Origin of the sequence: Kitasatospora sp. NBC_00070 (assembly GCF_045041205.1) — a bacterium.
Taxonomy (GTDB): domain Bacteria; phylum Actinomycetota; class Actinomycetes; order Streptomycetales; family Streptomycetaceae; genus Kitasatospora.
In genome coordinates, this window is record NZ_CP108247.1 from 2,107,345 (window position 1) to 2,220,800 (window position 113,456).

The window sequence follows — 113,456 nt, forward strand, 5'->3', positions numbered from 1 at the left end:
CCGCGCATGTAGCGGTCCAGGTGCGGGCGCAGCCGGGGGTTGGCCAGGTCGCCCGCGGTGGGCTGCATCAGCAGTCCGGAGGCGCCGATCTTGCGGACGATCTCGACCGCGCTGGCCGCCACCTCGGCCGACCAGACCCGGCTGGCGGCGGTGTCGCCGGGGGCCAGCAGCCCGCTGTCGGTGACCTTGGCCCGGGCCTCGGCGGCGTCGATGAAGTACTCGGTGAGTTCGGCGTACCCGGCCAGCCGGCCCAGGTCCTCCTGGACGTTGCGGAAGCCGTCCACCCCGATCGACTCGGCCACCAGGGTCGCGGTGGCCAGCAGGGTGCGCAGCCGCTCGCGGTAGCGGACGTGCCCGATGTACGCGCTCCAGGCGTTGATCCGGCCCAGGCCGGTGCGGGCCAACTCGCCGTCCCTGAGCAGGAAGACCCGGTCCCAGGGGACCAGTACGTCGTCGAAGAACAGCATCGCGTCCTGCTCGTCGAACCGGGCGCCGAGCGGGTGGGCGTGGCCCCACGGGGAGCTGCCGAGCGGCTCCCGGCAGAGCGTGACCAGACCGGGGGTGTTCAGCGGCAGCGCGAACCAGACCACGAACTGCTCGCCGCGCCGCTGGGTGAACGAGGCCGACAGGTAGACCAGTACCTCCTGGGCCAGCGGCGCCAGCGTGGTGAGCTGCTTGGCGCCGCGCACCACGATGCCCTGCTCGTTCTCCTCCAGTACCCGCAGCGCCAGGTCGGGGTCCTCGACCGGGTCGGCCGAGCGGTCGATCTGCGGGTCGCCGAGGGCGTGCGAGAGCACCAGGTCGTTGCTCGACACGTGCCGGTACCAGGCTTCCGCATTGGCGCCGAACCGGGCGTCGCTGCGGCCGAGTTGGTGCCGGAAGTCGTACACGCCGAGCGCGATCGAGGCCATGAAGGCCGGCGAGCGGCCGTGCTGGCCGAGTGCCTCGGCGTGCCAGAACTCGGCGCTGCGGCGCTGGAGCCGGAGGTCCTCCAGGGTGCGCGGCGGCTGGAAGGCCCGGGCGATCCGCTGCCCGGTCGCCGGGTCCTGCCAGGTCAGCAGGTCGCGGTGGTCGGGGTCGTGCTGGAGGTCGAGCAGCCGGGCCAGCTCCTCGGCGGCGGGCCGGAAGGCGGGGTGCTCGGCGGGGTTGTCGACCCGCTTGCCGTCGAGGTAGAGCTCGCGGCCGTCGTCGAGTTCGGCCAGGTACCGCTCGCCCGTGAGCAGGCCCCGTCCGAGGGCGGGCGTGTCCAGCAGGGTCATGCGTGGGCTCCTGTCGAGGTCATGGCGTGCTGTGCGGTCAACTGGCGGTACTGGCCGTCGTGGTAGAGCAGGGGTTCGCCCGGCCGGCCGTCCGCGGCGAGCACCTCGCCGATCAGCAGGGCGTGGTCACCGCCGGGCAGGACGGCCTTGAGCCGGCAGTCGAACCAGGCCAGGCAGTGGTCGAGGACGGGGGCGCCGGTCACCTCGGTGTGCATCGGCACGGTGGTGAACATCCCGAGCGCGCGGCCCGCGCCCGGGGTGGCGAAGCGCCGGCCGACCCCCTGCTGGTCCGCCGCCAGCACCGAGACGGCGTACCGGCCGTCGGCGCGGACGGCCGCGGCCAGCGGGCTGTGCGCGGCCACCGCGACGCTGACCAGCGGCGGGTCCAGGGAGAGGGTGGTGAAGGAGGAGACGGTCTTGGCGAACACCTCGTCGCCGTCCCGGGCGGTGAGCACCGCGACGCCGGTGGTCCAGTACCGGGCGGCGGCCCGGACCGCGTCCGGTGCGACGGGTGTGCGGGGGGCCGGCGGGCGCGGGCGCAGCGGGCTCATCGCAGCCCCACCCGGTAGGCGCGCAGCCACTCGTCGACCTGGACCAGGTGGTCCAGCCCGCCGACCGGGTTGGGCGCGGTCCGCGGACTCGGCAACGGCTTCCCTTCGGCCAGCAGTTGCCGCACCAGCGCGCGGTCCACCAGATCGAAGACGGGGGCCTGCGGGTCGGCCAGCAGCGCGTGCGCCCGTTCGGTGAGCACCTCGGTGTAGCGGATCGCCGGGGTGGAGGGGTAGCCGCTCTTCGGACGGTCCGTCACCTGCGGCGGGAGCAGGTCCCGGACGGCGTCCCGGAGCAGCCCCTTGGCCCGGCCCTCCGGTGCCTTGAGCGCCCACGGCACGTTCCACAGGTACTCCACCAGCCGGTGGTCGCAGAACGGCACCCGGACCTCCAGGCCGACCGACATCGACACCCGGTCCACCCGGTCCAGCAGCGGCGGCAGCCACCGGGTCAGCGCCAGGTGGAACACCTCGCGGACCCGCGCGTCGGCCGCCGACTCCCCCGCCAGCACCGGGACTTCGGCGATCGAGCGGCGGTACGCCTCGGCGGTGTACTCCTCGGGGCGGACCTCGGCCCGCACCTCGGGGCGGAGCAGCTCGGCCGGGGTGGACCGGCCGTGCAGCCAGGGGAAGGTGCCGGACGCCAGCGCCGCGGCGTCGTGGAAGTAGGGGTAGCCGCCGAAGATCTCGTCGGCCGCCTCCCCGGACAGCGCCACGGTGGAGCGGTGCCGCACCTCGCGGAACAGCAGGTGCAGCGAGGCGTCCATCTCACCCCAGCCGGGCCGGTCGCGGGCCCGCAGCACGGCGTCCCGGGCCAGCAGCAGGTCGTCGTCGGGTATCAGCACCGAGGTGTGCAGGGTGCCGATGTGCTCGGCGGCGGCCTGCACGTACGGCGCGTCCAGGCTGGTCCGCCAGGCGTCCGGGGTGCGGTCGGCGCTGCCGGGGAAGTCCACCGAGAAGCTGGTGATCTTGCCCTGGCCGTTCCGCTCCCGGGCGATCGCCGCCAGCGCGGTGATCGCGCTGGAGTCCACCCCGCCGGAGAGCAGCGTGCAGAGCGGTACGTCACTGAGCAGTTGGCGCTCCACCGCGTCGGCCAGCAGCTCCCGGACGTGCGCCCGGGTCTCGGCCGGCGAGTCGGTGTGCACCGCCGACTCCAGCTTCCAGTACCGGACTTCGGTGGTGGCGCCCCGGGTGATCCGGAGCAGGTGACCGGGGCGGACCTCGTTCAGCCCCCGGAACAGCCCGTGCCCGGCGGTCGGGGCGGCGGGCAGGGCGAACAGCTCGGCCACCCCCGTCGCGTCGAGTTCGGCCGGGAACAGCGGGTTGGCCAGCAGCGCCTTGGGTTCGGAGCCGAACAGCACCCCGCTGCGGTGCGGGTGCCAGTACAGCGGTTTGATCCCCAGGTGGTCCCGGACCAGCAGCAGTTCCTCACCCCGGGTGTCCCAGACCGCGTACGCGAAGATCCCGTTGAACCGCTCCGGCGCGGCCGCGCCCCACTGCAGGTGCGAGCGGAGCACCACCTCGGTGTCCGAGTCGGTCCGGAAGCGGTGCCCGTACCCCTCCAACTCCCGGCGCAGTTCGCGGTAGTTGTACAGCTCGCCGTTGTAGGCGAGCACCGCCTGCGGCACCTCCGCGTCGGCCAGCGGCTGCACCCCGCCGTCCAGGTCGATCACCGACAGCCTGCGGTGGCCGAGCGCCAGGTGCCGGGACAGCCAGACGCTCTCGGCGTCCGGGCCCCGGCAGGCCAGGGTCGCGGTCATCTCCCGGACGGTGCGGGCCGCGTGCCGCAGGTCGGTGTCCCAGTCGAGCCAGCCGGTCAGGCCGCACATCATGCCTCCTGGCGGGGGTCGGAGTCGGTGGGCGCCGAGGCTTCCCAGCGGCAGCCGTGCCCGGTCGGGCCACTGCGCAGCCGGTGCTCCGGGCGGAAGCCCTTGGCCCGGATGTTCGAGGAGAGCGCCTCGGTGCAGTACGTGCAGGGCGAGGCCAGGGTGAGCCGGACCCCGCTGCGCCGGGCCTGCTCGCGGTAGTCCCAGATCGCGCAGTGCGTGATGGTGAGCGCGGCCCGCTCGGCGTTCGGCGGCGCCTCGTCGTCGAACTCGTAGTCGGAGCCGTACAGTTCGGCCTGCCGGGCGATCCGGTGGATCGGGTCGGCGGCGCCCCGACCGTGGTCCGGCTCCACCTCCCGGTGCACCTCGGCGTTGGACCTGGCCCAGTCGGCCAGCGCGGGCTCGCCGTACCGGCCCACCAGGAAGCGCTCCATCAGCGCCTGGCCCCGGAAGAACACCCGCTGCCACTCCGCCGCCCCGGCGCTCTCCTCCGCCGGCAGGTCGGCGAAGATCGCGGACTGCAGCGCGAACCAGTCGGTCAGGTGGATGCCGTCACCCCGGGACACCAGGTAGCGGGTCAGCCCCGCCTCGGCCTCGTGCAGCCGCTGGCGCCAGAGCGCCGAGCGCTCGGCCTCCGGCATGGTGCGGTACGGCGATCTGGGCTGCTCGGCCCAGCCGCCGAGACCCGACCCGGGAACGGTGACGGCGGCGGGCGGGGGAAGGACGGCGGTGGCCGGCGCGGGCTGCGCGGGCGCTGCGGCACCCTCGGGCACATCGCTCAACGGACTGCTCCCTTCGGCGGGTTCTGGCGTGTACCCCCACGCTAGGAACCACGCCACCTGACGAAGTAGCCCCGAACGGACCCGGTTGTGGCGACCATCGGAGCACCCACCTACTCCAAAGGTCGCCCCACCGTCCGCACACGCTGCGGCAGCCAGGGGCTCGGGGAACGGCGACGCCCACCCCGGGGCGGGGCCAAAGTGCGGGAGTGGCCAACCCCGGGCGTGGGTGAGGTCTGCTTCACGTGCGGGTCCAAGCGAAAGTGCCTGACCAATGCACGCAGCGATCACACTCCGGAGGCCGGCGTCGCAGTTCCCCGAGCCCCTGGCTTCCGCAGCACCTGCCAGAAGGCGGAGCCCCGAGCCCCGGTCTGCCGAAGCGTCAGCCCGCGAGGCCGTGGCGGTGGGCGTAGAGGGCGGCCCGCAGCCGGTCGGACTGGCCGATCTTGCGCATGGCCTGGGTCAGGTGCTTCTTCACCGTCGCCTCGGCCAGCGCCAGCTCCCGGCCGATCTCGGCGTTGCTCAGCCCCCGGGCCAGCTGCGCCAGCACGTCCCGCTCCCGTCCGGTCAGCCCGACCTGCTGGAGCGCCGGTTCGGCCGCCTGCCCGGCCAGGCTGGCCGGGTGCACCCGGGCCGGTGGCGGGGCGGGCAGGAACACCGACCCCCCGGCGGCGGCGAGTTGGACCGCGCCGATGATCCGGTCCTCGGACAGGTCGAGCGGGAAGCAGCCGCTGGCCCCGGCCAGCAGGATCCGGCCCGCCTCGGTGGTGGACTCGGCCCGCCGCAGCAGCATCACCCGGGCCTCCGGCGCCCCGTCGGGGCCCCGCAGCGCGGCCACCAGCGCCAGGTCGTCGCCGAGCGAGGCGCCCCGGCCGAGCAGGATGACGTCCGGCCGGACCCGGCGGACCGCCGCCACCGCCCCGGCCGGGTCGCCGGTGCTGCCGACCACCGTGAGGCCGGGCACGGTGGCCAGCACCGAGCGCAGGCCCGCACTGGCCACCGGGTGACGTTCCATCAGGAAGATCCGGGTCTCGTCGGTCCGGTCCCGGCAGACCGGGTGCCCGCAGTCGCACCGGGCGGCCACCGGCCGTTCGGCGGCGACCCGGCGGCCCGCCCCGGTCGGCTCGGTGAGCAGCTGGTGACCGGCGATCAGGTCGAGCGGGTTGTCGATCTCGGTGTGCAGGGCCTCGACCGCGACGGCCGGGGCACCGCCGAGGTGCGGGTAGCGGCGCGGGCCGGCCCGGTGGCCGCGCGCGGTGGCCGGGGCGCTCCGGCTGGTCAGGGCCGCCATCACACACCGTCCGGGTGCTGGGCGAGGGACGTGGGGTGGGCTGACAGGGCGTGGTACGGCATGGCGTTGCGGTCCCCTCGGACGTGGCGGGCCGGGCCTGGGGGGCACGGCACTGCGGCGGGCTCGGTACGACGGCCGCGAGCCGTGGGGGGACGGGCGGCGGGCCGGACGGGCCATGAGGGCGCTGCCGAGAGGGTGGCTGGCGGTCAGCGCCGAGGTGCGCGGGGACACAGCTCGTCGAAACACCGTCGGTGCCACGAGCCGCCGATCCCGACCAGGGTGAAGTCGGTCCGCCGGATTGCCATACCGGCACCCTAGGTCGGCGCCCGTAGCAGGTCAAGGACGGGACTGCGGTCCGGCGGCCGGGGCAGCGCCCTGCCGGGGCCCGCTCGTCCTATGACCAGGGGTATCCGCATGAACTGCTGACTGGCTGTCAGTGGCCCTGATCCGCAACCTTCGTGACACCGGCTCGGCACTGCCGACCTGGTCCGCCCGTCCCTCGCCACGGCCCGACGCCCTTGCGCGGCCCGTCCGGACGGCCCCACCCCGCATCCTCGGAAGGAAGTCCGCCATGCCCGCCGCCCCGCCCACCACCCTGCCGAACGGGGTGTGCGGATGACCGGGTTCCTGCTGCGCCGGGTGCTGCTCGCGGTGCCGACGCTGCTCGGCGTGACGGTCGTGGTGTTCGCCACCGTGGCGCTGGTGCCCGGTGATCCGCTGACCGCCTTCCTCGGCCCCGGCGCCCCGCCGGAGGCCCGGCTGGAGCTCTCCGAACGGCTCGGCCTGGAGCGGCCGTTGCCGGTCCGCTACCTGGGCTGGCTGACGCACGCGCTCCGCGGCGACCTGGGGATGTCGATCTCCGCCCAGCGCCCGGTGCAGGACCTGCTCGGTTCGGCGGCCGGCCAGACCCTGCTGCTGACCGGGGCCGCCTTCCTGCTGGTACTGGTCGGCGGGGTGCTGCTCGGCACGCTCGGCGCCGTCCGCCCCGACCGGCTGCCGGGCAAGGTGTGCGACGCGCTGAGCACCCTCGCGGTCTCCGCGCCGCAGTACTCGGTGGCGCTGCTGCTGATCGCGGTGTTCGCGGTCCAGCTGCGCTGGCTGCCGGCCGGCGGCACGCACGACGTGTTCGGCTCCGGCGGCCCCGGCGACCTGCTGCGGCACCTGGTGCTGCCCGCGGTGGCCGCCGCGCTGGTGCCGCTCGGACTGACCGCCAAGGTGTTCCGGGCCGCGCTGGCCGCGGTGCTGGCGGGCGAACTGGCCGACAGCCTGCGGGCCCGCGGCCTGAGCCGGGCCGCCGTGCTCCGGCACTGCGTGCACAACGCCTCCCCCGCGCTGCTCACCATCGGCGGCCTGCAACTGGCCTACCTGCTGGAAGGCGTGGTGTTCGTGGAGACCCTGTTCGCCTGGCCGGGCGTCGGCCGGCTGCTGTTCGACGCGCTGTCCGCCCGCGACCTGCCACTGGTGCAGGGCGGGGTGCTGCTGGTCGCGGTCGCCTTCGTCGGCATCAACCTGCTGGTGGACGCGGCGCACGCGGCCGTCGACCCCCGGGTGCGGGGCTGACCGTGAAGCCGACCCTCCGTCAGGACACCGTCCTGCTGCTCGCACTCGGCGCCGCGCTGCTGCTGCTCCTGCTGACGCTGGCCGCCCCGCTGGTCGCCCCGTACGACCCGGCGGCCGGATCGCTGGACACCCGCCTGCTCGACCCCGGCACCGACGGCCACCTGCTGGGCACCGACGGCCAGGGCCGGGACGTGCTCAGCCGGCTGATCTGGGCGGCCCGTGCCTCCCTGGTCGGCGGGCTGGTGCCGGTGCTGCTGGCCACCGTGCTCGGCACCCTGCTGGGCGTCGCGGCCGGCCTCGGCGGCCGGGTCACCGAACAGGCCCTGCTGCGCTCGCTGGACGTGCTCTACGCCTTCCCCGGCGTCCTGCTCGCCATCGCGGTGGCCACCCTGTTGCAGCCCGGTCTGGGCGCGACCGTCCTGGCACTCTCGGTGGTGCTCACCCCGGCGGTGGCCCGGGTCGGCTTCACCGAGGTCCGCCGGATCCGCACCGCCGAGTACCTGGAGGCGGCCCGGGTGAGCGGTGCCGGTCCGTTCGAACTGGCGGTGCGTCAGGTGCTTCCGGTGGTCGCGCCGGTGGTGCTGGTGTACGCCTCCTCGCTGGTCGGGCTGGCCGTGGTGTACGCCGCCGGGCTGTCCTTCCTCGGCCTCGGGGTCGCCCCGCCGACCGCCGAGTGGGGGGCGATGCTGGACGAGCTGCGGCCCGCGCTGCTCACCCACCCCTGGGTCGCGGTCCAGCCCGCCGTGGTGATCCTGCTGGTCTCGGTGCTCTTCAACACCCTCGGCGAACGCCTCCGCCGCCGCCTCGGCGACAGCGGCGCCCACCTCCCGGCGGTGGCCCGATGAGCGCGGCACTGACCGTCACCGGCCTGACGGTCGGCTACCCCGGCGGGGTCCGGGCCGTGACCGACGTCTCGTTCGAGATCGCCGCCGGGGAGGCGCTGGTGCTGCTCGGCGAGTCCGGCAGCGGCAAGACCACCGTCGCCCGGACCGTGCTCGGCCTGCCCGGACGCGGTGCCGAGGTCTCCGGTGACATCCGGCTCGGCGGCACCGAGCTGCGCGGGCTGACCGGCTCCGACTGGTCCCGGGTGCGCGGCCGCCGGATCGGCTACGTGCCGCAGGACCCGACCGGTGCGCTGGACCCGCTGCGCCGGATCGGCCCGCAACTGGCCGAGGTGCTCAGGCGGCACGGCCGGGCCGACGGCCGACGGGCCGCCCGGGCGGCGGTGCCCCGGCTACTGGAACTGGCCGGCATCCCCGAGCCCGAACGCGTCGCCCGGAGCTACCCGCACGAGCTCTCCGGCGGGCTCCGGCAGCGGGCCGCGATCGCCATCGCGGTGTGCTGCGGCCCCGAACTGCTGATCGCCGACGAGCCGACCACCGCCCTGGACGCCCTGGTCCGCGGCCGGATCCTGGACCTCTTCGACGAGCTGCGCCGCGAGTGCGGCATCGCCCTGCTGCTGGTCACCCACGACCTGGCGGCGGCCCGCCGGATCGGCGGCGAGGTGGCGGTCGTCCAGGACGGCCGCGTCGTGGCCGCCGGCCCGGCCGAACTCCTCGCCGCCGAACCGGGAGCCCTCCGATGACCCCTCCGAAGTTCGGGGCACACGGTTCGGAAGACCGGGGCCCGGGGAACGGCGGCGCCGACCTCAGGAGCGTTCAACGTACGTACCGGGTCAGGCACTTTCGCAGTGATACCCGCCGGCCACGAACCGTCGCCGTTCCCCGAGCCCCTGGTGGTGCAACCGTGCGCCCTGCAGAAAATCTGCTGACGATCGATGCGGTCCGCAAGACGTACGGCCCCCGCACCGCCGTCGCCGACGTCAGCCTCCAGGTGGCCCCCGGTGAGACCGTGGGCCTGGTCGGCGAGTCGGGATCGGGCAAGTCCACCCTGGCCCGGCTGGCGCTCGGCCTGCTCGCGCCGGACACCGGCACCGTCCGGTTCGCCGGACACGACCCGTACCGGCTGCGCGGCCGGAACGCGCGTGCGGTCCGGGCCCGGCTCCAGTTCGTCCCCCAGCACCCGCGTGGCTCGCTCAACCCGGCGCTGCGCGCGGGCGATGCGGTGGCCGACCCGCTGCGACTGCACGGCACCCCGCGCCGGGACCGGCCTGAGCTGGTCGCCGAACTGTTCCGACAGGTCGGCCTGGAACCGGAGTTGGCGCAGCGCTACCCGCGCGAACTGTCCGGCGGACAGCTCCAGCGGGTGGCGGTGGCCCGGGCCCTGGCCACCCGTCCCGAGCTGGTGGTCTGCGACGAGCCGACCTCGGCGCTGGACCGGGGCGTGCAGGCCCGGCTGCTCGACCTGCTCACCGAACTGCAGGAACGGACCGGCCTGGCCTACCTGTTCATCTCGCACGACCTGGCCGTGGTCCGGCAGCTGGCCCACCGGGTGCTGGTGCTGCGGGGCGGCCTGGTGGTCGAGCAGGGTCCGGCCGAACAACTCTGGTCCGATCCCCGACACCCGTACACCCGAGCGCTGTTGGACGCCGCCACCGGCGCCCCTCCGCACCTCCGATCCGAGCCCGCACGCCCCGCACTCCACGCACCGAGGAACGCACTATGACGCACCGTCACCCGCTCGCCCGCACCCGCTCCAGAGCCGTCGCCCTGCCGGCCGCCGCCCTGCTGCTCGCCACCGCGGGCTGTGCCTCCGACCCGGCCACCGGGCCCGGTTCGGACGCGGCCGGCTCCGGGCGGGGCGGCACTCTGGTGATCGGCGCCACCGGCAAGCTGCCCAACCCGGACACCGTGATCGGCGGTGCGGGCTTCGAGGGCAAACGGCTGGTCAGCTTCCAGATCTACGAGGGCCTGACCCGCTACGACCTGTCGGTCACCGACAAGCCGCCGGCCGTCACCGGGGCGCTGGCCGAGTCCTGGCAGGTCGCCCCGGACGCGAAGACCTGGACCTTCACCCTGCGCAAGGGCGTCACCTTCCAGGACGGCACCCCGTTCGACGCCGACGCGGTGGTGTTCAACCTGGACCGCTACCTGAAGAAGGACAGCGAGAACTGGACCGACGCGCTCGGCGCCGCCGCCAAGGAGTACGCGGGCGACATCACCGCCTACCGCAAGGTGGACGCGGACCACGTCGAGCTGGTCACCAAGGACCCGAACGGCCACTTCCCGGAGGACCTGGCGCACGTCCTGATCGCCAGCCCGACCGCCGTCAAGAAGACCGGCTCCGCCAAGTTCGCCGAACACCCGGTCGGCACCGGACCGTTCGCGTTCTCCTCGTACACCGAGGGGCAGCAGATCGAGCTGGTCGCCAACAGGAGCTACTGGCGCGGCGCACCCAAGCTGGACAAGCTGGTGGTCAAGCCGATCCCGGACGCGGCCGCCCGGACCGCCGCGCTGCGCTCCGGCGGGGTGAACTGGATCGAGTACCCGAACCCGGACGACCTGGACAGCCTGAAGGCCGACGGCGTACAGGTCCTGACCAACAGCTACGACCACCTCTGGTACTGGATCCTGGACACCACCAAGGCGCCGTGGAGCGACCCCCGGGTGCGCAGGGCGGCCAACTTCGCGATCAACCGCCAGGCGATCGCCGACAAGCTGCTGCACGGCACCGCCGACCCGGCCTACCAGGCCGCGCCCCGGGCCACCGCCGCGTACGACAAGGCGGGCGATGCGTACTCCTACGACCCGGCCAAGGCCAAGCAGTTGCTCGCCGAGGCCGGTCTCTCCGGCGGCTTCGCCAGCTCGGTCACGGTGCCCACCGGCGGCTCGGGCAACCTGGTGCCGGTGCCGATCGCCGAGGCGATCCAGCGCGACCTGGCGGCCGTCGGCATCAAGGTCGAACTGCGCACCACCGACTGGTCCACCCTGATCGGGGCGGAGGCCAAGGGCAAGGTCGCGCTCGACTCGGACGCCATCGCGCAGTCCACCACGCTGTTCCAGTCCGAGGCGCTGCTGCCGCTGTTCGTGGGCTCCAACAGCCCGTTCTGGACCGGCCACTACAGCAACCCGAAGGTCGACGAGCTGCTCACCTCGGCCGCCGCCTCGCCGGACCAGACCAAGCGGCAGGGCGACTACCGGCAGGCTCTCAAGCTGGTGACCGAGGACGCGCCGTGGCTGTTCGTGGTCAACGACCGCAACCCCAGGGCCCTTTCGCCGAAGGTGCAGGGCCTGGTCCAGCCGCAGTCCTGGTTCCTCGACCTCACCACGGTCTCGGTCCGGCCGTGACCCCCGCCCGCAGGAAGGCCACCCGATGACCACCCCGTACACCGCCGAACCGCCGAAGTGGGGCATCACCCTCCCGCTGCCCGGTCTGACCATCGACCGGCACCGCTTCATCGTCGAGCGGCTCCCCGACCTCGGCTACACCGACGTCTGGAGCGCCGAGGGCGGCGGCACCGACGCCTTCACCCCGCTGGCCGCGACCGCCGCCTGGTCGCCGAGCCTGCGGATCGGCACCGGCATCGTGCCGGTGCACACCCGGGGCCCGGCGGTGCTCGCCCAGACCGCCGCCACTCTGGCCCAACTCGCGCCCGGACGGCTGCTGCTGGGGATCGGCGCGTCCGTCCCGGCGCACGTCACCGACATCAACGGCATCCCGTTCGACGAGCCGTTCAAGCGGACCAGGGACGTGCTCCGGTTCGTCACCCGGGCGCTGCGCGGCGAGCACATCGCCGGGGACTTCGACACCTTCTCGATCACCGGGTACCGGCTGCCGCACCCGCCGGTCGAGCCGGTCAAGGTGATCCTCGGCGCGCTCCGCCCCGGCATGCTCCGGCTCGGCTTCACCGAGGGGGACGGCGCGATCACCAACCTGCTGTTCCCCGAGGACGTGCCGAAGGTGCTGGACGCGGTCGGCCCGCAGCCGCCCGGCAAGGAGCTGGTGGTCAAGGTCTTCGTCTGCCCGACCGAGGACACCGACTACGCGCACCGCGCCACCCGTCCGTTCCTGGCCTGGATCCTGAACCGGGAGCCGTACCGCAAGTTCCACGAGTGGCTGGGCCACGGCGAGTTGCTCGCCGACGCGCACAAGCTCTGGGCGGCCGGCGACCCGGAGGGCTCGCAGGACGCGCTGCCCGACGAGGTGGTGGACGGCCTGTTCATCTCCGGCTCCCCCGAGGAGTGCCGGGAGCGGATCATGCAGTACCACCGCCCGGGCGTCACCACCATCCAGCTGTACGTGTCGCTGCCGCCCGAGGTGTTCGTCAGCCGGGCCCGGCTGCTGGACACCCTGGCCCGGCTCGGCCCGGCGGCGGGCTGAGGAGCCGTGATGGAACTCGAACTGCGCGGCGGCGTACGGGCCGCCCCGGTCACCGGCCGGAGCCCTCGGGAGCGGCAGGCACTCCGGTTCGCCCCCGATCCCAGGGACCGCACCGCCGATCCCGGGCACGTGGCCAGGACCGCCCGGGAGAACGAGGAGGACGGGCTCGACAGCGCCCTGGTGGTGCAGTCGAGTTCCTGGCCGGACCCGTGGCTGGTGGCGAGCTGGGCGCTGGCCGCCACCAGCCGGCTGCGGATCGCCGTCGCCCACCGGGTCGGCACCACCGCCCCGACCGTGGCGGCCCGTCAACTGGCCACCCTGGACCGGCTCTCCGGCGGCCGGGTGGCGGCGCACGTGATCGTCGGCTCCAGCGACCTGGACGTGGCCAGGGACGGCGACACGCTGGGGAAGGAGGACCGCTACCGCCGGGCCGACGAGTACCTCGGGCTGCTTCGACGGTCCCTGACGGCCGATCAGGAGTTCGACCACAAGGGCGAGTTCTACCAGGTCCAGGGCGCCCTGGCCGGGCTGCGGCCCGAGCCCGGGGGTGAGCTGATCTCGTTCGGCGGCTCCTCCCAGGCCGGGGTCGAACTGGCCGCCCGGCACGCCGAGGTGTACGCCGTGCCGCCGCTCCCGCTGCCGGACACCCGGCGACGGATCGCCGAAGTCCGGTCCGTCGCGGCCGGGTTCGGCCGGAGCCTGCGGATCTGGCGGCACCTCACCCTGGTGCTGGCCGACAGCGACGAGGCCGCCCGGCGCCGGGTCCAGGAACTGCGCCGGGACGCCCTGCGGCTCACCTCGGGGCCGGACGCACCCCGGTTCGCCGAGGCGGTCGCGCTGGACCGCGACCGCGAGCGCGGCCGGGTGCCGGACCAGCGCACCGGCGACCGGGTGGCGGCCGAGCAGGTGGCCGCGTACGTCCGCCGCTCGTTCGCCACCGCCTACGTCGGCTCACCGGCCACCGTCGCCGACCGGATCGGCGCGCTGCACTCGGCCGGGGTGGACATCGTCCAGCTCGACCTGGCCGTGGAGACCGACCAGGACCGGGAACTGCGCCGGGAGTTGGTCTCCCGGCTGCGCACCGGCAGCCACCGGCACGGCTGGTAGCCCGCCCCACCATCGAGGGAGCACCGAATGAGCCACACCGCCGACGGGCAGATCGTGATCAGCGGCTCGATCGCCACCGACCACCTGATGACCTTCCCCGGGCTGATCTCCGACCAGCTGCTGCCGGACCAGCTGACCAAGGTCTCACTCTCCTTCCTGGTGGACGGACTGGAGATCCGGCGCGGCGGGGTCGGCGCCAACATCGCCCTCGGCCTCGGCCGGCTCGGCCTGCGGCCGCTGCTGGTCGGGGCGGCCGGGGCCGACCACGGGGAGTACGACGACTGGCTGCGCGCCAACGGCGTGGACACCCGGGGCGTGCTCACCGTCCCCGGCCAGTACACCGCCCGCTTCCTGTGCACCACCGACCGGGCGCAGAACCAGATCGCCTCGTTCCACCCGGGCGCGATGAGCCGGGCCGCCGACATCAGCCTCCCCGAGGTGCTGGCCCGCACCGGGCCGGCCCGGCTGGTGCTGATCGGGCCCGACGACCCGGCGGCCATGCTGCGCCGCACCGGGGAGAGCCGGGCGGCGGGCATCCCGTTCGCCGCCGACCCGTCCCAGCAGCTCGCCCGGCTGACCGGCGATCAGGCCCGCACCCTGGTCGACGGCGCCCGGTGGCTGTTCACCAACGCGTACGAGCGCAGCCTGCTGCTGGAGCGCACCGGGCTGACCGGGGCCGAACTGCTCGGCCGGGTCGGCACCTGGTTCACCACGCTCGGGCCGGACGGCGTGCTGATCGAGCGTCAGGGCGAGGCCCCGGTCGAGGTCCGCCCGCCGCAGGAGCTGCGCCGGGCCGACCCCACCGGCGTCGGCGACGCCTTCCGGGCCGGGGTGCTGGCCGGCGAGGTCTGGGGCCTGCCGCTACCGGTCGCGGCCCGGGTCGGCTGCCTGCTGGCCACCCTGGCCCTGGAGTCGGTCGGCACCCAGGAGTACACGTACCGGCCGGACGACTTCCTCGCCCGGCTGGCCACGGCGTACGGGCCGGCGACCGCCGACCTGGTCCTCCCGCACCTGCCGGCCGGAAAAACCGGGAGCCGGGCGTCGGCGGAGGGTGACAGCATGGCGGTATGAACGACGCTCCGCACCCGTCCCAGACCCGTACCCGCGAGGACCTCGCCGCCCTGGTGGCGGCCGGCGCGCGGCCGAAGTACCTGATGTTCTGGGGTCACCGGCCGGAGCGGGACGGCAGCGTCGGGCCCGGCTCGCTGAGCCAGTGGTGGCCGTCCGCGTTCACCGTGGACGGGGTGCGGTACGCCACCGCCGAGCACTGGATGATGGCGGGCAAGGCCCGGCTGTTCGGTGACGAGGAGACCCTCGGACGGATCCTGGCGGCCCGTTCCCCCGCCGAGGCGAAGAACCTCGGGCGGCTGGTCCGCGGCTTCGACGACCAGCGCTGGGCCGCCGCCCGGTTCGACCTGGTGGTAGCCGGCAACGAGGCCAAGTTCGGCCAGGACCGGGCCCTCCGCAGCTACCTCCTGGGCACCGCCGCCCGCGTCCTGGTCGAGGCCAGCCCCCTCGACCGCGTCTGGGGCATCGGCCTCGCCGCCGACGACGACCAGGCCCTCCACCCCACCGCCTGGCGCGGCCTCAACCTCCTCGGCTTCGCCCTGATGGAAACCCGCTCCCGCCTGGCCTGACCGGCAGCCGCCCAGCCAGGCACACCAGGGGCTCGGGGCTCTGCTGATGTGCGGCTCCGCCGCGCGGGCGACGCCGACCCCTTGGCAGGTGCTCAACCAGCTACGGTCCAGGGGCTCGGGGCTCTGCTGATGTGCGGCTCCGCCGCGCGGGCGACGCCGACCCCTTGGCAGGTGCTCAACCAGCTACGGTCCAGGGGCTCGAGGCTCTGCTGATGTGCGGCTCCGCCGCGCGGGCGACGCCGACCCCTTGGCAGGTGTTCAACCAGCTACGGTCCAGGGGCTCGGGGAACTGCGACGCCATCCTCCGGAGCGTGATCGCCGCGTGCATGGTCAGGCACTTTCGCCTGAACCCGCACGTCGAGCAGACCTCAGCCCCGCCCGGGGTTGACCACACCCGCACCTTGCCCCCGTCCCGGGGCGGGCGTCGCAGTTCCCCGAGCCCCTGGCGGTGCAGCGTGCGCCCGCCTACCCCGGGTGGCGCTCGCGGAAGGCTGCGGCCTTGGCCCGGTTGCCGCAGGCGGACATGTCGCACCAGCGCCGCACCCCCCGCCGCGACCGGTCCACGTACAGCCGGGTGCAGGGCTCCGACGCGCACTCGCGGATCGGCGCCCCGAGCGGCAGCGCGAACAGCTCCTGCGCCGCCCTGGCCACCGTGGCCAGGGCGGCCGCCGCACTGCCGGTCCGGCGCAGGGCGCCGTCCGGCCGCAGCTCCAGCCGGACCGCAGGTCCGTCGGCGAGCCGGTTGAGCAGCCTGCGGTCGGCCGTGGGGTAGGGCTCCCCGGCCACCGCCGCCAGGCCCAACCGGTAGACGGACTCCCGGAGTTGGCGGGCCTGCTCCAGGTCCTCCCCGACCGCCGGGACCGACAGGTCGGCCACCCCCGCCGCAGCCGTCCAGGCCCCCAGGTCGGCCGGCGTCTGCAACAGGTCGCGGGCCAGCGTGCGGCGCCGCTGCACGGTACCGACCAGATCGAGCGCGGGATCACCGGCGACAAAGACGAACTCCATCTCCCCAGCATAGCCAACTAACCCCTCAGACCGGTTGCACCAGTGATCGCGGCCCCGTACGCTGTAACTAACCACTTAAAGCGGTTACCAGTCGACGAAGCCTGGGATTCCACCAAGTGACCCCATCCGCAAGGGAGTCGAGCATGGCGATCAAGGTAGCGATCAACGGATTCGGTCGGATCGGCCGAGGCTTCGTCCGAGCCGCCCTCCAGCAGGGCGCCGACCTGGAGATCGTGGCGGTCAACGACCTGACCGACGCCGCCACCCTGGCCCACCTGCTGTCCTACGACAGCACCATGGGCCGGCTGGAGCGCGAGGTCGAGGTGGACGGCGACGGCATCGTGGTGAACGGGCACCGGATCAAGGTGCTCGCCGAGCGCGACCCGGCCCGGCTGCCGTGGGGCGAGCTGGGCGTCGACGTGGTGGTCGAGTCGACCGGGGTGTTCACCGACGCGGTCAAGGCCCGGGCCCACCTGGCGGCGGGCGCCCGCAAGGTACTGATCTCGGCGCCCGCGTCCAACGAGGACATCACCCTGGCGTACGGCGTCAACCACGACCGCTACGACCCCGACGTGCACCACATCGTGTCGAACGCCTCCTGCACCACCAACTGCCTCGCCCCGCTGGCCAAGGTGCTGGACGAGGGGATCGGCATCGAGCACGGCCTGATGACCACCGTGCACGCCTACACCCAGGACCAGAACCTCCAGGACGGGCCGCACAAGGACCTGCGCCGGGCCCGGGCCGCCGCCACCAACATCGTGCCCACCTCGACCGGCGCCGCCAAGGCGATCGGCCTGGTGCTGCCGCAGCTGAACGGCAAGCTGGACGGCGCCTCGCTGCGGGTCCCGGTCCCGGTCGGCTCGATCACCGACCTGACCGCCTACCTGGCCCGCCCGACCACCGTCGAGGAGGTGAACGCGCTGTTCGCCAAGGCGGCCGCCGAGGGCCCGCTGGCCGGGGTGCTCCGCTACGCCGAGGCGCCGCTGGTCTCCAGCGACATCGTCGGCGACCCGCACTCCTGCATCTTCGACGCCGGGCTGACCGCCGTCGGCGGCAACGGACGGCACGTCAAGATCTTCGGCTGGTACGACAACGAGTCCGGCTTCTCGCACCGGGTGGTGGACGTGGTCCGACTGCTCGGCGCCTGACCACCGCCGAAAAGCTCCGGACTCGGCTCCGTAACACAACTGCCTTGTTCTGCGGCCAGGATGACCCTCCAGGGACGGCCGGAAGACTCAGGACGGTGCGATGACGGTGCGCGAACGAGACCCCGGGACGGCGGAGGACGTCCAGGCCCTGCGGACGGAGCTGGACGAACTCCTCCGGGCCCGCCGGTACGCGGCACAGCGCGAACAGCGGCTCACCGAAGCCCTGGTGGGCAGCGCCGATCCCGAACTGCACCGCCAGCTGGCCCAGATCCGCACCCTCCGGGACGGACTCGGCGCCCGCCACCTGGAGTTGAGTGAACGTCTGCTCGCGCTGGAGGACCACCGGCGCGAGCAGACCGCCGTCCCGCCCGCGCGCCGCCCGACCGGAGCCCGGTTCGGCGGCGCGTACGGGGCGAGCTCCGCGCCACAGCCCGCCCCGGTGGCCGCCGCCGCCCCGATGCGCGGCGCCCGGTTCGCCGGCGTGAGCGCCCCCGAGCCGGAGCCGGTGGCCGTCCAGCCGCCGCCGGCGCCCCGGCCCGTGGCCCCCGAGCCGCGCAGCGCCGCCGAGTTGGCCACCCTGGCCGCCCGGATCGCGGACCTGCACGGCCGTGGCTCGGCCCAGGAGTCGGCCGCGCTCACCGCACAGGCGGCGGTGGTGCTGGCCCCCGCCGACGTGGCCCGGCTGATCGCACTGCTGCGCGCCGAGGGCCCGGCCGGCGCGGCGGGCTACCTGGCCAGGGCGGTCGCGCACGGCGCCGCCGGGCAGGCCGCCGGGACGCTGGCCGAGCTGCGCCGGACCGGCCTCTCCGAGGAGTCGGCCGCCCTGTTCCACGCCCTCTGGGGCTATCCGGCCGCCGAACTCCCTTCCCTGCTGGCCGCCTTGGAGCAGGTCGGACTCTCCGCCGACAGCCTGACCCTGCTCTGGGAGTGGGGCTCGGCCCCACCCGCCGCGCTGGCCGCGCTGGCCGACCACCTGCGGGCGGCCGGCCGCACCGAGGACGCGTACCGGCTGCTGCACCAGGCGGCCGGCCGCCGTACCGACGAACTCGCCGACACCGCGCTCCGGTTGGACGCCCAGCTGGCCGAGGCGCTGAGCCGACAGGTGGCCCGGCTGCGCTCCCCCGCCGATCTGGCGGGCTACGCGGCGGGGCTGGCTCCCTCTCCCGCGCGCTACCGGGCACTGCTGGCGGCGGTCGGCACCCTGGACGAGAGCCGGTCCCGGGCCGCGCTGGCCGCGCTGCGCGGCGCCGGTCTGCCGCTCCGGCCGTGAGACGCACGACGGCCCCCGACCGGCAAGGTCGGGGGCCGTCGTCGGAACGCTGCTAGCAGCCGATCAGGCGCGCGCCCAGGTAGGACTTCACCTGGTCGAGCGAGACCCGCTCCTGCGCCATGGTGTCACGCTCACGGATGGTGACCGCGTTGTCCTCGAGGGTGTCGAAGTCGACCGTGACGCAGAACGGCGTGCCGATCTCGTCCTGACGGCGGTAGCGCTTGCCGATCGCGCCCGCGTCGTCGAACTCGACGTTCCACGCGGTGCGCAGGTCGGCCGCCAGGCCACGGGCCTTCGGCGACAGGTCGGCGTTGCGCGACAGCGGCAGCACCGCGACCTTGACCGGGGCGAGCCGGGGGTCGAGCCGCATGCCGACCCGCTTCTCCATGACGCCCTTGGCATTCGGCGCCTCGTCCTCGAAGTAGGCGTCGATCAGGAAGGCCAGCATGGCGCGGTTCAGACCGGCTGCGGGCTCGATGACGTACGGGTAGTACCGCTCGCCGGACTCCTGGTCGAAGTACTTCAGGTCCTGGCCGCTGGCCTCGCTGTGCACGGTGAGGTCGTAGTCGGTCCGGTTGGCCAGGCCCTCCAGCTCGGAGAACTCGCTGCCGCCGAAGTTGAAGCGGTACTCGATGTCCACCGTGCGCTTGGCGTAGTGGGACAGCTTCTCCTTCGGGTGCTCGAAGAAGCGCATGTTCTCGGTCCGCAGGCCGAGGCCGACGTACCAGTCCCAGCGCTGCTGGAGCCAGTACTCGTGCCACTGCTCGTCCTCGCCCGGCTTGACGAAGAACTCCATCTCCATCTGCTCGAACTCGCGGGTGCGGAAGATGAAGTTGCCGGGGGTGATCTCGTTCCGGAAGCTCTTGCCGACCTGGGCGATGCCGAACGGCGGCTTCTTGCGCGAAGTCGTCTGCACCGCCTTGAAGTTGGTGAAGATGCCCTGGGCGGTCTCCGGGCGCAGGTAGGCCAGGCCACTCGCATCCTCGGTGACGCCGAGGTGCGTCTTCAGCATGCCCGAGAACTCCTTGGGCTCGGTGAAGCCGCCCTTGTTGCCGCAGTTCGGACAGTTGACGTCGGCCAGGCCGTTGGCCGGCACCCGGCCGTGCTTGGCCTCGTACGCCTCCTCCAGGTGGTCCGCGCGGAACCGCTTGTGGCAGGAGAGGCACTCGGTCAGCGGGTCGTTGAAGGTCGCGACGTGGCCCGAGGCCTCCCAGACCTCGCGGGCCAGGATCACCGACGAGTCGAGCCCGACGACGTCCTCCCGAGCGGTGACCATCGAACGCCACCACTGGCGCTTGATGTTCTCCTTGAGCTCGACGCCCAGCGGACCGTAGTCCCAGGCGGCACGGGTGCCGCCGTAGATCTCGCTGCAGGGGTAGACGAAGCCACGGCGCTTGCTCAGGCTGACGATCGTGTCGATCTTGTCGGCGGCCACAGTGCTCTCTTCAGTACGACGTCCCGGAGGACGGCACGGTCAAGGCGCGGCTGGTTGCACGCACCCGAATACCTCCAGAGGTTACCGGGCGTGGTGGTGCGGGGTTCAAATCAGTATTCCCCGATGGGTCGGTGTGTCGAACCGTTGATCGGTTGATTCGATCGTCGATCGAGTTGACAATCATTTCCAGTTAAGTTGAGAATGGTTGTCATGATGTTGCGACGCCTCACCACCTCGATAGCCCTGACCGCCACTGCCGTCGTCGGTGCCCTCACCCTGTCCGCCTGCGGCGGTTCGAGCAGCGCCAAGGGCAGTGACGGCAAGCTGGACGTGGTCGCGTCGTTCTATCCGATGGAGTACCTCGCCCAGCAGATCGGCGGCGAGCACGTACGGGTGACCGGCCTCACCAAGGCCGGCGTCGAGCCGCACGACCTGGAGCTGACCGCCAAGCAGGTCGCCCAGGTCAAGAGTGCCGACACCGTGGTCTACCTCAAGGGCCTGCAGCCCACCGTCGACAAGGCCGTCGCGCAGAGCGACGCCAAGCACGTGGTGGACGCCACCGCCGCCTCCCCGCTGGTCGACCACCACCTGGCGGAGGACCACGCCGAGGGCGACGGCCACGACCACGAGGGCGCCGCGGGCGACCCGCACCTCTGGCTGGACCCGAACCGCTACGCCGCCGTCGCCAAGAGCGTCGGCGCCGAGCTGGCCAAGGCCGACCCGGCGAACGCCGCCGACTACCAGCGCAACACCGACCGGACGGTCGCCGAACTGACCGCGCTGGACCAGGAGTTCAAGGCCGGGCTGAAGGACGCCAAGGGCAGGTCCTTCGTCACCAGCCACGCCGCCTTCGGCTACCTGGCGGACGCCTACGGCCTGGACCAGATCGCCATCAACGGCGTCGACCCGGAGGCCGAGCCCACCCCGGCCAAGCTGGCCGAGGTGCAGCAGGCCGCCAAGCAGCACGGCGTCAGCACGATCTTCTTCGAGACCCTGGTCAGCCCCAAGCTCGCCGAGACGGTCGCCAAGGACCTCGGTCTGAAGACCGCCGTCCTGGACCCGCTGGAGGGCGTCAAGGATCCGGCCAAGGACACCTACTTCTCGGTCATGCGGCAGAACCTGCACAACCTCCAGGCCGCGTTCGGCACCACCGGCTGACGGGACATCGGATACCCATGAGCGCTGTCATTCCCAAGGCCCCGCAGCCCGTCGCGGCGCGGCACCCCCGTGAGGCGGGTGCCGCGCCCGCGGCCGTCCGGCTGTGCGACGCCGTCGCCTCGCTCGGCGGCCGGCCCGTCCTGCGCGGGATCGACCTGACGGTCCGGCCCGGCGAGGTGGTCGCGCTGCTCGGGGCCAACGGCTCCGGCAAGTCCACCACCGTGAAGTCGGTGATCGGCGCCGTCCCGCTGGAGCGCGGCGGGCTCGAGCTGTTCGGCACCCCGTTCGCCAGGTTCCGTGCCTGGCACCGGATCGGCTACGTGCCGCAGCGCACCACCGCCGCCAGCGGGGTGCCGGCCACCGTCCGCGAGGTGGTCTCCACCGGACGGCTGCCGCAGCACGGGCTGTTCCCGTTCCGCCGCAAGGACCGGGACGCGGTGGACCGCGCGCTGGCCCAGGTCGGCATGCTGGACCGGGCCGAGGACGGCGTGGCCGGGCTCTCCGGCGGCCAGCACCAGCGGGTGCTGATCGCCCGCGCGCTGGTCGGCTCCCCCGAACTCCTCATCATGGACGAGCCGATGGCCGGGGTGGACGTGGCCAGCCAGCAGGTGCTCGCCGACACCCTGCGGCAGGAGGTCGGCCGGGGCACCGCCGTCCTGCTGGTGCTGCACGAACTCGGGCCGCTGGAGCCGCTGATCGACCGCACCGTGGTGCTCCGCGACGGCTGCGTCGCGTACGACGGCCCGCCGCACCCCGACACCGGGCAGCACGCGCTGCCGGGCCACGACCACGTCCACCCGCACGGGGACGACCACCTGACGACCCCTGGACTGCTCGCATGAACGAGATGCAGATGCCCTCCGGCCGGGTGGGCGGTGCCGTTCCGCACGAGCTGCCCGACCATCCGACGACTCCGGGACGACTCGCATGAACGAGATGCTCAGCTACGACTTCATGCAGCGCGCGCTGATCGCCGCCGTGCTGGTCGGCATCACCGCGCCCGCCGTCGGGATCTACCTGGTGCAGCGCCGGCAGGCGCTGATGGGCGACGGCATGGGCCATGTCGCGCTCACCGGCGTCGGCCTCGGTTTCTTCTTCCAGACCAGCCCGGTCTGGATGGCCGTGCTGGTCTGCATCCTCGGCGCGGTGGTGATGGAGCTGGTCCGCTCGCGCGGCAACCAGCGCGGCGACATCGCGTTGGCGATGCTCTTCTACGGCGGCATGGCCTGCGGGAAGATGCTGGTCAGCATGAGCGCCCAGGCGGGCAACGGCAGCCTGGAGAGCTACCTCTGGGGCTCCATCCTGACCGTCGCGCCCAGCGACCTGATCACCATCACGGTGCTGGCCGCGGTGGTCATCGCGGTCACCATCGGCCTGCGCCGCCAGCTCTTCGCGATCTGCCAGGACGAGGAGTTCGCCCGGGTCACCGGTCTGCCGGTGCGGGTCCTCAACCTGCTGCTGGCCGTGATGGCCGCGGTCACCGTCACGGTGGCGATGCGGGTGGTCGGCCTGCTGCTGGTCAGCGCGCTGATGGTGGTCCCGGTGGTGGCCGCCCAGCAGCTCACCCGTTCGTTCGCGATGACCCAGGCCGCCTCGATCGGGATCGGCGTGCTGGTCGCGGTGGCCGGGGTGACCGGTTCGTACCAGGCCGACCTGCCCTCCGGGCCGACCATCGTGCTGCTGGCGATCGTGGTCTTCGCGGTGCTCAGCGCCGTCGCCACCCCGCTGGCCCGGCGCCGGCACCGGGCCGCGAGCGACCACGGACCCGAGGTCTGCGAGGTGCGGCTGCCCGATCAGCAACGGGGTCGCGCGGAGGATTCGGTCACCAGTCGGGGGCTGGCACAATGAGGTGCCAGACCACCCCACGACCAGGAGGACCCACGGTGACCACCGCAGGCCCGTCGCGCGCCCGATCGACCCGGCAGCGAGCCGCCGTCTCGGCGGCCCTGGACGAGATCGAGGACTTCCGCAGTGCGCAGGAGCTGCACGACCTGCTCAAGCACCGGGGCGACTCGGTCGGTCTGACCACGGTCTACCGCACCCTGCAGTCGCTGGCCGACGCCGGTGAGGTGGACGTGCTGCGCACCGCCGACGGCGAGGCGGTCTACCGCCGGTGCAGCAGCGGGCACCACCACCACCTGGTCTGCCGCAGCTGCGGCTCCACCGTCGAGGTCGAGGGCCCGGCGGTCGAGCGCTGGGCCAACGCGATCGCGGCCGAGCACGGCTACAGCGACATCGCGCACACCCTGGAGATCTTCGGCACCTGCGCGGAGTGCACGAAGAAGGTCTGAGACCCCGAACAGTGCGGGCCCGTACGCGACGGCGTACGGGCCCGCACTGCTTGCCGGTTCAGCGCTGGGTCGGGACCTCGACCTCGTTCGGAATGGCCCCGCCGAACCGGCGGTCGCGCATCGCGTACTGCTCGCAGGCCCGCCACAGGTCGCGGCGGTCGAAGTCCGGCCAGAGCACGTCCTGGAACACCAGCTCGGCGTAAGCACTCTGCCAGAGCAGGAAGTTGGAGGTGCGCTGCTCGCCGCTGGGGCGCAGGAAGAGGTCCACGTCCGGCATGTCGGGGTGGTAGAGGTACTTGGCGATGGTCTTCTCGCCGACCTTCGACGGGTCCAACCGGCCGTCGGCCACGTCACGGGCGATCGCCGCCATCGCGTCCGCGATCTCGGCCCGGCCGCCGTAGTTGACGCACATGTAGAGGGTGACGGCGTCGTTCTTCCTGGTCTGCTCCTCGGCGACCTGGAGCTCCTGCACCACGCTCTTCCAGAGCTTGGGCATCCGGCCGGCCCAGCGGATCCGGACGCCCATCGCGTCCATCTCGTCGCGGCGGCGGCGGATCACGTCCCGGTTGAAGTTCATCAGGAACTTCACCTCCTCCGGGGACCGCTTCCAGTTCTCGGTGGAGAAGGCGTACAGCGAGACGTTCTTCACGCCCAGCTCGATCGCGCCCTTGAGCACGTCCAGCACCACCGACTCGCCGACCTTGTGGCCCTCGGTGCGGGGCAGCCCGCGCTCCTTGGCCCAGCGGCCGTTGCCGTCCATCACGATCGCGACGTGACCCGGGATCAGCTCGCCCGGGAGCTTCGGCGGCCGGGCGCCGCTGGGGTGCGGGGTCGGGGGGAGGTACTCCCGCTGCTTGCTGCCGAAGAGCCGTCGCGCTGCCATGCTCACTTCTCCACGTATCTCATCGAGCGGATACCCCGCTCCAGGTGCCACTGCAGGTAGGCCGCGACCAGGCCGCTGCCCTCCCGCCAGTACCGGGACTCACATCCGTCCGCCGTCCGCCAGTCCCCTGACAGCAGCGCGCCGAGCAGTACCAGTGTCTCAGGGGAGGGTACGGCACAGCCAGGCACGCGGCAGTCACCGCAGAGCACCCCGCCCGCCTGCAGCGAGAAGAACCGGTTCGGGCCGGGCAGCCCGCACTTCGCGCAGTCGGTGAAGCTGGCGCCGTAGCCGTTGACGGCCAGCGAGCGGAGCAGGAACGCGTCCAGCACCAGGTGCGACTGGTGCGTGCCGGCCGCCAGCGTCCGGAGCCCGCCGACCAGCAGCAGGTACTGCTGGACGGCCGGCTCGCCCTCGTTCTCCGCGAACCGCTCGGCCGTCTCCAGCATCGCGGTGCCGGCCGTGTACCGGCCGTAGTCCGTGACGATGCCGCCGCCGTACGGCGCGATGGTCTCCACCTGGGTGCAGAGCGGCAGGCCCCGGCCGATCAGCTCCGCCCCCCGGCTGAAGAACTGCACGTCCACGTGCGAGAACGGCTCCAGCCGCGCCCCGAACTTCGACTTCGTCTTACGAATGCCCCGCGCCACCGCCCGCACCTTCCCGTGCTGACGGGTCAACAGGGTGATGATCCGGTCGGCCTCGCCCAACTTCTGCGTACGCAGCACAACGCCGTCGTCCCGGAACAGACTCATACCCCCCATTCTCGCCCACCCCACCGACAGCCCCGCCCACGCCCGCAGCGAGCCCGGGCGACACCCCGCTACGCCGACGGGCGAGCCCCGCGGTACGACCACCACGAGAGCCGCCTGCGGCGGGCCTTGGCGAAGCACCGAAGGCAGCCACCAACAACCGAGCTCACCCGCTACGGCCTGGCGCAGAAACGGTTCCCACCTGCGGCCACCCCGCAAACGATCGGCGCAGCCGTGCACGCCACCCTGCACCGATCCCGGGAGCCCGCCGCAGGCGGCTTCCCGGCACAGCGACAACCACGGTGCCCACCGCAAGCCCGCCGCAGGCGACGACCCCTGCGGCCCGGCGCAGCCGCGGACGCCACCCTCCGGCAATCCCGGGAGCCGGCCGCAGGCGGCTTCCCAGCACAGCGACAACCACGGTGCCCGGCGCAGCCGCGGACGCCACCCTGCACCAGTCCCGTCAGCCCGCCGCAGGCGACCCGCACTGCCCACACGCAAGCCCGCCACAGGCGGGGTGCAGCCGTAAGGCCCGCACCCGGTCTCGTGGGGGGACCAGTGGGTGCGGGTCACGGCGGGCCCGGAGGGGGGAGTCGGGCCCGGCCTGTGGGGAGGCGGTGGGGGTCAGTGGGGGGCGTTGGTGGCGGCCTCCAGGAGTTCGTCGACGCGGCCGGCGGGGAGCTTGAGGCAGCGGCCGACGGCGGCCAGGGCGGCGCGCTCCTGGGGGAGGTAGCGTCCGTCGGCCAGCGCGATCCAGGCACCCTGGAGGACCAGTCGCTCCCGGCCGCCCTGGGCCAGGTGCGGGGCCAACGGCTCGATCGCGGCGTGCAGTTCGACGGTCAGCCCGCTGCCGGCCCCGGCCAGGTCGATCGGGGCCTCGCCGCCGACCCCGGAGAGCGCGGCCAGTGCGGCCAGCACCTGGGCTTCGCCGCAGTCCTCGAACCCGGCCTCGCGGATCACGCCGCAGGCCGCGTCCCGGGCGGAGCGGCTGCCGGTGCCGCCGGCGGCGAGCACGGCGAGCGCGACGGTGTACTGGGCATCCCGCAGCATTGCGGCCAGCCGGACGCAGGTGAGTTGGTCGAGGGTCTCGACGCCGTAGCGGCGGTGGCAGGAGGTGCACTGCACGCAGGCGGTCACCGGGCCGACGGGCAGCACCGGGGTGCCGAGCAACCGCAGCCACCGCCGGCCGTGTTGACGGCGGTAGTTGCGGTCCCCACCACAGCCCGGACAGAAGAAATCACCGAGGACATCAGTCCGCCAACGAGGACGGACACCCCACAACCCTGTCACGGCGCCACTCCCCAGACATGGCAGGCGGCCTGCACAACAATGGGCAGGTCACGCGACCGGACTCCGCGATCGTCCCACCGACCCCGGTTCCGGTGGATAGATGCTGCCATGGTTACGCACGGGTGTCAGCACCCCGAACGGGTAAAGATGTGGTGCAGAACACATTCCGCGAACGCCTCAGGGGGCCGCCGGCGGCGGCCCCCTGAGGGTGGGTCAGGCGCGCTGCGCCCGGTTGACGGCGCTGACCACGGCCTTCAGCGAGGCCAGCACGGTGTTGCCGTCGATGCCGACGCCCCACAGCACCTGGCCGTCCACCGCGCACTCGACGTACGCGGCGGCCTGGGCGTCGCCGCCCTCGCTCAGCGCGTGCTCGGCGTAGTCCAGCACCCGGACGTCCACGCCGATCCCGGCCAGCGCGTTGACGAAGGCGGAGACCGGGCCGTTGCCGGTGCCGTTCAGGGTGACCGGCTGCCCGTCCAGCACGGCCTCGGTGGACAGCACGTCCCGGCCGTCCTCGGTGGTCAGGCTGCGCGAACCGCTCAGCGTGATCCGGCCCCACGGGTTGGCGGGGGTGGGCAGGTACTCGTCCTGGAAGACGCTCCAGATCTCGGCCGGGGTGACCTCGCCGCCCTCGGCGTCGGTCTTGGCCTGGATGATCCGGGAGAACTCGATCTGCTGACGGCGCGGCAGGTCCAGCTTGTGGTCGTTCTTCAGCACGTAGGCGATGCCGCCCTTGCCGGACTGGCTGTTGACCCGGATGACCGCCTCGTACGAGCGGCCGACGTCCTTCGGGTCGATCGGCAGGTACGGGACGCCCCAGGTGTACGTGCCGACCGGCACGCCCGCCGCCTTGGCGTCGGCCTCCAGGGCGTCGAAGCCCTTCTTGATCGCGTCCTGGTGCGAGCCGGAGAAGGAGGTGTACACCAGGTCGCCGGCGTAGGGGTGGCGCTCCGGCACCGGCATCTGGTTGCAGTACTCGGCGGTGCGGCGGATCTCGTCGATGTCGGAGAAGTCGATCATCGGGTCGACGCCCTGCGAGAACAGGTTCATCCCGACGTTCACCAGGTCCAGGTTGCCGGTCCGCTCGCCCTGGCCGAACAGGCAGCCCTCGACCCGGTCCGCCCCGGCCATGATGGCCAGCTCGGCGGAGGCCACGCCGGTGCCCCGGTCGTTGTGCGGGTGGGTGGACAGCGCGACGAACTCACGGCGGGTCAGGTTCCGCGACATCCACTCGATCTTGTCGGCGTAGACGTTCGGGGTGGAGCGCTCGACCGTGGTCGGCAGGTTCAGGATGATCTCGCGGCCCTCGCCCGGCTGCCAGACGTCCATCACCGACTCGCAGACGTCCAGCGCGAAGTCCAGCTCGGTGTCGATGAAGATCTCCGGCGAGTACTCGTAGCCGAAGACGGTGTCGTCCCGCAGGATCTTCTCGGCGTACTCCATCACCAGGCGGGTGCCGTCCACGGCGATCGCCTTGATGTCGTCCTTGCTGCCCTTGAAGACCACCCGGCGGAACAGCGGCGAGGTGGCGTTGTACAGGTGGACGGTCGCGCGCGGGGCGCCGACCAGGGACTCCACGGTGCGCTCGATCAGGTCCTCGCGGGCCTGGGTCAGCACCGAGATGGTGACGTCCTCGGGGATCGCGTCCTCGTTGATCAGCGAGCGGACGAACTCGAAGTCGGTGGCGCCGGAGGACGGGAAGCCGACCTCGATCTCCTTGTAGCCCAGCTTGACCAGCAGGTCGAACATCTTGCGCTTGCGGGCCGGGGACATCGGGTCGATCAGCGCCTGGTTGCCGTCCCGCAGGTCGGTGGACAGCCAGCGCGGTGCCTGGGTGATCACCTTGCTCGGCCAGGTCCGGTCCGGCAGGTCCACGGTGCCGAAGGGTACGTAGCGCTGGAACGGCATCCCGGACGGCTTCTGCGGGGTGGCCGCGGCGGTGATCGGGGTGGGGCGGTCGTTGAACGCGCGAGCGATGGCGGACTGCTCAGTCATGGAGGAGACTCTCGGCTTCCGAACTCGGTATGCGGGCTGGTCGGGGTGAATGGACACCCGACTCGGCCGACTGGTGCGCCGCATCGGTGCGGGCGCAGCACGGTCCCCCGCGGCGAGGGAGCCGGCCTTCAGTGGTCTACAGGCCCTCGCCGCGGCAGCTAAGAAGAAGCAGCCCGTAACGCATGATGTGCACCAGCGTAACCCAGCCCCCACCCTCCCCACAGTGAGCCTCGCCACCATTCCACCCTGTGAGACGGACTCGAACTGACGCTCCATCAGATCCCCCTCTCCGGAACCACTCCGACTCCGCACCGCATTTTCACCGGAACGGGCAGCGCGACGGCACCGGTGCGTAGCACACTGACAACCATGCGTATCCAGGTGACCCGGACCGGCGGCCTGGCCGGCCGCCCCCTCCGAGCCGAGCTGGACACCGCCGAGCGGACCGACGCGCCCCACGTGCACGCGCTGGCCAGGGAGGCGGTGGCGGGCGGGCTGCGCGCGCCCTCGTACGGGGTGCCGGACGGTTTCCACTATGCGATCACCGTGGACGGGCGGACGGTGCACTGCGCCGACCCCCGGCTGACGGACTCCCAGCACGAGCTGGTCTCGCTGGTGCTGCGCGAGGGCGCGCCGCTGCACCCCGAGCAGTAGTCCGCTTTCGGATAATCCGGAACCTGTCGCAGTTTTGTAGACTGCGGGCATGACCACCCGAACCGTTCTGGACCTCTCCGGCCTACTGGCCCACACCAGCCACGTCCTGGCGACCCGCATGTCCGCCGCCTTCGCCGCGAGCGGACTGGAGATCACCCCGCGCGGCTTCTGCGTCCTGCTGCACGCCCAGGAGCAGGAGCGGACCCAGATCCAGCTGGCCGAGATCGCCGACCTGGACAAGACCACCATGGTGGTCACCGTCGACGAGCTGGAGCGCCTCGGCCTGGCCGAGCGCCGGCCGTCCAGCACCGACCGGCGGGCCCGGATCATCTCGGTCACCCCGGACGGCGCCGAGGCGGTCGCCGCAGGCGTGCGGATCGTCGACCGGGTGCACCAGGAGGTCCTGGACGCCCTGCCCGGGACGGACGGGGCGGCACTGCTGCGCGCCCTGACCACCCTCCAGGAGGGACACCTCGCCACGGCGGTCGAGAGCGACCGCCCGGTCCGCCGGGCCCGGCGGGCCCGGGGGTAGCTCCGAAGAAGACGATCCAAGAAAAGATAGTCCCGTACGGGACTATCTGATAGCGTCCTACCCGTACTCGTCGAACGGGAGGGACCCCATGACCCCGCACGCCCAGCAAGCCGTCCACTCACGCTGGTTCGCACTCGCGGTGCTCTGCGCCGGGATGCTGATGATCATTCTGGACGGCAGCATCGTGACGGTGGCGCTGCCCGCCATCCAGGCCGACCTGGCCTTCTCGCCGGAGGACCTGACCTGGACGGTCAACGCCTACCTGATCGCCTTCGGCGGGCTGCTCCTGCTGGCCGGGCGGCTCGGTGACCTGCTCGGCCGCCGCCGGATGTTCGTCGCGGGGCTGCTGATCTTCACCGTGGCGTCGCTGCTCTGCGGGGTGGCGGACAGTCAGGAACTGCTGATCGGCGCCCGGTTCCTGCAGGGCATCGGCGGGGCGATGGCCTCTGCGGTCAGCCTCGGCATGATCGTCACGCTCTTCCCCGAACCGGGCGAGCGCGGCCGGGCGATCGGCGCGTTCAGCTTCGTCGGCGCGGCCGGCGCCTCGATCGGGCAGGTGCTCGGCGGGGTGCTGACCGAGGCGGTCGGCTGGAACTGGATCTTCTTCGTCAACCTGCCGATCGGCATCGCCGCCGTGCTGCTCTCCGTCCGGGTGCTGGCCGCCGACGGCCCGGCCCGCTCGCTCCGGGGTCTCGACCTGCCCGGCGCCGCCCTGGTCACCGCCGGGCTGATGACCGGCGTCTACGCGATCGTCTCGATCGACCGGCTCGGCTGGGGCGCCCTGCTGCTCGGCGGCCTCGCCGTCCTGCTGCTCATCGGCTTCGTCCTCCGCCAGCGGCGGGCCGCCGAACCGCTGCTGCCGCTGCGGCTGCTCCGGTCCCGCACCGTCGCCGGGGCCAACCTGGTGCAGGTCCTGATGGTCTCCGCACTGTTCGGCTTCCAGGTGCTGATCGCGCTCTACCTGCAGAACGTGCTCGGCTACGGCGCCGCCGCCACCGGGTTCGCGATGCTCCCGGCCGCGCTCGTGATCGGTACCGTCTCGCTCCTGCTGTCCGCCCGGCTGAACGCCCGGTTCGGCGAACGCGCCGTGCTGCTCGGCGGGTTGGCGCTGCTGGTGGCTGCCATCGGCCTGCTGACCAGGCTCCCGGTGGACGCCTCCTACCCGGTCCACCTGCTCCCCACCATGCTGCTCGCGGGCGGCTTCGGGCTGGCCATCTCGGCCCTCACCTCGCTCGCCATGGCCGACGCGAGCCCCGAGGACGCGGGGGTCAGCTCCGGTCTCTTCAACACCACCCAGCAGGTCGGTGGCGCCCTCGGCGTGGCCGTGCTGGCCACCCTGGCGGGCAGCCGCGCCGACAGCCTGCTGGCCGACGGTGCGTCAGCGCCGGCCGCGCTCACCGACGGCTTCCGGCTCGCCTTCGGGATCGGCACCGGCCTGCTGGTGCTGGCCTTCGTCCTGGTCGCCGTCCTGCTCCGCCGCCCGGCCCCGGCGGCGGCCGACGCCCCCGCACCCGTCCACGCCCTGGTCTGATCCCACCCGAAGGAGCCCCACGACGAGCACCCCGACGCTCGACCCCGAGGTCCGCGCCCTGCGAGGTGCGGCTGGTCATCCGGGTCACCCCCGACCGAGGTGCTCAGGTTCGCGGTCTGACCGGCCACCCTGCGAACCGGTCGGTCAGTCCTCCGAGTTGAAGTCCGAGGCCGGGTAGCACAGCGCCGCCGGGACGGCCGCGTCGATCGCCCGGACCGCCGGGGCGATGCCGTGGAAGACGTCGGGCAGGACCGGCATCCAGCAGTTGCCCCGGCCGAAGACCATTCGGCCGGGGCCGCGCTGTTCCACCCCGACCACGTCGGTGAACGGCAGGTGGTGCACGGAGCCGTCGGACTGGCTGGACCACAGACCGTCGCCGGTGACCACGAGACGGGTCCGCCGGGCCGCCGGGTAGCGCAGCCGGTCCTTCAGGGAAGGCCGGAACTCCTGCCCGCCGCGCGGGAGTTCGGCCGCATCGGTGCAGCGGTACCGGGCCAGCTCGGCCCCGTCCGGGAGCCGCAGGGCGACCTCGGTGTCCAGCGGGACGACCAGCAGGGCGGACTCCAGCGCGGTCGCGAAGGCCGTCCGGAGCGCGTCCGGGGTCACCCGGCGCATCGCGTCCAGCCGGTCGGCGGCCGGGCGGTAGGTCCCGCCGAGCAGGAACTCCCCGGCGGCCTCGCCGAGTTCGTAGACCACCGAGCGCGGGTCCTCGAACACCTCGCGGGCTCCCTCCACCTCCTCGGCGAGCTCCGCCTCGGACGCGTTCTCGGTGGCCAGCCGGAGCGCCTCCTGCCAGAGCAGTTCGGCCACCCGCTGCTCCTGGCCCTCCCGGGCGTCCAGGCAGATCACCCGCTCGCCCCAGGCCGGTCCGGCGTGCGCGACGTCGCCGCCCACGTCGTAGCTGAGGCCGTGCTGATGCCGGACCAGCTCGGTCAGCCGCTGCCGGAGCAGGTTCAGCGCCAGGTGCAGGGCCGGGTCGTCCAGGTCGCAGGAGAGCGCCAGGCCCGGGCCCGGCACGTCGGCCTGCTGCCAGGACGGACCGGTCTGCCGGACCGGATGGGCGGCGCTGCGGTCCGGCCGCTCACCGGCCGGCAGCGGCAGCCGGAGCCCGGCGGGCGGCGGGCCGGTCAGCACCAGCACCGCGTTGTCGGCGTGGAAGTAGCGGGTGACCAGGTCGCGCACCGCCTCGACCGGGATCCGGTCGGGCCCCGGGCCGGGGAAGGAGGCCAGTCCCGGGCCCTGGGTGCCGAAGCGGCTGGAGAGCAGCTCGGCGGTGGTCGGGTCGGTCACCGCGCCGTTCTCGGCGGCCAGCACCCCGGCCTCCCGCTCGATCCGGTCCAGCGGGAGGGCGCCCAGCGCCTCGCAGACCTTGGCCAGGAACTCGACCACCTGCTCCGGGCGCCCGGTCGCGGTGAACTGGGTCAGGTTCAGGTCCACCGAGGCGTTGTGGTCGTGGTGCAGCCTGGGCAGCGTGCTCATCGCCAGGTGTTCGACGAGGTGGGTCACGCCCAGCGTCCGGAAGGTCTCGTCGCTCGCCCCGCACCCGAAGAGCAGGACGGCTTCGAGCGGACCGGGCGCCTCCGCCCACAGGACGGGCACGCCGTCGATCTGGTCACGATGCATTGCCAGATCATATGCGCGTGCCGTCCCACCTGCGGCGACGCACCTGTCCGGCTATCCGAAGCGGCCGTTCACGTAGTCCGAGGTGCGCTGGTCCGACGGGGCGCCGAACATCGCGTCGGTCGGGCCGTGCTCCACGATGCCGCCCGGGGTGCCCTGCTCGGCGAGGAAGAACGCGCACTGGTCGGAGACCCGCTGGGCCTGCTGCATGTTGTGGGTGACGATCACGATGGTGACCTCCTCGACCAGTTCCCGGATGGTCTGCTCGATCCGGCGGGTGGAGGTCGGGTCGAGGGCCGAGCAGGGCTCGTCCATCAGCAGGATCTTGGGCCGGACCGCCAGCGAGCGGGCGATGCAGAGCCGCTGCTGCTGGCCGCCGGAGAGTGCGCCGCCGGGCTGCCGGAGGCGGTCCTGCACCTCCTTCCACAGGCCGGCCTTGCTCAGGCACTCCTCGACCAGGTGGTCCTTCTCGGCCCGCGAGGCCCGTACGCCGGTGAGCTTGAGCCCGGCCACCACGTTGTCGTAGATCGACATCGCCGGGAACGGGTTCGGCTTCTGGAAGACCATCCCGATGTCCCGCCGGGCGCTGGTGAGCCGCCGCTCGGGGGCGTAGATGTCGGCGCCGTCCAACAGCACCTCACCGGCCAGCGCGGCGCTCGGGATCAGCTCGTGCATCCGGTTGAGGATGCGCAGGAAGGTGGACTTACCGCAGCCGGAGGGGCCGATCAGGGCGGTGACCTGACCGGCCGGCATCAGCAACGAGACCTGCTCCAGGACCTTGCGGTCGCCGAACCAGGCCGAGACCGCGCGGGCGTCCAGCGTGCCCGCCGAGCTCTGCCGGACGGTCGGCAGGACGGCCGTGGTGTCGAGGCTCACGGTACGGGCCCCTTTCTTGATGCTCGGTGACGACGAATCAGGTGACGATGGCTCAGGTTCCGGGCGGTCAGGTGCTGGGCAGTCAGATCAGGTTGGGCAGCAGGCGGGCGACCTGATCGGCGACCGCCAGGCCGAGCGCGCTCAGCACCGGCACGCCGACGATCCAGCTCTGGTGCCGCCCCCAGCGCGACCAGGCCAGCGCCAGCCCGACGGCGGCCAGCAGCAGCGCCTCGCCCCAGAGCACCAGCGGCACCCAGGCGGCGTCCTCGGTGCCCAGCGCCTTCTCGGCGGCGGGCAGCGCGGCGGCGCTGAGCGGCCGGGCGTTCGCCTCCTGGACCTCGCTGGTCAGGTCGGCGTCCACCAGCAGCAGACCGGACGGCGCGTACAGCGGACCGTCGGCGGTGACCAGCACCACCCGGCCCGCGCCCTTCTTGACCGCCGGTGGCACCGGGTCGCCCGCCCGGCGGACGCCGACCACCCGGAAGGTGTGCCGGCCCTGGCCGGTGGTGACGGTGAAGGTCTCCCCCGCCCGCAGCTCGCCGATGCTGCCGAACGCGCCGCCGAAGCCGGCCTGCCGCCCGAGCAGCACGCTGGCCCCGGCCTGGCCGGGCATCGCGGTGTCCCGCCGGTGGCCGGGACCGGCCGCCAGCACCTCACCGGTGCTGCCCTCCCGGATCACCTCGCGCAGGCCGAGCTGCGGGATCTCCAGCAGGGCCACCGGGGTGCCCGGCCGGACCGGCTTGCCGTCGGCGTCCAACTGGCCGATCGGTGCCGTCCCCTGGGCCAGCGTGAGCCGCAGCTCGGCGTAGCCGGTCTGGTGGTCGCGCAGGTGGCGCAGCCCGCCCAGCGGGCCGAAGTCGAACAGCAGGCCGAGCAGCAGCCCGGCCAGGATGGCCAGCGCGGCACCGGCCAACTGAGCCCCGTCCGGCCGGAGTCGGCGGACCGGAGCGACGGCGGGCGCGGCGGGCGGCACCGGCGGCGGGGTGCCCGTCCCGACCGGGGTCTCGGCCAGTACGGCGGTCATTCGGCGGCCTCCTCGGCGGCCGCCCGGCGGGCCCGGAGCCGGCGGGCGTACGGCACGGTCAGCCAACCGAGCAGCAGCAGTCCGGCACTGACGGCGAGCCAGGAGTACAGCGGCACCCCGGAGTCGGCGGCCGGGGCGGCGGCGGACCCGGCCGCGCCGGGCGCCGCGCCCTTGGCCGGGGTGGGCATCGGCTCGGCGGCGACGGCCTGGTGCAGCATGCCTGCGGGAGCCACTGCGGCGGTGGTCCAGGTGGTCGGGTCGGTGAAGGTGAGGACGGCGGTGAAGTCCTTGACCGAGGCGGGCTTGACCTTGTGCCGGCAGCTGGCGGTGATGGTGTACTCGCCCTTGAGCGGACCCGAACCCGCCTGGGTGGCCACCACCTTGAGGGTGTTGGCCAGCGGCAGGACGAAGCCGCCGTTGGGGGCGGCCCGGTAGACCGAGGCGGCCACCGTCCCGGTCAGCGGGGCGCCCTCGGCCGGGAATCCGGCTCCGTTGATCCGCACCGTCAGGTAGTTGGCCGGATCGGGGCAGGGCCCGGAGCTGAGCAGGTCGATCGCGTCGTCGTCGTGGCCCTTCGGGTAGTCGAAGGACAGCGTGCCGACCGGATCGGCGGCGAACGCCCTTGGGGCATCAGCAAGTTGGCCGAACGTAAGGGCGGCCAGCAGGACGGCTGCGGCGGCCACCGGGGCGGGCAGCGCCGACGGCATGGCCGGCGCCCCGGGCGTCCGGCGGCGGCACCGGTTCAGCCACCGGCGGCCGGTCAGCAGGGCGAGCAGCAGCAGCGCGGCCAGCGTGGTCCAGGGGATCAGCGCGAAGCGGTGCTTGGAGACGTCGCTGACCAGCTTCGGATCCTTGTCCCCGGCCACCGGCAGCGGGTCGATGGTGATCCCGGCGGTGCCCCACAGCGTGGGGTAGACCCCGGAGACGTCGAAGCTGTAGTTGACCGCGTTGCCGGGCAGCAACTCCTGGAGGTCGGCCGGGGCGTTGCCGGTGGCGATCGAGCCGAACACGTTGCCGACCCGGACCGCCTGCTTGCCGCCGAGCCGGACGTTGCCGGTGTTGCGGACGGTGTAGCTGACCGTGGTCCGGCCGGTGTCCAGCGGGTTCAGGCTCGGGTGGTAGGCCGCCTTGGCGTTCTCCACCTTGAGCTCGGCCCTCAGGTCGCCGGAGACCCGGATGTTCACCCGGGAACCGACCCGCTGGTCGACCGTGACCGCGTTGCCCTTGGCGTCCTTGCTCTCGGCCCGGACCGCGACCACGATGCCGGCCGCGTGGTCGCCGGGCGCGGCGTCGGCGGGCACGGCCAGGGTGAACGGGACGATCTGCCGACTGCGGCCGGGCAGGGTCACCGAGCCGACCGAGGTCTTCAGCCAACTCCCGGCCTGGGTCGAGGGCTTGCCGTCGGGCAGCACGTCGTAGCCGCCGCTGTCGGTGTTGAAGGCGTCGGCGGGGTAGAGCCGCACGGTGAGCGGCTGCTCGCCGTAGTTCCAGACCGCGACGTGGTCCTTGAGCAGCGCGCCGGGGGTGGCCGCGTAGGAGAAGGTGCCCCGGGCGTCCGGCTCGGTGGCGGTCGCGGGCTGGATGCCGAAGGTCTGCGCGGCGGACGCCGCCGGGGCGGCCGGAGCGGCCGGCGGGTCGTCGGCGTACGCCGTCCCACCGGTCATCGCCAGAGCGGCGACCGCCAGGAGGGGCAGTAGGAACCATCGGCGCATCGGCGGCGTCATCCTCGCTTGCTGGTACGGAAGTTGGACACCGGCGGCCGGGCCGTCCACGGGTTCGACGTAGTGTCGCGCGGACGGCCCTGCCGCCGGGTTAAGGGCGCACTCGGTCCCGGTGAACTACCGGCGTCAGATCGCCGTCAGGGTGAGCAGGCCCTGGTACGTCCCGGCCAGCGTGGAGGTCGGGGCGAGCAGGGTGAGGTCGGCGCCGAGCTTGGCGGTGCCGAGGCCGGTCGCGGTGGCCAGGGTCCGGGAGGACTTCAGGCCGAACACACCGTTGTCGGCGGCGGCGACGGCGTTCGCCGGAGCGATCTGGCCACCGAGGTTGATCTTGAGACCGTCACCCTTGGCGACCAGGTTCGGGGCCCAGCCGAGGTTCTGCGCGTTGATCTGGTTGGCACCCGAGGCGAACTGGTCCACCCGGCCGCTGACCGACCAGCCCGGCGCACCCGCGCGGGTGTCCGTGACGGTGACGGTCTGGATCGCACCGGTGGTGGAGTACAGGGTGCTGTCGCCGTTCAGGGCGAGCGGCGGCAGGGTGACGTTGGTGCCCGCCACGCTGATCACCAGGGCGCCGGGGGCGACCGAGGTGGTGATGGTCTCGAAGACCGGCGACGGCGGCAGCGGGTCGCCCGGGTTCGGGACCACCACCGGCGGGGTGACGGTGAACGGCACGACCGGGGAGGTCGAGGCCGCGAAGTCGGCCGGGGCGGCCGGGACGAAGGTGGCGGTCAGCAGGTGGTCGCCCTCCGCCAGGTTGGCGACGGTCAGCTCGGCGGTGCCGCCGTTCGCCGACTGGGTGCCGAGCAGCGTGCCGCCGTCCCGGAACTGGACCGAACCGGCGGTGCCGGCCGGCGTCACGGTGGCGCTCAGCGTGACCGGGGTGTTCTTGGCGGCCGAGCCGGCCGGGGTGATGGCCAGCGCGGTGCTGGTCGCGGCGGCACCCTTGGGGCTGATGGTGTAGCCGACCGTCGAGGAGGTCGAGCCCAGGAAGGCGGTCGAGGTCGAGGTGAAGACCGCGGACAGGTTGTGCGCGCCCAGGGCCAGGGTGCCGACGGTCAGGGCGGCCTGACCGGCGGTCACGGCCACCGGGGCGCCGAGCGGGGTGGCGCCGTCCAGGAACTGGACCGTGCCGGGCGCGGCGGGGGTCACCGCGGCGGACAGCGTGACGTCGCCGCCGACGGTGGCGGAGCCGTTCGGGGTGACGGTCAGCGCGGTGCTGGTGGCCGTCGCGACCGGGGTGGTGTCCACCGAGGTGTAGCTGGTGGGCGTGTTGAAGTTGATCGCGCCGAGGAAGTCACCGAAGTAGGTGGTGCCGACCTTGGCCCGGCAGCGCAGCCGGAACTCGTACTTGCCGGCCAGCGTGGAGAAGCCGTTCTTCTGCGCGAAGCCGCGCAGGGTGTCGCTCAGTGGCACGTTCATGTGGCCCTGGGCGTCGACCGGGAAGTTGGTCTGGAGCTGGTTCGTGGTGACACCGAAGCCGTCGGCCGGGAAGCCGGCGCCGAAGATCAGGCCCTGGATGTTGGTGCCGCCGGGGCAGGCTGCCGAGCTGACCAGCTGGATCGAGTCCTCGTCGGTCCCGGTCGCCGGGTTGAGGGTCAGGGTACCGATGACCGGGGTCGCCTCGGCCGCGTGCGCGGTGCCGGCCATGGTGATGCTGCCGGCGGCCAGGAAGGTGGCGGCGCCGATCGCGACGGTGCGCGGAATACGGATGCTCACGGTTCTGGGTTGCCTTTCGGGCAGGGAGGGACGGAGAGGTGACGGAGGGTCAGTTGCCGGAGGTGCGGGAGGTGTCACCGCAGTTGTCGTTGGTGCCGAAGCCGTACGCCTTGATCAGGTCGGCGCGCGAGCAGATCTTGGAGGTCTTGCCGACGAAGACGTCGCTCCACGGGCTGACGCCGACCTTGCTGGTCGGGATGACGTTGTAGACGTCACGGGTGGCGGCGGCACCGGTGTTCAGCAGCAGCGACGGGACGCCGTTGATGTTGCCGAGCTGGGCCGCGCCACGGATGTCGGGGATGGTGCTGGCGCTCTGCGCGAGGTACTGGCCGATCGAGAACGGCACCAGCGACTTGCTGTCGAGCACCCGGCCGTCGTGCTCCTCGATCTTCTTGCCGCCCTTGGTGTCGGTGACACAGGGGTAGCGGTTGGCGCTCAGGTCGCCCTCGGTGATGCCGACCACGGTCAGCCAGTACGAGCGGGTGCCGGAGCCGCTCTGCGGCAGCAGCGGGCGGACGTCCCAGTTCGGGGCGGTGCCGACGAAGCCGGGGTCACAGGTGTAGAGGGCGTGCAGGTCGGCCGTGCTGAGGTCGAGCGGCAGCACGCTGCCCGCGCCGACCGCGTAGGTCACGGCGTCCACCGCGAACGGGATGTAGGTCAGGCCGGGGGTGCTGCCGGTCACGTTGAGGCTGGAGGAACGGGAGAAGTCCAGGCAGCCGTTGTTCTTGTTCAGCTCGTTCAGCAGGGCGGTGCGGCCCGCGCCGGAGCCGTTCGGGCGGTCGAGCGACTGGCAGGCGGTGGCCGCCTTGGTGGCGATCTTCGACGAGCCGGTCGCGTTGTACGAGGCGATCAGCTTCTCACCGGTGGGGCCGGTGATGGCGTCGGCCATCGCGTTCATGACGCCCTGGGTGGTGTCGGAGCCGACGCCCGCGAGCTGACGGTAGAGCGGGGCACCGTTCGGGTCCGCCTGGGCGGTCCCGGTACCGGCCACCACCAGGCCGAGGCCGGCGACGACGGTCACGCACTTGGCCAGGTTGCTCTTGGTGAGACTCTTCACTGTTCTTCGTCCTTTTCGGGCAGCTCTCAGGCACCGCCGGAGGACTCTCCGGCCGTGTGGCGCACATGCGTTGGCGTGGTACTGGTGGTGGTGTGGTCTCGGGGCCCGTCAGGGCCGGGGCCGCCGGCTGCGGAGCAGCCGGGGCAGGAAAAGTCCGGCGGCACCGGCCAGCAGACCGGCGATCAGCACGCCGAGCAGCAGGTACCTGGCCGAACCCACGTCGGTCTCCGCCGTCCTGGCCACCGGGACGACCGGCTTGGGCGTGAGCACCACGGCGGTGTGCGCGGGCGTCGGGCCGGGGGCGGGCGGGGCGGTGGGCGCGGTGTCGACCGGCGGCTGGTGTTGGACCGCACCCGCCCCGGCCGGGGCCACGGCGGCCTCGGTGGCCGGCGGGACGTCCCGTGGCGTCGGGGTCGGGCTGACGTCCGGCTCGGGCACGCCCGCGCCCTGCTGCACCAGGTCGGCCGCCCGCCGGAGCTGGACCCGCATCTTCTCCGGCAACGACACGTACCCGTCCGGGAGTTGGCCGAGGGCGACGCCGTGCACCTGGCCGGTGTCGGCCGCGTAGCGGAGCAGCCCGGCGTACGCCTTGCCGCTGCTCGCGTCGAGGGCGGACGGGACGGTGGCGGCGAAGGTGGTGACGGTCAGCGGGTAGCCGCCGGCCACCGGCAGGCCGGGCGGGATGACCGCGATCCGGGCCGGGTCGGCCGGCGTCGCCGCGTTCGCCATGGCGAGCAGCGCGGCCTCGGTCGGGGCGACGAACTCGCCGACGCCGTTGCGGAGTCTGGCGGTGCTCAGCCCGTACCGCGCGGCCTGGGCGGTGGTGGCCAGCGCCATCAGCGAGCGCAGGCCCTGCGGCTGGGGCGGGTCCTTCTTCATCGAGGGCGGAACGCTGTCCGCGCTCCACACCGACTTGCCGTTGGTGTCGCCGCGGGCGGCGAACCGGGCGGCGTCACCCATCGAGGGGAGGTAGGGGTGCGACTCCGTGTTGCACCAGTCGGGGCGGTTCTCGGACTTGTCGAACTCCTGGCAGTAGTCGTCCTGCTTGGGGTAGTTCGAGCGCGGGTAGGCGGTCTCCAGCCTGGTGAAGGCCTGGTTGACCCGGTCCTTCCACTTCGGGTGGACCTCGCCGGCCAGGAAGGCCTTCGCCTCCGGGTCGCCGAGCAGCCACTTCCAGAGCTGCTGGGCGGCGTCGCTCGACCCCAGCGGGAGCATCAGGTCCGGCACCCGGGCGCCGAAGAAGTACTTGAACTGCGGGTTCAGCTCCAGGAACTCCGGGTCGCTGAGCAGGTCCAGCGGATTGGTGGCCGGCACGTCCGGATCGCCCGGGTTGACCGCGTACTGGTAGCTCTGGGTGACCAGTTTGGCGACCAGACGGGGCGTCAGGCTCATGTCCGGCATCCGCTGCCCCTCCTGCTTGCGGATGTCCTCCGGGGCCCGGATCGAGGACTGGTTCTCGATGTCGAAGGCGATGGTGAGCCCGGACAGCGCGATCGGCGCGTAGACCGGGGTCCGGCCGGGCGTCTGCTCCTCGACCGCCAGCGGGTAGCCGAGGAAGTCCAGCCCGGGGTTGTCGCCCTGCAGTCGCTCCCTGGCCGTGTCGTCGCTGCCCTGCGAGAAGTTGAAGATGCCGCCCGCCTGCCGGCACAGCACCGGCTGCCAGCGCTGCATCGCCTCGGACATCAACTCGTTGCCGTCGGTGGGCCGTTCGGCGCTGCCGATCGGGCAGGACAGGCCGACCCGTTCGAAGCCGAGTGGGACCACCAGACGCTTGGCCCAGTTGGTGCTGGACAGCGGGGTGGACTGGAGCTTGCCGCCACCACTGGTCGGCACCTTGCCGTCCACGTCCAGCTCGCCGCGCGGCACGATCACCAGCCAGCACCGGTGCAGCGGAGCGTCGGGCGTTGCGGCCACCGGCTGCCCGCAGCCCAGTCCGGACGCCTCCATGCCGCTCTGCATCTCGAAGAAGAGCTGCCCGGTGCCGTCCGCCCTGGTCGGGGCGAACGGGACCTCGTTGGTGGTCTGCGCGTTGTAGAACGAGCTGGTGCCGCGGGTCTCCGGAGCCGCGCCGGTGGCGGAGCGGAACGGGACGTAGACGTTCTCGGTGGGCTTGGTCTGCTTGATCGGCTCGATCGGGTCGACCAGCGCGGGGCCGAAGTTGAGCTGGCGCTGGGACACGAAGTCACCGGACGCGATCCGGGAGTCCCCCTTGGTCGCCCCGTACTGGCACTGCTCCCGGTCCGGCCCGGCCTCGTCATCGCTCCAGCACTGCATGAACTGGAGGAAGTTGCGTCCGAACGCCCGGGGGCTCGGCGTGGTCTGCCTGCCGCCCTTCCAGGTGATCTCGACCACCTGGTTCACCAGGTGGTCGGTCTGCGGGACGGTCACCTCCAGGCCGGCGAACTCACCGGAGCCCTTGACCGTGACCGGCTTCGGGTCCGCGCCGGAGGTACCGGTGGTGGTCGTGCCGACGGCCGGGGCGGGGGTGGCGGCCAGGGCCCCGGCCCGGGTCGGGCCGGCCGCCGAGGGCCGGACGGTCGAGGGCCGGACGGTCGAGGGGTCGATCCCCACCGGCGCACCGGTGACCGGGTCGACCGGGATCTCGGGCACCGCCGAACTCCCGGCGGCCACCCCGACCGGGGTGTCGCCCGGGCCGGCCGAGAGTGCCGCTCCGGCCGCGGTGGCGAGCAGCAGGGCGAGTACCCCTGCGGTCCGCAGTGCCCGCCGGGCACCGCCGTTGACGGTCCGTCGGCTCACAGCTCCCCCTCCCGTCTGCGGGCCGCCCGGCCCGCGATCACCGGCGGCAGCACGATGACGGCACCGAGCAGCAGCCCGGCGATCACCATCAGCGAGTACCGCAGTCCGCTGCCCGCCGAGGAGGCCACCTCGATCGCGCTGGCGCTGACGCTCTGTCCGTTCCCGCCGCCGGCGGCGGCCCCGCCGTCACCACCGCCGAGCGCGGGGTCGTCCGCTGCCGCACCACCCGCTCCGTCGGCCGTTCCCGCGCCGCCGGCTCCACCGCCCGCCGCAGCCGCTCCGCCGGTCCCCGCGCCACCGGTGCCGGCGGCACCGCCGGTTCCCGCGCCACCGGTGCCGGCACCGGCACCCGACTCGGTGCCGGCCGGCTTGGTGCCGGTGGCACCGCACTGGGAGGTGGCGCCCTTCTTGTCGCACTCGTCCGGCTTGGGGGCACTCGCCACGTAGGGGTTGGTGCCGTCCTTGCCGAAGGTCGGATTGCTGCAGGCGGTCGGGTCGAAGGTCTTCTTCTCGCTGCCCGGGATGTTCGCCAGCTGGGCGAAGCCGGAGCTGACCAGCTGGGGGGTGAGCGGCGAGTACCCGTTGTCACCGACCTTCTTCTGGCCCTCGCAGAGGAAGTAGTAGCCGAAGGCGCTCAGCGCGGTGCCCTTCGCCGCGGTGAAGTTCGTCGTCTCGGTGGTGTGCACCACCATGTAGCTGTAGCTGGAGAGCGGGTAGGCGGCCGCCGCCGGGCTGTCGTAGACGTCGTCCAGCTGCTGCGTCAGGTCCGGGTTGATCCGGGCGTTGACCAGCGCGACCGCGACGTTCTGCCCGGTCGGCCCGACGTAGTAGCCGGCCTTGTTGAGCACCTTGACCACCGGGAACTTGGCTTCCTTGGCGTAGGAGTACTCGACGTAGGTGATGGCGCCGTTGTTGCCCTCGTTGGCGACCGAGGAGGCCACCGTGATCGAGCTGCCCAGCGCCTTCCAGGTGGAGCCCTTGAGCAGCGGGAAGAACGAGGTCATCCCGCAGGGCGCGTTGCGCGGCGTACGGCGGCAGTAGTCGTCCCAGATCGGCTGCTGACGCTTGCTCAGCCAGGTGGTGAACTGCGCGGTGGTACCGGAGCCGTCCGAGCGGACCACCGGGTGGACCTCGACGTGCGGCAGCTCCAGGCCCGGGTTGTCGGCCTTCACCAGCGGGTCGTCCCAGTAGCCGATGCCGCCGGTGAAGACCTTGGCGATCACCTCACCGGAGAGCCGCAGGTTGGTCACCCGCTTGCCGTTGATCTTCAGGTTGTACATGAACGAGGTGCCACCGGCGACGATCGGCAGGTAGGCCGAGGGGAACGGCGGCGGCGCGTCGTACTGGCCGCCGTCGGTGAGCCCGTACGGGATCTCGGTGACCGCGAAGTCGGTGGCGTCGTTCTTGAACTGGTTCCGGCCGAACGAGGACCCCTGCGGGTCGAAGTCGACGGTCATGCCGTACTGCCGGACGTTCTTGATCCAGCCGTCCACCGCGTTGTAGCTCCAGGTGGAACCCGCGCCGCTGATCCGCAGGTAGCTCGCGGCCTCGGCCCGTTCGGCCGCGCCGAACAGCAGCGAGGTGGCGAACACCGCGATCGCGGTGAGCAGGGTGAGGGTGCGGGTGATCACGGGCGCCTTCCGGGCGGAGGGGACGACGGGCTTGGTGATCCGGGCCAGGTCGGCCGCGGACTGCCGGGTCCGGTGGTCGCGCTGACGCCGGCTCAGCTCACCCGGGCCCCGGCCGCCGAGGGTCCGGGCGACCACGAAGAGCAGCAGCACCAGCCCGAGCAGCAGTGCCGCCGCGCCGAACGCCCGGGCGGCCTGGAGCTCGGACGGGAACTTGATCAGCGTGAAGGCCATCAGCGGCAGTGAGGTCTGCGGGTCGCGGGTCGGGTCCAGGTTGAGGTTCTTGGTGTAGCCGGAGCAGAGCAGCACCGGCGAGGTCTCGCCGATCCCCCGGGCGGCGCCCAGGATCACCGCGGTGGCCAGCCCGGACCTGGCGCTCGGCAGGGTCACCGTCCAGACCGTCCGCCAGCGTCCGGCGCCGAGCGCGTAGGACGCCTCCTTGAGCGAGGCGGGCACCAGCCGGAGCACCACGTCGGCGGCCCGGATCAGGATCGGCAGCATCATCACCGAGAGCGCCACCCCGGCGGCCAGGCCCGAGCGGGGCAGCCCCAGGGTGAGCACCATCACCGCGTAGATGAACAGGCCCGCCAGGATCGACGGCAGCGCCGTCATCGCCTCGACCAGGGTGCGCACCAGTCGGCTGAACCGGCCGGGCACCTCGCTCAGGAAGACCGCGCAGCTGATCCCGACCGGGATGGTGATGCTCAGTGAGATGGCGATCTGGGTCAGCGTGCCGACCACCGCGTGCAGGGCGCCGCCCTGGTCCAGCGGGTCGGTCGGCCCGGCGTCGGACAGGTCCTGGAGGAAGAAGTTGGTGTGCGCGAGGGCGGACCAGCCCTTGCTGAAGACGTAGCACAGCACCCAGACCAGCACCCCGAGCAGCATCGCGGCCAGGCTGTGCACCACGGCGGAGGCGAACCGGTCCCGGACCGTCAGCTTGCCCTCGTCCCGGGAGACCAGCAGCGCGTACAGGCCGAGGAAGCAGAGCCAGGTGCAGACCACGAAGCCGATCCCGCCGCTGAACGGGGTGAGCCGCTGGAACAGCAGCGCCGAGGTCGCCACCGCGCCGGCCAGACTCCCCCAGAACGCGTAGTGGTCGGAGGCGCGGCGGGCGTTGATCCGGCGGCGGCGCTGCGGGGCGGGCGTGGCCGGGCGGGTGACCACGGTGGTGCGCGGCGGAGCGGTGGTGGTCATGAGCTGGCCCCCGAGCGGCTGCGGGCGACCACGGCGGCCGCGGCGAAGTTGACCGTGAGGGTCAGCACGAACAGGGCGAGTCCGGCCGCCATCAGCGCGGAGACGGAGAAGTCGGTCGAGTCGCCGTAGCGCAGCGCGATCAGCGGCGCGACCGCGCTGCCGCCGCTCTGCAGCACGTGCGGCTGGATGTCGAAGTTCATCGACAGGATCAGGTAGACCGTGATGGTCTCGCCCAGCGCGCGACCGAGGCCGAGCATGGTGCCGCCGATGATCCCGCCCCGGCCGAACGGCAGCACCACCGAGCGGATCATGCCCCAGCGGGTGGAGCCGAGGGCGTACGCGCCCTCGCGCTCGCCGGCCGGCGCCTGGTCGAACACTTCGCGCATGATCGAGCACATGATCGGCGTGATCATGAAGCCCACCACGATGCCGGCCATCAGGCTGGACGCCGTGTAGACCAGCGGCGGCGTCAGCGGGTCGGTCGGGTCGGCCCCGTTCACCCGGAACAGCGGGATCCACCCGAAGTAGTCGGAGAGCCACCTGGCCACGCCGGTGAGCTGGTACTGCAGCAGCTTGAAGCCCCAGACGCCGTAGACCACGCTGGGCACCGCGGCCATCAGGTCGACCATGCTGACCAACGTCCGACGCAGCTGCCTGGGCGCGTACTCGCTGATGTAGAGCGCACTGGCCAGCGCCAGCGGCACCGCCAGCACCACCGCGATCCCGCCGATCAGCACCGTGCCGATCAGCACCGCCGCGATGCCGAACTGGCCGCGGCCGCCGTCCGGGTTCCAGGTCTCGGTGGTGAGGAAGGAGAGCCCGGCGACCGAGAGCGCGTCGGTGGCCCGGACGGCCAGATAACCGCCGACCCCGAGCATCACCACCAGCACGAACGCGCCACTGGCCTTGGCCCAGGCCAGGAACACCCGGTCCGGCAGACCGGGGTTGACCGTCAGCGCCCTCGGGGCGTCGGTCACCGGCGGTGTGGTGTCGGCACTCATCCGACACCTCCACGGGCGGTGTCGGCCGCACTCCGTGCACCTGCCAGAAAACGGGCGAGGTTGTACTGGCACTCGCGCTGCCGCCGGTAGCCGCGGGCCGAATGGGCCACCGTCCGACCATCCAACTCAAGCCGCCAGAGCCACAGTTGACCCTGCTCCATGGAGCAGATGGTGCTCCGCCCCTGGTCCACCCGGTGCTGGAACTCCTCGATCGCCACCCGGCAGGAGGCGGCGTCCCGGAAGATCTCCTGACTCTGCCCCAGGTGCCGGTTGTTGGCACCGAGCAGTCGCCACACCGTCCCGCCCGACCCGAGGTCGGGCCGGACCGGTCTGTTGACGATCAGAAATCTGGGATGTCCCATGCCGGTGCTCGCCCTTCCGCAGCGCTGCTTGGCCGGAAGTGACTGTCTCGGCTCAGAAACGCGGCTCAGGTGCGGCTGGATGAACACCGGACACGGGACGGCTTAACGAACAGTGCGAGCCACCCACACGGATCACACACCATACGTACGAATCTGACGATCCATCAGGCCCGTACGTACCCTGGGGGCTCGGAACGCGGCTCCGCCGCACGGGGCGACGCCGACCTTCGCGTTCATCACCTCCGACCGCGTCGCCGTCCGGGGCACCAAGCACATCCAGCCCCTGTCGAAGGGCGGGACGGATACGGCGGACAACGTCCAGTCGCTGTGTAAAGGCTGCCATCGGGCGAAGACCCGGCGGGCCCTCGGGTACGAGGCCCCGCCGTTCTGACAGCACGATGCCCCGGTCCAGGTACCTGTCTGTGAATCTGTTCCGACAAGTTCGGCAATGCCTTTCTCACGGTAACCGCCGGGAGACAGCCCGCGTCCGAACATTCGGATTCCGAGAACAGGCCGTGAGGATTTTCGTGGATGACGAGAAGGGCCAGACCCGAGCTGTCCACGGCGTCGGGTGCCTCAGTTTGCCGCTGGCGGTACTCGGCGCGTGGGGCTCGGTTGCCGTCATCAGCCGCCGATGGGCGACGTGCACTGGAGGCGTTCACGCCATGGGCGATGCAATGAAGCTTCAAGTGCTGCTGCTCGGCTCCACTCTTCTCCTGCTGCTCGTGGGGGCAGGGCTCGCGATCTGGATGTACGGCTCCACCCGGTACCAGCCCCCGTTGAAGCGCTTCGGGCTGATGACGCTCGCCATGCTGACGGGAATCCTGCTGGTCAGCGCGCTCCTCGTGCTCGTCAACGGAAGCACCCCGCACGCGGGTGTGCCATGCAGGACCGGCTGACCGTCACCCCGACACGCCGGTAGTAGCCCGCCTCCGGCCACCCGGCCCCCACTGGAGCCGCCCCCTGCCCTGGTCCAACGGCCCACCTGGGCGGGTTGGCCACCGTTCGGTTCGCCGGCCGCATCGCCCGCACGGACACCGGTTTGACGCCTATGGATGACATCCGTCTGACGCCCATTCTGTCGCCGCGATGGCCCGGTCGGTGCCGGTACACCTGAACCCTGACCATCCGATGCACTTGCCTGAGGCGGGGAGTAACCCATGTCGGCACTGCTGGCGACGCCGGCAGATGGGTCCTGGGGGCTGCATCGGGAAGCAGCAGTGCCGCCGGAGCCCTGGCGAACCTTTCCCTGACAGCGCCAAAGAGCCCGCCCGGAGACGATCCCGGGCGGGCCTCAGCACTAGGCCATGGGCTCCTCGACGGTCCGTGACCCCTCACCTGACCTGTTGCTCTGACCGGAGCGCAGAACTGCGACGCCCACCAGCCGCGAACCGTCGCCGTTCCCCGAGCCCCTGACCGTAGACCTGCAAAAAGCTGAGCACCGCGCGAAGGCGCAGGCTCAGAAGCCCAGCTTGCGGAGCTGCTTGGGGTCGCGCTGCCAGTCCTTGGCGACCTTCACGTGGAGGTCGAGGAAGACCGGCGTCCCGAGCAGTGCCTCGATGTGCTTCCGGGCCGTCGTGCCGACGTACTTCAGGCGGGCGCCCTTCGCGCCGATGACGATCGCCTTCTGGCTCTGCCGCTCGATGTAGACGTTGGCGTGGATGTCGAGCAGCGGGCGGTCCGCCGGACGACCCTCGCGGGGGATCATCTCCTCGACCACGACCGCCAACGAGTGCGGCAGCTCGTCCCGGACGCCCTCCAGGGCGGCCTCCCGGATCAGCTCGGCGACCATCACCAGCTCCGGCTCGTCGGTCAGGTCGCCGTCGGGGTAGAGCGGCTGGCCCTCGGGGAGCAGCTTGGTGATCAGGTCACCGACCAGCTGGACCTGCTGGTCGCCGACCGCGGAGACCGGGATGATCTCGGCCCACTCGATGCCGAGCTCCTGGCCCATCTGCTGGACGGCGATGAGCTGTTCGGCCAGCTTCTTGGAGTCGACCAGGTCGGTCTTGGTGACGATGGCGACCTTGGGGGTCTTCCTGACCTCGGCGAGCTCCTTGGCGATGAACTTGTCGCCGGGGCCGAGCTTCTGGTCGGCGGGGAGGCAGAAGCCGATCACGTCGACCTCGGCCCAGGTGGAGCGGACCAGGTCGTTGAGGCGCTCACCGAGCAGCGTGCGCGGCTTGTGCAGACCGGGGGTGTCGACGAGGACGAGCTGCGAGTCGGGCCGGTGCACGATGCCGCGGACGGTGTGGCGGGTGGTCTGCGGACGGTCCGAGGTGATCGCGACCTTCGTCCCGACCAGAGCGTTGGTCAGGGTCGACTTGCCGGCGTTGGGACGGCCGACGAAGCACGCGAACCCGGAGCGGTACGGGGAGGAAGGGGCAGTCATGCCGACCATTCTCCCTGATCCACCGAGTGGGAACGGTCACCTGCCCTTCCGGCCGGTCAACGAGCCCAGCAGGACCAGCAGGAACAGCACCAGGGAGCCGATCAACCAGTACGGCGATCCGGTCTCCTTCCACCGTCCCAACCCCATCAGGCTCAGCAGAATCCCGGCGAAGAACGCGAGCGCACCCATGCCGGTCAGATTATCGACCGCCGAGCCCGACGGGGGCGGCAGCTCAGAAGCTGTGCCGCAGGGTCCCGTCCGGGCCGGCCAGGTGCACCGGCACCCCGGGGCCGCCGAGGTCCCGCACAGCGGCCAGGTCCGCCTCGGTGGCCGTCAGTGCCTCCGTCACCACGGCGGCCGCCTCCAGGCCCTTGGCGCCGCTGGCCACGGCCATCGCGACGGCCGTGCGCAGCGCGCTCAGCTCCAGCGAGGGCAGCGCCACGGTGCCCGCCACGTAGGTCCGTCCGGTCTCGTCCCGGACCGCCGCGCCCTCGGCCACGCCGTTCCGGGCGCGGGCCGAGCGGGCCAGCGTGATGATCTTCTTGTCCTCGGGGTCCAGCTCAGTCAGCTCACTCATGCCGCCGAGCATAGGCGCCCGCCCCACAGGCCCCGAGCCCGCCCGGCTCAGTGCCTGAGCACCACCGGCGGCCCCACCGGGCCGCGCAGGCCGGCCGCGTAGCGGGCGTGCCGCTCGCGCCAGTACGGGTTGTCGTGCGGGAGGTGGCGGCTGACCCGGCCGTACATGCCGAAGGTGGCGACCACCAGCCCGAAGCCGAAGCTGAAGATCACGTTGGTCATGCCGAAGGCGAGGAAGTTGGCGCCGGTCGAGATGATCGCCAGCCCGACGAAGCCGGCCAGCACGAAGACCGTGCCGACCACCATGTTGATCCAGGAGGCGACGTTCCCGCCGATCACCGCACCGGCCATCAGGACCAGGCCGACCAGCACCGACAGCAGACCGAGCAGTCCGTTGCTGCTCATCCCGGCCACCCGGTCCCCCTGGGTGTCCAGGAAGCCCGGGCGGCCGAGCAGGCCGAGGATGCCGAAGACCAGCAGGAACACCCCGCCGAGACCGGCACCGAAACGGTAGACCCGGGCCAGCCGGTGGTCCACCGGCAGTTCGTCCCTGAGCTTCAGCATCGCGGCCTCCAGGCGGCGCGGTCCCCCTGGAACCGACGCTACTCCTCGGGCTCGTCACCGTCCTCCGGCGCCGAGCCGGCCCGGACCGGGGCCACCAGCACGGTGCCGATCCGGTTCCGCCGGCCGGCCGCGCTCTCGGCGGTGAGCCGGATCGCGAGCAGGTCGGTGTGCGCGTCCTCGGGCACCGGCAGGTCGCAGGAGGAGCCGGGGATCGGCACCCGGCCGAGGTGCTTGGCGAGCAGACCGCCCACGGTCTCCACGTCCTCGTCCTCCAGCTGGAGGCCGAACAGGTCACCGAGGTCCTCCACCAGCAGCCGGGCGGTGATCCGGTACGAGCCGTCGCCGAGGTCCTCGACCGGCGGGAGCTCCCGGTCGTACTCGTCGGTGATCTCGCCGACGATCTCCTCCAGGATGTCCTCGATGGTGACCAGCCCGGCGGTGCCGCCGTACTCGTCGATCACGATCGCCACGTGCGAGCGCATCTGCTGCATCTCGCGCAGCAGGTCGGCGGCCGGCTTGGAGTCCGGGATGAAGACCGCCGGGCGGAGCACCGAGGAGACCGGCTCGGATTCGGCGTCCCGGTTGATGTGGGTGCGCCGGACCAGGTCCTTGAGGTAGACGATGCCCACCACGTCGTCCTCGTTGTCACCGACCACCGGGATCCGGGAGAAGCCGGAGCGCAGCGCCAGGGTGAGCGCCTGACGGACCGTCTTGTGGCGCTCGATCAGCACCAGGTCGGTACGCGGCACCATCACCTCGCGGACGATGGTGTCGCCGAGCTCGAAGACCGAGTGCACCATCCGGCGCTCCTCGTCCTCGATCAGGTCGTCCTTCTCCGCCAGGTCGACCAGCGCGCGCAGCTCGGCCTCGGAGGCGAACGGCCCCTCGCGGTACCCCTTGCCGGGGGTGAGCGCGTTGCCGAGCAGGATCAGCAGCCGCGGGATCGGGCCGAGCACCCGGGCCAGCGGCAGCAGCACGAAGGAGGCGGCGGTCACCGTGGTCAGCGGGTGCTGGCGGCCGATGGTGCGAGGCGAGACGCCGACCGCGACGAACGAGACCAGCACCATCACCCCGATCGCCAGCAGCACGGCCTCCCAGGTCTGGTGCAGGGTGCGCACGCAGACCACGGTGACCAGGACGGCCGCGGCCATCTCGCAGGCCACCCGGATCAGGGTGGCCAGGTTGAGGTAGCGGATCGGGTCGGACGCCAGGGTCAGCAGCCGGTCGGCCCCGCGCCGCCCGGCCCGGACGGCCTCCTCGGCGCGGAACCGGGAGATCCGGGAGATGCCGGCCTCGGCACAGGCGGCCAGCCAGCCGAAGCCGACCAGCAGGAGAGCTCCGATCAGGAAGCTCGTACTGTCACCACTCACAGACGGCCGGGCCTCAGTGGGTGGTCGGCGCCGGGGAGATCCCCGAGAGCCCGCGGCCGGCCCGCCAGTCGTCCAGGATCCGCTTCTGGAGGCCGAACATGACCTCCTTCTCCTCCGGCTCCTCGTGGTCGTACCCGAGGACGTGCAGCACTCCGTGGACGGTGAGCAGCTGGAGCTCGTCGTCCACGGAGTGCTGGGAGGGGGCTTCCTCGCCCTGCTTCTTGGCCACCTCGGGGCAGAGCACGATGTCGCCGAGCAGACCCTGCGGCAGCTCCTCGCCCTCCTTGCCCGGACGCAGCTCGTCCATCGGGAAGGACATCACGTCGGTCGGACCGGGCAGGTCCATCCACTGGATGTGCAGTTCTTCCATCTGGGCACTGTCCACCAGGATGACGGAGAGCTCCGCCTGCGGGTGGATCCGCATCTGGTCGAGGGCGTAGCGGGCGACGTCGAGGATTGACTCCTCGTCAACCTCCCAGTCGGACTCGTTCGCGATGTCGATCGACATGTCGGGGTCGGTACTCAGCTTTCGGTGCGATGGGACTGGCGGGGGGCACGGGCGCCCTTCCGCTGAACGGGCTTGCGGGGTGCGGCAGGTGCGTCGGTCTCCTGCAGGGCGTCCCAGCGCTCGTAGGCGTCGACGATCCGGCCGACCAGCTTGTGCCGGACCACGTCGGTGCTGGTGAGCACGGAGAAGTTGATGTCCGGGACGTCCATCAGGATCTCCTGGACCACCTTGAGCCCCGAGCGGGTGCCGTTCGGGAGGTCGATCTGGCTGGTGTCACCGGTCACCACGACGCGGGAGTTGAAGCCCAGCCGGGTGAGGAACATCTTCATCTGCTCGGGCGAGGTGTTCTGCGCCTCGTCCAGGATGATGAAGGCGTCGTTCAGGGTCCGGCCGCGCATGTACGCGAGCGGGGCGACCTCGATGGTGCCCGCGGCCATCAGCCGGGGGATCGAGTCCGGGTCCATCATGTCGTGCAGCGCGTCGTAGAGCGGACGCAGGTACGGGTCGATCTTCTCGTAGAGGGTGCCGGGCAGGAAGCCCAGCCGCTCCCCCGCCTCGACGGCCGGCCGGGTCAGGATGATCCGGTTGACCTCCTTGGCCTGCAGGGCCTGGACCGCCTTGGCCATCGCCAGGTAGGTCTTGCCGGTACCGGCGGGGCCGAGGCCGAAGACGATCGTGTGCTTGTCGATCGCGTCGACGTAGCGCTGCTGGTTGAGGGTCTTGGGGCGGATGGTCCGGCCCCGGTTGGACAGGATGTTCGCGGTGAAGACCTCGGAGGGTGCCGGGTCGTCCGGGTTGTCGGCGGCGCTCCTGAGCATGGCGATGGAGCGCTCCACGGCGTCCTCCGTCAGGGGTTGGCCGGTGCGCAGCACCAGCATCATCTCGTTGAAAAGCTGCTGGATCAGGGCCACCTCGGCCCGGGAGCCGGAGGCGGTCACGTCGTTGCCGCGGACGTGGATGTCGGCGGTCGGGAACCCCTCCTCGATCACCCGGAGCAGAGAGTCGGTCGCACCGAGCAGGGTGACCATCGGGTGCTTCGCCGGGATGGTGAACCTGGCGGTGGCGGCGTCCCCGTCGGGACGCGGCTGTCCATTGGTACGGGTCTGCGGTGTCTCAGTCATGGGTCGGCGCTGTGGCCTGCCTCATCCCATCCGTCTCGGGTGCCGCTCGGTCTCTCCGGGGTCACCAGGGTACGCCGCACCGTGGACCGTTGCGGTGGCGCGGCCCGCCGCCGGGGCGACGGAGTTCGATGGTCCGGGAGTTGTGCTCCGGACGCGAGTGCTTTTCACTCAGAGCCGTCCCGGCACCGGGACCCGGGCCAGGTCCTCGGCCACCACCAGCTCGCCGTCGAAGTACTTCCGGGCCTCGGCCAGGTGGCCGGTCAGGTCCGGGTAGCGCTGCGAGAAGTGGGTCAGCACCAGGGTGCGCACCCCCGCCTCGGCGGCGGCCCGGGCCGCCTGCCCCGCGGTCAGGTGGCCGTGGTCCTCGGCGAGCTGCGCCTCGGCCTCCAGGAAGGTCGCCTCGATCACCAGCAGGTCGGCGCCCTCGGCCAGTTCGCCGACACCGGGGCAGAGCCGGGTGTCCATCACGAAGGCGAACTTCTGGCCCCGGCGGACCTCGCTCACCTCGGCCAGCGTGACGGTCCGTCCGGCCAGCTCGATCCGGCCGTCCCGCTGGAGCTGCCCGACGGCCGGGCCGCGCAGCCCGAGCTCGGCCAGCCGCGCGGGCAGCAGCCGGGTCGAGTCGGGCTCGGTGAGCCGGTAGCCGAAGGAGTCCACCGGGTGCGAGAGCCGGACCGCCGACAGCTCGAACGGGGCGCCCGGCGCGGCCAGCGGGCCCGGCGCCCCGATCGGGTGCGGGCGCAGCTCGGCCGTCTCGTGGAAGGCGGTGGCCTGCCGGAGCCGGTCGAAGAAGACCTGGCCGCTGGCCGGGTAGTAGGCGTCCACCGGGTGCGGCACCCGGTCCAGGTTGATCCGCTGGATCACCCCCGCCAGGCCCAGCGAGTGGTCGCCGTGGAAGTGGGTGACCGCGATCCGGGTCAGCTGGGTGGCCGAGACCCCGGCGTGCAGCATCTGACGCTGCGTCCCCTCGCCGGGATCGAAGAGCAGGCCCTCGCCGTCCCAGCGGAGCAGGTAACCGTTGTGGTTCCGGTGCCGGGTGGGCACCTGGCTGGCGGTGCCGAGGACGACGAGTTCGCGCTGTGACACCGGATCAGACCAGGCCCTCGTGCAGCGTCTTCCCGCCGAGCAGGTGGACGTGCGCGTGGAAGACGGTCTGGCCCGCGCCGGCCCCGGTGTTGAAGATCAACCGGTAGTCGGTCAGCCCCTCCTCGCGGGCCACCTCGCCCGCCTCGGCGAGCAGTTCGCCCGCGATCGCCGGCTCGGCGGCGGCCAGCGCGGCCGCGTTCGGGTAGTGGGCGTGCGGGATCACCAGGACGTGGGTCGGCGCCTGCGGGTGGATGTCCCGGAAGGCCAGCGTGTGCTCGCTCTTCCGGACCACCGTCGCGGGGATCTCGCCCGCCACGATCTTGCAGAACAGGCAGTCGGACTGCGGCTCGCCGGCCATCTCGGTCTCCTTCACGGTGATCGTCACTACCTGCCGCAGCCTAACGGAGGCGGCCGGTCACGTACCGGCACGCGGTACGTTCCCGGCCGCCTCCCGACGGCGCTACAGCTCCGGGCCGGTCCTGGCCGGGGTCTCGGCCAGCGCGGCCAGCGCGATCCGGACGCCCTCGGCGAGCTGCGGGTCCTCGCCGTTGGCCCACTGGTGCGGGGCGATCACCACCTCGACGTCCGGGTCGATGCCGTGGTTCTCCACACCCCAGTCGTAACCCTCCAGCCAGAAGGCGTACTTGGGCTGGGTGACGCCGGTGCCGTCGACCAGGCTGTACTTGCCGTCGATGCCGACCACGCCGCCCCAGGTCCGGGTGCCGACCACCGGGCCGATCTTCAGGGCCTGGATGGCGGCGTTCACGATGTCGCCGTCCGAGCCCGCGAACTCGTCGGCCAGCGCGACCACCGGGCCGCGCGGGGCGTCCGCCGGGTACGGGGCGGCGCCGTCCAGGTCGCGGCCGAGGTCCCAGCCGACGATCTTCCGGCTGAGCTTCTCGATGATCAGCTGCGAGGTGTGGCCGCCGCGGTTCTCCCGGAGGTCGACCAGCACGCCCTCCTTGGCCATCTCGACCCGCAGGTCCCGGTGCAGCTGGGCCCAGCCGACGCTCTGCATGTCGGGGATGTGCAGGTAGCCGAGCCGGCCGGCCGACAGCTCCCGGACGGCGGCCCGGCGCCCGGCCACCCAGTCGTGGTAGCGCAGCGCCTCCTCGTCGGCCAGCGGCACCACCACCGGGTGGCGCTCCGCGCCGTCCTTGGCCGCCACGGTCAGCTCGACCGGCTGGCCGGCCGTGCCCGCGAGCAGCGGCGCGGGGCCGGTCACCGGGTCCACCGGGCGGCCGTTCACGGCCAGCACCGCGTCCCCGGCCCGGACCGCCGCACCGGGCGCGGCCAGCGGCGAGCGGGCCCGCGGGTCGGAGGACTCGCCGGGCAGCACCCGGGCCACCCGCCAGACCTCGCCGTCCCGCACCAGGTCGGCGCCGAGCAGGCCCTGCCGGCGGGCCGCCTCGGTGCCCCGCCCCGGCGGCATCACGTACGCGTGCGAGGTGCCCAGCTCGCCGACCGTCTCCCAGAGCACGTCCACCAGGTCGTCGTGGGTGCCCGCCCGCTCGACCAGCGGCCGGTACCTGGCCAGCGCGCCGGCCCAGTCGAAGCCGCCGAGGTCGGCCCGCCAGAAGTTGTCCCGCATCAGGCGACCGTTCTCGTCGAACATCTGCCGCCACTCGGCCGCCGGGTCCACGGTGGCCCTGATCCGCTCCAGGTCGACCGTCAGGTCGTCGTCGTCACCGGCCTTGTGGTCGGCCGGGACGATCCGCAGGCCGCCCTCGTCGAGGACCGCGATCCGGCTGCCGTCGCCGCTGACCCGGAAGTCGTCCAGCGCCTCGACCAGCTGCTCGGCCTTGAGCTTCTTGAAGTCGAAGCGCTCCAGCGCCGGGCGCGGGTGCTCGTCCTCCAGCGAGGCGGCGTTGTCGCCGAGCATGCCGAGCAGCGGGTGCCTGGTCCACAGCACGCCGTCCTTGGCCGCCCGCAGGCTGCCGAACTGCCCGCCCTCGACCGGGAACGGGATGATCCGGTCGGCGATCCCGTCCAGGTCCACCCGGGTCTCGGGGACGGTGGGCTCCTCCGCCGCCTCCTCGTCCTTCTTCTTCGGCTCCTCGTCCTCGCCGGTGAGCGAGCGGCCGGCCCGCTGCGGGCCGAACGGTGACGGGGTGTCGGCGGCCAGCGTGATCAGGAACGGCCGGGCGCCGGTCGGGAAGGACAGGTCGAAGACGTGCGCGTCGTAGACCGGGTCGAAGTTGCGCACCGACAGGAAGGCCAGGTGCTTGCCGTCCGCCGTGAAGACCGGCGAGTAGTCGATGAAGCGCTGCGGGGTGGCCTCGGCGACCGTACGGTCCGTCAGGTCGGCCAGCACGATCTGGCGCAGCGACTCCGCGCCCAGGGTCGGCTGGGACCAGGCCAGCCGCCGCGAGTCCGGCGAGAAGGCCAGTCCGGTGACCTCACCGTGGCCGCTCCTGGCCAGCTGGTGCAGGGTGCCGTCGGCCAGCGTGAGCAGCAGCACCCGGCCGTCGTGCGAGGCCAGCGCCAGCGTCCCGCCGTCCGGCGAGACGGCCAGGCCGAGCACCCGGCCGAGCTGCCCGGCCGCGAACCGCCGCCGCTCGGCGCCGAGCACGGCGGGGGCGTACTCCACCGCGTCGTCGCCCTCGGCGTCGGTGATCCAGACCACGCCCTGCTCGCCGTCCTGCCCCGGCACGATCCGGGCCAGCCGGTGCCGGACCCCGGGGGTCTCGGCCAGCACCCGGGCCGGGCCCTCCTTGTGGGTCAGCCAGTGCACGCTGCCGCGCACCACCACCGCGCTGGCCCGGCCGGTCCGGTCCGGCGACACGGTCTCCAGCTGCCCGGTGGCCGAGGTCGGCCGGGGCTGACGGCCCGTCCGGGGGCCCGCGAGCAGGATCTCCAGGCGACGCGGCTCGGCGTCCGCCAGGTCGTCCAGGATCCACAGGTCACCCGCGCTGTGCCAGACGATCCGGGTGCCGTCGGTGGTGGCGTTCCTGGCGTAGAACTCGCCGTCGCTGTGCCGCCGCAGGTCGGTGCCGTCCGGCAGGCTGGAGTACAGCTGCCCGACGCCCTCGTGGTCGGAGAGGAACGCGATCCGGCCACCGACCCAGAGCGGCGAGTCGATGTTGCCGTCCAGCCCGGCGTGCACCCGCTCGAACTCGTGCCCACCGATCCACAACTTGCCCGCCGTGCCGCCCCGGTAGCGCTTCCAGTACGCGGGCTCGGTGGTCAGCGGGGCCAGCAGCAGGGTGCGGTCGCCGTCCGGCTCCTGCGCCAGGCCGCCGATCGGCCCGTACGGCAGCCTGGTCGGCTCACCGCCGTCCAGCGGGATCGCGAACGCCCAGCTGCGGCGCGGGGTCGCCTGTCCGGCGCTGGACACCGCGACCGGGCGGCCGTCCTTGGTCCAGCCCCGCAGCCGGGTGCGCGGCGCACCCCAGTACGTCAGCCGGCGGGCCTGCCCGCCGTCGGTGGGCGCGACGTGGATCTCCGGCGCACCGTCCCGGGTCGAGGTCCAGGCGACGTGCCGGCCGTCCGGCGCGAACCTGGGGTGCCCGACCGGCACCTGATCGGCGGTCAGCCGCCAGGCCCGACCACCGTCCAGCGGCGCGAGCCAGATATCGTCCTCGGCGACGAAGGTCACCAGGTCGCCGTGCAGGTGGGGATGGCGCAGATACGCGCTCGCAGAGGTCGTCACTGCGTCACTCTATGCAGCCCGGGCCCTTCCGCACACGGGTTAGTTGCACTATCCCAGGGCCCGGGGCTGCACCTTTGGCAGACGCCCGGCGGTCGACTACCCAGGGGCTCGGGGGCTGCGCCTTTGGCAGGGCGTCCAGTTGCACTACCCAGGGGCTCGGGGAACTGCGAGGAGATCTGGCGTGCGGGTCACTGCGAAAGTCCTGACCACCTACGCGACGATCACCTGTTCCGAGGTCGGCGTCGCAGTTCCCCGAGCCCCTGGTGGTGCACCACGTGCGCCCGCGCGGCGGAGCCGCACAACAGCAGAGCCCCGAGCCCCTGGCTACCGCAGCATCTGCCAAAAGCAGAGCGCCTGCGGAAAGTCAGGCCCAGCGGCCGGTGCGGCCGAGGAGGAGGGCGCCTGCCGCCACGCCCGCCGTGGAGGTGCGGAGGACGGAGGGGCCGAGCCGGTACGGGGCGGCGCCGGCTTCGGCGAAGGTGGCGAGTTCGTCCGGGGAGACGCCGCCCTCGGGGCCGACGATCAGGACCAGGTCACCGCTCGCGGGGAGCACGGCGGTGGCGAGCGGGGCGGAGCCCTCCTCGTGCAGGACGGCGGCGAACGCCGCCGAGGCCAGCAGCGGGGCCAGCTGACGCGTCGTCATCGGCTCGCGGACCTCGGGGAACCGCAGCCGGCGGGACTGCTTGCCCGCCTCCCGGGCGGTGGCCCGCCACTTGGCGAGGGCCTTGGCGCCCCGGTCGCCCTTCCACTGGGTGATGCAGCGGGAGGCGGCCCAGGGGATCACCACGTCGACCCCGACCTCGGTCATGGTCTCCACCGCGAGCTCGCCGCGGTCGCCCTTCGGCAGGGCCTGGACCACCACGATCCGGGGGGCGGGCGCGGGCTCCTGACGGACGCTCAGCACGGTGACGTCCAGCGCGTCCTTGCCGTGCACGGCCGCCACGGTGCCCTCGACGCCGAGGCCGAGGCCGTCGGCGAGGGTGAGTGCCTCACCGGGCTCCAGACGCTTCACGGCGGCGGCATGCCGCCCCTCGGGGCCGTCCAGCCGGACCACCCCGCCGGGGGCGATCCCGGCGAGACGGTCGGTGTCCACGACGAACACGGGGGCGGTCATGCGCGTGCCTTACCTCGAAGCCTGGTACCTGGATCCGGCTCAGCGGCCGTTGAACGCGTCCTTCAGCCGGGAGAACAGACCCTGCTGGCCCGGTGCGAACGTCCCGGAAGGCCGCTCCTCGCCGCGCAGCACCGCGAGGCGGCGGAGCAGGTCCTCCTGCTCGGGGTCGAGCTTGGTGGGGGTCTGCACCTCGACATGCACTATCAGGTCGCCCCGGCCGCCGCCGCGCAGGTGCGTGATGCCCCGGCCGTGCAGCGGGATCGACTGGCCGGACTGGGTACCGGGCCTGATGTCGACCTCCTCCAGACCGTCCAGGGTCTGCAACGGCACCTGGGTGCCGAGCGAAGCGGCCGTCATCGGGATGGTGACCGTGCAGTGCAGGTCGTCCCCGCGCCGCTGGAAGGTCGGGTGGCTGGTCTCGGCGATCTCGACGTACAGGTCGCCGGCGGGGCCGCCGCCGGGGCCGACCTCGCCCTCGCCCGCGAGCTGGATCCGGGTGCCGTTGTCGACACCGGCCGGGATCTTCACCGTCAGGGTGCGACGGGCCCGGACCCGGCCGTCGCCCGCGCACTCGGGGCACGGGGTCGGGACCACGGTGCCGAAGCCCTGGCACTGCGGGCACGGCCGCGAGGTCATGACCTGGCCCAGGAAGGACCGGGTGACCTGGGAGACCTCGCCCTTGCCGCGACACATGTCACAGGTCTGCGCCGAGGTGCCGGGGGCCGCGCCCTCGCCCGAGCAGGTGGTGCAGGTGACGGCGGTGTCCACCTGGAGTTCCTTGGTGGTGCCGAACGCGGCCTCCTCCAGGGTGATCTCCAGCCGGATCATCGCGTCCTGGCCGCGCCGGGTGCGCGAGCGCGGCCCGCGCTGACCCGAGGCCGCGCCGAAGAACGCGTCCATGATGTCGGAGAAGCCGAAGCCCGCCGCGCCCGCGCCGAAGCCGCCCGCGCCGCCGCCGTTGGGCGACAGCGGGTCGCCGCCGAGGTCGTAGACCTGGCGCTTGGCCGGGTCGGACAACACCTCGTAGGCGGCGTTGATCTCCTTGAACCGCTCCTGCGTCTTGGGGTCCGGGTTGACGTCCGGGTGCAGTTCGCGGGCAAGGCGCCGGAACGCCTTCTTGATCTCGTCCTGCCCCGCATCCCGTCGGACGCCGAGTACCGCGTAGTAGTCCGTGGCCACCAAATGCTCCGCTTGTTCCGCCTCTAGAAGTGCTGCGACTGGTCTGACAGTGCTCTGTTAGGACTCGGCCAGGATCTGACCCACGTACCGTGCCACCGCTCGCACCGCCCCCATTGTGCCCGGGTAGTCCATCCGGGTCGGTCCGATCACGCCCAGCTTCGCGACACTCTGATCGCCCGAACCGTAGCCGACCGAGACCACGGAGGTGGAATTGAGCCCCTCGTAGGCGTTCTCGTGGCCGATCCGGACCGTCATCCCCGCGTCCGCCGTCTCACCCAGGAGACGGAGCAGGACGACCTGCTCCTCCAGGGCCTCCAGCACCGGCTGGATGGTGAGCGGGAAGTCGTGGCCGAAGCGGGTCAGGTTGGCCGTACCGGCCAGCATGATCCGCTCCTCGTTCTGCTCGGCCAGCGTCTCGAAGAGGGTGGCCAGCACGGTGGTGACGGCGGGCCGGTCGGCGGGCTCGAAAGCCGCCGGCAGGTCCTCCAGCAGCCCGGGCACCTCGGGCAGCGGCCGGCCGACCGCCTGGGTGTTGAGCTTGGCCCGCAGGTCGGCCAGCACCGTCTCACCGACCGCCCCGGGGCAGTCGACCATCCGCTGCTCGACCCGGCCGGTGTTGGTGATCAGGACCAGCATCACCTTGGCCGGGGCCAGTGCCACCAGCTCGACGTGACGCACCGTCGAGCGGGACAGCGAGGGGTACTGGACCACCGCGACCTGCCGGGTCAGCTGCGCGAGCAGCCGGACCGTACGGGCCACCGTGTCGTCCAGGTCCACCGCGCCGTCCAGGAAGTGCCGGATCGCCCGGCGCTCGGGGGCGGTCATCGGCTTGACCTCGGCCAGCCGGTCGACGAACAGCCGGTACCCCTTGTCGGTGGGGATCCGGCCGGCGCTGGTGTGCGGCTGGTGGATGTAGCCGTCCTCCTCCAGGGCCGCCATGTCGTTGCGCACGGTGGCCGGGGAGACGCCGAGGTTGTGCCGCTCGACCAGGGCCTTGGAGCCGACCGGCTCCTCGGTGCCGACGTAGTCCTGGACGATCGCGCGCAGCACCGCGAGCTTGCGGTCGTCCAACGGCCGCTCGCTGTACATGGCCACGCACCTCCGTCTTCGCTTCCGTCCCGAACCTGACCCGTCCCCTGGCACTCAGCTGGGCAGAGTGCCAGGACAGTACCTGCCAGTGTAAGGCCCGACCCCGGCGGCAGGAACGGCACCGCCTGGTGATCCTTCTCCCTGTCCCACCCGCGCCACCCGTCGAATGCTCCCGGCAAGTGGCAGCATCGAAAGCGACAGATCCGGACATAAGGAGCAGCCATGTCGTCAGGTCAGCACTCCCGCTTCGCACCCGACCGCGGGCTGACCGGTCGGATGGTCACCACGATGTTCCTGATCGGACTGCTCTACGTCGGCTTCACCGGGCTGCTGATAGTGCTGCTCCGGGGGGCCTGGCCGCTGATCGTGCTGATCTCCGGCGGACTGTTCGTGGCCCAGTTCTGGTTCAGCGACCGGATCACCCAGCGGGCGATGGGCGCCCGCGAGGTGACGCCCGAGGAGTACCCGCAACTGCACGGCACCATCGACCGGTTGTGCGCGCTGGCCGACATGCCCAAGCCCCGGGTCGCGGTGACCGACACCGACATGCCGAACGCCTTCGCCACCGGCCGCAACCCCGAGCGCGCCGTGGTCTGCGTCACCACCGGACTGCTCCGGCGGCTGGAGCCGGAGGAGCTGGAGGGCGTGCTCGCGCACGAGCTCTCGCACGTGGCGCACCGGGACGTGGCGGTGATGACCATCGCCGGCTTCCTCGGCGTGCTGGCCGGGGTGATCACCCGAATCGCGCTGTACGGCGGCCTGATGAACGGGCGCGGCCGCAGCAACGACAGCAACGCCGCGCTGGCGATGATCCTGGTCCCGCTGGTCAGCATGGTGGTCTACGCGGCCGGCTTCCTGCTCACCCGGCTGCTGTCCCGCTACCGCGAGCTGGCCGCCGACCGGGCCGCCGCGCAGCTCACCGGGCGGCCCAGCGCGCTGGCCTCCGCGCTGACCAAGGTGACCGGCCAGATCGCCGCCATCCCGAGCGAGGACCTGCGTCGGGCACAGCCGTACAACGCCTTCTACTTCGCCCCGGCGCTGAGCGCCCGGGAGGCCGCGAGCCAACTGATGTCCACCCACCCGTCGCTGGAGCAGCGACTGGAGCAGCTCGGCCGGATCTCCGCCGAGCTCGGCCGCTGAGGAGGCACCGTGGGATTCCTGGACGCGCTCTTCGGCCGCAGCAAGCCGGTCCGGCCCGACCTCGACCAGCTCTTCGGGGTGCCTTCCGCCGCCCTCACCCTGGAGGCCGCCGCCGGCTTCCGCCCCACCGGCTTCGGCTCGGTCTGCTTCGCCGCCGTCGAGGGCGCCGCCTTCACCGAGGTGGCCGGCCAGATCCGCGCCCTGCTGGACGCCGACACCGAACGCGGCGGCGTCCCGGTCGAGGTCTCGCAGGACTCGTACGGCTACTCCTGGCTGCTCGCCCGGCACACCCCCGAGGAGCTGCCCGACCTGGTCAACGACCTGCACGCGGTCAACAGCGAGCTGGAGGCGAACGGCTTCGGCCCCCAGCTGCTCTGCTCCATCGTCGGCTTCCGCAACGCGGCCGACCGCCCGCTCGGCCTGGTCTACCTGTACAAGCGCGGCACCTTCTACCCGTTCGCCCCGCTGCCGGGCGAGAAGCGCGACAACCCGCTGGAGCTCCAGGTCAAGGCGATGCTCGGGAACGACCTGCGGGTGGAGCAGGACCTCACCCGCTGGTTCCCGGTCTGGGGCGCGCCGGGGCTGTAGGGATCAGCCCGCCGCGGCCGCGCGGTAGGCCGCCACGGCCGGGGCGAGCACGGTCTCCACACCGGACGACGGCTTCTGCGCGACCGTCTTCTGCACCATCAGGATCACGTCGCCCTCACGCACGAAGCCGGTCTCGGTGACGTACGGCACCGGATCGCCGGGGTAGGCCGAGGTCACCCGGAGCAGCAGGCCGTCATCGGCCGGCACCCCCGGCCGCACCACGGACACGGTCTCCTGGACCTCGGTGCCGCCCGCCAGTGTGGTGGGGTAGGAGGCACACCGCTGCGCGGCGGCCCGGACGGCGGCCATCACCTCGGCCGCCCGGCCGGGCGGGTAGCGGTCGAGCGACTCCTGCCCGAACCAGCCGTCGTCGTCGGCGCCGTCGGCGGGCACCTGCTGCATGGCGACCGCGACGTCCTCCACCGGAGGAGCGTGCACCGTCATGAAGGACTGCACCCCGAGGTCGGCGCACGGCATCCGGTCGAGGGAGACGGCGGAGGCGGGCTGGTGCGGGGCCCCGGTCGTGGTCGAGTTCACCGCCGCCGACAACAGCTCGAAGCCCTGCGGAAGCTGGCGCCCGGTCAGCAGCCCGTCCCGCAGCCGGTCCTGTAGCGGCACCCGGGCGGACGCCGTCGGCCCCGGCGGATGGGCGGCCGACGAGCAGGCCGGGACGGCCAGGACCACCAGAGCGGCGGTGGCCACCACCGCAGGACGTGCACGCACTGGTTCCCCCAACGAATCCGAAGTCGCCCGCACTCTTTCACAGGGCCGTCCCGGGTCGGCCGGCAGGCCGGCGACCCGTCTCCCCCGGTCCGGATGACGGTGGGTCAGCTCTCGTAGGATCGGTGCCATGCGCAGCAGGGAGTACGGCCCGGACCTCACCCCGCCGTGGAAGCGGCAGCAGCCCGCCCCTGAGGTGGCGGCCGAGCGGGATCTGGTGGTGGAGGAGGCGGCCACCGGGTTCTGCGGGGCGGTGGTGCGCTGCGAGCGGACGGCGGAGGGGTTCACCGTCACGCTGGAGGACCGGTTCGGCAAGCACCGGGTGTTCCCGCTGGTGCCGCGCGGCTTCCTGCTGGAGGGTCAGGTGGTCACCCTGGTCCGGCCGGTGGCGGCCGCCGCTCCGGCCCGGCCGAAGGTGACCGCCTCCGGGTCGGTCGCGGTGCCCGGCGCCCGGGCCCGGGTGGCCCGCGAGTCCCGGATCTACGTCGAGGGGCGGCACGACGCCGAGCTGGTCGAGCGGGTCTGGGGTGACGACCTGCGGATCGAGGGCGTGGTGGTCGAGTACCTGGAGGGCATCGACGACCTGCCGGCCATCGTCGCCGAGTTCGGCCCGGGCCCCGGCCGCCGACTGGGCGTGCTGGTCGACCACCTGCTGCCCGGCACCAAGGAGCACCGGATCGCCCAGCAGGTGACCGGCGCCGAGGTGCTGATCGTCGGTCACCCCTACATCGACGTCTGGGCGGCCGTGAAGCCGGGCAGCGTCGGCATCCCCGGCTGGCCCAAGGTCCCGCGCGGCGAGGAGTGGAAGCTCGGCGTCTGCCGCCGCCTCGGCTGGCCGGAGGACACCCCGGCCGCCTGGAAGCGCATCCTCGCCTCGGTGAACTCCTACCGCGACCTCGACCCGGCCCTGCTGGGCCGGGTCGAGGAGCTGATCGACTTCGTCACGGATCAGTCCGCGTAGCCCTGGAAGTCCGTGGTCTCCAGGGTCAGCCCGAGCACGTGGACCGGAATCGGATCCCCGAACCGGCTGGTCCGCTTGGCCCGGTAGTCCGGCAACCGGGAGAGCACCCGGTCGTCACTCGGCTCGGCGAGCAGTACGCAGACCCCTTCGACCGGGTCGACGATCAGATAGGCCGGGATCCCGCCCTCGGCGTACATCTGACGCTTCGTCCGGTGGTCACGGTCGCCGCTGGTCCTGGACACCACCTCGACCACCATGGTCGCCACCGATGACGGGATCAGGCGGCCGGGCATCGAGAGGTCCTGGGTCTGCAGCCGGTGCCAGTGGGCGCGGGGAATCTGGTCCCGGATCGCCTCGACAGTGACGTTGTGGACCTTGTCCGGACCGGCCGTCATCACGATTTCGCCCCTGATGAGCTCGGCCCTGTACCCCTCCGGAACCTCCAGGTTCTCGAAGACGGTCAGCACCCGGTCATCCACAGCTGTCATCACAGGCTCCCTCGGACGGCGGTCACCAAGGTACCGAGAACCCCGCTGCCCCGTTCAGTCCACCAGGTCGCGGACCACGCCGTCGGCCAGCAGCCGCCCGCGCAGCGTCAGCGCCGCCCGCCCGTCGGCGTACGCGTCGGCGTCCAGCAGGCCGTCGGCCAGCGCCCGTTCGGCGGCGGCCAGGCCGTCGGCGGCCAGCAGGTCCAACGGGCAGCCCTCGCGCAGGCGGAGCTCCAACAGGATGCGTTCGACCCGGCGGTCCTCCGCCGGGAGCACCTCCCGGCCCTGGCCCGGGGTGCGACCCTCGGCCAGCGCCTGGGCGTACGCGGCGGGGTGCTTGGCGTTCCACCAGCGGACGCCGCCGACGTGGCTGTGGGCGCCGGGGCCCGCGCCCCACCAGTCGGCGCCGGTCCAGTAGAGCTCGTTGTGGCGGCAGCGGCCGGCCTCGGAGGTGGCCCAGTTGGAGACCTCGTACCAGGAGAAACCGGCGGCGGAGAGCGCCTGCTCGGCGATCAGGTAGCGGTCGGCGTGCACGTCGTCGTCGATCATCGGCAGTTCGCCGCGCTTGACCCGGGCGGCCAGCTTGGTGCCGTCCTCGACGATCAGCGAGTAGGCCGAGACGTGGTCGGGCCCGGCGCCGATCGCGGCGTCCAGCGAGGCCCGCCAGTCGTCGTCGGACTCCCCGGGGGTGCCGTAGATCAGGTCCAGGTTGACGTGCTCGAAGCCCTCCGCCCGGGCCTCGGCGACGCACGCCTCCGGGCGGCCGGGGGTGTGGTGCCGGTCCAGCAGCTGCAGCACGTGCGGCTTGGCGCTCTGCATCCCGAACGAGAGCCGGTTGAAGCCGCCCGCGCGCAGCTCGGCCAGGTAGGCCGGGTCGACCGACTCCGGGTTGGCCTCGGTGGACACCTCGGCGCCGGGGGCCAGGCCGAACTCGTCCCGGATCGCGGCCAGCGCCTTCACCAGGTCGGCGGCGGGCAGCAGGGTCGGGGTGCCACCGCCGAGGAAGACCGTCTCGACCGGCAGGTCGACGTCCCCGAGCACCCGGCGGGCCAGCCGGATCTCGGCCACCAGGTTGTCGGCGTAGGTCTCCTGCGAGGCCACCGCACCGGAGGAGCGCAGCTCGGTCGCGGTGTAGGTGTTGAAGTCGCAGTAGCCGCAGCGGCTGGCGCAGTACGGCACGTGCAGGTAGAAACCGAACGGCCGCCCGCCCAGCCCGTCGAGGGCGGAGGCGGGCAGCGAACCGTCGGACGGCAGCGGTTCACCGTCGGGGAGTGCGGAGGGCATGCACCCATTGTCCGGTACGGCCCGGGTGGACCGTACCGGACAGGACAGCGGTCAGGCCTCGACGGTGCCCGCGTACATCTCGGTGACCGCGTCGGCGTAGGTCCGCTCGACCACCGGGCGCTTGATCTTCAGGCTCGGGGTCAGCTCGCCGTGCTCGATGTCCAGGTCGCGCGGGAGCAGGCTGAACTTCTTGATGGTCTGCCAACGCTGCAGCTCGCCGTTGAGGCGCTGCACGAAGCCGTCGATCAGCTGGTTCACCTCCGGGGAGGCCACCACCTCGGCGTACGACTTGCCCGCCAGGCCGTGCTCGGCGGCCCACGGCATGATCACCGCTTCGTCCAGGCCGATCAGCGCGGTGCAGAAGTTCCGGCCGTTGCCGATCACCAGGATGTTGCTGACGAACGGGCAGACCGCCTTGAACTTGCCCTCCACCTCGCTGGGCGCGACGTACTTGCCGCCCGAGGTCTTGAACATGTCCTTCTTGCGGTCGGTGATCCGCAGGAAGCCGCCGTCCAGCTCGCCGATGTCGCCGGTGTGGAACCAGCCGTCGGCCTCCAGCACCTCCCCGGTCTGCTCGGGCAGGTTGTGGTAGCCGCGCATCACGCCGGGGCCCTTGAGCAGGATCTCGCCGTCCTCGGCGATCCGGACCTCGGTGCCGGGCAGCGGCTGCCCGACGGTGCCGACCCGGAAGTCCTCCTCGCGGTTGACCGTGGAGCCCGCGCTGGTCTCGGTCAGACCGTAGCCCTCGAGCACCGGCACGCCCGCACCGGCGAAGAAGTAGCCGATCTCGGGGGCCAGCGCCGCGCTGCCGGAGACCGCGCCGCGCATCCGGCCGCCGAAGGCCGCCCGGATCTTCGCGTAGACCAGCTTGTCGGCGATCGTGTGCTGGAGGGTCAGACCGAGCGGGGCGGTGTTCTGCCCGGTGGCGATCCGGTTGGCCTGGGTGGTCCGGGCGTAGTCCCGGGCGACCCTGGCGGCCCAGAGGAAGATCTTGTACTTGGCGCCGCCCTGGGCCCGGGCCTTGCCGGCGATGCCGTTGTAGACCTTCTCGAAGATCCGGGGGGCGCTGGCCATCATGGTCGGCCGGATCACCGGGAGGTTGTGGATGATCCGGTCCACCCGGCCGTCCACCGCCATCACGTGGCCGGTGGCGATCTGACCCGAGATCAGGGTCTTGCCGAACACGTGCGACAGCGGCAGCCACATGAACTGCACGTCGTCCGCCCGGAGCAGACCGCTCTCCTGCTGGGCCAAGCCCTCGTACGCCCAGCAGTCGTGCACCAGGCGAACGCCCTTGGGGCGGCCGGTGGTGCCCGAGGTGTATATCAGGGTGGCCAGCTGCTCGCGGTCCAGTGCCTCGACGGCCTTGGACACCGCGTCCGGGTGCTCGGCCAGGTGGGCCTTGCCGCGCTGCTCCAGCTCGTCCAGGGTGAGGACGTCCAGGCCGCCGGTCTCCAGCTCGCCCGCCGGGGCGTCGAACAGGATCACGGTGCGCAGCTCGGGCAGCTCGGCGCGACGGGAGACCACCTTGGCGAGCTGGGTGGCGTTCTCCGCGAACATCGCGCGGCTGGCCGAGTTCGCCAGGATGAAGGCGGTCTCCTCGGCGTTGGTGCTCGGGTAGACCGTGGTGGTCGCCGCACCGGCGCACATGTTGCCGAGGTCGGCGACGATCCAGTCGATCCGGGTGGACGAGGAGAGGGCGACCCGGTCCTCGGGGCCGATGCCGAGCGACATCAGACCGGCCGCCACCGCCGTGACCCGCTCCGCGGTCTGCGCCCAGGTCAGCGAGCGCCACTGCTCGGCGCCGGGGGCGCCGTCCGCCGCGTGCTCGTCCACGGGGACGGGGAACCGGTAGGCCTCACCGTTCGGGGTGGCCTCGACGCGACTGAGGAAGAGGTGGGCCACCGAGGGCGGACGCCGGTCGATCGTGGACTGCGCGGAACTCAACGAGGACCTCCGGGGGGCGCGGGTGGCCGAGGGTGTGGAGCACGGTGGCGTGGGGGCCTGCCGACCGGCTGTTGGTTAACCAGCGAGTAACAAGCTGGCAATCAGCAGCCTAGGGGCTCGGCGGCCGATCCGTAAGGGGGTGAAGGGAGCTGGCACCCTGACCTCCGCGCCGTGCAAAGACAGTACAAAACCGCTGGGTCGAGCCACCGTAAACCCCCACACGGCGCGCCGGAACCCCGAAAATGGGGTGCGACTCCCCCGGCCGACAACGAAAGTGTCACGGTGCTGATCAAACTCCTGCGGGCCCACCTGGGCCCGTACTCCCGACCCATCACCCTGCTGGTGCTGCTCCAGCTCGTCTCCACCATCGCAGCGCTCTACCTCCCCGCCCTGAACGCCGACATCATCGACAACGGGGTGGTGAAGGGCGACACCGGTCACATCCTGGCCCTCGGCGGGGTGATGATCGGCGTCACCGTGGTGCAGGCGCTCTGCTCGGTCGCCGCCGTCTTCTACGGCGCCCGGACCGCGATGGCGATCGGCCGGGACATCCGGGCCGCCGTCTTCGACCGGGTGCAGAGCTTCTCCGCCCGGGAGCTGAACTCCTTCGGCGCGCCCTCGCTGATCACCCGCACCACCAACGACGTCCAGCAGGTCCAGATGCTGGTGCTGATGGGCTTCACGCTGATGGTGGCGGCGCCGATCATGTGCTTCGGCGGCATCCTGATGGCGCTCCAGCAGGACGTCCCGCTGTCCGCCCTGCTGCTGGTCGTGGTGCCGGTGCTGGGTACCGTGGTGATCGCGCTGGTCCGCCGGCTGCGGCCGCAGTTCCGCACCATGCAGACCCGGATCGACACCGTGAACCGGGTGCTGCGCGAGCAGATCACCGGTATCCGGGTGATCCGGGCCTTCGTGAAGGACCGTCACGAACAGGATCGTTTCGCCGGGGCCAACGCCGAGCTGACCGACGTCTCGCTCAAGGTCGGCCGGATGCTCTCCTTCATGTTCCCCAGCGTGATGTTCGTGGTGAACGTCTCCAGCGTCGCGGTGATCTGGTTCGGTGCGCACCGGATCGACTCCGGCGACATGGAGATCGGCGCGCTGACCGCCTTCATCTCCTACCTGATGCAGATCCTGATGAGCGTCATGATGGCCACCTTCATGTTCATGATGGTGCCGCGCGCCGAGGTCTGCGCCGAGCGGATCCAGGAGGTGCTGGCCACCGACAGCAGCGTGGTGCCGCCCACCGATCCGGTCACCGAGCTGCTGAGCCGCGGTCAGCTGGAGCTGCGCGCGGTCGAGTTCCGCTACCCGGGTGCCGAGGCGCCGGTGCTCCGCGGCATCGACCTGATCGCCCGGCCGGGCCAGACCACCGCCGTGATCGGCTCCACCGGCAGCGGCAAGTCCACCCTGCTCGGCCTGGTGCCCCGGCTGTTCGACGCCACCGGCGGCGAGGTGCTGCTCGGCGGCGTGAACGTCCGGGAGCTCGACCCGGTGCTGATCGCCGACACCGTCGGCCTGGTCCCGCAGAAGCCGTACCTGTTCTCCGGCACGGTGGCCAGCAACCTGCGCTACGGCAAGCCGGACGCCACCGACGAGGAGCTCTGGCACGCGCTGGAGGTGGCCCAGGCCAAGGACTTCGTCGAGCAGCTGACCGAGGGTCTGGACGCCCCGATCGCCCAGGGCGGCTCGAACGTGTCGGGCGGTCAGCGCCAGCGGCTGGCGATCGCCCGTGCGCTGGTCAGCCGGCCGCAGGTGTACCTGTTCGACGACTCGTTCTCGGCGCTCGACTACGCGACCGACGCGCGCCTGCGCAAGGCACTGTCCCGGGAGACCGCCGAGGCGGCGGTGCTGATCGTGGCCCAGCGGGTCTCCACCATCCGGGACGCCGACCGGATCGTGGTGCTCGACGAGGGCGCCGTGGTCGGGAGCGGCACCCACCACGAGCTGATGGCCGACAACCCGACATACCGGGAGATCGTGCTCTCCCAGCTCACCGAGCAGGAGGCGGCGTGACAACCCCGAAGAAGCCCCAGGCGGACTCCCAGGCCGCCGCCGCCCGCCGCGGACCGGCCGGTCCCGGCCGGTTCATGGGAGCCCAGGGCGCCGAGAAGTCGCTCGACTTCAAGAACTCCTCCAAGCGCCTGCTCGGCATGCTCCGCCCCGAACGCCCGCTGCTGACCGGCGTGCTGACGCTCGGTGTGCTCAGCATCGGCCTCGCGGTGACCGGCCCCCGGGTGCTCGGCAACGCCACCGACCTGATCTTCGCGGGCGTGGTCGGCCGGCAGACCCCGGCCGGGGTGTCGAAGGCCCAGGTGCTCGACGGCCTGCGGCAGTCCGGACAGGGCGGCGTCGCCGACCTGCTCGGCGCGGTCGACTTCGTCCCCGGCCAGGGGATGGACTTCGGAGCGATCGGCACCGTGCTGATGTGGGCCCTGCTGCTGTACGTCGGCTCCGCCCTGTTCGGCATCCTGCAGGGCCGGCTGGCCGCCACCGCGATCAACCGCGCGGTGTACCGGCTGCGCGAGGACGTCGAGGCCAAGCTGTCCCGGCTGCCGCTGAGCTACTTCGACAAGCAGCCGCGCGGCGAGGTGCTCAGCCGGGTCACCAACGACATCGACAACATCGGCCAGTCCATGCAGCAGACCATGGGCCAGGTGGTGAACTCGCTGCTCACCATCGTCGGTGTGCTGGCGATGATGTTCTGGATCTCCCCGCTGCTCGCGCTGATCGCGCTGATCTCCGTCCCGGTCTCGGTGGTGGTCGCCACCAGGGTCGGCAAGCGGGCCCAGCCGCAGTTCATCGCGCAGTGGAAGACCACCGGCACGCTGAACGCGCACATCGAGGAGATGTACACCGGGCACGCCCTGGTCAAGGTCTTCGGCCGGCAGCGGGAGGCGGCGGAGACCTTCCGGGTGGAGAACGAGGCGCTGTTCGCGTCGAGCTTCCGGGCGCAGTTCATCTCGGGCATCATCCAGCCCGCGATGATGCTGATCGGCAACCTCAACTACGTGCTGGTCGCGGTGGTCGGCGGCCTGCGGGTGGCCAGCGGCGCGCTGTCCATCGGTGACGTGCAGGCGTTCATCCAGTACTCCCGGCAGTTCAGCCAGCCGCTCACCCAGGTCGCCAGCATGGCCAACCTGGTGCAGTCCGGCGTCGCCTCGGCCGAGCGGGTCTTCGAACTCCTGGACGCCCCCGAGCAGTCGGCCGAGCCGCTCGCTCCCGAGCGGCCCGAGGTGCTCCGCGGCCTGGTCGCCTTCGACGGCGTCTCGTTCCGGTACGACCCGGAGAAGCCGCTGATCGACGACCTGTCCCTGAAGGTCGAGCCCGGCCACACCGTCGCCATCGTCGGCCCGACCGGGGCGGGCAAGACCACCCTGGTCAACCTGCTGATGCGGTTCTACGAGACCACCGGCGGCCGGATCACCCTGGACGGCGTGGACATCGCCGCGATGTCCCGGGAGGAACTCCGGGCCGGCATCGGCATGGTGCTCCAGGACACCTGGCTGTTCGGCGGCACCATCGCGGAGAACATCGCGTACGGGGCCGAGGGCGCCTCCCGGGAGGCGGTGGTCGAGGCCGCGAGGGCGGCGCACGTGGACCGCTTCGTGCGGACCCTGCCGGACGGCTACGACACCCGGATCGACGACGAGGGGACCGGGGTCAGCGCGGGCGAGAAGCAGCTGATCACCATTGCCCGGGCGTTCCTGGCGCAGCCGTCCATCCTGGTGCTGGACGAGGCCACCTCCTCGGTGGACACCCGGACCGAGGTGCTCATCCAGCGGGCGATGGCCCGGCTGCGGAGCGGTCGTACCAGCTTCGTGATCGCGCACCGGCTCTCCACCATCCGGGACGCTGACGTGATCCTGGTGATGGAGGACGGCTCGATCGTGGAGCAGGGGTCGCACGACGAGCTGATCGCGGCGAAGGGCGCTTACGCGCGGCTGTACGCGGCCCAGTTCAGCGAGGCAGTGGCCGAGGTCGACTGACGCTGCGCTGTAGGCAGGCGCTCAGCCGTCTACCGCCCAGGAGCTCGGGGCTGCGCTGTTGGCAGGCGCTCAGCGGTCTACTACCCAGGGGCTCGGGGCTGCGCCGTAGGCAGGCGCTCAGCCGTTCTACTACCCAGGGGCTCGGGGAACTGCGAGGAGGTCTGACGTGCGGGTCACTGCGAAAGTGCCTGACCGCCTACGCATGCGTGACCTTTTCCGAGGTCGGCGTCGCCCACGCGGCGGAGCCGCACATCAGCAGAGCCCCGAGCCCCTGGGGCCGTAGGCGGCTGAGCAGTTGCCCGAGCCCCTGGGGCCGTAGCGGGCTGAGCGGTTGCCCGGGCCCGGGTGCCGAAGAGGGCTCCGGCGGCGGTGCTGCCCAGGGCGATGGCCATGCCGAGGAGTTGAAGGGGTGTCAGGGCCTGGCCGAGGGCGATCCAGCCGATGGCGGTGGCCGAGACCGGGCTGAGCAGGCCGAGGAAGGCGACCGAGGAGGCGGGCAGCTTGCCGATGCCGCGGAACCAGAGCCAGTACGCCACCAGCGTGTTGGGCACCGCGAGGTAGAGGTAGCCGAGCAGGTTGGTGCCGGTCAGGGCCGGCGGCATGCCTTCGGCCGCCAGGGCGACCGGGAGCAGTAGCAGCCCGCCCGCCGTCAACTGCCAGCCCGTCATGGCCAGTGGGCCGACGCCCTCCGGGCGGCCCCAACGCTTCGTCAGTACGGTGCCGACCGCCATCGTCCCGGCCCCGGCCAGGCCGGCCAGTACGCCGATGGTGTCGAGTCGGGCGGTGGCCTTGAGGACCACCAGCGCGACCCCGAACACTCCGGCCAGCCCCGCCAGGAGTGCCCGCCCGCCGGGGCGCTCCCCGAGCAGCGGGATCGCCAGTCCGGCCGCCAGCAGCGGCTGTACGGCGCCGAGCACCCCGGCCACGCCCCCGGGCAGCCGGTAGGCAGCGACGAAGAGCAGGGCGAGGAACAGCCCGATGTTGAGCGCGCCGAGCAGTGCGACCTTCCACCACCAGCCGCCCTTCGGCAGGCGCCGGGTGACGGCCAGCAGGACCAGCCCTGCGGGCAGCGCGCGGAGCGTGGCGGTGAGCAGTGGCCGGTCCGGCGGCAGGTACTCGGTGGTGACCAGGTAGGTGGAGCCCCAGGCGAGCGGGGCCAGCGCGGTGAGGGCCAGGGCACCCCGGGATGTCGAAAGCATGTAAGTAACTTAGCACTAAGCTACTTGCCGTCAAGCTTCTTTCCTGTGGCAGACTTTTGTCATGAGCCAGAGCCCCACGCCCCCCGACGCAGTGGACGCGATCGCCGCACAGTGGAACGCGGTCCGCCCCGACCTCTCCACCGACGCGATGGAGGTGTTCGGCCGGATTTTCCGGCTCTCCCGCACCATGACCGACCGGCTCGGCCAGGCCCACGCCGCGTTCGGCGTCGGCACCGGCGAGTTCGACGTGATCGGCACGCTGCGCCGCTCCGGCGCCCCGTACGCGCTCTCCCCGCGCGAGCTGACCGCCACCCTGATGCTCACCACCGGCGGCATGACCGGTCGGCTGGACAAGCTGGAACGGGCCGGCCTGGTCACCCGCTCGCCCGACCCGAACGACCGCCGGGGCCTGCGGATCACCCTCACCCCCGAAGGGCTGGACCTGGCGGACCGGATGATCGGCTCCAACATCGACGTCTACGGCGGGGTGCTCGCCACCCTCACCCCCGAGGAGGCGGCCGCCCTGAACGCCCTGCTCCGCCGCCTGCTGGCATCGGCCGGAAACTGACCGGGTACGGTTCCGGATGTGATTGACGACGCATCAGGGGTGGACGTCTTCGAGTCGCTGCGGCGTTACCTGGGTTCGGTGGCGTACCGGCTGCTCGGCTCGGTGACCGACGCCGAGGACGTGTTGCAGGAGGCGTGGCTGCGCTGGCGGGCCACCGACCGGAGCACCGTCGAGGAGCCACGGGCGTACCTGACCACGGTCGTCACCCGGCTCTGCTACGACCAGCTGGGCTCGGCCCGGGTGCGCCGGGAGGCCTACTACGGCGAGTGGCTGCCCGAGCCGCTGGTCACCGAGGAGAACGCGCCCGAGCGGCTCGCCGAGCTGGGCGAGGAGGTCTCGATCGCGCTGCTCGCGGTGCTGGAGGAGCTCACCCCGGCCGAGCGGACCGCCTTCGTGCTGCACGACGTGTTCGCGGTCGGCTTCGAGGAGATCGCCTGCTCGCTGGACCGCACTCCGGACGCCGCCCGGCAGTTGGCGTCCCGGGCCCGCCGCCGGGTGCGCACCGGCGGCCGGCGCGGCCCGGTCGACCGGGCGGCGCACCGTCAGGTGGTGTCCGCCTTCGCCCATGCGGCCACCGGGGGCGACCTCCAGGGCCTGGTCGCCCTGCTCGACCCGGACGTGGTCTGGCACTCGGACGGCGGCGGCATCGTCTCGGCCGGCGTCCGCCCGATCCTGGGCGCGGACAAGGTCTCCCGCCTGGTGGCCGGGCTCTACGCCAAGTTCCTCGGCCCGGCGAACGTCGGCGCCAGCCCCGCCCTGGTCAACGGCGAACCGGGCCTGCTCTGGCACGACACCGAGGGCAAGGTGCTCGGCGTGGTCGCCTTCGCGGTCGAGGACGGCCGGATCACCGAGGCGTACGTCGTGGTCAACCCGGAGAAGCTGACCCATGTGACGCGGCTCACTGTCACAAGCTGACCGGCTGCGTCGTCCACCTCCCGAAAGCAGCACACACGCTTCGCAGGAGGACGAGATGACCGGTCAGCAGCAGCACATCGTCGTGATCGGCGCCGGCTACGCGGGCCTGGCGGCGGCCACCCGGATCGGCAGGCAGCACCGGGTCACCCTGGTCGCGCCGGAGAGCCGGTTCCTGAACCGGGTCCGCCAGCACGAGACCGCGGCCGGTCTGGCCGAGCACCGGCCGGAACTGACCGAGGTGCTGCGGGGCCGTCAGGTGACCCACCGCCAGGCCCGGGTCACCGAGCTCGACCTGGCCGGGCGGAAGGTCTTCCTGGACTCCGGCGAGGCGCTGAGCTACGACACCCTGGTGTACGCGCTGGGCAGCCGCACCGCCCTGCACGGCATCCCCGGTGCGGCCGAGCACGCCTACCCCGCCGAGCGGGCCGCCGAACTGGCCGAGCGGATGCGCACCGCCGCGCGGCCCGGCACCGTCGCGGTGGTCGGCGGCGGCCCGACCGGCATCGAGCTGGCCGCCGAACTGGCCGAGGCGCACCCCGCCTGGCAGGTCCGGATCGTGGCGGCCGGCCAGGTCGGCGGCTGGCTCTCGGACAAGGGCCGGGCGCACGTCCGCAAGGTCTTCGGACGGCTCGGGGTCCAGGTGCACGACCAGGCGGCCGTCACCGCCGTGACCCCGGCCGGGCTCCGCACCGACCAGGGCACCATCGACGCCGACCTGGTCGCCTGGGCCGCCTCGATGGAGCCGCGCGAGCTGGCCGCCGAGGCCGGACTGACCGTCACCCCCGACGGCCGCGCGGTGGTGGACGGGCACCTGCGCTCGGTCTCGCACCCCGAGGTGTACGTGATCGGCGACGCCGCCCAGGTGGTGGTCGAGGGCGTCGGCGAGCTGCGGATGAGCTGCGCCACCGCCCAGCCGATGGGCGTCTACCTCGGCGGGCTGCTGACCGGGAAGACCGACAAGCCGTTCGAGTACGGCTACGTGGTGCACTGCCTGAGCCTGGGCCGCAAGGACGGCCTGGTCCAGCTGGTCCGCAAGGACGACTCGATGAAGCCGAGCGCCCTGACCGGCACCGCCGCCCGGCTGGTGAAGAGCCTGATCGTCACCGGCGTCGTCTGGCAGCTGCGCTGACGACACGCCGAAGGGCCCGGTCCGGCCGGACCGGGCCCTTCGGCGTACCGACTACTTCTTCTCGCCCTTGGGGGCGTCCGCGTCGGTGGACAGTGCGGCGATGAAGGCCTCCTGCGGGACCTCCACCCGGCCGACCATCTTCATCCGCTTCTTGCCCTCCTTCTGCTTCTCCAGCAGCTTGCGCTTACGCGAGATGTCACCGCCGTAGCACTTGGCGAGGACGTCCTTGCGGATCGCGCGGACCGTCTCACGGGCGATCACCCGGGAGCCGATGGCGGCCTGGATCGGCACCTCGAACTGCTGACGCGGGATCAGCTTCTGCAGCTTGCCGGCCATCATGATGCCGTAGCCGTACGCCTTGTCCTTGTGCACGATCGCGGAGAACGCGTCGACCGCGTCACCGTGCAGCAGGATGTCGACCTTGACCAGGTCGGCGGTCTGCTCGCCGATCGGCTCGTAGTCGAAGGAGCCGTAGCCGCGGGTCTTGGACTTCAGGATGTCGAAGAAGTCGAAGACGATCTCGGCGAGCGGCAGGGTGTAGCGCAGCTCCACCCGCTCCTCGGAGAGGTAGTCCATGCCCTGCATGTTGCCGCGGCGGGCCTGGCAGAGCTCCATGACCGGGCCGACGAACTCGTTCGGCACCAGGATGGAACCCTTGACCACCGGCTCGTGCACCTCGGAGATCTTGCCGGTGGGGAACTCGCTCGGGTTGGTGACGGTGTGCTCGCTGCCGTCCTCCATGACCACCCGGTAGACCACGTTCGGGGCGGTGGAGATCAGGTCGAGGTTGAACTCGCGCTCCAGCCGCTCCCGGACGATCTCCAGGTGCAGCAGGCCGAGGAAGCCGCAGCGGTACCCGAAGCCCAGCGCGACCGACGTCTCCGGCTCGAACACCAGCGCGGCGTCGTTGAGCTGGAGCTTGTCGAGGGCGTCGCGCAGCAGCGGGTAGTCGCTGCCGTCCAGCGGGTAGAGGCCGGAGAACACCATCGGGCGCGGCTCCTTGTAGCCGCCCAGCGCCTCGGTCGCACCCTTGTGCATCGAGGTGATGGTGTCACCGACCTTGGACTGCCGGACGTCCTTCACACCGGTGATGATGTAGCCCACCTCGCCGACGCCGAGGCCGTCCGAGACCTTCGGCTCGGGCGAGATGACGCCGATCTCCAGCAGCTCGTGCGTCGCACCCGTGGACATCATCTGGATGCGCTCGCGCTTGGTGAGCTCACCGTCGACCACCCGGACGTAGGTGACCACGCCGCGGTAGGTGTCGTAGACCGAGTCGAAGATCATCGCGCGGGCGGGGGCGTCCTTGACGCCGACCGGGGCGGGGATCTTCGCGACCACGTGGTCGAGCAGCTCCGGCACCCCGAGGCCGCTCTTGGCGCTGACCTTGAGGACGTCCTCCGGCTCGCACCCGATGATGTGCGCGATCTCGGCGGCGTACTTCTCCGGCTGGGCGGCCGGCAGGTCGATCTTGTTGAGGACCGGGATGATCGTGAGGTTGTTCTCCAGCGCCAGGTACAGGTTGGCGAGGGTCTGCGCCTCGATGCCCTGGGCGGCGTCCACCACGAGGATGGTGCCCTCGCAGGCGGCCAGCGAACGGGACACCTCGTACGTGAAGTCCACGTGGCCCGGGGTGTCGATCATGTTCAGGATGTGGGTCGTGCCGGTGTGCTCACCAGTCTTCGGTGCCCACGGGAGGCGGACCGCCTGCGACTTGATGGTGATGCCGCGCTCGCGCTCGATGTCCATCCGGTCGAGGTACTGGGCACGCATCTGCCGGGGGTCGACCACGCCGGTGATCTGGAGCATCCGGTCGGCGAGGGTGGACTTGCCGTGGTCGATGTGGGCGATGATGCAGAAGTTGCGGATCAGCGCCGGGTCGGTACGGCTGGGCTGTGGCACATTGCTGGGGGTCGCGGGCACCTTGGTCCGATTCTCCGTGGGTCCGGGGGCCGGGCGCTCCGGCCCGGCGCTGACGGCGCCGAGCGGCTTCCCGGGGACCGGACGGTCTCGTCCGATCGAAATGGTTCCTGCCATCTTCCCACGAGCCCGGACCGGCGCGGTGTACCAGCTCTTCCACTGCCCCTTCCGCCGCGCGGCCCGGGTGCGGCAGGATCGGCTTCCATGATCTTGGAGAGTGCACTGCTCGACGTCCGTCCCGGCCTGGAGGAGGAGTTCCTGGCCGCCTTCACCGAGGCCCGGCCGCTGATCGCGGTCCAGCGCGGCTTCCGCTCGCTGGAGCTGCGCCGCTGCCTGGACGAGGGGCGCGGCTCGCGGTTCCTGCTCCAGGTGGCGTGGGACACCCTGACGGACCACACCGAGGGCTTCCGCGGCTCGGCCGAGTACCAGCAGTGGCGGGAGCTGTTGCACCGCTTCTACGAGCCGTTCCCCGAGGTCGAGCACTACGGCGAGCCGGTGCTCACGGCATAGCCGGTTTGGGCTGCGGGTGTCGGCTTTGGTAGCGTTGGCCGCTGCACCTGGCACCGGCATGCCCTCTCAGCCTGCCGAGCTCGGTGCGACCCGTTCAATTCTCGACTCAAGACTGAGGCTATTTCGTGGCGAACATCAAGTCCCAGATCAAGCGCAACAAGACCAACGAGAAGGCGCGCCTGCGCAACAAGGCCGTCAAGTCCTCGCTGAAGACCGCTGTCCGCAAGGCCCGCGAGGCCGCCGCTGCCGGCGACACCGCGAAGGCCACCGAGCTCGCCCGGGCCGCCTCCAAGGCGCTCGACAAGGCCGCGAGCAAGGGCATCATCCACAAGAACCAGGCCGCCAACAAGAAGTCCGCGGTCACCAAGCTCGTCTCGGCCTGATCCCAGGCCACTCCGGTCGACGGGTCAGGCGGCCCTCTACCCGCCTCCGACGACCAGCCCTCACGTCAACTTTCCGGCCCTCTATCCGGAACTCGTGAGACGTAGAACTCCGTACCGCACGCGGCCTGCGTTCGCCACGCGGGTGCGGTACAACTTGATCTACCGAAAGTGGCAGCTCAAAGGCCCTTTCACCACTGCCCGTCCGGATCAGTCCGGGCGGGCAGTACGCATTCTGTACACATGGTTCAGGATCATGGCCTATGCGGCCAACGCAGTTCTGGCCACGACTGCGGAGATCCGGCCCACGTCGAGCGCGCCCGCCACCTCGTCCAGCCGATCCGGCCAGAGGTGCCCATAAACGTCCAGGGTCATCGCCGCTGACTTGTGGCCGAGCATCAGCTGCACCACCTTCACGTCCGCCCCGGCCGCGATCGCCAGCGAGGCGGCGGTGTGCCGAAGCTTGTGAGGCGTGATCTTCACCCCGAGTTCCTGCTCGACCTCCACGTCCAGGCCGGCCGCCTTCACCGCCGGGTCGAAGACCCCGTCCCGGAACGACGTGTACTTCATCGGCTCACCGTCGGCCGCCGGGAAGACCAGGGCCGAGCCCGGCCGGTCCTTCACCAGCTCCGCCAGTTCCTCAACCAGCGAGGCCAGGATCGGGACGGACCGCCGCTCATGGTTCTTCACTGCGCCGAGCACCAGGCCCTTGCCCTTGATCCTGGAGTACGCCTGGGCGATCCGCAGTCGGCGCTTGAGTGCATCAACTCGGCTGACCTTGAGCGCGGTCAACTCGCCCCAGCGGATGCCGGTGTAAGCCTTCACCAGGATCAGCAGTCGGTACTCGCCCGCGGCCTCGGCGAGGTTGGCCACCTGCTCATGGCTCAGGTAGACATGCACGTCCTCGCCGTCGTCGTCGATCAGCGGCAGCTCGTGGTCCTTCGCCGGGCTGACCGCGATCCGGCCGGTCCGCACCGCGTGCTTCATCACGCCACCGAACACGACCTGGTGAATCTTCGCGATCCGGGCGGGTGACAGCTTCCGCCCCCGCCTGCCCGGCTGCTCGCACAGCGCGGTGAGCCACTTGGAAACGTCCTCCCAGCGGATCGCCCCGACCTGCCACGTCCCCCACTTCGGGATCACGTAGAGGTCCAGCAGCTCGCGGTAGTCGCCCTTGGTGCGCTCGCCCGGCCGACGGAGCGAGGTGAACCACTCCTCAGCGACCTCGCTCATGGCCTGCTTGCCCTGCTTGGCGTCGCGGTAGGTACCTTGATCGAGCCGGTTGAGCGTGTCCTGCTGGTGCTTCTCCGCAGGCGGCAGCTTCCCGAACGTGCGCGCCCTGGGGTTCCCGTCGGGGTCGTACCAGCGGACCCGCCACCGGCCCGGCTCGGCCCGTTTGCTGCCAGCCTTCTTCGCCGCCCGCCACTTCTCCATCGCCGCGACGTAGTCCTTCTGGGTCGCGCGGTCCTCGATCCAGACCCTAGCCATCAGCACCCCTACTGTCACCGGTCTCGCGATCCAGCACCTGAGCCAGGATCCGCTCCAGCCGCCGGCGGCCAGCTGGCCGCCCCAAGCGCTCAAAATCAAGCGATGGGCCTAGGTCATCCCCCTGCCTCCACCCCAAGGGGCGGGCTCCGTCAGCCCAGTCCCAAGCTGCAGACGCCGGGACGCTCCCAGCGCCGGTGATCTCCACTACAGCCCCGTCGCCGTCCTCCATCGGAAGCAGCAGGGCGGACGGGTTGACTCCCAGGGCAAGAGCCAGTGCGACAAGGTCGTCCACATCCACCCGTCGAACGGCTCGAGGCTCCAGGCTGGCCCCGTTCTCAATCTTGTTCAAGGCGTCGGCGCTCAGGGAGCGCCCTTGCTCCTTCAGCGTCAAGGAAAGTGCGCGCAGGGTCAGCCCCCGCGCCTCCCTCAGACGCTTCACGTTCGTGGCGACAGTGCGCCCGCTCGGTCCCACTTCGATTCGTCCTGTCGTCATGATCCCGACGGTATCAGTCGAGGTTTTCTCGACAAAAATCGGAATCTTGCGGACTGCCATCTTCCCGGCTACGCTCCACATCATCACGGACTTACCCGCAATGATGCAAGTCCTTGTCGCGAAAACCTCGACAGAGGAAGGCATGTCCATGGAGTACCTGACGCCGGCCGAGACAGCAGAGCTCGTCAAGGTCAGCCCCCGAACCCTCGCCAACTGGCGTTGGCAGGGCCTGGGCCCCGCATACACCAAGCTCACCCCCGGCCGAGGCGGGCGCGTCCGCTACAACCGGCGCAGCGTCGAGCGATACCTCGCCGGCGAATCCACTGCTGCAGCCTAGGAACGCGAACGGCCCCCACCTGGACGGCAATCCGGGCAGAGGCCTGACGAACTCCAACACGACGAAGCCCCCGGGTCCGCTGGCTGGCGAAGACCCCGAGGGCGACGACCTCACGAAGGAGAACGCTGTGACCAACAGTAAGGGCTCCCTGCCCAAGACCACCACCCCGACCGACCTGGTCGTCCCGTTCGGCAGTGACCACCTGTGGCACGACGCCGACCGACGCACCAAGTACCCGCACCTGGACCAGGCCGCCGCGCTCACCCTCGCGCTCCCCGCCGCCCCCGGCGGTGAGTACACCCGCGAGCAGCTCAGCGGTGGTGACTGCGCCACGTGCGGCACTGACAACGGCTCCGACATCGAGATGCGCGCGCACTCGATCACCCTCAGCGGCCACGTGCTCCGTGTCTGCCCGCTGGCGTGCCCGCCGGCCGCCGAACGGCTGCCCGCCGGGGTAGCCCGCGCCGAGCAGGCCATCCGGGCCGCGCTGACTGCGGCTGGCGACCCTCGCAGCACCGCCCGCAAGCTGCTGCTCGCCGTCGCCGAGATCGCCGAGGACGTCGACCCGTTCTGCGACCAGTCGGACTGGTCGAACCGCGAGCGCGCCTCGAACTCCTTCTACGCGGCGGCGGACGCCCTGATCGACGAGACCGTCCAGCGCCACGTCGAAGGCGGCCAGGCCGACGGGCTCACCCCCGCACACGCCGCGAGCGACATCCAGGCCGGACTGCTCTCCGCCGTACACCTGGCCATAGCCCGGTACACCCGCCCCGAGCTGTTCGCCGCTCCGGGCGAGGAATGCTCGTGACCGTTCGTCCCACCTCGAAGGCCCCCGCCGTCGTGGCGGGGGCCCTCGGGCCCGCACCGTACGGACTCACCCGCACCGAAGTGCGCGCCGAGCTCCGCCGGCTGACGGCCGCTGGATTCCAACTCTGGGAACTCCGAAGGCTGTTCGGTCACCCCCGCCAGTGGCAGACCCCCTCCCCCACTACGAACAGCGAGAAGGAGGTGGCCGCATGGTGAACGCCCTCGACCGTGTGCGCGACTCCCTCACGGGCCACGGTTGCCGCAGCGACCAAACGGGCCGCTCCTGGCAGTGCCCTGCGCATGAGGACCGCGCACCGTCTCTGTCGGTCGGCCGCGGCAGCAAGGGCGCCGACGTCGTCCTGCACTGCCACGCCGGATGCCCCACCGAGGACGTCGTCAGCGCCCTCGGCCTCACCCTCGCCGACCTCTTCGACGAACCCCGAGAGAACAGGAATGACCGCCCCGTGAAGGTCGCGGAGTACCCCTACTGCGACGAGAGCGGCGAACTGCTGTACACCGTCGTCCGCTACTCGCCGAAGACGTTCCGCCAGCGCGCCGCCAACGGCACCCCGAGCATCAAGGGCATCCGGCGCGTCCCCTACCGGCTGCCCGCCATCCTCGCCGAGGCCGCGGCTGGCGGCCTGATCCTGATCGTTGAGGGCGAGAAGGACGTCGAGAGCCTCACCGCGGTCGGTGTCGTGGCGACCTGCAATTCGGGAGGCGCCGGAAAGTGGACGGACGACCACACCAGGCACCTGCGCGGAGCGGGCGAGGTGGTCGTCGTCGCCGACCGGGACGGCCCCGGCCGAGCACACGCTGCCCAGATCGCCGAGTCTCTGCGGCGCGCCAGGATCACACACCGGACCGTCGAGCCTGCCGCAGGCAAAGACGTCTCCGACCACCTCGCCGCAGGGCTCGGCTTCGCGGATCTGGTCCCCGCGGCAAGCACAGCCCCCCTCAAAAACGATTCCAGCAATTCCACCGAACCGCCCGACGACCTCTGGGAGGGGTTCGCTGGAATTACTGGAACCGAAAATGAGGGGGGCTATGCATCCTGGGACGACCCCCTGCCCGTCCCGACCTTCCGGGTGCCGACCTTCCCCACCGATGCGCTCGGCGAGCTCGCCCCGTGGGTCAAGGCCCAGTCCGCCTCACTCAACGTCTCAGAAGACCTGGTCGCCCTGTCCGCTCTCGGTGCGATCTCCGCCGCCGTCGGCGGCCGCCGTCGCGTCCACGTGAAGGAGGGGTGGTCCGACGAGAACGTCTGCCTCTACCTGCTCGGCCTCGCGGGTTCCTCGGCCCGCAAGACCCCGGCGCTCGACGCGGCCTCGGCCCCGATCCGGGAGCGCGCCGGCGAACTGCGAGAGGACATGCGCGCCGAGGTCGAGCAGAACGAGCAGATGATCCGCATCACCGAGGCCGAGATGCTGGCTGTCGAGCGCCTGGTGTCGCAGGGCAAGAAGGACAAGGTCGACGCTCACGCCGTCCTTGACGATCTCCGGACTCTGCGCGAGAAGTCCGGCCTGCCCAAGCCGCTCGCCGGTGACGTCACTCTCGAAGCCCTCGGCAAGCTCATGGGTTCCAACGGCGGCCGAATGGCGATCATGGAGTCGGAGGCCGGGTTCTTCAAGGCCTGCGCCGGCCAGTACGGCAACGGCAAGGCCGACATCAGCCTGATCCTCAAGGCTTACACCGGCACCAGCCACGACATCGACCGCGTCATGCGGGGCAACACCTGGATGCCGCACACCGCGCTGACGATCGTCCTGATCATCCAGCCCGGGATGGTCGAGCACATGGAGAAGGAGAATCCCGAGTTCAAGTCGAGCGGCTTCCTGAACCGGTTCCTGCCAGCGCTCCCAGCCCCCATGCCGCCCGGCACGTTCGACACCCCCGCCGTCGCGGCCGAGATCCGAGACGACTACGACCGCCGCATCCGGCGGATCTTCGACCGGATCTGGACCGCCGAGAACATCGGCACCATGCACCTGACGGCTGACGCCCGGAAGCGGTTCGCCGACTTCTACAACGAGGTCGAACAGCGCAAGGCCGAGAGCGGGGACCTGCACGACCTTGCCGAGTGGGCTGGCAAGCTGTGCGGCCAGATCATCCGGCTCGCTGCGGTCCTCGCCCTGTACGACGACCACGGGACGGCCGAGATCGGCGACGACACCATGCGTCGCGCCCTCGACCTCGCGCCCTACTTCATCGACCACGCCCGCGCCGTGTTCGCCCTGATGAGCCGCGACGGTGACGCCGGTCGCAAGCTGCTGCGCGACATCCTCGACCGCCTCCGCAACCTGGCTGACAACGCCGGCTTGGTGACGGAGCGAAAGGTACGGGAGAGCTTCAAGGGCCGTCACGGCGTCGATGCCGAAGTCATCCAGGAGGCGCTGCGAAACCTCGAAGACCTCGGGTGGATTGCCGAGGTACCCGCACCCCCGCGCAGGGCTGGCCAGCGGGGCGCCAAGCCCTCACCGAAATACGACCTGCACCCCCGCATCCTGGCTGGCGCCGTCGTGCCGCAGCCCCGACCGAAGGAGACCCGGTGAACAGCTACACCCACTCACTCACGTGGCGTACCAAGGCGGTTCGCCGGGTTGCCGACGCTCTCGCCGACCGCACGTCGTTCGTCATCACGATCCCGCCGGGCACCGCCCAGGCCCTCGCGTCCAGCTTGGCGCAGATGTTCCCCTGGACCGCTTACCTCGACAACGGCACCGGCGAAGTCCTGGCCACCAGCGACGCTGGATCCCTGGAGATGACCGACCTGTTCTTCCCCGTCAGCGGCGTTCTCCTGGTCCCCAAGACGGTGCCTGCGTCCGCGCTCTCGCGGGTTGTCGGCCAGACCGTCCCCGCCGATGGCAGCCAGGACATCATCGTGCTCATCGACCGGGACGGCGGGTCCACCGTGTGGCCTTGGTTGTTCATCGAGGCGCTCGCCCTGGTCGACCCCGACGCGGCCGCTCAGATTAAGGCCGAGACCCGAGTTGACGAGGCGACCGGGAGCCTCGCCGCCGGGATGGAACGGGTCCGCCGCGCCTCGCAGTCGAGCTGAACGCCCATGCCCGACACCAGACCGCACCCCGCCGTCCTCACGGCCGGCGGGGTGTTCCTCCCCGCCGAGGTCTGCCACCCCCTGTGGCTCGCCCTGCGGGCCCAGCTCGACCGGCATCGCGGCAGCGGCGGGCAGGTCCGGCCCGAAGTCGCTGACGCCCTAGCCGCGTTGAGGGCCGCTGCCCTGAACTACGCCACGTCCCCGGACGGACACGCCGGACGGACACCGGCGGACATCGACGCACCATCAACTCGACAGCTGGTCACCACCAGCCAGCTCGCCACCCGACTCGGCGTCACCGAACGCCACGCACGCCGTCTCGCCGCATCAGCCCAGCTCGCCCCCGCAGCGCGCAACCTCTGGCACCCCGACGACGCCGACCACCTCGCCGCACTGAGACGACAGGAGCACCACTGATGGCACCCCAGCCCCTCCCTCACCCCAACGACGACCCCGCCTTCGCCAAGGCCCGGCAGTCCGTCCAGGCCTACACGGCCGCCGCTGCCAGCATCCGCGGCGACTTCAACATCACCGACGTGGCCAAGGCCGAAGGGATCACCACGATCCATGGCGAGCACGTCAAGCAGGTACAGGCCGCCTTCGACGACCTCACCCGGCGCCGCCGCACCCGCCTGGAGTACCTGGAGACCCTCGTTCCCGTCGGGCCGGGAATCCCCGAGGGCACCAGCCCCGCCGACAAGGCAGTCCTCATGACCGCCTTCCGCAACGCCTACGCCGCCGCCCAGGACGCCCGCACCCCGGCCGACCGGCAGACCCTGCTCGCCCAGGCAGAGCGCTTCGACGACGACGCCATGCGCCGCGCCGTCCTCACCGTCGTCATCGAGAACAGCGAGACCGACACGCTCCGCACCTGGACCGACCAGCACCTCACCACCGGCGGCTACCTCGCTGAGGTCATCGAGCTGCGCGAAGCCCTCGCCGGCCGAGGTCAGATCCACCTCTGGAATGCCCAGACCTTCCGACCCGCGCCTCGGCCGCAGGAGGCCGCCGAGCTCCCCGGTCTCATCGCCGCCCGCGCCGCCGCCCAACGCGCTGCCATCCGCAACCCCAACGTCAAGGCCGGCCGGATCCTGCCGCGAGGCATCACCGAGACGCGCATCGCGTAACCAACTGAGCCACACCCCAACATCCACAGGAGAACCCTCATGACCACGACCATCAACCCGAAGGACCAGGCGACCGCCGCGGCCAAGCAGGCCGAGCAGGAATTCCTCGCTGCACAGCGGCTCGTGACCGAATTGGAGGAGCGCGTCCTCGGCGGCGAGGACAGCATCACCCACGCCGACCTCACGACGGCCCGCAGCGAGGCCCAGCACTCGGCTCTCAAGGCCGAGGCCGCGCGCCGTGCCGCCGCCCTGGCCGAGGACACCAGCCGCCTCGCGGCCTGCGAGGAACTCCGAGCCGAGATCGAAGCCAGCGCCGCCGTCACCGGCGAACGCCTGGTCACCCTGCTCCGCTCCGCAGAGCAGGCCGTGCGCGCCTTCATCGAGGCCACCGACGAGCGCAACACCCAAGTCAAGGGCTGGGCCCGCCAGATGAAGACCCTGGGCGTCCCGAAGGACGACAGCGCAATGCCGCATGCGAAGGATGGCCGACTGGTCGCACGGTCCTTCGGCACCCTGCACGCAGGAACCCGCACCGTCGAACTCATCAACGCCAACCGGTGGCTGGCTCTCGCTCTCTCCAACGTCCGACCGCAGGACACCATGACCGCCCCGTACATCACCCAGCCGAACGGCGGCACCAAGTCTCTGGACGAGGTCTACGCGCTGCTCGCCCGCGTGGACGGGAGCATCACGGCATGACCGTTCAGCTCAGCGAGTCCGAGGTGAAGGGCATGACGCCCGAGCAGATCGACGAGGCTCACCGCAAGGGCCAGCTGCGCGACTACCTCAGTGGATCAACCACGGCCCCGGTGCCGGCCGAGGGCCAGCTCGGCGACCAGCATCTTGCGGGCATGAGCCCCGAGGAGATCGACGCCGCGCACGTTGCCGGGCGCCTCGACCAGCTGCTCGGCATCCACCGGACCTAACGCCACGACGGCCATCACCGAGGGTGATGGCCGTCGCCGTAGGGGTGGGGGGTGACCCCCAAACCCGCAGGTCACCAGGACCGCCGGGGAGGCATCTCGCCGTCTGTACGGGTCTGGAGTTTCTCCAGGAGCCCCCTGCGGTGACCGTTCGTGACGGCAATCGGTCCTCTCGTCAGGTGCTGACAGTCCGGCGTTCTGCCTCGGGAATGACGTCGTCACGCATCCAATCGAGGAACTGGTGGAGAGCCGGAAGTAGTTCTTGCCCGTCGCACTGGCCGCCCGAGAACATCCACCTACGACTGTAGGTCGGAGTGTCCTGTGCTCCGCTCTCCGCTTCGGCTTCTGCCGTCATCCTGACTTCGCGCGTCTCCACGACGCGCCCGTCCTGGCTAACCTCCACTTGCGTCGCATCACTGATCCGTACCGTCGGGTTGTAGGCAGTCCCGGTTGCCACCGCAGTGGTCACGTTGACCTCGTGCTTGATGTGCACCCGGTCCTCCAGGCGCTTGAACGTGAGGTCCCTCACCTCCTTGATGCACCGGTACAGCGGATTGGCAGCGGTCTGATCCCACCAAGTGGCGAAGCTGTGCTCGCGATTCCCTTTGGACTCCGAGTCGATCACTGAGCCGACATTACGGATCATGGCAATGGCGCTGATGAACGCGTCGAGGAAGACCTCGTGCTCCCCTTCGGTCTCCTCGAGGATTTCCAGCTGCGCATACGCGAGTCTCAGCGCCCTACGACTCTTCATCAACTCCACGTGGAGCTCCCATTCACTCACTTCCCGATTGGTTGACCGCCATCTCCATGGGAGCCCCGGCTGGTGATGTGCGCACCTTCTACGCGTAGATCGTCACGCCTTGCCACTCTCGTGCCGCAATGGATGCGCCCGGCTGCCTTGGCGGCCGGGCGCATTGGCAGGTCTGGCTACTCAGCGCACGGCGGCCACGGCATCGGTGTACAGCTCGGTCGTCAGATCACTCTCGCTGACCCCAAGGGAAACGAGCAGTGACCGGACCACGGTGAGCGCGGCCGGCAGGTCCTCCTCGGCCTTCGCGAGGGTCTCCAGTTCGATGAAGGTCGCGTCGAGCTCAGGTACCCGCACGAGGGTGGCGAGCAGCTCACGGCCATCATGCTGGAAAGCGTAGTTGCGGCATCGCTTCTCGAACGCGATCCGCGGCACGTACCCGAGACCGCGCACGATCTCGTGCGCGGCAGCGGCGTCCTCGACTCGGGTCTCGTGCTCGGGCTTCGAGCCTGACGCCTCGTCTACGCGCGCGCCCTTGTACGTCAGGACGGTGCGGGTGTCGTCCGCGCTGTGCATGGTGCGGATTCTCAGTTCGCGGTCGCCGCCCATGAGCTGGCCGGCCGGGTCGTCGTAGTAGGTGTCCTGGTAGACCTGCGGGCGGCCGGGGCCGTAGGCAGCCTCCAGCCGCGCCATGACGTCCTCGGGGTCCTGCACGACCGCCTTCAACTCGGCCTCGATCGCCACTTCGCTTCCCTTCGTCAGATGACGCGCTGTCCGTCCTCGACCATGGCATCAAACATCCTGCGGAACCCCCGGTACAAGGGGCCCGCCGGAGTCGCCAAGATCTTGTACGTGGCCGATTCGTGCCCCTCCCAGTCGGCATCGAACGCGCTGACGTACAGCGTCGTGTCCAGCCTGATGACCCGCCAGACCGGGAGAGCCCAGTACCGGTAGACCCGGACATCGCCCTCCGCCGCCAGCTCCCGAAGCCGTGCCTCGGCGAGATGGACACCCCCGGCGAGGGACTCCGTGGACTCGCCGATCTCAACGGCGCGGCGGGCGAGGGCGGGCGAGTCGGGGTCGAGGATCAGCACTCGAAGGCGCGGTGGGTCGTCGCCGTCGCGGTCCAGGTGCGGCCGTAGCAGGGAGTCGCGCAGGGCGAGAAGCCCGAGGCCTCGGACGGCCAGGACGTCGAGCTCGTGTGCCGAGCGGGCGGCCCGCTGGATCTCGGCGGCGGCGCCAGCCTGGTCGGAGTAGACGCGCACGATCTCGGGGAAGGCCGCGAGGTCGAAGGCAGCGCCCCCCGGCCTGTTCTCGCGCTGGGGTGCCAGGCCGAGCAGGCGCCGGGCGTCGTCGGGCATACCGAGGCCGTCGGCGATCCGCTCGAACACGTCGAGGCGGCTCACCTCCCGGCGCCGGTTGATCAGTTCATTTACGCGGCCCTGGGTCATGCCGGTGGCGACGGCGATGCGGGCCTGGCTGGCTCCGCTGTGGTGCTGGACGTAGCGGAACAGGCTGCCCATGTCACGTGCCCTGAGAGCGTTGCGGATCTCGGTGTTCTGCCAGGAGAGGTCAGACAGAGCGATGGGCATGAGCGAGGTTCCCACGACTCCCCCTTGAGGCCAGGATCTATCTCACCGTGAGATTACCGGTCCGGTATCGCCCCTGACTGCCTGTGACCCGAATCTGAGAGGGTGGATTGCCGTCCACGATCAGGAACCCGTGGAGGTGGACCATGTTCGCAACGTCGTTGCAGCGGCCAGTGACGGTGGAGATCGAGGACGTCACCCAGCCTGCGACGTTCAACGGTCTGGCGGACGCGGTCGCGGCCGTGTGGAACTCGCTGCGCGCCCTGCCTCTCGGGCACCTCCAGTACGACGCCTACAGGGACTTCTTTGGAGAGGGGGCAGTCGAGCGCGTGTCCAAGTTCCTCGACCGCGACGGCGAACTCCTGCTCAGCTTCGCGATGGCGGGCCGCTCTCACTTCGTGCTGATCCGTCCGGCAAGCGCCTCGGCACGAAGGCGGTGAACGGCCCAGTTGGGCGGAACAGGAGAAGCCCCGCCGACAGTCGGCGGGGCTTCATCGCGTGGTCCCTGGGTCAGCCGGCGCACGTCCAGCCGTAGCCGTCATGCCGGATCTGGAACCCGGGGCCGTCGATGCGGCCAGAAGTCCGGCCGGCGCCAAGCGCGTCGATGCGGTCCAGGAGGGCCGTTACCTCGGCGGCCAGGCTGGCGGCCTCGGCTTCGATCCGGCGGAGGTCTTCGGGGCGTCCGGTGAACATTGAATCTCCCTTGTTGAGTGACTGTCAGGGCCCGGTGTCAGACGTACCGTCAGGGGGTGCCAGCGGCCGCCTGACACCCCGTCCGCCTAGGAGTTCGGGTGTCAGCGCTTGGCTGACGCCAGGGCCTGTCAGGCGCTGGCCAAGGCGGGAACGATCCGGTATCGGCCGGCCTTCCCCGTGGGGGCGAGTCGGCCGTCCTCGACCATGCGGCGGAACTCGCCGGACACCCACGGGCGGGAGCGGCCCAGGGTCACCGCCTGGTCCATGACGTCCTTGGGGCCGATCACCATCACTCCCCCGGCCTCGAAGCCGTTGACGATGGACTCCATCGCGGCGCGGGCCTCCTCCGGGGTGAGGTCCGGCGCGGTGGACTCGGGGGCGAAGGTGAGCGTGCCCAACGCCTCGGGCACCGGCGCCAGTTCGGCGTTCGGGTCCACGTCGGCATCTTCGCCATCCAGCCTGGACACCTCGGTGGGCTCGGCACCCTCGTACACGCTGCCTCCGTCGGCCTGGTCGTCGTTGCCAGCCAGGGACTGGCCGCTTGTGCGTCCGGTGTAGGCCCGGCCAGCCACCGCGGCGGCGGCCTTCGCGGTCACCGGGTCCACCTTGGCGCCGTTGCGCTCCGCCCAGGCGGCGAGCTGCTCCATGACCCTGGCGGCGCGGCCGGTGAACTGCCACGTGCGGCCCGGGGACGGGTAGCGCGACTCGTTGACGCCGGGGCTGACCAGGTAGCAGTACCCAGGCCGCCGGTTGCCCCACGCACCCGGGTGGGCACCCGCGTCCAGGACGGCCGGCGGCAGCGCGAACCCTTCGTCGCGGTTGTCCACACCGAAGGTCAGCACGGACGGCAGGCTCGCCCGGGTCGAGGTGCTGATCTGGTCGTGGCTCGGCCGCTGCAGCGAGATCACCAGGGCGATACCCGCCGACCGGGCTTCCTGGGCCGCGCCGGTGAAGGCGTCGTCCCCCATGAAGCGCAGGGTGTTCGCGGCCTCCTCGAACCAGGCGACCAAGAACGGCAGTCCGGGGCATCCGCACGCCCGGCCCTTCTGGCAGGAGTACGCCGGGTCGGTCTGCGGCCCGGCGGCCTGTGCCGTCCACTGCCGGTAGCCGTGCTGGCCAAGCCACCGGGTCCGGGCGGGGATGACCGCCTGCACGGCGGTCACCATGGCCTCGGTGGCGGCGCCGCCCTCGACCGACCAGTCCAGGCCCGGCCGGAGCGGACCGAAGTCCTGGAACGCCTTCGGGTCGGATAGCCAGATCATGACGTCGCGTCGGCTCATGATCTCGGTGAGGACGTTCAGCGCGCCGTCGCCCTTCCCCGACCCGGACACCCCGCAGATCATCAGGTGCGTGCTGTTGCGGCCCGCCTCCGCATCGCCGGGCAGCCACAGCTGCAGCGGTGAGCCGTCGTCGTAGCGGCCCACCACCAGCGGTTCGGTGATCGAGCCGCCGATGTTGGACGGCATGCCCCACTCGGCCACCTCGGCGAGCATGTCCCGGGGCACGACGACGAGTTCGCCCTGGCGGGCGCTGTCCGGGCTCGGCAGGTAGCGCACTGCGGTGGGGGCGACGTCCAGGGCGGAGGCGATGTTGGGCAGCGCCCGGGTGACGTCGTCGTTGGTCAGCTCACCGGCCGGGAGGGTGAGTTGGGCGGTGACTCGGTTCGGCTCGACCTCGGCTCGGCGGATCTTCGCCCCCGCCAGCTTGACCTTCTCCAGCAGCGAACCGTCCACATCGGCCGCGGCCTGGACGGCGTCCGGGTTGCGGCGCATCACCTGCCGCACGTTCCACGACAGGGCCAGCACCGCCCCGCCGAGCCAGTACGTCCCGAACGTCAGCTCGCCCCAGCCGCCCAGCGCCACACCGGTGAACCAGCCGGAGGCCGCGGCCACGGTGACGGCCGAGTGCAGCCGGCGCTGTGCCCCGCTGGACTTCGCCGCCCACCAGGTCGCCCCGGTCAGTGCGACCGAGCCCAGGGTGAGGCCGACGCCGTACCCGGCCGAGCCGTGCGCCGGGATCCACGCCAGCGTCCCGGTCACGCCGGTGGTGCCGGCCATCACCCACGGCGGGGCGTAGGGCTTGGCCCGGTTGAGCATCCAGGCGGCCACGCCCTTGCCGGAGCTGGCACCCTCGAGGCTGTCGCGGTGCTCGGCCTCGGGGTTGATGTTCTTCACCATGACCTGATCTCCTCTCAGAACTGGAACGGCCGCTGCTGGCGCTGCGGGCGGGGGGTCATCACGTCGGCGTACTCACGCTGGAACGCGGCCCACGCGGCGGCCGACAGCTTCGCGGCGTCGGCCAGGGCGTCGGCGGCCTTCGACATCTTGCGGGCCACCGACCGGGCCCGGAACTTCGCCTGGAACACGTTGTCGCCGGGCACGCTGGGGGCCTGCTCCAGCGCGGCCTTGAGGATCTCGGCGCCGACCTCGACCTCGATCGCGGCGTAGGCGGCGAACGCCCGAGCGCCTCGCAGTACGACCGCACGTCGGCGGCCGAGTAGAACGCGGGCTCCGGCAGGGCGAACTGGCTGGTGCGGTTCACCCCCTGCCCCGGGTTGGCGGCCGCCCCGGTGCCGGCCGTCGTGGTCTTGCTCGCGTTGATGTTGACGTTCAGGCCGGGCGAGAACGTGGTGCCGCTCCCGAAACCGTTCCGGCCACTGCCAGCCGCGTTCTGCGGCGGGATGTTGGTGCTGCTCACGATGGTGTGTCCTCTCACTGCGGTCCGGGACTGCCCCGGCTCCCCACCCCCGCCCGACGCTCGCCGGGCGAGGACGGGCAGCCGTCAGTTCTTCCGGATGTCGCGGATGATCCAGCGGCACACCAGCGCGCACACCGCGATGGCGACGGCGGCAAGGCCGAGGGCGACCAGCAGCGCGGTGACGGTCATCAGGACCGGCACCAGGAGTGCGACCGCACCCGCGCCGGCCGCGACGTACCCGCCGATCGGCCGGGCGGGTACAGGCGCCGGAGGCTGCGGGTACACCGGGTACACGGGCGGGTACGCCAGCCGCTGGACCGGGTACATGGCGTGCCCGTGGTCCTGACCGCAGGTGCAGGAGTGGTCGGCGTTCATGCCCGCACCCCGCTCTCGAGGTCACGCCGCAGGGCGTCCTGTACTCGCTGCGCGCGGGCCTGCCCGATGGCGAGTACAGACCTGATGTCCCTGATCGGGGGCACCTTGCCGTCCGTAAGCCGGTCGGCGAACTCCGCGCGGGCCCGGGCGGCCAGGTCGTCCTCGGTCTCCTCCGTACCCGCCTCCCACGCGTCCTCGGGTACGTACTCGGCATCGACCCGCGACCGGGTACGCGGCTCCTCGGCAGCCAGTTCCCGGGCGCGAGTCGGCAGCGGCATGAAGTCCAGGCGCACCCGCTCCGGCGCGGCCATGTGCCCGCCGGGTACAGGCTTCGGGTACGCCATGGCGGCGATGGGGTACGCGCCGCTGGGGTCAGCGGCGCCGAGGGTGGCGGACGGCCCTGCCTGAACGGCGCCCTCGAGGCTGGTCGTCAGGTCCCCGGGGGATCCAACGGACTCAGGTCCTTCCGGGACCTCTGGTGGGGTCGGTCCAGCCGACCCCACCGCCGGGTACTCGGGGGCATTTTCCCGACTCCGGGAAAATGGCTGGTCAGAGGCTTCGGGGGCGAGGGCGTGCACCCGCCACAGCACCAGCGGGGCGATCGCGGACACCGCCACGACCAGCCACGGCGACACCGTGAGCATCCCGCCGTGCAGCAGGTGCGCTGCCGAGTTGGTCGCCACCATCGCCAGGACCGCCGCCAGCACCTCGCGGCCGGCGCGCAGGGCGCGGATCGCGTACGCGTCAATGGCCACAGGCAGGGCGCCAGCCACGATCGGGTGATAGCCGCACGCGGTGGCGAGGGCCCACTCGCCCTGGGCGGTCACGGCGATGCTGGCGGCCATGGCGAGCCAGCCAAGAATGTCGCGCTTCACCGGCCAGCCTCCGCACTGTGGAGAGAGGCCAGCTCGTAGGCCAGCACCCGAAGGCGGCCGGCCTCGACGACCAACTGCGCGGCCAGCAGACGCAGGGCGGTCTCGTCACGGAAGCGCTGGTAGTCGCCGCCGATGTTGGCCGCCACGTTCACACGGCGGCTCTCCGGGCGCTCCGCGTACGGGGCCTGGGTGAGCATGGCGTGCAGCAGCTCGACCGGGCCGCGCTCGGTGTCCACGGTCAGCACGGTCTTGGCGCTGGTGTGCTCGAGGTCGACCAGGTGCAGGCCGTCCTCGTGCAGGCCCGCGCACCAGGACGGCTCCGAGATGACGATGGGGCCGTGGTCGAAGGTGTGCACCGTCACGGTGCGTTCGGCGCTCACAGGGCGCCGCCCTGCAGCTCGGTGTACGTGCCGACCCGGGCGGCCAGGTGGACGCTGCAGGGTCCGGCGGTCAGCCGGTACGAGGCGTGAGCGCCGACCAGGCGGGGGCCTTCGGCGTCCCACTGGCCGATGCGACGCTCGAGGCGGGCGGCCAGTTGATAGGCCGCGGCGAGCAGGACGTCGACCGGGTCGTCCACGTTCAGGCCCATGCTGGACATGAGCAGATGGAGCGGACCGGTGGCCGCGTAGTCGGGCAGGCGGCGCCGTGCGGGCGCGGCGGGAGTAGGGTCGTGCGTCAAGGTCAGGCTCCCTCGGATTAGGGGCCCCGGCTCAGGCGCCGTCCGGTGGTGACACCCCGGACGGCGCTGTCTCGTTCGCAGTACACATTCCGTACACACGAGGCCGAGATCAGCCGGGATAGTTCGGGATAACGCGGGATACGTTTTCCCAGGTCAACCGGCCTTTGAGAGCGTTTCTGCAGGTCAGAAATCGATACCGAACACACGCGGCCTGCGTTCGCCACGCGGGTGCGGTACACGACAGGCGTCGTAGCTCCGGCTACGGCGCCTGTCGGCGTCTGTCCGGGGGTGACCTCACCCTCTGCCACCTTGCGTTCACCGATAGGGTTCGCTCCGACGTGGCCAGCACGCATCCCGGTTGGGGGCTCATCAGATGTCGCACCAGCGGCCGGCACCGACGGACACCGGTCCGGCGTTCCCCGGCGTCCCCACGCCACCCACTCCGCTGCCGTACGGGCCGCCGCCCCGGGCCGCCGCCCGGTCCCGCCGCCGGCCCCTGCTGTGGGGGGTGCTGAGCGCGCTGCTGACCTCGGCGATCTGGGCCGTCGCGGTGCTGACCGTGCCGGGCGTGGTGACCCTGCCGGACGGGCCCGCCCCCGAGATCGGCGACTACCGGGTGGTCGACGACCTCTGCGCCACCGCCCGGCTGAGCCGCTTCACCCAGCTCTACCCCGCGCAGTCCGGCACGCCGTACCACTACTCGACCCGGCACGCGGCGCTGGACGACATGTACTGCAGCAAGTACCTGAAGAAGAGCGCCGGGGAGACCGAGTACTCCTCGCTCTACATGCAGGCCCAGCTGCACCGGAAGGTGAACCCGCGGGCCGAGTTCGACGCCCAGCAGTCCGGGCTGCGGCAGCGGAAGTACCTGATCACCGACGTGCCCGAGCTGGGCGACCAGGCGTACGTCGGGTACCTGGACGACCGGAGCAGCTCGGACCGGACCTGGCACTACCTCACCCAGGTGCTGTACGTCCGGGACGGCGGGCTGACGTACTACCTGAGCTGGTCCGGCTCGTACCAGGAGGGCAAGGGCGTCGCTCCCGACCGGGAGACCGTCCGGCAGGCGCTGCTGATGGACAGCCGGGACGTGCTCCGCGCGCTGGCCGGGCTCTGACGCCCCGTCCGGCCCCGCTCAGCGCATCCGGAAGACCGGGCCGCGCGGGGTGAACGGGAGACCGGCGCCGAGCGGGACCAGGTAGGCGTGCTCGCGGCGGACCCGGAGCACGTCGCACTCGCCGTCGGTGATCAGCAGGATCGGGGCCCCGGGCGGGAAGTCCTCGGCCCGCTCCAGCAGGTCGACGCCCGGCTGGAGCACAGTGCCGCCCCGGCCGCGGACCTTCACCCGGGCGGCGATCTCGTCGGTGGGCAGGAAGCCCGCGTCGTGCGGGGCCGCGTCGCAGAACACCACCCGGGCGGCGGTGACGTCCCGGGCGGCGGCGTAGGAGGCGATCGCGCCGAGCGCCTTGCCGAGCAGCTGACGGCTCATCGACCCCGAGGTGTCCAGCACCACGCCGAAGGTGCAGCGGGCCACCTCCTCCGGCGGGTGACAGCGGCCGGCGCGCGGGATGCCGGGGGTGGCGGCCTGCCGGCGGGACGGCCTGGCGTAGCTCCGGACCGGCTGCGGGGAGGGTACGAACTCGTCGAACCAGCGCGCCAGTCGGGCGTCCCAGGGCAGCGGGGGCTGGGCCAGCGCGCGGATCTCCTCGACCAACCCGGCGGGCAGCAGGCCGCGATCGCGCCGGTGCAGCTCGAAGCCCTGCTGGAGACCACGCCGGTAGAAGTCGTCCAGGTCGACGTAGTCGCGCGGGCGGCCCAGCGGTTCACCGATCAGGTCGGACTTGCCCTTGCCCGCCAGGGTGGCGAGCCGGCGGATCCGCCGCTGGTCCCGGACGATCCGGTCGTAGACCTCCTCGGCCGACAGACCCTTCAACTGCGGGTCGTGCAGCAGCCCTTCGGGCATCTCGCCGACCTGCATCTCCAGCAGCCAGCCGTTGATCACGTAGTCCGCCGCGACGTTGAACAGGTACGGGTCGCGGGCCCCGCAGCGCTCGCCGTGCCGCAGGGCGGCGTGCAGCATCTCGTGCGCCAGGATGAACCGCCACTCCTCGTCGGTGTGGCGCCGCAGCGGGTTGAGGTAGATCTCCCCGGCCTCGGCGTTCACCGCGGCCACCGAGATGCCGTGGGCGCGGGCCAGTTCGGCGTCGGCGACCAGGGTGATTCCGGCCGCGAGCCCGCCGAGCAGCGGGTAGGAGGAGACGAACCAGTTGAGCGCCCTGGTCCACGGGCGCTCGGGCAGCCGCTCGCCGGTCAGCTCGTCCCGGCGGCCGCCCGCGACGTCCATCGCGGCGGACATGGTGCGGGTGAGCGCGGCGGCGAAGGCCGTGGTCCAGTCCTCGGGGTCGGACCAGCCCGCCCACGGCACCAGCAGCTGGTCGGGGCCGCTGCCCGCCGTCCCGGGCACCCGGGGCAGTCCGTCCCGGCGCCAGCGGGCGGCCAGTTCCTCCTCGTCACCGGCCGGGATCGCGGGCGGCAGCTCGAACGGGGCGCGGCCGGTCGGGAAGGTCGCCAGGAAGCGGTTCACCACGGCGCAGCGGGCGGCCCGCAGGTACTCGTCCGGGGCGGTGCGGCGGCCCCGCTCGGCGGGCACGTGGCCGAAGCCCAGGTGCAGCAGGCAGTGCGCCAACACCCAGGCCCACTCGGCCGGTTCGGCCCGGCGCTTGCGGTTGGCGTGCACGGTGCCGTCCGAGTCGACCACGGCCCAGCCGTCCGGCGGGGCGAGCTCGCAGTCCCGGTCCCGGCAGACGGTGGCGTTCAGGGCGGCGAAGGCGTGGTTGTTCCACAGCAGCCGGAGCCCCTCGTCGAAGGCCTCCGCCGCCGGGTCCCGCTGCGGGGTGGCGGGCTTCACCGCCGGGCCTCGACCAGGCGCGGCAGGTCGCGGGCCGCCTCCAGCAGGAACCAGGCGGGCAGCACCGGGTTCCCGTCCGGGCCGTCCGCGATCACCGTCTGGGCCACCTCGACCGAGATCTCGGCCAGCTGGACCAGCAGGGCCTTGGCCCGGAAGGCGGTCTGCCGAAGGGAGTTGGAGGCGTGCTCCTTGCGGGCGGGCAGCTCCTTGACCAGCCGACCCCTGAAAGCGTCGGCCAGGTAGTAGAGCAGGTCGCGGTCCTCCAGCCGGTGCGGCCAGCGGGCGTCGCCCTTGAGGATCGCGTCCAGGCCGTAGGAGTTGCGGACGATCTTCGCGTAGCCGCAGAACGACACCGCGTGCGGCGGGGTGAGCAGCCCGTGCACGAGCACCTTGAGGGTCGGCTCGTCCAGGGTCGGGCCGAAGGAGTGCAGGCTGTCCGAGAGCATGTGCCAGGCCCGGGGCGTGGAGAACGGCTCCTCGGTCTTCGGCGGCGCGGACCACAGGTGGTCCGGACGGTCGGTCAGGTAGTCCTGCACCCACGGGTGGATGCCGTTGGCCCCGGCCCAGTCGAGCCAGTCGGTGGCGCTGGCCCGGAGGTGGACGTGGACCAGCCGGTTGACCAGTGCGGAGGCCATCGGCCGGGCCAGCGCGCCGTCGGTGGCACGGTTCCCGGCGCCGATCACGATCGAGCCTGGCGGCAGCTCGTACGAGCCGATCCGGCGGTCCAGGATCAGCGAGTAGAACGCCTTCTGCACGTCCGGGGTGGCCGCGTTGAGCTCGTCCAGGAACAGGCAGTAGGGCTCGTCCCGGGCGATCGACTCCGGCGGGCAGAACCGGGACCGGCCCTCGGGGGTGATCTGCGGGACGCCGATCAGGTCCTCCGGCGCTAGCTGGGTACCGATCAGGCTGACGCACTCCAGGCCCAGCGACTCGGCGAACTCCCGTACCAGGGAGGACTTCCCGATCCCGGGCGCGCCCCAGAGGAACACCGGCCTGACGGTGGCCAGGCCCAGCAGCAGCTCGGGGACCTGGGACGGCGAGACGGTGACGGCACCCTGCAAGGCGGGGACTCCTTCGGAGCTTCGGGGGGATTCCGCGTCAGTCTGCGGGACGCTCCGAAGGGCCGCACCTGGTTTTCCGGGCTCCCGCCCGGGGGCCGGTCAGTACGGGCGGGCGCCCGCGCGGGACGCCTTGGCCACCGCGACCACGGCGCGCTCCAGGGCGTAGGCCGGGTCGCCGGAGCCGCCCTTGACGTCGGCGTCGGCCCGGGCGATCGCGGTGAGGGCGGCGGCGACGCCGTCGCCCGTCCAACCGCGCATCTGCTGGCGGACCCGGTCCACCTTCCACGGCGGCATGCCCAACTCCCGGGCCAGATCGCCAGGACGCATGTTCCGGCCCGCGCTGGCGAGGCGGCCGATGCTGCGGACGCCGGAGGCGAGCGCGAAGGTGATGCCGGCCGGCGGCTGACCGACCGCCAGCGCCCAGCGCAGCCGCTCCAGCGCCTCGGCCGTCCGGCCGGTGACGGCCAGGTCGGCCACCTCGAAGCCGGTGGCCTCGGCGCGGCCGCCGTAGTAGCGGGCGACCACGGTCTCGTCGATCGCGCCCTCGACGTCGGCGGTCAGCTGGTTGCAGGCGGCGGCCAGCTCGCGCAGGTCGCTGCCGAGGGCGTCGAACAGCGCCTGGCACGCCTCGGGGGTGGCCGACCGGCCCAGGGTGCGGAACTCGCCCTTGACGAAGGCGAGTTTCTCGCCGGCCTTGGTGAGCTTGGGGCAGGCCACCTCGCGGGCACCGAGCTTGCGCCCGGCATCCAGCAGGCCCTTGCCCTTGGCGCCGCCCGCGTGGACCAGCACCACCATGACCTCCTCGGCGGGCGCGTCGAGGTAGGCCCTGAGCTCCTTCACCGAATCCGCGGCGAGATCCTGCGCGGCCCGGACCACGATCACCTTGCGCTCGGCGAACAGCGAGGGCGTGGTCAACTCGGCCAGGCTGCCGGGCTGCAGGGCACCGGGCGCGAGGTCGCGCACGTCCGTGTCCGGGTCGGCCGCCCGGGCGGCGGCGACCACGGCGGCGACCGCGCGGTCGAGCAGCAGCTCCTCCTGGCCGACCACCAGGGTCAGCGGGGCGAGCAGGTCGTCGGGTGCACTCTTCCTGGCCATCGCCAACCAGGATCGCACGTGCCGCGGACAGCGCCCCGCAGCCGGTGCCCGGCGGCCGGTGGGCGGTGTGCAGAATGGTGTCCGTGACCATGAACCTCACCCGCCAACTGCTCGTGTTCCCCGACCGTGACGCCGCCGAGGAGGTGGCGGAGGAACTGTCCGCCCGCTGGCCCGAGCTGGGCGGCATCGAGCTCGTCCGGGACGCCCTGGCGGGCGAGGACGACGCGGAGGACGCGCAGTGGCTGGTGGTGCTGGAGGCCCCCGAGGAGGACGGCTGGACGGCGGAGCGGCTGGCCGCCCTGGACCGGCTGAGCGCCGAACAGGACGGCTGGCGCGAGGAGGGCTGACCCCGGGCCCCGCGTACGCCTGACTGGGATCGGCAGCCCCGGGTGCTCGGCACCGAGCGGCTCGGCCCGGCGGGTGGGTGGGGCCCGCTCCGGCGGTCCGCGTCGGTCAGCGGAGCAGGGCGAAGGTGAGCGCCGCCACGCTGCCCAGCGCCGTGCCGGCCAGCACCTGCGGCAGGGTGTGCGCCTTCAGGACCAGCCGCGACCAGCCGATGGCGGCGACCGCGGCGGCGGAGAGCGCGAGCAGCGGGCCGAAGACCAGCATCAGGATCAGGGCCGCCCCGCCGGCCACCGAGTTGTGGATCGAGATCTGCCACCAGACCGTCACCAGCAGCGAGGTGACCAGCCCGACCAGCATCGCGACGGCCAGCGCGAACACCTCGGACGGCGCCCCCAGGGCGTGCAGCGCGGTCACCCCGGCCACCACCGAGACCAGGCTGGCACCCATCGGGATCATCCGCTGCCGGCGGACCCGGATGTGCTTGTCCGTCAGCGCCCCGCGCCGCACTCCCAGCAGGATGATGCCGAGCGGGATGACGCCGCAGAACAGCGCGGCCAGCAGACCCCAGCCCAGACCGCCCCAACTGTGGCTGCCCTGCCAGCCGACGAGCAGCAGCAGACCGATCACCAGGTTGGCCGGGGCCAGCACGTCGGTGACCACCTTCGCCGCCTTCTCGGGTGACGTGGCGGCCCGGAAGGCCGGCGGCTCGGGTGCGGTGAAGGTGCTCATCGGGGGTGCTGCTCCTCGGCTCGGACGACGACCAAGGCATTAGATACGATCACCCGCTCCCCTGGGTAACCGCGTCCAGGGCGGCCGGGGTGCCGAGCACCGCGATGGACCCCGCGCGGTCGGTGCGCAGCACCGTCGCCCCGAGCGAGCGGAGCCGGTCGACGGTGGCCGGGGACGGGTGGCCGTACGGGTTGTCGGGGCCGCAGGAGATCAGGGCCAGCCGGGGGTGCAGGGCGTCGGTGAGCTCCTCGTCCTGGTGGGCCGAACCGTGGTGGGCGACCTTCAGGACGTCCACCCGGGGCGGCGTCCAGCTGGCCCGCAGGGCCGCCTGCGCGGGTGGTTCGAGGTCGCCGAGCAGGGCGATCCGGAGGGTGTCGGGCGGGCGGCCGACGGTGGCGATCAGCGCGATGCTGGCGTTGTTGGCCCCCGAGGCGGCCGGATCCAGCGGGTCGGTGGGCCAGAGCAGTTGCCAGGAGAGCTCGGGGCCCGCGCTGCGCTGCTCGTCCGGCCGGGCCGGCAGCACCGGGACCTGTGCGGCGGCGGACCAGGCCAGCACCCGGGCCCGCTCGCCGGGCGGCGTGTCGAGGGTGGTGACCTGGACGGCGCCGACCGTGCGGCCGCGCAGCACGCCGGGCAGGCCCTCGACGTGGTCGGCGTGGTAGTGGCTCAGGATGACCAACGGGACAGTGGTGATGCCCAGTTGGCGCAGGCAGCGGTCGGCGGCCAGCGGGTCGGGCCCGGTGTCCACCACGATCGCGCTGTCGGCCGGGGTACCGACCGGCAGCACGGACATGTCGCCCTGGTCGACGTCGCACATGACGAACCGCCAGCCGGGCGGCGGCCAGCCGGTGACCAGCCGGGTCAGCGGTGCCGGCCGGAGCACCGCCAGCACCAGGGTCAACCCGAACACGGCCGCGAGGACCGGGCGCAGCCGGCTCGCGGCCCGCAGCGGCCGGGCGGACCAGACCAGCGCGAGGGTGGCCAGCGCGAGCAGGGCGGCGCCGAACAGCCCGCCGGGCCAGTCGAGTTGGGCTCCCGGGAGGGCGGCCCCGCGCCGGGCCACGGTGACCAGCCAGCCGGTCGGGACGGCCGCCAGGTCGGCCAGCAGCCGGGCGGCGGGGCGGGAGATCGGATCGACCGTCAGAGTGGCGAAGCCGAGCAGGGTGGCCGGGGCCACCGCCGCCTCGGCGAGCAGGTTGCAGGGGACGGCGACCAGACTGATCCGGGGCGCCAGCAGGATGGTGGCCGGGGCGCAGAGCGCCTGGGCGGCCGCGGTGGCCCCGGCCGCGCCCGCCAGGTACTCGGGCCAGCCCCGGGCCCGCAGGGCGGCGGACCAGCGCGGGCCGAGCGTGAGCAGACCGGTGGTGGCCAGGACGGAGAACAGGAAGCCGAAGGAGCGGGCCAGGTACGGGTCGAACAGGAGCAGCAGCAGGACGGCGGAGCAGAGCGCGGGCAGCGCCTGCCGGGGGCGGCCGGTGGCGAGCGCGAGCAGGCCGACCAGCCCGGTGGCGGCGGCCCGCAGCACACTGGGCTCCGGCCGGCAGACCGTCACGAAGGCCACCGTGAGCGCCGCCCCGACCAGGGCGGTGGTGCGCAGCGGCAGCCCGAGCAGACCCGCCAGGCCGCCCCGGGCCTCGCTGCCCGCCCGGCTGGGCGTACCGAGCAGGACGGCCAGCACGATCGCCAGATTGGCGCCGGAGACGGCGGTCAGGTGCCCCAGGTCGGTGGCCCGGAACGCCTGGTCGAGGTCGGCCGGCAGCCGGGTGGTGTCGCCCACCACCAGCCCGGGCAGCAGGCCCCGGGAGTCGGGGGTGAGATGGTCGCTGGCCGCCCGCAGGCCGGCCCGCAGCCGGGCGGCCAACTGCTGGGCCCGGCCCGGTGCTTCGAGCTGACGGGGCGGGCCCTGGGCCAGCAGGGCCGCGGCGGTGCTGCGGTACTCCTCGGTGGCGGGCAGCAGCCGGACCTCGGCCCGCAGCCGGGTGGACGGGATCACCTCCCGCCAGGCGGCGACGTGCTGGGCCCGGACCACCACGGTGACCGGAGTCGTGGTAGCCGCCTCCGGGCCGTCCGTGCCCACCACGCCGACCCGGTCGACGGTGGCGGTGAGGGTGAGCATGGCCTGCCCGGACGCGGTGCCCCGGGCGTGCGAGGTACGGGGTTTGGGGTCGCCGGTGACGGTGAGTTCGACGGTCAGCTCGGGTGGGGCCTCGGACCGGGCGAGCGCGGGGATCGGCCCCCGGTGCAGGTCGGCGGTGTGCAGGGTGGTGCCGACGGTGGCGGCGGCCGCCGCCAGCAGGGTGGCGGCGAGCAGGGCGCCGCCCGGCCGGGCCCGGCGCAGCAGGACCAGCGCGGTGCCGGCCAGCCCGGCCGCCGTGGCCAGCAGCAGCGGCCGGTGCTCCGCGCCGACGCCGAGCAGGGCGGCGGTGACCGCCCAGACCGCGACCGTGGGCACCAGCAGCCGGAGATCGGCCGGCTCGTCCCGGCGGGCCGGAGCCCGGTGGGGTGTCACAGCGTCAGCAACGCCTTGAGCTCGGCGTACTTCCGGTCGCCGATGCCGCTGATCTGGCGGAGCTGGTCGAGCGAGCGGAACGGGCCGTGCTCCTGACGGTGCTGCAGGATCCGCTGGGCGAGCGTGGGCCCCACTCCGGGCAGGGAGTCGAGCTGCTCCCTGGTGGCCAGGTTGAGGTTGACCGGCCCGGCCCGGGCCCCCGGAGCGGCAGCGGCGACGGCTCCCCCACCGACCAGGATCTGCTCGCCGTCGGTGAGCACCCGGGCGAGGTTGAGCCCGTCGGTGGTGGTGTCGGGCAGCGGACCGCCCGCCAGCACCAGGGCGTCCGCCACCCGGGCCCCGCTCGGCAGCGTCCGCAGACCGGGGCTGCGGACCTTCCCCGCGACGTCGACCACCACCGCCGCCCCCGACGACGCGCCCGCCGGTGGCCCCGCACCCGAACGCGGCCCGGCCGGGGGCGAGGCCGACGCCGCCGCGAGCGTGGCCGGGACGGCGATCCGGTCGGGGCGGCCGAGCCAGAAGTGCTGCACGGCGTACCCGACGGCCAGCAACAGCAGCACCGACAGACCCAGCACCGCCCGCCGGTCGAACAGCAGACCGCGCACCAGCGGGGCGGGCTCGGGCGGCGGCACCACCACCTCGGCCGGCTCGGGCGACACCGGACCGGTCGGCGGAGGTGCCTGAGCCGGAGTCAGGAAGAGGTGGGTCAGCCGCCCGCGGACGGTCTCGGCGGTCTCCTGGCGACGGGCTGCGCCCGGGGTCATCGTTCTCATGCCGAGGACGGTACGAGCCCCGGCCGGACCGCCCTGGGAGCGGCCGAAAGCTGTGGAAAACCCGGGGGTTGTGGACGGCCGAGGTCCCTCGAAGGAGGGGGTTTCAGCGCGGTGCGACCACCACGGCCAGCAGTCCGGGCCCGACGTGCGCACCGATCACCGCACCCACCTCGACCACCGACAGCTCGCGCAGCCCGGGCACCCGCGCCCGCAGCCGCTCCGCCAGCGGCTCGGCCCGCTCCTCGGCGGCCAGGTGGTGCACGGTGATGTCGACCTGGTCGGTGCCCGCCTTCTCGACCGCGATCTCCTCCAGCCGGGCGATCGCCCGGGAGGCCGTCCGGACCTTCTCCAGCGGTTCGATCCGCCCGCCGGCCAGGTGCAGCAGCGGTTTGACCGAGAGCGCGGAGCCGAGCAGGGCCTGGGCCGCGCCGATCCGGCCGCCCCGGCGCAGGTACTCCAGGGTGTCGACGTAGAAGAAGCCGCTGGTGCGCTCCGCCCGGGCGGTCGCGGCGGCGGCCACCGCGTCCAGGTCGAGCCCGTCCTCGATCGCCTGAGCCGCCGTCAGGACACTGTGGCCGAGCGCCATCCCGACCAGCCTGCTGTCCACCACCCGGACCGGGACGCCGGCCTCGGCGGCGGCCAGCCCGGCCGCCTCCCCGGTGCCGGACAGTTCGGCGGAGATGTGCACCGAGACGATGCCGGTGGCGCCCGCCTCGACGGCGGCCCGGTACGCGGCGGCGAAGGTCTCCGGGCTGGGCCGGGAGGTGGTCACCCGCTGCCTGGCCCGGAGCGCCTCGGCGACGTCCTTCGGGGAGATCTCGACGCCCTCGGTCAGCGGCGTGTCCCCGACCACCACGCTGAGCGGGACCACCGTGATCCGGTGCCGGTCGATGGCCTGCTGCGGCAGGTAGGCCGTGGAGTCGGTGACGAGCGCGAGACGGTGGGACATGTGCCGGAGGGTACTCCCCGCTCGTCGGGTACGGGCAACACGGGTCGGTCGGACCGGCTCAGGCGGACCGCTTGCGCAGCCGCTGGGCCAGGTCGGCCAGCCCGAGCAGCTCCTCGGCGCTCACCCCGCGCTTGGCCGTGAGGCCCGGGCGTTCGGTCTGCGGGGCGGCGGCAGCGGCTGGAGCGGCAGCGGCCGGGGCGGCCGGCGACGACGATCCCACGGAGTCCCAGTGGCGGAGCGCCCCCGCCTCGCTCTCGCACTCCTCCGCGAGCCGCGCGAGCTCGTCGTCGGCGAAGCGCTGCATCCGGTCCTGCGCCGCCCAGCGCATCGACTCGGCCGCGTGCGTGATCCGGTCGGCCCGCTCGCGCAGCTCGGGCAGCTTGGCGGCCACCCGGGCGGCCTCCGGCTCCAGCTCCAAGGTCCGCAGTTCGCCGTCCAGCTCGGCGGCGTGCGCGTCCAGCCGGTTCAACAGCTGGAGCGACTCGGCCAGTTGGGAGTCCTCGGCGAGCCCGGCCGCGAGCACCTTGCGGGTGCTGTCGAGCGAGGAGCGCAGCGCCAGGCGGACGGTGGAGATCTGACCGTGCGCGCCCGGCTTGGCGAAGGACTTGGCCTTCAGCGCGGTGTTCTCGAAGGCGCGCCGGGCCTTGGCCTCCTCCTGCGAGATCTTGGCGGCGGCGGCCTTGCCCACCTTGACGGCCCCGACCCCGAGCATGACCAGCAGCCCCACCCCGAACAGCAGCACCAGACCGAGAACCACGCCGAGCACGTCCATCACGAGCCGCCTTCCGCCACACCACGCCGACCACCGCAGCCGTACGCCCACCGCACCCCCGGAGAACGGCGGTACGACCACCCAGGGTTCCAAGGTAGCCGCACCGATCGCCGGAACGGCCTGCCGGAGCGGTCCCGCAGGCCGGAATCAGGCAGAGATAGGGGGCGCGTCTCAGGGTTGTCCCCGAGACCCACCCGCAGCGGCCCCCCGCCCACAGCGGCCCCGCAGAACGCGAGCGGCCCCGCCCGGGTGGGCGGGGCCGCTCGGCCGGTCTGATCCGTCGTCAGCCGGTGACGATGTTCACCAGCTTCGGCGCCCGGGCGATCACCTTGCGGACCGGGGCGTCACCGATGGCGGCGATCACGGCCGGGTCGGCCAGGGCCAGCGCCTCCAGCTCGGCGTCGGAGATGGCCGGCGAGACCTCCAGACGGGCCTTCACCTTGCCCTTGATCTGGATCACGCAGGTGACCGCCTCGTCCACCGCGTAGGCCGGGTCGGCCACGGGGTAGTCGACGTAGGTCAGCGAGCCGTCGTGACCCAGCCGGCGCCACAGCTCCTCGGCGATGTGCGGGGCCAGCGGAGCCACCATCAGCACGATCTGCTCCGCGACCGAACGCGGCGTGGAGCCGCGCTTGACCAGGAAGTTGTTCAGCTCGATGGCCTTGGCCACCGCCGTGTTGAAGCGCAGCCCGGCCATGTCGCCACGGATGCCGTCGATCGCCTTGTGCAGCGCGCGCAGGGTCGCCTCGTCGGGCTCCTCCTCCGTCACCACCAGCTCGCCGGTGGCCTCGGAGACGATGTTGCGCCACAGCCGCTGCAGGAAGCGGTACGAGCCGACCACCGCGCGGGTGTCCCACGGGCGGGAGACGTCCAGCGGGCCCATCGACATCTCGTACAGGCGCAGCGTGTCGGCGCCGTACTCGTCGGCGATCTCGTCGGGCGCGACCGCGTTCTTCAGCGACTTGCCCATCTTGCCGGCCTCGCGCTTGACCGCCTCGCCGTTCCAGAAGTACTGGCCGTCGCGCTCCTCGATCTCGGCGGCGGGCACCGGGAAGCCCCGCTCGTCGCGGTACACGTCGGCGGTGATCATGCCCTGGTTGAACAGCTTGTGGAACGGCTCGACCGAGGAGACGTGCCCCAGGTCGTGCAGCACCTTGTGCCAGAACCGCGCGTACAGCAGGTGCAGCACCGCGTGCTCGGCCCCGCCGACGTACAGGTCGGCGCCGCCGCCCGGCTTCTGCGCGGTCGGGCCCAGCCAGTACTGCTCGTTGGCGGGGTCGACCACCTTCTCGCCGTTGGCCGGGTCGATGTAGCGCAGCTCGTACCAGCAGGAACCGGCCCAGTTGGGCATCGTGTTGGTCTCGCGGCGGTACGTCTGCAGGCCGTCGCCCAGGTCCAGCTCGACGTTGACCCAGTCCTCGTTCCGGGACAGCGGGGTCTTCGGCGAGGAGGTCGAGTCGAACGGGTCGTAGGTGTGCGGCGAGTAGTCCTCCACCACGGGGACCTCGACCGGCAGCATCGACTCGGGCAGCGCGTGCATCACGCCGTCGGCGTCGTAGACGATCGGGAACGGCTCGCCCCAGTACCGCTGACGGCTGAACAGCCAGTCGCGCAGGCGGTAGTTGACGGTGCCCTCGCCGATGCCGCGCCCGGCCAGCCACTCGGTGGCGGCGGCCTTGGCCTCGACCACGCTCAGCCCGTCCAGTGACAGGTCGTCATGCGCGGAGTTCACGATCACCGAGTCGTAGGTGTCGAACGCGTCGTCCCAGGTCGACGGGTCGTCACTGCGGCCGTCGGTCGGCCGCACCACGCAGCGCATCGGCAGTGCGAAGGCGCGGGCGAAGGCGAAGTCGCGGTGGTCGTGCGCGGGCACGGCCATGATCGCGCCGGTGCCGTAGCCCATCAGCACGTAGTCGGCGATGAACACCGGGACGGGCTCACCGCTGACCGGGTTGGTCGCGTACGCGCCGGTGAAGACGCCGGTCTTCACCTTCGCCTCGACCTGGCGCTCGACGTCCGACTTGGCGGCGGCCTCGGCCCGGTACGCCGCGACGGCCTCGGCGGGGGTGGCGGCGCCGCCCTTCCAGTCCTCGTGGGTCTCGGCCGGCCAGGCCGCCGGGACGATGCCGTCGACCAGCGCGTGCTCGGGCGCCAGCACCATGTAGGTGGCGCCGAACAGGGTGTCGGGGCGGGTGGTGAAGACCGTGATCGCGGCGTCAGGGCCGACCGCGAAGTCCACCCGGGCGCCCTCGGAGCGGCCGATCCAGTTCCGCTGCTGCAGTTTGATCGCCTCGGGCCAGTCCAGCAGGTCCAGGTCGGCGATCAGACGGTCGGAGTACGCGGTGATCCGCATCATCCACTGGCGCAGGTTCGACTTGAAGACCGGGAAGTTGCCGCGCTCGGACCGGCCGTCCGCGGTGACCTCCTCGTTGGCCAGCACGGTGCCCAGCCCGGGGCACCAGTTGACCGGCACCTCCTTGGAGTACGCCAGCCGGTACTCGCCCAGCAGCTCGTCCCGCTCGGCGGCGGACAGCTCGGCCCAGGCCCGGCCGTCCGGGGTCGGGCGGGTGCCGTCCGCGAACTGCGCGATCAGCTCGGCGATCGGGCGGGCCCTGCCGCCCTCGCCGGCCTCCTGGTCGTACCAGGAGTTGAAGATCTGCAGGAAGATCCACTGGGTCCAGCGGTAGTACTCCGGGTCGATGGTCGCGATCGACCGGCGCGGGTCGTGGCCCAGGCCCAGGCGGCGCAGCTGCTGCCGCATGTTCGCCATCGCGGCCTCGGTGGTGATCCGGGGGTGCTGGCCGGTGGCCACCGCGTGCTGCTCGGCCGGCAGGCCGAACGCGTCGTAGCCCAGGGTGTGCAGCACGTTGTGACCGTTCATCCGCTGGTAGCGGGCGTAGACGTCGGTCGCGATGTAGCCCAGCGGGTGACCCACGTGCAGGCCCGAACCGGACGGGTACGGGAACATGTCCATGATGAAGCTGTGCGGCTTCGAGACGACGTCACCGGCAGTCGGGCCGGCCAGCGCACCGGTCGGGTTGGGGGCGTTGAACGTCCCTTCCTTCTCCCAGACGTCCTGCCAGCGGGACTCGATCTCGGCGGCCAGCGTCGCGCCGTAGCGGAAGGGCTCGGTGGCAGCGGCCTCGGCCGCGGCGGGGGTCGTCTCGCTCATGGTCCTTCGGGCTCCATCTGAATGTCAGTTCGCGAACGGCGGCGGGAAAACAAAAAAGCCCCTCGCAGGAGGGGACGCCACGCCGACTCCGGCCCTCGGCCGGTCCTGGTCAGCGCGGCCGGCTAAGAAGCAGGCGCACGGTTCGCATGGCCACAGGGTACCGCACCTGCTGTCGGCAGATGCTTCGGAAAACAGGGGCCCGGGCCCTGCGACGGGCACACGCTGCGCCGCCAGGGGCTCGGGGAACTGCGACGCCCACCCCGGGACGGGTTCGAGGTGCGGGTGTGGTCAACCCCGGGCGGGGCTGAGGTCTGCGATACGTGCGGGTTCAGGCGAAAGTGCCTGACCATGCACGCGGCGATCACGCTCCGGAGGATGGCGTCGCAGTTCCCCGAGCCCCTGGCTGCCGCAGCGTGTGCCAGACCCGCGTAGCCCCCGCCCCCCTCAGCGCGCCGCCGCGTCGAACTCGCGGAGGGCGCGGGCGACTCGGGCCGACTGCATGCCCGCCGCGAGCAGCCGGGCCTGGTCGGCGACCCGGGCCGCTTCGTCCCGTTCGCCGGTCCGCAGGTACGAGTCCGCCAGTCGGACCATCAGGAGGGCCTTGGCCCGGGCCCGTTCGGGGGAGAGCGCGGCGACCGCGCCGACGAGCAGCTGCTGGGCCCGTTCGTGGTCGCCGAGGAAGAGGTAGCCCTCCCCCACCATGCCCTCCAGGTCGGCCCGTTCCTGGCTGTGGTCCTGGTCGCCCTCCAGGGCCTGGAACGCCCGCTCCGCGACGGCTTCGGCGCTGATCTGCTCGCCCTTGCGGCCGTGCGCCCGGGCGATCCGGCCGAGCTGGAGGGCCCGCTCACGGGGGGTCAGGACCTCGTCGGCCGCCCGCAGTGCGGTGGAGAGCATGGCGACCGCGTCCAGCCCCCGCCCGCCGGAGTTGTGGGTGGCCTGGACGGCGAGGCAGCCGACCACGCTGACCCCGAGCCGGGGGTCGCCGGAGACGTGGGCGGCCCGCAGCGCGGCGACGAAGGCCCGCTGGGCGGCCGCGTCGTTGCCGAGGTCGTAGTTGGCCCAACCGACCAGCCGGGCCAGCCTGCTGGCCGCGCCGTACAGCTCGCGGCCGAGCGGCTCGTCGTAGGCGCCGAGCTCGAGCAGCTTGCCGATCATGGCGAGTTCGGCCTTGGCCAGGTCCAGGATCAGGCCGCCGCCGTAGGCCCGCTCCAGCCGCTGCTTGCTGTCGTAGCTGAGCCGGAGGTCGGCGAGCTGGGCGCCGGCTATCCGCAGCGCGCCCTCGCCGCCGGTCAGTTCGGGTGCCGGGGAGGCCCAGTGCCGGGCGGCCTGCTGGAGCTCGTCGCCGCGGAACAGGTCGGTCAGCCGGACCGGGGCGGCGTCCGCCCCGGCCTCGCGCAGCGCGGTCTGCGCGGTGTCGGCGGTCCAGGGGTCGGTGAGCAGCCGGGGCGAGAGGATCTTGGCCCCCCGGCCGCTGCCCATCTGCCCCCAGAGCTGCTCGTAGGTCACCGCGATGCCGACCGTGCGGCTGAGCACCTCACAGACCGTCTGGTCGTGCGGGCTGCGCGGCACCATGCCCCGGTCGCGCCACTTGTACGGGGCGGTGGAACTGATCGCCAGCGCGGGCGGGAGCGCGGCGTTGAGCTCGCGGGCCAGCCGCTCCGGGCTCCAGCCGAGCTGGTGCAGGATGCGGGCCAGCTCCTCGTTCCTTCTGCGCTCCAGATCGGCCATGGCACCGACCGTATCGGGCCGCTCCGGCGGCCGGAAGCCGACCCCGCAAACGGAAGAGGACCCCTCCCGTTACCCGGGAGGGGTCCTCTTCACCAACTGTGGAGCTACGGAGAATTGAACTCCGGACCTCTTGCATGCCATGCAAGCGCTCTACCAACTGAGCTACAGCCCCGCGTCATCCGGAGTTTCCCCCGGCGACGTCGTTCACTTTACACGGTCCCCGGCCTACTCCCCTAATCCCTTCCGGCGGCCGTCACACGCCGGGTGCGGAGGGCGAAGAGGGCGGCCGACAGCAGCGCCAGGGCGATCGCCGAGAGCGTCACCAGCAGTGCACGGCCCGAGTCGGCCGGCGGGGCCGGCAGTGCGGCCCCGCCGAGGAAGAGGGTGCCGAGCAGCGCCACCCCGACCACCTGACCGAGTTGGATCACCGTCACCAGGACACCGCTGCCGTCCGCGGCGTCGGCCGGGTCCACCCGGCCGAGGGCGGCGGCGAACAGCGGGCTGTACGCGCAGCCGACCGCCAGACCGCCGACCATGAGCGCCAGTTCGGCGCCGAGGCCGATGTCCGCGCCGTCGGCGGCCAGCACGCCGAAGAGCAGGTACGCACCGGCGGCCGCGCCCAGGGCCGGCGGCGGCAGGCGCCGGTGCAGCCGCTGCGGAAGCCGCTGCCAGTACAGGCTGGAGAGGCCGAAGCCGATCGCGGCCGGAGCGGACAGCAGGCCCGCCCGCAGCGCGCTGTAGCCGAGCGCGGCCTGCTGGTGCAGGGCGAACGCGAACATCAGCCCGGCGAACGCCACCATGATCAGGAAGATCGCCCCGGCCGCGGGCAGCAGGCCCGGCGCCCGGAGCACCCGGCCCGGCACCAGCGGCTGGCCGCCCCGGGCCGCGATCCGGCGCTCCACCACCACGAACACCCCGAACAGCAGCGCGCTGCCCGCCAGCATCACCCAGCCCCAGACCGGCCAGCCCAGCTCGTGCCCGAGCACCAGCGGCACCACCAGCAGCCCGAGCGCGGCCGCCAGCACCACCAGCCCGACCAGGTCGAAGCGGCGGCCGCGGTCCCCCGGCAGCGCCGGCAGCAAGCGGTGCCCGGCCACCAGCAGCACCAGCCCGATCGGGACGTTGACCAGGAACACCGGCCGCCAGCCGGTGCCGAACAGGTCCGCGCTGACCAGCACCCCGCCGACCACCTGGCCGACCGCCATCCCGCCCGCCAGCACCGCCGAGTACAGCCCGAGCGCCCTGACCCGGGCCGCCCCGGTGAAGGTCCGCTGGACCAGGCTCATCACCTGGGGCACCATCAGCGCCGCTCCGGCCCCCTGCGCCACCCGGAAGCCGATCAGCCAGCCCACCCCCGGCGCCAGCCCGCAGGCCAGCGAGCCCGCGGTGAAGGCCGCCAGCCCGAGCTGGAAGAGCCTGCTGTACCCGTGCCGGGCACCGAGCCTGGCACCGGTGATCAGCAGCACCGCGTACGCGATGGTGTAGCCCGCCACCACCAGTTGCAGGGCCGCCCCGGAGGCGCCCAGGTCGGTCCTGATGCCGGGGACCGCGACGTTGACGATGGAGACGTCCAGCAGGGCCATGAACTGGCCCAGCAGGACGAGCCCGAGCAGCAGCCCGGGCCGGGTCGGGGCGGTGGTGCTCGCGGCGGTCGCCGGTGGTGCCTGAAGATCCGTCATGCGCCCAGCCTGCGGGCATCCTGGTACTGGTGGTTAGAGCCTGCCGATCCTGGTACTGACAGCACCCCGCAGCCGACGATCCGTCAGAATGGCGGCATGACCGTGCTGGACGACCGCCCCGCAGCCGCCCCGGCCCCCGAGAAGCGCCGGACGGAGCTGGCCGCCTTCCTCCGGGCCTGCCGGGCCCGGATCACCCCCGAGGCGGTCGGCCTGCCGCCCGGCCCCCGCCGCCGTACGCCGGGGCTGCGCCGCGAGGAGCTGGCGCAGCTCGCCGGGGTCGGGATCACCTGGTACACCTGGCTCGAACAGGGGCGGCCGATCAACGCCAGCGAGCAGGTGCTGGAGGCGGTGGCCCGGACGCTGCGGCTGGACGACACCGAGCGCGACCACCTGTTCCGGCTGGCCGGGCTCAGCACCGTCCGGGCCACCGACCCGGCCCTCCCGTTCCTCGACCCGGCCACCCAACTGATCCTGGATCAGCTCAGCCCGCTGCCGGCCGCCGTCAGCAACGGCCGCTACGACCTGCTGGCGCACAACGCGGCGTACGACGCGCTGTTCCCCGACGCCACCCGCCCGAAGCCGCCGTGCGGGCGCCGGAACAGCATGTGGTGCGCGTTCACCGTGCCGGCCTGCTGCAACCCGTTCGTGAACCGGGAGGCCGAGCTGCCCCGGATGGTCGGGGTGCTGCGCGGGGCGTACGGGCGGCACATCGGGGAGCCGGCCTGGGAGGAGTACATCCGGGACCTGGCGGCGGCCAGCCCGGAGTTCCGCGAGCTGTGGGCCCGTCAGGAGGTGGCGCCGCCCCGGACCTCGCTCAAGGTGTTCCGGCACGCAGCCGTCGGCGACCTGCGGTTCCAGGCGTCCTACCTGACCATGCCCAGCGCGCCCGAGTGCTACCTGGTGGTCTACACCCCGGAGGGCCCGGCCGACCGGGCCGGCGTCGAGTGGCTGACCGCCCACCCGGGCACCCCGCCGGCCGACCACCGGCACGACTGAGGAACGACCGAAGGCCGCCTCCCCTGAGGGAGACGGCCTTCGATGTGTTGTGGAGCTACGGAGAATTGAACTCCGGACCTCTTGCATGCCATGCAAGCGCTCTACCAACTGAGCTACAGCCCCGCGTGCCGCACGGTCCTGACGGACCGCCGAAGCGGAGTGGAGCTACGGAGAATCGAACTCCGGACCTCTTGCATGCCATGCAAGCGCTCTACCAACTGAGCTACAGCCCCGCACCCGAGGATTTCCCCGCCTGCCTTCCGGCCTGCGTTCTTTCCTGCGAACGAGGAAGACTCTAGCTGGTCAGGGCCGGAACTGCGAAATCCGGGCCCCGCTCA

At 72.2% G+C, this 113,456-nt stretch carries 107 protein-coding genes and 3 tRNA genes (2 of these 110 only partly in view); 43 read left to right on the forward strand and 67 right to left on the reverse strand.

Annotated elements, in window-relative coordinates:
* The 5 genes from OHV05_RS09745 to OHV05_RS09765 all read right to left on the reverse strand — a co-directional run.
* Positions 1-1,259, reverse strand: partial view of a 4-hydroxyphenylacetate 3-hydroxylase family protein gene (locus OHV05_RS09745; RefSeq protein WP_405017320.1) — the 5' portion only. The gene continues 220 nt to the left of window position 1, outside the view; 1,259 of the gene's 1,479 nt are visible here — the first part of the coding sequence; its start codon is at positions 1,257-1,259; its stop codon lies off the left edge, out of view.
* A complete protein-coding gene (locus tag OHV05_RS09750; protein WP_405017321.1) occupies positions 1,256-1,810 on the reverse strand; it encodes a flavin reductase family protein in 555 nt (184 codons plus the stop codon). Before OHV05_RS09750 ends, OHV05_RS09745 begins: the two co-directional genes overlap by 4 nt.
* On the reverse strand, positions 1,807-3,636 hold the full coding sequence (gene asnB, locus OHV05_RS09755; protein WP_405017322.1) for an asparagine synthase (glutamine-hydrolyzing): 1,830 nt from the start codon (positions 3,634-3,636) through the stop codon (positions 1,807-1,809). Before asnB ends, OHV05_RS09750 begins: the two co-directional genes overlap by 4 nt.
* On the reverse strand, positions 3,636-4,415 hold the full coding sequence (locus tag OHV05_RS09760; RefSeq protein WP_405017323.1) for a hypothetical protein: 780 nt from the start codon (positions 4,413-4,415) through the stop codon (positions 3,636-3,638). Before OHV05_RS09760 ends, asnB begins: the two co-directional genes overlap by 1 nt.
* 379 nt (positions 4,416-4,794) lie before the next feature.
* Positions 4,795-5,703, reverse strand: coding sequence for a LuxR C-terminal-related transcriptional regulator (locus OHV05_RS09765; RefSeq protein WP_405017324.1), 909 nt, complete (start codon positions 5,701-5,703; stop codon positions 4,795-4,797).
* Positions 5,704-6,318: 615 nt separating this feature from the next.
* Here OHV05_RS09765 and OHV05_RS09770 point away from each other — a divergent pair.
* The 9 genes from OHV05_RS09770 (at position 6,319) to OHV05_RS09810 (ending at position 15,227) form a co-directional block, all read left to right on the forward strand.
* On the forward strand, positions 6,319-7,263 hold the full coding sequence (locus OHV05_RS09770) for an ABC transporter permease (protein WP_405017325.1): 945 nt from the start codon (positions 6,319-6,321) through the stop codon (positions 7,261-7,263).
* A gap of 2 nt (positions 7,264-7,265) precedes the next feature.
* Complete coding sequence (locus OHV05_RS09775) at positions 7,266-8,108, forward strand: ABC transporter permease (protein WP_405017326.1); 843 nt, start codon at positions 7,266-7,268, stop codon at positions 8,106-8,108.
* Entirely contained in the window at positions 8,105-8,848 is a 744-nt protein-coding gene (locus tag OHV05_RS09780; protein ID WP_405017327.1) for an ABC transporter ATP-binding protein, read from the forward strand. The genes OHV05_RS09775 and OHV05_RS09780 overlap by 4 nt, the downstream gene beginning before the upstream one ends.
* Before the next feature lie 161 nt (positions 8,849-9,009).
* Entirely contained in the window at positions 9,010-9,828 is an 819-nt protein-coding gene (locus OHV05_RS09785; protein WP_405017328.1) for an ABC transporter ATP-binding protein, read from the forward strand.
* Entirely contained in the window at positions 9,825-11,450 is a 1,626-nt protein-coding gene (locus OHV05_RS09790) for an ABC transporter substrate-binding protein (RefSeq protein ID WP_405017329.1), read from the forward strand. The genes OHV05_RS09785 and OHV05_RS09790 overlap by 4 nt, the downstream gene beginning before the upstream one ends.
* A gap of 25 nt (positions 11,451-11,475) precedes the next feature.
* Entirely contained in the window at positions 11,476-12,483 is a 1,008-nt protein-coding gene (locus tag OHV05_RS09795; RefSeq protein WP_403033377.1) for an LLM class F420-dependent oxidoreductase, read from the forward strand.
* 9 nt (positions 12,484-12,492) lie between these two features.
* The gene (locus OHV05_RS09800) at positions 12,493-13,590 is read left to right on the forward strand and encodes an LLM class flavin-dependent oxidoreductase (protein ID WP_405017330.1); all 1,098 of its coding nucleotides are present in this window, start codon (positions 12,493-12,495) and stop codon (positions 13,588-13,590) included.
* 27 nt (positions 13,591-13,617) lie between these two features.
* Positions 13,618-14,661: a PfkB family carbohydrate kinase gene (locus OHV05_RS09805; protein ID WP_405017331.1), complete on the forward strand. Its 1,044-nt coding sequence runs from the start codon at positions 13,618-13,620 to the stop codon at positions 14,659-14,661.
* On the forward strand, positions 14,658-15,227 hold the full coding sequence (locus OHV05_RS09810; RefSeq protein ID WP_405017332.1) for an NADAR family protein: 570 nt from the start codon (positions 14,658-14,660) through the stop codon (positions 15,225-15,227). Before OHV05_RS09805 ends, OHV05_RS09810 begins: the two co-directional genes overlap by 4 nt.
* A 465-nt stretch (positions 15,228-15,692) precedes the next feature.
* Here OHV05_RS09810 and OHV05_RS09815 read toward each other — a convergent pair whose 3' ends face one another.
* Positions 15,693-16,232, reverse strand: a complete 540-nt coding sequence (locus tag OHV05_RS09815) for a CGNR zinc finger domain-containing protein (RefSeq protein ID WP_405017333.1) — start codon at positions 16,230-16,232, stop codon at positions 15,693-15,695.
* Between the two features lie 143 nt (positions 16,233-16,375).
* Here OHV05_RS09815 and gap point away from each other — a divergent pair, with 143 nt between their 5' ends.
* Both gap and OHV05_RS09825 read left to right on the forward strand, forming a co-directional pair.
* A complete protein-coding gene (gene gap / locus OHV05_RS09820; protein ID WP_405017334.1) occupies positions 16,376-17,383 on the forward strand; it encodes a type I glyceraldehyde-3-phosphate dehydrogenase in 1,008 nt (335 codons plus the stop codon).
* Between the two features lie 100 nt (positions 17,384-17,483).
* Positions 17,484-18,653 carry a hypothetical protein gene (locus OHV05_RS09825; RefSeq protein ID WP_405017335.1) on the forward strand — a complete coding sequence of 390 codons (1,170 nt, stop codon included), beginning with the start codon at positions 17,484-17,486 and terminating at the stop codon, positions 18,651-18,653.
* Positions 18,654-18,705: 52 nt separating this feature from the next.
* On the opposite strand, the gene OHV05_RS09830 is transcribed toward OHV05_RS09825, so the two are convergent.
* Positions 18,706-20,088 (reverse strand): glycine--tRNA ligase, encoded by a 1,383-nt coding sequence (locus OHV05_RS09830; protein WP_403033396.1) that lies wholly within the window; start codon positions 20,086-20,088, stop codon positions 18,706-18,708.
* Positions 20,089-20,298: 210 nt separating this feature from the next.
* Between OHV05_RS09830 and OHV05_RS09835 the strand changes: the two genes are divergently transcribed.
* From OHV05_RS09835 to OHV05_RS09850, 4 genes are all read left to right on the forward strand, one after another.
* Complete coding sequence (locus OHV05_RS09835; protein WP_405017336.1) at positions 20,299-21,246, forward strand: metal ABC transporter substrate-binding protein; 948 nt, start codon at positions 20,299-20,301, stop codon at positions 21,244-21,246.
* Positions 21,247-21,263: 17 nt separating this feature from the next.
* Positions 21,264-22,088 carry a metal ABC transporter ATP-binding protein gene (locus tag OHV05_RS09840; protein ID WP_405017337.1) on the forward strand — a complete coding sequence of 275 codons (825 nt, stop codon included), beginning with the start codon at positions 21,264-21,266 and terminating at the stop codon, positions 22,086-22,088.
* 85 nt (positions 22,089-22,173) lie between these two features.
* Positions 22,174-23,094: a metal ABC transporter permease gene (locus OHV05_RS09845; RefSeq protein ID WP_405017338.1), complete on the forward strand. Its 921-nt coding sequence runs from the start codon at positions 22,174-22,176 to the stop codon at positions 23,092-23,094.
* Positions 23,095-23,129: 35 nt separating this feature from the next.
* Entirely contained in the window at positions 23,130-23,537 is a 408-nt protein-coding gene (locus OHV05_RS09850) for a Fur family transcriptional regulator (protein ID WP_405017339.1), read from the forward strand.
* Between the two features lie 58 nt (positions 23,538-23,595).
* Here the strand turns inward: OHV05_RS09850 and OHV05_RS09855 are convergent, their stop codons facing one another.
* The 4 genes from OHV05_RS09855 to leuA all read right to left on the reverse strand — a co-directional run bounded on the left by OHV05_RS09855 (position 23,596) and on the right by leuA (position 28,451).
* Positions 23,596-24,420: an isoprenyl transferase gene (locus tag OHV05_RS09855; protein ID WP_405017340.1), complete on the reverse strand. Its 825-nt coding sequence runs from the start codon at positions 24,418-24,420 to the stop codon at positions 23,596-23,598.
* Positions 24,421-24,422: 2 nt separating this feature from the next.
* Complete coding sequence (recO, locus tag OHV05_RS09860; RefSeq protein ID WP_405017341.1) at positions 24,423-25,169, reverse strand: DNA repair protein RecO; 747 nt, start codon at positions 25,167-25,169, stop codon at positions 24,423-24,425.
* A 621-nt stretch (positions 25,170-25,790) separates the two neighbouring features.
* Positions 25,791-26,336 carry a TerB family tellurite resistance protein gene (locus tag OHV05_RS09865; protein WP_405017342.1) on the reverse strand — a complete coding sequence of 182 codons (546 nt, stop codon included), beginning with the start codon at positions 26,334-26,336 and terminating at the stop codon, positions 25,791-25,793.
* Between the two features lie 333 nt (positions 26,337-26,669).
* Complete coding sequence (leuA, locus tag OHV05_RS09870) at positions 26,670-28,451, reverse strand: 2-isopropylmalate synthase (protein WP_405017343.1); 1,782 nt, start codon at positions 28,449-28,451, stop codon at positions 26,670-26,672.
* A 369-nt stretch (positions 28,452-28,820) separates the two neighbouring features.
* Here leuA and OHV05_RS09875 point away from each other — a divergent pair, with 369 nt between their 5' ends.
* The 3 genes from OHV05_RS09875 to OHV05_RS09885 all read left to right on the forward strand — a co-directional run bounded on the left by OHV05_RS09875 (position 28,821) and on the right by OHV05_RS09885 (position 31,168).
* Complete coding sequence (locus OHV05_RS09875) at positions 28,821-29,105, forward strand: protealysin inhibitor emfourin (RefSeq protein WP_403033421.1); 285 nt, start codon at positions 28,821-28,823, stop codon at positions 29,103-29,105.
* A gap of 49 nt (positions 29,106-29,154) precedes the next feature.
* Positions 29,155-29,637 carry a MarR family winged helix-turn-helix transcriptional regulator gene (locus tag OHV05_RS09880; protein ID WP_405017344.1) on the forward strand — a complete coding sequence of 161 codons (483 nt, stop codon included), beginning with the start codon at positions 29,155-29,157 and terminating at the stop codon, positions 29,635-29,637.
* Between the two features lie 88 nt (positions 29,638-29,725).
* Positions 29,726-31,168 (forward strand): MFS transporter, encoded by a 1,443-nt coding sequence (locus tag OHV05_RS09885; protein WP_405017345.1) that lies wholly within the window; start codon positions 29,726-29,728, stop codon positions 31,166-31,168.
* Between the two features lie 144 nt (positions 31,169-31,312).
* Here the strand turns inward: OHV05_RS09885 and OHV05_RS09890 are convergent, their stop codons facing one another.
* From OHV05_RS09890 to OHV05_RS09935, 10 genes are all read right to left on the reverse strand, one after another.
* The gene (locus tag OHV05_RS09890) at positions 31,313-32,791 is read right to left on the reverse strand and encodes a M16 family metallopeptidase (protein WP_405017346.1); all 1,479 of its coding nucleotides are present in this window, start codon (positions 32,789-32,791) and stop codon (positions 31,313-31,315) included.
* Between the two features lie 51 nt (positions 32,792-32,842).
* Complete coding sequence (locus OHV05_RS09895) at positions 32,843-33,640, reverse strand: phosphate ABC transporter ATP-binding protein (protein WP_405021417.1); 798 nt, start codon at positions 33,638-33,640, stop codon at positions 32,843-32,845.
* 106 nt (positions 33,641-33,746) lie between these two features.
* Entirely contained in the window at positions 33,747-34,688 is a 942-nt protein-coding gene (locus OHV05_RS09900; protein WP_405017347.1) for a sortase, read from the reverse strand.
* Positions 34,685-36,400: a hypothetical protein gene (locus OHV05_RS09905; protein ID WP_405017348.1), complete on the reverse strand. Its 1,716-nt coding sequence runs from the start codon at positions 36,398-36,400 to the stop codon at positions 34,685-34,687. Before OHV05_RS09905 ends, OHV05_RS09900 begins: the two co-directional genes overlap by 4 nt.
* Before the next feature lie 135 nt (positions 36,401-36,535).
* Positions 36,536-38,125 carry an Ig-like domain repeat protein gene (locus tag OHV05_RS09910; protein WP_405017349.1) on the reverse strand — a complete coding sequence of 530 codons (1,590 nt, stop codon included), beginning with the start codon at positions 38,123-38,125 and terminating at the stop codon, positions 36,536-36,538.
* Positions 38,126-38,174: 49 nt separating this feature from the next.
* Entirely contained in the window at positions 38,175-39,182 is a 1,008-nt protein-coding gene (locus OHV05_RS09915; RefSeq protein ID WP_405017350.1) for a hypothetical protein, read from the reverse strand.
* 108 nt (positions 39,183-39,290) lie between these two features.
* Positions 39,291-41,939 (reverse strand): hypothetical protein, encoded by a 2,649-nt coding sequence (locus tag OHV05_RS09920; protein ID WP_405017351.1) that lies wholly within the window; start codon positions 41,937-41,939, stop codon positions 39,291-39,293.
* Entirely contained in the window at positions 41,936-44,761 is a 2,826-nt protein-coding gene (pstA, locus tag OHV05_RS09925; protein ID WP_405017352.1) for a phosphate ABC transporter permease PstA, read from the reverse strand. The genes OHV05_RS09920 and pstA overlap by 4 nt, the downstream gene beginning before the upstream one ends.
* The gene (pstC, locus tag OHV05_RS09930; RefSeq protein WP_405017353.1) at positions 44,758-45,762 is read right to left on the reverse strand and encodes a phosphate ABC transporter permease subunit PstC; all 1,005 of its coding nucleotides are present in this window, start codon (positions 45,760-45,762) and stop codon (positions 44,758-44,760) included. The genes pstA and pstC overlap by 4 nt, the downstream gene beginning before the upstream one ends.
* On the reverse strand, positions 45,759-46,124 hold the full coding sequence (locus tag OHV05_RS09935) for a hypothetical protein (protein WP_405017354.1): 366 nt from the start codon (positions 46,122-46,124) through the stop codon (positions 45,759-45,761). The genes pstC and OHV05_RS09935 overlap by 4 nt, the downstream gene beginning before the upstream one ends.
* 274 nt (positions 46,125-46,398) lie before the next feature.
* Here OHV05_RS09935 and OHV05_RS09940 point away from each other — a divergent pair, with 274 nt between their 5' ends.
* Positions 46,399-46,515, forward strand: a complete 117-nt coding sequence (locus OHV05_RS09940; protein WP_405021418.1) for an HNH endonuclease — start codon at positions 46,399-46,401, stop codon at positions 46,513-46,515.
* Between the two features lie 136 nt (positions 46,516-46,651).
* Positions 46,652-47,023 carry a hypothetical protein gene (locus tag OHV05_RS09945; RefSeq protein WP_405017355.1) on the forward strand — a complete coding sequence of 124 codons (372 nt, stop codon included), beginning with the start codon at positions 46,652-46,654 and terminating at the stop codon, positions 47,021-47,023.
* Positions 47,024-47,583: 560 nt separating this feature from the next.
* Here the strand turns inward: OHV05_RS09945 and era are convergent.
* The 13 genes from era to hrcA all read right to left on the reverse strand — a co-directional run bounded on the left by era (position 47,584) and on the right by hrcA (position 60,772).
* On the reverse strand, positions 47,584-48,513 hold the full coding sequence (era, locus tag OHV05_RS09950) for a GTPase Era (RefSeq protein ID WP_403033454.1): 930 nt from the start codon (positions 48,511-48,513) through the stop codon (positions 47,584-47,586).
* Between the two features lie 36 nt (positions 48,514-48,549).
* Positions 48,550-48,702 (reverse strand): hypothetical protein, encoded by a 153-nt coding sequence (locus tag OHV05_RS09955; protein ID WP_403033457.1) that lies wholly within the window; start codon positions 48,700-48,702, stop codon positions 48,550-48,552.
* A gap of 43 nt (positions 48,703-48,745) precedes the next feature.
* The gene (locus OHV05_RS09960) at positions 48,746-49,102 is read right to left on the reverse strand and encodes a cytidine deaminase (RefSeq protein ID WP_405017356.1); all 357 of its coding nucleotides are present in this window, start codon (positions 49,100-49,102) and stop codon (positions 48,746-48,748) included.
* 35 nt (positions 49,103-49,137) lie between these two features.
* On the reverse strand, positions 49,138-49,650 hold the full coding sequence (locus tag OHV05_RS09965; protein WP_405021419.1) for a DUF4383 domain-containing protein: 513 nt from the start codon (positions 49,648-49,650) through the stop codon (positions 49,138-49,140).
* 41 nt (positions 49,651-49,691) lie between these two features.
* Positions 49,692-51,023: a hemolysin family protein gene (locus OHV05_RS09970; protein WP_405017357.1), complete on the reverse strand. Its 1,332-nt coding sequence runs from the start codon at positions 51,021-51,023 to the stop codon at positions 49,692-49,694.
* Between the two features lie 13 nt (positions 51,024-51,036).
* The gene (gene ybeY, locus OHV05_RS09975; RefSeq protein WP_403033468.1) at positions 51,037-51,531 is read right to left on the reverse strand and encodes an rRNA maturation RNase YbeY; all 495 of its coding nucleotides are present in this window, start codon (positions 51,529-51,531) and stop codon (positions 51,037-51,039) included.
* A 14-nt stretch (positions 51,532-51,545) separates the two neighbouring features.
* On the reverse strand, positions 51,546-52,652 hold the full coding sequence (locus OHV05_RS09980; RefSeq protein WP_405017358.1) for a PhoH family protein: 1,107 nt from the start codon (positions 52,650-52,652) through the stop codon (positions 51,546-51,548).
* Between the two features lie 168 nt (positions 52,653-52,820).
* Positions 52,821-53,738, reverse strand: coding sequence for a ribonuclease Z (locus tag OHV05_RS09985; protein ID WP_405017359.1), 918 nt, complete (start codon positions 53,736-53,738; stop codon positions 52,821-52,823).
* Between the two features lie 4 nt (positions 53,739-53,742).
* On the reverse strand, positions 53,743-54,096 hold the full coding sequence (locus OHV05_RS09990; protein ID WP_403033741.1) for a histidine triad nucleotide-binding protein: 354 nt from the start codon (positions 54,094-54,096) through the stop codon (positions 53,743-53,745).
* Positions 54,097-54,198: 102 nt separating this feature from the next.
* Entirely contained in the window at positions 54,199-57,390 is a 3,192-nt protein-coding gene (locus tag OHV05_RS09995; RefSeq protein ID WP_405017360.1) for a PDZ domain-containing protein, read from the reverse strand.
* A gap of 364 nt (positions 57,391-57,754) precedes the next feature.
* Positions 57,755-58,504, reverse strand: coding sequence for a 16S rRNA (uracil(1498)-N(3))-methyltransferase (locus OHV05_RS10000; protein WP_405017361.1), 750 nt, complete (start codon positions 58,502-58,504; stop codon positions 57,755-57,757).
* A gap of 39 nt (positions 58,505-58,543) precedes the next feature.
* Entirely contained in the window at positions 58,544-59,683 is a 1,140-nt protein-coding gene (gene dnaJ / locus OHV05_RS10005) for a molecular chaperone DnaJ (RefSeq protein ID WP_184919616.1), read from the reverse strand.
* Between the two features lie 57 nt (positions 59,684-59,740).
* Positions 59,741-60,772 (reverse strand): heat-inducible transcriptional repressor HrcA, encoded by a 1,032-nt coding sequence (gene hrcA, locus OHV05_RS10010; RefSeq protein ID WP_405017362.1) that lies wholly within the window; start codon positions 60,770-60,772, stop codon positions 59,741-59,743.
* A 222-nt stretch (positions 60,773-60,994) separates the two neighbouring features.
* Here hrcA and htpX point away from each other — a divergent pair, with 222 nt between their 5' ends.
* A complete protein-coding gene (gene htpX / locus OHV05_RS10015) occupies positions 60,995-61,912 on the forward strand; it encodes a zinc metalloprotease HtpX (protein WP_405017363.1) in 918 nt (305 codons plus the stop codon).
* Positions 61,913-61,921: 9 nt separating this feature from the next.
* Positions 61,922-62,500 carry a hypothetical protein gene (locus OHV05_RS10020; protein ID WP_405017364.1) on the forward strand — a complete coding sequence of 193 codons (579 nt, stop codon included), beginning with the start codon at positions 61,922-61,924 and terminating at the stop codon, positions 62,498-62,500.
* 3 nt (positions 62,501-62,503) lie between these two features.
* Here OHV05_RS10020 and OHV05_RS10025 read toward each other — a convergent pair whose 3' ends face one another.
* Positions 62,504-63,223, reverse strand: coding sequence for a hypothetical protein (locus tag OHV05_RS10025; RefSeq protein ID WP_405017365.1), 720 nt, complete (start codon positions 63,221-63,223; stop codon positions 62,504-62,506).
* Positions 63,224-63,350: 127 nt separating this feature from the next.
* On the opposite strand from OHV05_RS10025, the gene OHV05_RS10030 reads away from it, so the two are divergent.
* Complete coding sequence (locus OHV05_RS10030) at positions 63,351-64,181, forward strand: DUF3097 domain-containing protein (protein WP_405017366.1); 831 nt, start codon at positions 63,351-63,353, stop codon at positions 64,179-64,181.
* On the opposite strand, the gene OHV05_RS10035 is transcribed toward OHV05_RS10030, so the two are convergent.
* From OHV05_RS10035 to OHV05_RS10045, 3 genes are read right to left on the reverse strand one after another with little or no spacing between them, the layout of a single operon-like run.
* Positions 64,169-64,669: a Uma2 family endonuclease gene (locus OHV05_RS10035; protein WP_405017367.1), complete on the reverse strand. Its 501-nt coding sequence runs from the start codon at positions 64,667-64,669 to the stop codon at positions 64,169-64,171. The genes OHV05_RS10030 and OHV05_RS10035 overlap by 13 nt on opposite strands.
* A 54-nt stretch (positions 64,670-64,723) precedes the next feature.
* Positions 64,724-65,953, reverse strand: a complete 1,230-nt coding sequence (gene hemW / locus OHV05_RS10040) for a radical SAM family heme chaperone HemW (protein ID WP_405017368.1) — start codon at positions 65,951-65,953, stop codon at positions 64,724-64,726.
* A gap of 51 nt (positions 65,954-66,004) precedes the next feature.
* On the reverse strand, positions 66,005-67,900 hold the full coding sequence (locus OHV05_RS10045; RefSeq protein ID WP_405017369.1) for an AMP-dependent synthetase/ligase: 1,896 nt from the start codon (positions 67,898-67,900) through the stop codon (positions 66,005-66,007).
* Between the two features lie 282 nt (positions 67,901-68,182).
* On the opposite strand from OHV05_RS10045, the gene OHV05_RS10050 reads away from it, so the two are divergent.
* The gene (locus tag OHV05_RS10050; protein ID WP_405017370.1) at positions 68,183-69,916 is read left to right on the forward strand and encodes an ABC transporter ATP-binding protein; all 1,734 of its coding nucleotides are present in this window, start codon (positions 68,183-68,185) and stop codon (positions 69,914-69,916) included.
* Positions 69,917-69,990: 74 nt separating this feature from the next.
* Positions 69,991-71,889, forward strand: a complete 1,899-nt coding sequence (locus OHV05_RS10055) for an ABC transporter ATP-binding protein (RefSeq protein WP_405021420.1) — start codon at positions 69,991-69,993, stop codon at positions 71,887-71,889.
* A gap of 173 nt (positions 71,890-72,062) precedes the next feature.
* Here the strand turns inward: OHV05_RS10055 and OHV05_RS10060 are convergent, their stop codons facing one another.
* Positions 72,063-73,088, reverse strand: a complete 1,026-nt coding sequence (locus tag OHV05_RS10060; protein ID WP_405017371.1) for an EamA family transporter — start codon at positions 73,086-73,088, stop codon at positions 72,063-72,065.
* Positions 73,089-73,149: 61 nt separating this feature from the next.
* Between OHV05_RS10060 and OHV05_RS10065 the strand changes: the two genes are divergently transcribed.
* From OHV05_RS10065 to OHV05_RS10075, 3 genes are read left to right on the forward strand one after another with little or no spacing between them, the layout of a single operon-like run.
* The gene (locus tag OHV05_RS10065) at positions 73,150-73,656 is read left to right on the forward strand and encodes a MarR family winged helix-turn-helix transcriptional regulator (RefSeq protein ID WP_405017372.1); all 507 of its coding nucleotides are present in this window, start codon (positions 73,150-73,152) and stop codon (positions 73,654-73,656) included.
* Positions 73,657-73,674: 18 nt separating this feature from the next.
* Entirely contained in the window at positions 73,675-74,571 is an 897-nt protein-coding gene (locus OHV05_RS10070) for a sigma-70 family RNA polymerase sigma factor (RefSeq protein WP_405017373.1), read from the forward strand.
* A 55-nt stretch (positions 74,572-74,626) separates the two neighbouring features.
* Entirely contained in the window at positions 74,627-75,700 is a 1,074-nt protein-coding gene (locus OHV05_RS10075; protein WP_405017374.1) for an NAD(P)/FAD-dependent oxidoreductase, read from the forward strand.
* Positions 75,701-75,751: 51 nt separating this feature from the next.
* On the opposite strand, the gene lepA is transcribed toward OHV05_RS10075, so the two are convergent.
* Positions 75,752-77,623 carry a translation elongation factor 4 gene (gene lepA / locus OHV05_RS10080; protein ID WP_405017375.1) on the reverse strand — a complete coding sequence of 624 codons (1,872 nt, stop codon included), beginning with the start codon at positions 77,621-77,623 and terminating at the stop codon, positions 75,752-75,754.
* A gap of 201 nt (positions 77,624-77,824) precedes the next feature.
* On the opposite strand from lepA, the gene OHV05_RS10085 reads away from it, so the two are divergent.
* Both OHV05_RS10085 and rpsT read left to right on the forward strand, forming a co-directional pair.
* Positions 77,825-78,130, forward strand: coding sequence for an antibiotic biosynthesis monooxygenase family protein (locus OHV05_RS10085; RefSeq protein WP_405017376.1), 306 nt, complete (start codon positions 77,825-77,827; stop codon positions 78,128-78,130).
* Between the two features lie 125 nt (positions 78,131-78,255).
* The gene (gene rpsT / locus OHV05_RS10090) at positions 78,256-78,513 is read left to right on the forward strand and encodes a 30S ribosomal protein S20 (protein WP_057238597.1); all 258 of its coding nucleotides are present in this window, start codon (positions 78,256-78,258) and stop codon (positions 78,511-78,513) included.
* Between the two features lie 258 nt (positions 78,514-78,771).
* On the opposite strand, the gene OHV05_RS10095 is transcribed toward rpsT, so the two are convergent.
* Positions 78,772-79,998 (reverse strand): tyrosine-type recombinase/integrase, encoded by a 1,227-nt coding sequence (locus OHV05_RS10095; protein ID WP_405017377.1) that lies wholly within the window; start codon positions 79,996-79,998, stop codon positions 78,772-78,774.
* Complete coding sequence (locus tag OHV05_RS10100; RefSeq protein WP_405017378.1) at positions 79,991-80,641, reverse strand: helix-turn-helix domain-containing protein; 651 nt, start codon at positions 80,639-80,641, stop codon at positions 79,991-79,993. Before OHV05_RS10100 ends, OHV05_RS10095 begins: the two co-directional genes overlap by 8 nt.
* On the opposite strand from OHV05_RS10100, the gene OHV05_RS10105 reads away from it, so the two are divergent.
* The 9 genes from OHV05_RS10105 to OHV05_RS10145 all read left to right on the forward strand — a co-directional run bounded on the left by OHV05_RS10105 (position 80,640) and on the right by OHV05_RS10145 (position 86,746).
* Positions 80,640-80,828 (forward strand): helix-turn-helix domain-containing protein, encoded by a 189-nt coding sequence (locus tag OHV05_RS10105; RefSeq protein ID WP_405017379.1) that lies wholly within the window; start codon positions 80,640-80,642, stop codon positions 80,826-80,828. The two genes, OHV05_RS10100 and OHV05_RS10105, sit on opposite strands and share 2 nt — an antisense overlap.
* Before the next feature lie 127 nt (positions 80,829-80,955).
* Positions 80,956-81,636: a hypothetical protein gene (locus tag OHV05_RS10110; RefSeq protein ID WP_405017380.1), complete on the forward strand. Its 681-nt coding sequence runs from the start codon at positions 80,956-80,958 to the stop codon at positions 81,634-81,636.
* The gene (locus OHV05_RS10115) at positions 81,633-81,851 is read left to right on the forward strand and encodes a hypothetical protein (protein ID WP_405017381.1); all 219 of its coding nucleotides are present in this window, start codon (positions 81,633-81,635) and stop codon (positions 81,849-81,851) included. Before OHV05_RS10110 ends, OHV05_RS10115 begins: the two co-directional genes overlap by 4 nt.
* Positions 81,845-84,187 carry a DUF3987 domain-containing protein gene (locus tag OHV05_RS10120; protein WP_405017382.1) on the forward strand — a complete coding sequence of 781 codons (2,343 nt, stop codon included), beginning with the start codon at positions 81,845-81,847 and terminating at the stop codon, positions 84,185-84,187. The genes OHV05_RS10115 and OHV05_RS10120 overlap by 7 nt, the downstream gene beginning before the upstream one ends.
* Positions 84,184-84,693, forward strand: a complete 510-nt coding sequence (locus OHV05_RS10125) for a hypothetical protein (protein ID WP_405017383.1) — start codon at positions 84,184-84,186, stop codon at positions 84,691-84,693. The genes OHV05_RS10120 and OHV05_RS10125 overlap by 4 nt, the downstream gene beginning before the upstream one ends.
* Before the next feature lie 6 nt (positions 84,694-84,699).
* Positions 84,700-85,110 carry a hypothetical protein gene (locus tag OHV05_RS10130; RefSeq protein WP_405017384.1) on the forward strand — a complete coding sequence of 137 codons (411 nt, stop codon included), beginning with the start codon at positions 84,700-84,702 and terminating at the stop codon, positions 85,108-85,110.
* A complete protein-coding gene (locus OHV05_RS10135; RefSeq protein ID WP_405017385.1) occupies positions 85,110-85,820 on the forward strand; it encodes a hypothetical protein in 711 nt (236 codons plus the stop codon). The genes OHV05_RS10130 and OHV05_RS10135 overlap by 1 nt, the downstream gene beginning before the upstream one ends.
* A 39-nt stretch (positions 85,821-85,859) precedes the next feature.
* Positions 85,860-86,519 carry a hypothetical protein gene (locus tag OHV05_RS10140; protein WP_405017386.1) on the forward strand — a complete coding sequence of 220 codons (660 nt, stop codon included), beginning with the start codon at positions 85,860-85,862 and terminating at the stop codon, positions 86,517-86,519.
* Positions 86,516-86,746, forward strand: a complete 231-nt coding sequence (locus OHV05_RS10145; protein ID WP_405017387.1) for a hypothetical protein — start codon at positions 86,516-86,518, stop codon at positions 86,744-86,746. The genes OHV05_RS10140 and OHV05_RS10145 overlap by 4 nt, the downstream gene beginning before the upstream one ends.
* A 172-nt stretch (positions 86,747-86,918) precedes the next feature.
* Here OHV05_RS10145 and OHV05_RS10150 read toward each other — a convergent pair whose 3' ends face one another.
* The 3 genes from OHV05_RS10150 to OHV05_RS10160 form a co-directional block, all read right to left on the reverse strand.
* Positions 86,919-87,506, reverse strand: coding sequence for a hypothetical protein (locus OHV05_RS10150; RefSeq protein WP_405017388.1), 588 nt, complete (start codon positions 87,504-87,506; stop codon positions 86,919-86,921).
* 171 nt (positions 87,507-87,677) lie between these two features.
* Entirely contained in the window at positions 87,678-88,238 is a 561-nt protein-coding gene (locus OHV05_RS10155; RefSeq protein ID WP_405017389.1) for a class IV adenylate cyclase, read from the reverse strand.
* Positions 88,239-88,252: 14 nt separating this feature from the next.
* Complete coding sequence (locus OHV05_RS10160) at positions 88,253-89,086, reverse strand: helix-turn-helix domain-containing protein (RefSeq protein ID WP_405017390.1); 834 nt, start codon at positions 89,084-89,086, stop codon at positions 88,253-88,255.
* Positions 89,087-89,229: 143 nt separating this feature from the next.
* Between OHV05_RS10160 and OHV05_RS10165 the strand changes: the two genes are divergently transcribed.
* Positions 89,230-89,523 carry a hypothetical protein gene (locus OHV05_RS10165; protein ID WP_405017391.1) on the forward strand — a complete coding sequence of 98 codons (294 nt, stop codon included), beginning with the start codon at positions 89,230-89,232 and terminating at the stop codon, positions 89,521-89,523.
* A 70-nt stretch (positions 89,524-89,593) separates the two neighbouring features.
* Here OHV05_RS10165 and OHV05_RS10170 read toward each other — a convergent pair whose 3' ends face one another.
* From OHV05_RS10170 to OHV05_RS10200, 7 genes are all read right to left on the reverse strand, one after another.
* Positions 89,594-89,776, reverse strand: a complete 183-nt coding sequence (locus tag OHV05_RS10170) for a hypothetical protein (protein WP_405017392.1) — start codon at positions 89,774-89,776, stop codon at positions 89,594-89,596.
* A gap of 128 nt (positions 89,777-89,904) precedes the next feature.
* A complete protein-coding gene (gene traB / locus OHV05_RS10175) occupies positions 89,905-91,953 on the reverse strand; it encodes a plasmid transfer protein TraB (RefSeq protein WP_405017393.1) in 2,049 nt (682 codons plus the stop codon).
* A gap of 14 nt (positions 91,954-91,967) precedes the next feature.
* Complete coding sequence (gene traA, locus OHV05_RS10180; RefSeq protein ID WP_405017394.1) at positions 91,968-92,606, reverse strand: plasmid transfer protein TraA; 639 nt, start codon at positions 92,604-92,606, stop codon at positions 91,968-91,970.
* The gene (locus OHV05_RS10185) at positions 92,558-92,848 is read right to left on the reverse strand and encodes a SpdD protein (protein WP_405017395.1); all 291 of its coding nucleotides are present in this window, start codon (positions 92,846-92,848) and stop codon (positions 92,558-92,560) included. Before OHV05_RS10185 ends, traA begins: the two co-directional genes overlap by 49 nt.
* The gene (locus OHV05_RS10190; RefSeq protein ID WP_405017396.1) at positions 92,845-93,723 is read right to left on the reverse strand and encodes a hypothetical protein; all 879 of its coding nucleotides are present in this window, start codon (positions 93,721-93,723) and stop codon (positions 92,845-92,847) included. Before OHV05_RS10190 ends, OHV05_RS10185 begins: the two co-directional genes overlap by 4 nt.
* Entirely contained in the window at positions 93,720-94,103 is a 384-nt protein-coding gene (locus OHV05_RS10195) for a DUF6907 domain-containing protein (RefSeq protein ID WP_405017397.1), read from the reverse strand. Before OHV05_RS10195 ends, OHV05_RS10190 begins: the two co-directional genes overlap by 4 nt.
* On the reverse strand, positions 94,100-94,402 hold the full coding sequence (locus OHV05_RS10200; RefSeq protein WP_405017398.1) for a hypothetical protein: 303 nt from the start codon (positions 94,400-94,402) through the stop codon (positions 94,100-94,102). Before OHV05_RS10200 ends, OHV05_RS10195 begins: the two co-directional genes overlap by 4 nt.
* Before the next feature lie 373 nt (positions 94,403-94,775).
* Here OHV05_RS10200 and OHV05_RS10205 point away from each other — a divergent pair, with 373 nt between their 5' ends.
* Positions 94,776-95,519 (forward strand): hypothetical protein, encoded by a 744-nt coding sequence (locus tag OHV05_RS10205; protein WP_405017399.1) that lies wholly within the window; start codon positions 94,776-94,778, stop codon positions 95,517-95,519.
* Positions 95,520-95,537: 18 nt separating this feature from the next.
* Here OHV05_RS10205 and OHV05_RS10210 read toward each other — a convergent pair whose 3' ends face one another.
* The 3 genes from OHV05_RS10210 to holA form a co-directional block, all read right to left on the reverse strand.
* Positions 95,538-97,310: a DUF2201 family putative metallopeptidase gene (locus OHV05_RS10210; protein ID WP_405017400.1), complete on the reverse strand. Its 1,773-nt coding sequence runs from the start codon at positions 97,308-97,310 to the stop codon at positions 95,538-95,540.
* Positions 97,307-98,371: an ATP-binding protein gene (locus OHV05_RS10215; protein WP_405017401.1), complete on the reverse strand. Its 1,065-nt coding sequence runs from the start codon at positions 98,369-98,371 to the stop codon at positions 97,307-97,309. Before OHV05_RS10215 ends, OHV05_RS10210 begins: the two co-directional genes overlap by 4 nt.
* Positions 98,372-98,470: 99 nt before the next feature.
* The gene (gene holA / locus OHV05_RS10220; protein ID WP_405017402.1) at positions 98,471-99,466 is read right to left on the reverse strand and encodes a DNA polymerase III subunit delta; all 996 of its coding nucleotides are present in this window, start codon (positions 99,464-99,466) and stop codon (positions 98,471-98,473) included.
* A gap of 89 nt (positions 99,467-99,555) precedes the next feature.
* Between holA and OHV05_RS10225 the strand changes: the two genes are divergently transcribed.
* Positions 99,556-99,813, forward strand: coding sequence for a hypothetical protein (locus OHV05_RS10225; protein WP_405021421.1), 258 nt, complete (start codon positions 99,556-99,558; stop codon positions 99,811-99,813).
* A gap of 106 nt (positions 99,814-99,919) precedes the next feature.
* Here the strand turns inward: OHV05_RS10225 and OHV05_RS10230 are convergent, their stop codons facing one another.
* The 9 genes from OHV05_RS10230 to OHV05_RS10270 all read right to left on the reverse strand — a co-directional run bounded on the left by OHV05_RS10230 (position 99,920) and on the right by OHV05_RS10270 (position 112,122).
* Positions 99,920-100,540 carry a hypothetical protein gene (locus OHV05_RS10230; protein ID WP_405017403.1) on the reverse strand — a complete coding sequence of 207 codons (621 nt, stop codon included), beginning with the start codon at positions 100,538-100,540 and terminating at the stop codon, positions 99,920-99,922.
* A 49-nt stretch (positions 100,541-100,589) separates the two neighbouring features.
* Positions 100,590-103,049, reverse strand: coding sequence for a ComEC/Rec2 family competence protein (locus OHV05_RS10235; RefSeq protein ID WP_405017404.1), 2,460 nt, complete (start codon positions 103,047-103,049; stop codon positions 100,590-100,592).
* Positions 103,046-103,822 carry a helix-hairpin-helix domain-containing protein gene (locus tag OHV05_RS10240; protein ID WP_405017405.1) on the reverse strand — a complete coding sequence of 259 codons (777 nt, stop codon included), beginning with the start codon at positions 103,820-103,822 and terminating at the stop codon, positions 103,046-103,048. Before OHV05_RS10240 ends, OHV05_RS10235 begins: the two co-directional genes overlap by 4 nt.
* A 103-nt stretch (positions 103,823-103,925) precedes the next feature.
* Positions 103,926-104,771 carry a DegV family protein gene (locus OHV05_RS10245; protein WP_405017406.1) on the reverse strand — a complete coding sequence of 282 codons (846 nt, stop codon included), beginning with the start codon at positions 104,769-104,771 and terminating at the stop codon, positions 103,926-103,928.
* 58 nt (positions 104,772-104,829) lie between these two features.
* Positions 104,830-105,543: a hypothetical protein gene (locus tag OHV05_RS10250; protein WP_405017407.1), complete on the reverse strand. Its 714-nt coding sequence runs from the start codon at positions 105,541-105,543 to the stop codon at positions 104,830-104,832.
* A 283-nt stretch (positions 105,544-105,826) separates the two neighbouring features.
* Positions 105,827-108,715, reverse strand: a complete 2,889-nt coding sequence (gene leuS / locus OHV05_RS10255; RefSeq protein WP_405017408.1) for a leucine--tRNA ligase — start codon at positions 108,713-108,715, stop codon at positions 105,827-105,829.
* A 444-nt stretch (positions 108,716-109,159) separates the two neighbouring features.
* Positions 109,160-110,443, reverse strand: a complete 1,284-nt coding sequence (locus tag OHV05_RS10260; RefSeq protein ID WP_403033542.1) for a hypothetical protein — start codon at positions 110,441-110,443, stop codon at positions 109,160-109,162.
* Positions 110,444-110,542: 99 nt separating this feature from the next.
* A tRNA-Ala gene (locus OHV05_RS10265) sits at positions 110,543-110,615 on the reverse strand.
* A gap of 61 nt (positions 110,616-110,676) precedes the next feature.
* Positions 110,677-112,122: an MFS transporter gene (locus OHV05_RS10270; protein ID WP_405017409.1), complete on the reverse strand. Its 1,446-nt coding sequence runs from the start codon at positions 112,120-112,122 to the stop codon at positions 110,677-110,679.
* A gap of 96 nt (positions 112,123-112,218) precedes the next feature.
* Between OHV05_RS10270 and OHV05_RS10275 the strand changes: the two genes are divergently transcribed.
* A complete protein-coding gene (locus OHV05_RS10275; RefSeq protein ID WP_405017410.1) occupies positions 112,219-113,118 on the forward strand; it encodes a helix-turn-helix transcriptional regulator in 900 nt (299 codons plus the stop codon).
* 50 nt (positions 113,119-113,168) lie between these two features.
* On the opposite strand, the gene OHV05_RS10280 is transcribed toward OHV05_RS10275, so the two are convergent.
* From OHV05_RS10280 to OHV05_RS10290, 3 genes are all read right to left on the reverse strand, one after another.
* A tRNA-Ala gene (locus OHV05_RS10280) sits at positions 113,169-113,241 on the reverse strand.
* A gap of 37 nt (positions 113,242-113,278) precedes the next feature.
* Positions 113,279-113,351: transfer RNA gene (locus OHV05_RS10285), tRNA-Ala, on the reverse strand.
* A gap of 102 nt (positions 113,352-113,453) precedes the next feature.
* On the reverse strand, positions 113,454-113,456 hold the 3' end of the coding sequence (locus OHV05_RS10290; protein ID WP_403033750.1) for a histidine phosphatase family protein. The gene runs 645 nt beyond the window's last position; the window shows 3 of its 648 coding nt (coding positions 646-648); its start codon lies off the right edge, out of view — the gene reads right to left on this strand; its stop codon occupies positions 113,454-113,456.

Coding starts and splice junctions, on each gene's coding strand:
- OHV05_RS09750 (WP_405017321.1), bottom strand. CDS start 1,810: ATGAGCCCGCTGCGCCCGCGCCCGCCGGCCCCCCGCACACCCGTCGCA.
- asnB (WP_405017322.1), bottom strand. CDS start 3,636: ATGTGCGGCCTGACCGGCTGGCTCGACTGGGACACCGACCTGCGGCAC.
- OHV05_RS09765 (WP_405017324.1), bottom strand. CDS start 5,703: ATGGCGGCCCTGACCAGCCGGAGCGCCCCGGCCACCGCGCGCGGCCAC.
- OHV05_RS09770 (WP_405017325.1), top strand. CDS start 6,319: ATGACCGGGTTCCTGCTGCGCCGGGTGCTGCTCGCGGTGCCGACGCTG.
- OHV05_RS09780 (WP_405017327.1), top strand. CDS start 8,105: ATGAGCGCGGCACTGACCGTCACCGGCCTGACGGTCGGCTACCCCGGC.
- OHV05_RS09790 (WP_405017329.1), top strand. CDS start 9,825: ATGACGCACCGTCACCCGCTCGCCCGCACCCGCTCCAGAGCCGTCGCC.
- OHV05_RS09795 (WP_403033377.1), top strand. CDS start 11,476: ATGACCACCCCGTACACCGCCGAACCGCCGAAGTGGGGCATCACCCTC.
- OHV05_RS09800 (WP_405017330.1), top strand. CDS start 12,493: ATGGAACTCGAACTGCGCGGCGGCGTACGGGCCGCCCCGGTCACCGGC.
- OHV05_RS09805 (WP_405017331.1), top strand. CDS start 13,618: ATGAGCCACACCGCCGACGGGCAGATCGTGATCAGCGGCTCGATCGCC.
- OHV05_RS09810 (WP_405017332.1), top strand. CDS start 14,658: ATGAACGACGCTCCGCACCCGTCCCAGACCCGTACCCGCGAGGACCTC.
- OHV05_RS09815 (WP_405017333.1), bottom strand. CDS start 16,232: ATGGAGTTCGTCTTTGTCGCCGGTGATCCCGCGCTCGATCTGGTCGGT.
- gap (WP_405017334.1), top strand. CDS start 16,376: ATGGCGATCAAGGTAGCGATCAACGGATTCGGTCGGATCGGCCGAGGC.
- OHV05_RS09825 (WP_405017335.1), top strand. CDS start 17,484: ATGACGGTGCGCGAACGAGACCCCGGGACGGCGGAGGACGTCCAGGCC.
- OHV05_RS09835 (WP_405017336.1), top strand. CDS start 20,299: ATGATGTTGCGACGCCTCACCACCTCGATAGCCCTGACCGCCACTGCC.
- OHV05_RS09840 (WP_405017337.1), top strand. CDS start 21,264: ATGAGCGCTGTCATTCCCAAGGCCCCGCAGCCCGTCGCGGCGCGGCAC.
- OHV05_RS09845 (WP_405017338.1), top strand. CDS start 22,174: ATGAACGAGATGCTCAGCTACGACTTCATGCAGCGCGCGCTGATCGCC.
- OHV05_RS09855 (WP_405017340.1), bottom strand. CDS start 24,420: ATGGCAGCGCGACGGCTCTTCGGCAGCAAGCAGCGGGAGTACCTCCCC.
- recO (WP_405017341.1), bottom strand. CDS start 25,169: ATGAGTCTGTTCCGGGACGACGGCGTTGTGCTGCGTACGCAGAAGTTG.
- leuA (WP_405017343.1), bottom strand. CDS start 28,451: ATGACTGAGCAGTCCGCCATCGCTCGCGCGTTCAACGACCGCCCCACC.
- OHV05_RS09875 (WP_403033421.1), top strand. CDS start 28,821: ATGCGTATCCAGGTGACCCGGACCGGCGGCCTGGCCGGCCGCCCCCTC.
- OHV05_RS09880 (WP_405017344.1), top strand. CDS start 29,155: ATGACCACCCGAACCGTTCTGGACCTCTCCGGCCTACTGGCCCACACC.
- OHV05_RS09885 (WP_405017345.1), top strand. CDS start 29,726: ATGACCCCGCACGCCCAGCAAGCCGTCCACTCACGCTGGTTCGCACTC.
- OHV05_RS09890 (WP_405017346.1), bottom strand. CDS start 32,791: ATGCATCGTGACCAGATCGACGGCGTGCCCGTCCTGTGGGCGGAGGCG.
- OHV05_RS09900 (WP_405017347.1), bottom strand. CDS start 34,688: ATGACCGCCGTACTGGCCGAGACCCCGGTCGGGACGGGCACCCCGCCG.
- OHV05_RS09905 (WP_405017348.1), bottom strand. CDS start 36,400: ATGCGCCGATGGTTCCTACTGCCCCTCCTGGCGGTCGCCGCTCTGGCG.
- pstA (WP_405017352.1), bottom strand. CDS start 44,761: ATGACCACCACCGCTCCGCCGCGCACCACCGTGGTCACCCGCCCGGCC.
- pstC (WP_405017353.1), bottom strand. CDS start 45,762: ATGAGTGCCGACACCACACCGCCGGTGACCGACGCCCCGAGGGCGCTG.
- OHV05_RS09935 (WP_405017354.1), bottom strand. CDS start 46,124: ATGGGACATCCCAGATTTCTGATCGTCAACAGACCGGTCCGGCCCGAC.
- era (WP_403033454.1), bottom strand. CDS start 48,513: ATGACTGCCCCTTCCTCCCCGTACCGCTCCGGGTTCGCGTGCTTCGTC.
- OHV05_RS09955 (WP_403033457.1), bottom strand. CDS start 48,702: ATGGGTGCGCTCGCGTTCTTCGCCGGGATTCTGCTGAGCCTGATGGGG.
- OHV05_RS09960 (WP_405017356.1), bottom strand. CDS start 49,102: ATGCTCGGCGGCATGAGTGAGCTGACTGAGCTGGACCCCGAGGACAAG.
- ybeY (WP_403033468.1), bottom strand. CDS start 51,531: ATGTCGATCGACATCGCGAACGAGTCCGACTGGGAGGTTGACGAGGAG.
- OHV05_RS09980 (WP_405017358.1), bottom strand. CDS start 52,652: ATGACTGAGACACCGCAGACCCGTACCAATGGACAGCCGCGTCCCGAC.
- OHV05_RS09990 (WP_403033741.1), bottom strand. CDS start 54,096: ATGGCCGGCGAGCCGCAGTCCGACTGCCTGTTCTGCAAGATCGTGGCG.
- OHV05_RS10000 (WP_405017361.1), bottom strand. CDS start 58,504: ATGACCGCCCCCGTGTTCGTCGTGGACACCGACCGTCTCGCCGGGATC.
- hrcA (WP_405017362.1), bottom strand. CDS start 60,772: ATGTACAGCGAGCGGCCGTTGGACGACCGCAAGCTCGCGGTGCTGCGC.
- htpX (WP_405017363.1), top strand. CDS start 60,995: ATGTCGTCAGGTCAGCACTCCCGCTTCGCACCCGACCGCGGGCTGACC.
- OHV05_RS10030 (WP_405017366.1), top strand. CDS start 63,351: ATGCGCAGCAGGGAGTACGGCCCGGACCTCACCCCGCCGTGGAAGCGG.
- OHV05_RS10035 (WP_405017367.1), bottom strand. CDS start 64,669: ATGACAGCTGTGGATGACCGGGTGCTGACCGTCTTCGAGAACCTGGAG.
- hemW (WP_405017368.1), bottom strand. CDS start 65,953: ATGCCCTCCGCACTCCCCGACGGTGAACCGCTGCCGTCCGACGGTTCG.
- OHV05_RS10055 (WP_405021420.1), top strand. CDS start 69,991: ATGGGAGCCCAGGGCGCCGAGAAGTCGCTCGACTTCAAGAACTCCTCC.
- OHV05_RS10060 (WP_405017371.1), bottom strand. CDS start 73,088: ATGCTTTCGACATCCCGGGGTGCCCTGGCCCTCACCGCGCTGGCCCCG.
- OHV05_RS10065 (WP_405017372.1), top strand. CDS start 73,150: ATGAGCCAGAGCCCCACGCCCCCCGACGCAGTGGACGCGATCGCCGCA.
- OHV05_RS10075 (WP_405017374.1), top strand. CDS start 74,627: ATGACCGGTCAGCAGCAGCACATCGTCGTGATCGGCGCCGGCTACGCG.
- OHV05_RS10085 (WP_405017376.1), top strand. CDS start 77,825: ATGATCTTGGAGAGTGCACTGCTCGACGTCCGTCCCGGCCTGGAGGAG.
- OHV05_RS10095 (WP_405017377.1), bottom strand. CDS start 79,998: ATGGCTAGGGTCTGGATCGAGGACCGCGCGACCCAGAAGGACTACGTC.
- OHV05_RS10105 (WP_405017379.1), top strand. CDS start 80,640: ATGGAGTACCTGACGCCGGCCGAGACAGCAGAGCTCGTCAAGGTCAGC.
- OHV05_RS10100 (WP_405017378.1), bottom strand. CDS start 80,641: ATGGACATGCCTTCCTCTGTCGAGGTTTTCGCGACAAGGACTTGCATC.
- OHV05_RS10120 (WP_405017382.1), top strand. CDS start 81,845: ATGGTGAACGCCCTCGACCGTGTGCGCGACTCCCTCACGGGCCACGGT.
- OHV05_RS10130 (WP_405017384.1), top strand. CDS start 84,700: ATGCCCGACACCAGACCGCACCCCGCCGTCCTCACGGCCGGCGGGGTG.
- OHV05_RS10135 (WP_405017385.1), top strand. CDS start 85,110: ATGGCACCCCAGCCCCTCCCTCACCCCAACGACGACCCCGCCTTCGCC.
- OHV05_RS10140 (WP_405017386.1), top strand. CDS start 85,860: ATGACCACGACCATCAACCCGAAGGACCAGGCGACCGCCGCGGCCAAG.
- OHV05_RS10145 (WP_405017387.1), top strand. CDS start 86,516: ATGACCGTTCAGCTCAGCGAGTCCGAGGTGAAGGGCATGACGCCCGAG.
- OHV05_RS10160 (WP_405017390.1), bottom strand. CDS start 89,086: ATGCCCATCGCTCTGTCTGACCTCTCCTGGCAGAACACCGAGATCCGC.
- OHV05_RS10165 (WP_405017391.1), top strand. CDS start 89,230: ATGTTCGCAACGTCGTTGCAGCGGCCAGTGACGGTGGAGATCGAGGAC.
- OHV05_RS10170 (WP_405017392.1), bottom strand. CDS start 89,776: ATGTTCACCGGACGCCCCGAAGACCTCCGCCGGATCGAAGCCGAGGCC.
- traB (WP_405017393.1), bottom strand. CDS start 91,953: ATGGTGAAGAACATCAACCCCGAGGCCGAGCACCGCGACAGCCTCGAG.
- OHV05_RS10185 (WP_405017395.1), bottom strand. CDS start 92,848: ATGAACGCCGACCACTCCTGCACCTGCGGTCAGGACCACGGGCACGCC.
- OHV05_RS10205 (WP_405017399.1), top strand. CDS start 94,776: ATGTCGCACCAGCGGCCGGCACCGACGGACACCGGTCCGGCGTTCCCC.
- holA (WP_405017402.1), bottom strand. CDS start 99,466: ATGGCCAGGAAGAGTGCACCCGACGACCTGCTCGCCCCGCTGACCCTG.
- OHV05_RS10225 (WP_405021421.1), top strand. CDS start 99,556: ATGAACCTCACCCGCCAACTGCTCGTGTTCCCCGACCGTGACGCCGCC.
- OHV05_RS10230 (WP_405017403.1), bottom strand. CDS start 100,540: ATGAGCACCTTCACCGCACCCGAGCCGCCGGCCTTCCGGGCCGCCACG.
- OHV05_RS10240 (WP_405017405.1), bottom strand. CDS start 103,822: ATGAGAACGATGACCCCGGGCGCAGCCCGTCGCCAGGAGACCGCCGAG.
- OHV05_RS10245 (WP_405017406.1), bottom strand. CDS start 104,771: ATGTCCCACCGTCTCGCGCTCGTCACCGACTCCACGGCCTACCTGCCG.
- OHV05_RS10250 (WP_405017407.1), bottom strand. CDS start 105,543: ATGGACGTGCTCGGCGTGGTTCTCGGTCTGGTGCTGCTGTTCGGGGTG.
- leuS (WP_405017408.1), bottom strand. CDS start 108,715: ATGAGCGAGACGACCCCCGCCGCGGCCGAGGCCGCTGCCACCGAGCCC.
- OHV05_RS10260 (WP_403033542.1), bottom strand. CDS start 110,443: ATGGCCGATCTGGAGCGCAGAAGGAACGAGGAGCTGGCCCGCATCCTG.
- OHV05_RS10270 (WP_405017409.1), bottom strand. CDS start 112,122: ATGACGGATCTTCAGGCACCACCGGCGACCGCCGCGAGCACCACCGCC.
- OHV05_RS10275 (WP_405017410.1), top strand. CDS start 112,219: ATGACCGTGCTGGACGACCGCCCCGCAGCCGCCCCGGCCCCCGAGAAG.